The organism is Parabacteroides sp. MSK.9.14, assembly GCF_019041495.1.
GTDB lineage: Bacteria > Bacteroidota > Bacteroidia > Bacteroidales > Tannerellaceae > Parabacteroides > Parabacteroides merdae.
The window spans coordinates 1-86,850 of the sequence record NZ_JAHPXO010000023.1 but is presented as its reverse complement, the minus strand read 5'-3'; the positions used below and the strand labels follow the sequence as shown (position 1 = coordinate 86,850).

The window sequence follows — 86,850 nt, the reverse complement described above, 5'->3', positions numbered from 1 at the left end:
TCCTTTTTATACAATATGTCAAAGAACACTTGATTCTTACTTTTTACACAACCTCGAACGGGCGGGGTTTCATATCCGCCTCCCGTATCTGCGGCGTTTCTTTACCGGGTTCTTCCTCCTCCGGATTTTCCGGCGTGTCGAACAAGCTGCCCGTTCTCGGCGTACCGGCGGCTTGTTTTCGTCTGTCTTTCGGGGCTTCCGTCGGGGGGCGTACCGCCTGCCGTTCCCGCTGTTCCGGGGTTTCCTGCTGCCGGGCGCTTTGTCGGCGTAGTTCCGCCCTCCGTTCCGGGGTAAGCGACATCATCATCTCGTAAAAGCCGTTGATCGGCGGGTTGTCCTCCCAGTTCAGGGAGGCATACAAGTCTTCGGGATCACGCTCCGGTGGCGTCGTTTTCGGCATTTCGCTCTTCTGTTCCTCCGGAGAGGAGGCCGGGGCGAATAATGAGGGTTGTCGGGGCGTCTTCCGCTTTGCTCCCCGGCGGCTGTTCCTTTTCTTGGATATACCGAGTTCTGCCTGCCGCCGCTCCTCGGCGCTGAAGCCGAACAGATCGTAGAGCGTCAGCAACGGTTCCTGCTGCACGTTTACCGGTTCGGCAGCTTGGGTGGCAGGTGCGGGAGCCGCCGTTTCCACCGTGTCGAAAAGCGACCCGGCGAAGCCCTCCCGCGGTTTCGGTTCCGTTGTTCCGCCCACGTGCTGCACGGGAGTATCTGCCATGCCGAAATCTTCGGGTTTCGGCGGGTGCTGCTCCCACAAGCGATTCTCCCGCTCCTTCGACCAGGCCCCGAAGTCGGCCAGATCCTCCCCGGTCGGTTCTCCGGCGGGTGTGGCGGCAGAATCCGGTAACGCTTGTCCGGGTTTGTTTTCGATTCGGGTAATCTCCCCGGTTTCGGTATCGACATGGTAGCCCTGCGCCGCCATTTCTGCGACGACGCGGCGTTTTTCCTCCTCTTCCCGCTGCTGCTGAAGGTTACGGGCGTCGGCGATAATCTCCTTGACGATTTCTCCGGCAAGGCGGGGCTCGTGTCTTTCGGCACGCTGGCGTTCCGCCTGACGGGGACGGGACAATTCCCGCTCCGGTGTACCGGGTGTCTGTTCCGGAGCATGTTTCAGGCAATAACTCTCGTTGAAATGCCGGTTGAAATCCTCCGAGAGCATACGCCGCATCTCCCGGTCGATGCCGTCCACGCCCTCCGCGTGGGTGAACTCCATCGCCGGTTTGCCGTAGGGGTCTTTGCCTACTTTGGCCTCGGTATGGATCACCCTGTCGAACGACTGGAAAAGGTTGTTTATCCGGATGCCGTTCGACAGCTTGCGGGATTCGATGAAATCCTGCTGCCGTTCGGACAGTTCCCCCGTGGCGGCTTTCTTTTGCAGGATAACCAGGTCGCTGCCGACCTCCGTCCCCGCGTGTTCTGTAAAGAGGTTGTTCGGCAGCCGGATGGCCGATACGGGCTCGCAGCGGTTCATCAGCCACTCGCGCACGGGGCGTCCCTGCTCGGCGTTCAATACTCCCTGCGAGGTGATGAATGCCACCAGGCCGCCCTCGCGTACCATATCGACGGACTTCATGAAAAAATAGTTGTGTAGCGCCCGTGTGCCTTGCCGCCGCACGGGGTCGGTATGGGTGGAGAAGAACGGGTCGAAGAGCGCCACGTCCCCGAAAGGGATGTTGCTCACGGCCACGTCGTAGTAACCGGCGTATTTGGGTTCGATACGTTCGAATCCCTGTACCCGCACCCGTTTTTCGGGGTGCAGGTGCTTCAGGATCAACCCCGTGGCGGGGTCTTTCTCGAAGCAGGTGATCTCCGCGTAGGGGTCGTGGAAATCCACGGCATTGACGAAAACCCCCGTTCCCGCGCTGGGGTCAAGAATACGTTGGGGGGCGATCCGCGTATCCCATATCGCCTCCACGATGGCATCTGCCACTTTCGGGGGCGTGTAAAAAGCCGTCAGGACGGAGTTCTTGATCCCGTCCATGTAGCGCTTGTATTCCCGTTCGTCGGGGGTGTTCGCCCTGATGACCTCTTGCAACTCGGCCACGAGCGTTGCCATGCCGTCCTTGTCCGGTTTCCCGGTGGGGTTTTCCAGCACTTCCTTGATGGCGCCGAAGCCGCTGTATGCGCCGAGTGTCCTTTCTTCTTCGGGAGTCGGCGCCCGCCGTTCCCTGTCGAGCGTGAAGGCCGTCTTCAGCGCGTCGATATTCTGGCGGAGGTGGGTTTTCTTATTGAATGCCATCTTCGAGAAGTATTTGGACGGTTCCCGTCAGTTCGGTATAGAACAGTTCATAGTCGGGCGTGTCGGCGAAGTCGTCCGTGAGGTCGTACTTCTCCAGCACCCCGCGGCAGAGGGGCAGCAGGCGTAGAGCCGCCTGCCGGGCGGTATCCTCGGGAATCTCCGCCTCGAATTCCCTCCAGAGGATGTTTACCAGCGTGTTGTAGGGTGAAAAGTGCAGTCCGCGGCAGAGTTCCTCGCGGGCAATTTCTTCGGCCTCGATGTGGTTGCAGCCCGAACGGATCGCCTCGCTGTACGCTTGGGCGGCGCTGTCGGCCCGCTCGGCGATGAACTCACTTTCGGCGATGAGTTCCGGGTGGCTGTCCTTGAGGTAGGATAGTAACGAAAGTCCGTAATAGGACAATTCCCCCGTGGGGGTATGGTGTTGCTTGTCTGGCATGATAAGAATTTTTAGTGGTCGTTGATAATCGGGGAAGAGAAAGGCGCCCCGGGTTCCCACCCGAAGCGCCGACCACTGAAAAAATCCTTATCAAACAAGCGTATCTCGTTATGACAGGTCTTTTCCAGTGGCAAAGGTAACGATTATTTCCGTTTGTTCCTCTTTCCCTGCCTGGGAGTATCGCGCGGTTCGAAAACGAACGAGGTCTTGAACTGGTCATCGAGCGTGAGGGCCGCGTCGAACGTCCCGCCGCCGTTTTTGACGAATCCCCGGATCGTGCCGGTTTTGCCTTTGGTCAGCAGTTCCGCGAGCTGCTTGTCGGTCAGCTCCTTGCGGGCCACGGTTCTCCATACGGTCAGGCCGCAATCGGGATTCTGACACTTGGCGAGTTTGGGATAGAACACCACGGGCCTGCCGCAACGCGGGCAGGCTGTGTCACTCTCCGCGCCGTCGATTCTTGCTTCCAGCAGTTCTTTGGCGATTTGCGAGGCGAAGACCTCGATACCGCGATGGAACGTCGGGGCGTCCATCTCCCCGGTGGCGATCTTCGAGAGGGCCAGTTCCCAGCCGCCCGTCATGGCGACATCGGCGATCTTCTTGTCCCTGACCACGGCATACACGGCCAGTCCCTTGTCCGTGGGTACAAGCGACTTTTTCTCTCGCCTGACATACTCGCGGGCAAAGAGCGTTTCGATGATGGCGGCACGGGTGGCGGGCGTGCCGATGCCGGCATCCTTCATCGCCTCGCGTTCGGCCTCGTCGGACAGTTCGCGTCCGGCGGTTTCCATCGCCGCCAGCAGGCTCGATTCCGTGTGAAGGGGGCGCGGCCGGGTCTGTTTCTGTTCCGTGACGCATCCCTTGACGGGCAGCTCGTCGCCTTGCACGATGTCGGGAAGGAGGGTCATGTCCTCCTCTTTCTCCTCGACAGGTTCATTCAGGACGGCCCGCCAGCCCGTCTCGACCATGATACTGCCGCGGGCCGTGAAATCATGTCCCGCGCTTTGCAGGGTAAGGGAAGTGTTTTCTTTCACGCAGGCCCCGGAAAAGGTTTCGAGCATCCGCCCCGCGACCATCTCATAGACGATGCGGTGGTCGGCATCCAGTTCGGAAGGGAGGTTCTCGGTGGGAAGCAGCGCGTGGTGGTCGGCGATCTTTTCGTTGTCCACGCTTCGGCGGGAGAGAGATGCGGTATCCATCCTGCCCGCGTATTCCGCGAAACGGGGATAGCGTGTCATGTTCCCGATGAGTGCCGGAATCTCCTCGGCCACATCTTCCGATATATAGCGTGAGCCGGTACGGGGATAAGTGATGAACTTCTTCTCGTAAAGCGACTGGGCGATGTCGAGCGTTTTTTCTGCCGAAAAACCATACCGACTGTTGGCCTCTTTCTGGAGTGTCGTCAGGTCGTACAAGAGAGGCGGCTGTTCCCTGGCCTCCTTGCGCTCCACGTTCACGACGCGTACCGTTCGGGCGCCGATAACCTCGGCGCGGGCTGCTTCCGCCTTCTCCCTGCCGTCGAATTTCTCCGTGGAGAGGACGGTGAACTCCGTGCCCTCCTTTGCCGTGGAGAGCTTCAGCCGGAAATAGGCGGCGGGCTTGAACGCCTTGTTCTCCAGGTAACGGGAGCAGATGATCGCCAGCGTGGGGGTCTGCACCCGTCCGAGCGACCAGACACCCCGCCCGGCAGCCACGGCAAGCGCTTGCGAGGCGTTGATACCGACGATCCAGTCGGCTTCGCTGCGGGCTTTGGCCGAGAGGTAGAGGTTGTCGTATTCGTTGCCGGGGCGGAGGTGTTGTAACCCCTCGCGAATGGCCCGGTCGGTCAGGCTGCTGATCCATAACCGCACGAAAGGGGTGCGGCATTCCAGGTAAGAGTAGATGTAGCGGAAGATCAGCTCCCCTTCACGCCCCGCGTCGGTCGCGACGATGATGCGCTCGGCCATGCCGAACAATTCCCGGAGAATACCGAGCTGCTTCACGACACCCGGGTCGGCCTTATACTCTTTACCCTCCCGAACCTGCCGGGGCAGGAGGATGAACGATGATGGCAGGATAGGCAGGTTTTCCCGGCGGAAACCCGCGATGCCATACTGTTGGGGCATTGCCAGCCCGACCAGGTGGCCGAAGGCCCAGGTTACGGCGTAGCCGTTTCCCTCGATAAAACCGTCTTTACGGTTCGTGGCTCCCACGATGGCGGCGATCTCACGCGCCACCGAGGGCTTTTCTGCGATAATTACTTGCATGATGATTCGGATTTTTCAGTGGTTGTTTTCTTGTTGTTCTTCTTCTTTCTCTTTTTCCGGACGGGCGATCAGCCGGCGGTCGTAATAGACATGGTTGCCGTTCCCGTCGTAATACAGCCGTCCGTCGTCCGCCTCCTCCGGGGGGCTGCGTTTACCCGGCCGGAGGTACAAGGCGGCCAGCGCCGCGATCAGGAGCGGCATGGCTCCGGCCTGCATGTAGAACCATTTCATACGTTATACCTTGGCACCTTTGGAGTTGCTCTTTTTGCTGCTGCGGTAATTTTTCTTCTGCGCCGGGGTGGCCTCCTGCTGTCCCTGCTTGAGCGGCTCTTTCACACCTTTGACCGCTTCGACGGTCTTGCCCTCGGAATTGACGGCGACCTGGGTACGGCTTTCAACGGCGGGTTTGACCTCCGCCCCCTGCCGTTTCGCACGGTCGGGATTCCAGCGGAAGAAGTCCATCTTGTTACGCTCGAAGTTGGGCTTGACCCAGGCGTTGAACGGCTCACCCTGCCCGTCCTTGACCATGCCCTTGATGTAGAAAGCCTTGACATCCGCCCGCTTGGAGGGATCATTCACCGCTTCCGTCCACTGGTCATAAGCCTCTTTGGGCACGGAGGCTTTGAGGATTGTCCGGTGAATCGTGAGCGTGGGCTGTCGTTCGGAGGCCGTAGTTTCCTGCCGTCCGTTTTTCTCGGCGGCCTTCTGGCGGTAAATCTCCTTGTTCTCCTGGGCGTAGCGGTTGCGATCCAAACCGTCGTAGGTAAAGGAATAGTTACGTTCGGCCGCGTCGATTTGGATATAGGCATCCCGCTTATAACCCGCGCGGGTGGTATATCCTTCGAGCAACACCTTGCCGCCGCCGTAGAAATCCATCTGCTTGCCTTCCGAGAGGTCGGCCTCCTTGATGCGGGCACGTTTTTCGAGTAACGAAACGGGCATGGGTTCCAGCGTGTTCGTCCATTTGTCTATCGACACGTAGCAGGGCGTGAGCTTGCCCGGCTCCAGCTCCAGGTCGATCACTTTCCCGGCATGACGGGTGTTCATCAGGTTCGTTTTCGCCTCCTCGTCGAGCAGCACCCCGTGGAAGGGGGCGTCGAGGTCGGGTCGTTCCTGCCAGTAATGCGGCACGACGCGCAGCGAGCCGTCCGCCTGCTCTTCGAGCGACACGCGCCCTTTGGTGGAAACACGCATCCCGTTCTCCAGTTCGGGGTTCATCTCCACCAGCCCGTTGGATTTATGTCCGTAAGACATGGCTTTCAGGTGCGGCTCGATGTCCTCCATGCGGATACCTTTCTTCTCCATATCCGCCAGGTCTATCTTCGTGACGTCCAGCGGCTCGAACTGCCGCTGCTCCTGCGTCTGGAGCCGTTCGGAGGGGTCGATACGGTAATTTTCCAGAATCTCCGGGTCGAAGTCGATGCGGATAAGTTTGTTCAGGGCATTCTCCGTCATGACGAAGATACCCGTGTGGACGGGGTTCTGGGCCTGTTCCATGAACTTTTTGAAGAAGGCTTCGAGGGCTGAATCCTGCGTGTTCACGTTCAGCAGGCTCGCCACGTTCTGATCCGTGGGGTCGGCGGTCTGGATATTGCCGTCCTGATCCACGCCGGTAACGGCTTGTAGTCGTCCGTCGTCGGCATTCTGAACGAGCATGACTTGTTTAGCGTCGTTCTTTACGTTTTCGTCCATAATTACGAGTGTTTTTAGTTAGCACCAATAGCGATGCGGGAACGAAAGTAAGGGGAACCGGCTGAACGTAAAAGAGTTGGAAAGGCTATGGAAGCATCGGGCACAGAAGTGGCCGCTTGTGGCGCAGGGCAGAGGAAATCGGAGAAACGGAGTGCCGGGAAGGACGGATTTGGCAGAGGGTATTTTCGTGGCTCCTCACCTTATTTGTCAGGTAGTCGGGATCTATTGTTAAATGTCAATAAAGCGCATGGATAACCCGTGTTTTTTTATAAATTTGCGAAAACGGGTTTCAATATCCGACAAAACGTGAGGCATGGAAATATATACCCCAAAAACCAAGATCAAACTTTCTCCGGTGATAAGAAACGGGAGAGAATTTGTCGAAGTGACTTTCGGTAATGACAATGACATCCGCTTGTCGCTGTCGAAGGAAGAAAACGTACTGCTTGTCGGCGGCAGGGCTTATCTGCCGGCAGAAGATTTCGTGCTTGCCGAGTTCTTCGACCGCTATGTAAAAATGGCGTTTATAGACTATTCTGCCATCAAGGAAACCGCACCCCGTAAAGAGGAAGACAAACGGCCGCCACTGCCGGAAGGCTATCTGGAAAAACTTCAGCAAGTGCGTTACAGTGACCATACCGTAAGGGTATATACCTCCTATTTCCGCGATTTCCAACAGCATTTCGAGGGGCGTAAGATTGAAACGGTTACTCCCGGCGAGATAAACGACTACCTGCTGTATCTCATCCACGAGAAAAACATATCCTCCTGCCAGCAAAACCAGCGTATCAACGCCATCAAGTTCTATTACGAGAAAGTTCTCGGTCAGGAACGGCGGTGTTACAAGGTGAACCGTGCCAAACGGGAGAAGACGCTGCCCGACGTGTTGAGCAAGGAGGAAATAAAGAAAATACTCGACGTGACGGTGACAGACCTGCGTTTCTTCTGTATGTTCTCCATACTCTATTCCGCAGGGTTGCGCATCAGCGAACTGCTGGAACTGAAACCCGGCGACATCAACGAATCCCGCTCCCTGATACGGGTGCGGCAGGGTAAAGGGAAAAAAGACCGCTACACCCTGCTGTCAAGACCGTTGATGAAAAAGCTGACGGAATATAACAGACTATACAAACCGAAAGTGTGGCTTTTTGAACACAGACCGGGAGAACCTTTCACCGAGAGTATCGTGTCGAAACGGCTGAAGGCAGCGGCCCGGGAAGCGGGAATCACGAAACGGATTTATCCGCACCTGCTGCGCCATTCGTTCGCCACTCACCTGCTGGAGCAGGGAACCGACATCAAGATAGTGAAAGAGCTTATGGGACATAACAATATCAAGACGACAGAAAGGTATGTCCACATAGCCGACACTTTCAAAAGCAATATCAAAAGCCCGTTGGACGATCTGTTGATGGAGGAAGACGAGGTCTGATACTTAAAGAAAATAACAGCCAAATCGGCTGATAGTATAACATTATCGACCTGAAAAGAACAAGAAATGAAACCAAGAGATATATTTATTAAAGCCTGCAATGAGATAGCTATTCCTTTTATCGCAATGGGATTTAAGCCGTCTAAAAATGGACAATGTTTGAAAAAGATTTCAAAAGACAAAAATTTGACTTTTGAAATATGGTTTCGTTCAAGTGTATATAATTCATCTTGTAATGTGGCTATATATCCACTGATTACGATTACCTGTAAAAACTTGAAAAAGTGGGTGCAAGAAGAGAATCTCAATGTCAATGATGATGGCTTAGTATATCATAATCATATTGGATACCTATCGCCAATAAATCAATATCAATCTTGGGATCTTGCCGGACTAAGCTATGCTCCATCAATAAAAACAATAATTGATTTACTTGAAAAATATGCTTGTCCGATATTTGATTTATTTGAGAATAGACAAATGGCTATTGACTTCATTACGCAACATGGCTGTTGTTTCAATCAATACACGAAAGACTCTCTCCTTGCCCTGCCATATATGTTGAGATATGGTGAAAAGGAACAAGCCGAGAACTACTTCAATCATTACATACATTCAAGTAAATGTCGAAATAGATTTGTAAAAGCCTATTCTCAATTAGAAAAGAATGATGTAATTGATTGTGGATTAGATAATCGTTTCGTAATACTTGCATATAGTCAAAAACTAAAAATAAAATAGGTCGATAACAAACAGATGAAACTTTTAAGGTGGTTTATCCGCCGAACATTACTAACAAGGAAAAAATAATATGTGTCAATACAAATCAATATGCAATCCTATAATAGAGCTTACAACACTTTTACAGAGTTGTGGCTTCACAATAGAAAAACAAGAACTTAAAGATTGGCATTTCAATGAGTTTGAGATTGTGATGAAAGGAAAGAAATTACAACTTCCAATGATAGATATAGAAGGTATAGAACAACATAGCGACAATATATATTGTTGCAAATGTCATTGGTCTGTTGTAAAACTAATAATGAATTGACACAATAAAATGTTAGTAACAAGCGGCTTAACCTCCCCTGAAAGGTCGGTTAGCCACCAAACATTATGCACCAAAGATATAATATAAAAACAATAAGAATATGAAAGAAGAAAATTATCCAACTGGAGCTTTTGTAGCCTTTGTGTTATTATCACAAAATGAATGGGATATTAAAAAACTCATCAACGACTGCAAGGCAGATTGGAACATAGAAATTCCATATGACGGCAATGAAGAAGCGTTGGTAGCTGTTATGGGAGATGTTACACTTGCAGTAGCCATTATGCCTGCACCTGTTCCTAATCAAGAGGCGGAACATTATGCAGGAGCAAATTACATGTGGAAAGATGCAGTAGAAGTGACTAAAAGCCACAAGGCACATCTCATGGTTTCTGTATTGGGAAAGGATGCCAATCTATTGGAACGAGGGAAACTATTTACAAAAGTCGTTTCTTCATGCCTTAAACAAGAAAGAGCCATTGCTGTCTATACTGATGGAACTGTGTTCTATCCCCAGTTTTATTGTGATGTTGCATCTGTAATGCAGCAAGATGATGAAGCATTGCCTATATTGGATTGGGTGTGGTTTGGCGTATATCGCACCGAAGAATGTGCAGGTATATATACCTACGGAATGAGAAAATTTGGTAAAGAAGAAATGGAAGTTTATGCTGCCAATGCCGATCTGAATGATGTTCGCGATTTTCTGCTTGATATAGTTACATATGTTTTAGACTGCGATGTAACTTTGAATGATGGCGAAACCATCGGATTTTCGGAAGAACAAAAGCTCAGGATTACCCTTAGTGATGCGGTTGCATTGGATGGAAAGAGTTTGAAACTTGAATATCCACAATAAGAAGGCGCATAACAAACGGATAAATCTCCTATAACAGTCGATTATCCGCCAAACATTATAATAAATAAAAATCAAAGCATTATGGCAAAATATGAGTTGGGGGCAATTTATAAAATTAATGGTCGAAGTGGTGAATTGTATTATGTAAGACTTTTGACAAACGACTGTTATGGCGTTTTTTCATCATTAGAAGGCGAACTGAATGAAGAGACATTTGCTCAAACCCATTATCGTCTCTATTTTAGCTGTAACTCTTTTCCTATAAAACGAGGTATATGGGAAAAAGTCGTATCATCTCCAAACTGTACAGATATTGCACGGTGGCAACGCCCTCAATATTTAGCTAATTTTGCTAATTTCAACATGAAATTATTTCTTGATCAATGTAGAGTTTTTCATGAAGATGGGAACCTTTATCAATGTGAAAGTAAAGAGGAGTTTATTAGATTAGTAAAATCCGGTAAGATTTTATTTTGTTTTAATACTTATGAAATTATACCAGACTTTCTAATGAGGTATTACAAGGATTTCCCCAATAGCTATATTGTAAATAAAGATTTTATCCATAGTGGAACTTTGGAATACCAAAAAGAACAAACAAATGTATTAAAAGAATTAGGCTTTGATATTGGAAACTTATTATAACAAGCGGCTGAACATTCCTATAAAGGTTAGTTAGCCACCAAACATTAGACACCTCTAAATAAAATTATATGGTTGATAAAAAAGAAATATTGAATCAAATAGTGAATGTGTTGGAAAAACCTTTCGTTACACATGGTTTTCGATATGTACGAGGTGGTCGCTTTGTACGAAAGCTATCTGATGGAAACACAGAACAGCAATATCATATAACTTTCAGGAAGAAATACGGCTGTTTTCTTATGTCAATCGAGCTTATTGTTCAAAATAAAGTGCTATTAAAAGATTTTGATGTTTTATACAGAGAAACCTTAATCTTTGGATACCGGAATTTTGAAGATAATTTTCGGGATGAATGTATAAAAATGGTATTGAAACAAAAGTATGTAACTTTATGCGGACTTGGGGATTGGAGAGAACTTAAAGAGGAAAATGAATCGCTGGAAAGTTTCAATGCCAGATTTCGCCTCTGGTCACCCCCTTATTTTGAAGATTTGAAGGATTTGAATAACATTTTGGAAAAAGAAGGAAGTCCCACATGGCAAGAGCAATGTTTGACCAGCATAAATCTGTCTTTGAAATTTTTCAAGAAAACAGAAGATATAAACTGGATTATAAACAATACAGAATATCAAGGACTGTTCCTATTAAAGCAAATGGGGCGAGTTGAAGAAGTTGAAAATAAGTACAATTCGTTACTTGAAAAAAAGAGGAAATATGGGAATAACACAGAAAGCATAGAGTATTTCTATAAATTATTAATGAATAAAGGTGTCTAACAAGCGGCTCAACCGCCCCAAAGGTCGGTTATCTACCAACCATTAGTTGCGGTCAAAAACGAAATAAAAATGAATGTAATATCAGAAAAAGAATATTCGTTTTCAAATGCGCTTTTTTGGAACGTAATGTTACATCATCATATTCGAGCCTTTGATGAAGAAAGGGATGCGAATTTTGATGAAGTATGGGATGAAGAACTTGTACCAACATTGTTGGATGAAAAGAAGTACAAGAAATATTGGTGTTGGCTATCTCAAATTGATTTGAAAACATCCGAAAATCAAGGTGAAATAGAAAACCCAAGAACTCTAACACTTCCTATCGGCAGCGATATTGTATTGACAATAGAATTTCATCCTTGCTGTACATATTATTTTTTGAATGACACTTTAATCGGGGAAGTTAGTGGCAACTTTCACTTGAAGTATCTCACATATTCGGAATTAATGAGGATTACAAAAGAGATATATGGAGATGTACTGTTTCATTTACTCTTACCTTTGTCTGCAATCAAAGAAAAGGAAAAAGATACAGCACTTTTTGAGATTGTCCAACGATTGCAACAAATTCCCTTATTTAAGGAACATTCCGAATATATAGGTAAATGTATCTTGAACGGATTATTAGTATCCAACTCTGACATACAGGAAAATTCCAAGATAGGAACGATATGTACAAGTAATCATTCGTATAGAAATGCTTTGATATATAATGATGAAAAGCAGGAAATAAAGGAGCTAAATATTCTTTTGTCAAAGTTATAAATTTGCAACTAACACGTGAATAAATCTCCCCGAATGGTCGATTATTCACCGAACATTACTGACTGAAGAAATAAAAAGGAAATATGGAAAAAGAAATAAGAAAAATCCTTTTAGAAATAATAGAGTTATTAGAATTTATGAATGAATCAGCTTGGACAATCACTCTCAAAAGATTGTATGAAGACAATGCTTCTTCCCCAAAGGATTGGCTAAGAAAAATTAAAAGTCTATTTGGTGGAATGGGGTCATTTACAGATTTGGTTTTAATGAGGAATGGTATCATTTGTATTGATGAAAACAATAAATTAGACCAGTTGCGCAATAGATTATACAATAGAATGTCACAATCTTTTGTTGAACTTAATAATTCAGAGAAAAGTCAGTAACATACGGATAAATCTCCCTGAAAGGTCGATTATCCACTAAACATTAGCAACTTTACAAACTAAAAAGAATATGAGTGACCAAATAATTTTTGATGTTGACGGACTTATAGAAGCTCAAATCCGTCAGAGAGATAAAGACTACGCAAAAGTCTGTTGTCAGAACTTATTAAACTACGCATACGGAAAGGGGCTTTTGTGTGATAATCCATGTGATAATGAAGGAAACCTAATCATGCCTTCAATTATTAAGGAAAGTTCTTTAACAGAAATTGGTAAACATATTTTTGTTGAATTGCTATTTAAGTGGTTTGCATACACAGATAATGAAAGTGGAAAAATTGACAGAAAAAATAACATCAAAATGTTAGAGAAGTATTACAATCAACTTTTACAAAAGATTGATAGAAAATAGGTTGCTAACAAACAGATGAAACATTGAAGGCGGTTTATCTGCCGGACATTATCAGTCATTAAAACCAGTAGAACATGGGAAAGCAATTTGAATTCTATTCGCATAAAAATGATGATGAGATGATTGCAAATACGCTTAGAAGTGTATTTGGAGAGTTGTTGTGTGTCCCACATTATAAAGGAGATTTATCTCCTTTTGACATTTGTGCTAATGATCGGAAGATGTATTTGACCGGAAAATCTTTCCAACAATATATATCATATTATACACATGAATATTATGATGGAACAACAGCTGAAGTATTGGACTATATGAAAAGTCCAGTTTTAGAATATAGAGTTCCTTTTCAAAGGGAAGATATGGCATACATTGCTGGACGTTTTTATTGCTGTTCTGATAATAATGATTTTTCTCAAATGGTTTCCAAGTTTTTTCGTAAAATCAAAAAGAAATTTCTATACGTGAAATTTTGGAAGTGCTATATATCAAACAGCATAGATGTGGAAGCATCTCAATTCTTTATACCGAATAGAATAATTACTATAAATAAAGAAGATTTGAAATAAAAGTGACTGATAACAAGCACCTGTGCCACCTCACGGCGGCAAGCTGCAAACCATTATTGTCGAAAAATAGAATTATGGAAAGTAATATAAATATAAGTAGTTGTAAATATGAGGAATTTACTGGTTTGAAACTACAAGGTTCAAACTGGGAATTGAACTTACGTCTTTCAAAAGAGGATATCCAAATCTTGCATAAGAATATAAAGAAAGCAGATTGGTCTGAAAGAAAATCAATAAAGGCTGGAACTACTTGTATGTCAGTTCCTATTTATTGGAATTATGAAGAAAAGAATAATATAGTTTGTATCATTTTAGGTACAAATGATGAATGTTGGGATGTGGGATTTGTAATATCCTTTGATGATTTTGAAAGAATAATAACAACTTTAATAGAATAATCGACAATAACAAGCGGATTAATCTCCCCTAAAAGGTCGATTATTCGCCGGACATTAATAACAATAAAATAGAAAATAATTATGGGAATGTTAGGAGTTTACATGCTGACAGATGAAAACACAATGAATATATTATCTGATAACGATAATTTATTTGAAGCAGTGGAAAATTACGGAGAGGAGAAAACAACCATATCTTATGGTATTGACAAGTTATGGGATGGACTTCACTTTTTATTAACCGATAAGTCTTCACAAGAGCCTATTGAAGGAGAACCTTTAAGCGAAGCTGTTGTTGGTGTACACGTTCTTGATTGTAAGAGTTTTATAGCATATACTGCTCCATATGAAATTCATACTATCATAAAAGCACTGAATGAAGTGGATATAGATACGCTTATTACGAAAATGAATTTGTCTAAATTCAGAAAAGCTAAAATATATCCCAATATTTGGGTAAAGAAGAATGAGGAACAACTAAAAAAAGAGTTGAAACAAGAGTTCTTCAATCTGAAAACCTTTTATGAAAAAGCATTAAACTCTCAAACAGGAGTTTTAGTAAGTATTTACTAAATAGATTGATAACAAGCACCTGTACCGTCTAACGGCGGTAAGCTGCATCCCATTACTAACGCATAAAATAAAGAAAGATGAAATATTATACTGTAAAAAATAGAATAATGCCTTGGGGAAGTTATGGAGAAATGCTGTGGCAAGGTATTTACTGTTATGATAAAGATACAAACTCCCACATGATTTTTAGAACCGGAGCGTTTTGCCCTTCTATCTACCGCTCTCAATATAACAGAGAAAGTCCTGTGTTAATTGTCAAGGAGGATGTTTTACAGTATATTATAGAATCAAATCTTACAGGCTTTGTCCTTCAACCGGTAAACAAGGAAAAGATTGTAAAATTGGATTGGGAGAACTGGGATTTACAATCACCGGAGCCTTTGATATATCCGTCTGGAAGTATGGATGCGGAAGAATATATTACACGGCGCAAACATAACGAAACGGTAGCGGAGCAAATAGGGAATTTATTTGCGTTGATACCTCAAAAGGACGGACTGCTTTATTGCGAGCAAGAACGTGGTTCTGCCAAGTTAGTAGAACAAAGCCTTTCAGGATTGGATATTTTCATTGATAGGATTTTTTGCGACTTCTGCTCTGAAATTTATGTCAGTGAAAAGGCTAAAGACGTTTTATCTAAACATTATTCTGATCTGCTTATTTTCCAAGAAGTCCCAATATTTGTTGCAGATGAAAATCTCTTACTTCAATTAGAACAGACGGCTAAACGTAAAGAATATCAGAAGCAACGAGAAGCGGAAATGACAAAAAACGATTGGCAAAGGTGGTTTCGTTTGAAAGATGATGCGAGAAAGTTAATAGAAGGACTTTCCCTGCTGAAAACAGAATCCGCTAAATCCAAACGAAAATTGAATATCAATGATAAACTAAATTCTGCCAATGAAATATATCCTTTGGAATATGAAAGTTGGATGCAAGAGTATTGGAATAAAAAATAAAGCGTTAGTAACAAGCAGCAAACCGACCGAATAAGCGGAACGCTGCAAACCATTATCAACTTATTAATGAATAAAATGAAAAAAGACAAACATATAAAAGTGCTATTTCACTTGGAACAAGATGAAGATGGCTATCCACCATTTTCTATTGAAGGTTTGTGGTGCAAAAAGGCAAGTAATGATACTTATATTGTCGATAATGTGCCATTCTATACCTATGGAATCAGTTTGGGGGATGAGATATGTGTTACAGAAGAAGATGGCGAATATCATTTTCAATCCATAGTGAATCCCTCTGGAAATAGCACATTGAGGGTACATTTTAACGATAAACGTATGCAGATGGTCAGAGACAAACTACTTGATATGGGATGCAAGGTAGAGATTTCTAATCTCCCTTCATTCGTATCCATAAATGTACCACAAGAAGTTTCCTTAAAAGTGGTCGAAGATGTTCTGACCAATATGCAAAAAGAATGTGATAGTTTGGCTTATGAACATGGTGTTGTCAGACAAAATATAAGTTGATAACAAACAGCAGACCGACTGAATAAGCGGAACGCTGCCGAACATTAATCGCTGAGAAAAAATATGAATAATTGGATTGCAACAGAAGGAAGCCCATTTGTCATTGTTGAGCAACAATATGCCCATCAATGGAACGGTCAAGAAGACTACAATGCTATATGTAGCGTAACAGATTACTTGGGGAAAATCTATATAGACAATCATGTCCTATTGGTAATGGGAGATGAACCGATGGCTACACGCATAGTAAATAAAGATGGAGCAATCTTAATAATTCGTTGGAAGTATGCTCCCGATTATCTAACGGTGGAAAAACTTCTGGAGAATGATATAGTAACTGGAGCAGAACCGATAGAAGAAGTTGAAGTAAAATGGGATTCTACTGAATTAGTCCTATTTGATTCTTTGTCTCCCTATTGTGAAGCATCGGTTAAAGTGTTTTTATCACTACAAAAAACATCTTGTATAATAAAAACTTATCATTACCAAAAAGACGAAGTATCTTTAATAATACATTCAATCCAATAAAGACGATTAACATGCGGCTAAACCTCCCCAGAAAAAGGTCGGTTAGCCACCAACCATTACCGATTAACAATGACAATATGAAATGGTATAAAATATACTTGAATGGAGAAAATCGAATATGGAAGAAATGTATTACATATTCGTGGGAGTTTATATATGAAGATAAAGAAATTAATTTTCAAAGAATTATAGATTCATCTTCATCGGAAAGGTATCAAATAAAAGCTCTTATCAAAGGTAAGGGGCTAATCGCTAAAAGTATATCTGGATTTGGGCAAATAAGAATGCCAGAATTTGCTGAAGTCAGCCATTTGTTTCTTGTCAGAGAAGATATATTGAATATAAACGAATTGTCCTCCATAAAAGGAATTTCTTTAAAAAGGGTTTCAGTACATGGAGATTTCCCACTTGATTATATGGCAATTATTTTTAATGAAGTAATTGATTGTGTTGACAATATTCATTCCAAACGAGAAGAATTTGAATGCATGAGTACACTTGTGTTAGATATGTCTAAAATACCTTCATCTGTAGATGGGTTCTTTTTAAAAGGGTGGAATAAATACGGTTTTTATAAAAACATTGTCAATGAAAATATGAAAATGCAATTACTTCATTTGTATAAGGCAAATGAGTTTTTAAAATTTAAAGAAATAGAAATAAATGGCACATCGGTAACAAATGGATAAATCTCCGTAAGAGAGATTATCCGCCGAACATTATCTGCCCATAAAAAGAATGAATATGAAAATAGAATTAGAAAATTGCCAAAAAAGTCTTACTCTCAAAGATTTTGAAGAAATAGAGAGCAAATTGGGTTATGCCTTGCCGGAAAGACTGAAAGAGTTCTATTTACAATATAATGGAGGTTCTACGAAACAGACCGCAAGCATAAATAAATATCAAGAGGTGGAAATTGAAGATTTCTTCCCATTCAAATATAACAAGGATTTTAAGAATGACCCCAGATATACGGCAGAAGGCGAAACATTAGAGTTAAGAAAAGCAGGAGCTATATCTGATAGCATTCTTATTTTTGCTATGGAATCTACCGATGAAGGTCGGATTACCATAGACTTGGTTAATGGAAAGATCTATCTTTACCCTATTGTGGGGATGCAAGATGTAATCTTCAATTTTGAAGAGCCACGACTTGTTGCAAATTCAATAGATGATTTCTTTGACAATCTCGTTGTTTTGGACGGGCACAAAGCAATTCCAGCAATAGAAGAAATCGAAGAGGGACAAACGGAAACAGCAGGTGTAATGCCTGAACTTTCGGACTGTTCGGCTTCGCTAACAAAAGAAGATATAAAGAATTTTGAGGTTGAGTTGAATGTAAAAATTCCGGCAGGCATGAAGAACTTTTACCTCAAGTTCAACGGTGGTATGCCATCACCATATTGTTATCAACCGCAGGACGAGGATTTGGATCGGGTGGAGATAAATGCGTTCTTTCCGATAAAGGAACGCACCAATGCTTTTGAAACAATTGAAGTCATAGCCAAAGGTATATGGAGTAGGAATTTAATGCCATGCAACCTGTTGCCTTTTGCTATGGATTCGGGTGGAAACTATTATGCGTTGAACTTGAAGAATAAAAAGATTTACTATTACTTGACTGACGAGTGGGACGAAAACGCTTCAAGAGAATACAACTTTGAAACAAATACTCGTTACATCGCCCAGTCATTCAATTACTTTATAAATCATTTCATCGAAGAAGAGGAATAAAGCGGGCAGATAACAAGCGGATCAATCTCCTTTAATGAGGATTATCCACCGAACATTAGTCGCTTGAAAAATAAAAAAAGAAAATGAGCAAGATAATGATATGGGTCGGTCAATTCGATTCCGAAGCTGACTTTGAGAAATATATGGATCAATCGGCTTTCCGTCAATGGTGGAAAGAATACGATGAAGACAATAAGGAACTTCGTTGCCAGTTCTGTAAAGAGCTTGGTGTAATGGACTATGACGAAGATTCTCTTATTATGAAATATTCTTCTGAAGGACTTGAGAATCTGTTGAATGTTATTCCGGCAGACACAGATAAAATCAAGGAAATACTAAGAGCGAAAAAAATAACTGTCGCAAATGCGGCAATCATGTATAATAGCCATGAGGGTATATCATTGCAGAAAGCGACGAATACCGTATCGGTATCCTTCTTGGGCTCTTTTATTTTTGAACTTAATCCGACTGGTACAACAGCCTCGACTGCCGGTTTGAAATATATGACATGGATTGGGCATACCGATAAAAATGAAACCGAATTTATGGAGTATTTTAATCAAGAGCAATACCTCAAGGAGTTGGAAGCGTATGAATCCGGTCAGAGCAAAAAGCGTCCCAATCCCGAACATCGTTGTCAGTTCTGTAAAGACTTAGGTATAAAATTCTATTATCCAGAGTTTTTAAGAATTAAAATTGACAAAACATGTACAATGAATTCTGTTCAATTAATTCAATCAGTTATAATAGACAATAATGTACTTGATTGTTGGGTTGAAAAATCATTAAATAGAAATGGCCTTAATAATGCCTCAAATAATTGTACTTTCTGCTATATCCCGAATGGTTTTAGAGATAAAAAGAAAAACCAAAAAGTTTTTATTCTTAAAGAAAACATGAAAGGTCATCTTGGCATACCTAAAAAATATGTTGAAGAGATTGCGGACTATAATGGTCTTCGTTACTTATCAACATTTGAATGGGAATAAGCGACTAACAAACAGCAAACCGACTAAAAAGCGGAACGCTGCCAAACATTATAAACTCTGGATATAAGGATGAATGTATGAATAATCAATATGCAGTTTTAATAAGTAGTGAAATCCCCGAACTTGGAGAATTGGACTTACTGCGCTCAATTTACCGAGAGTTGAATGGTTATATGGAAGATTACAATAACCAAATCAACTTAGATGATTTGGGAGATTGGAAACTTCTCATACAGATAAATCTTCGAAATACTAATGGGGGGATTGGGATTTTCAAACGGGCAAAACGTTTCCCATCTAATAAAGAGTTTGAAATATCTATTTCCATACCAGTACCAAATTTGGAGGAAGCACGCTATGGAATATCCGATATGACGGGGATTTATATTCCTTTAAATATTAAAAACTTCTACATTCTTTCTCCATGCTTTAGTAAATATGATAATTTGTATCATTATATTCTTGAGAGTGCAAAACAAGCCATAGATGCAGCTTTTACTTATGGCTTTACATGTAACGGCAAAAGAATAAAGAAAAAAGAGTTTATAACAAACAGCACTACCGACTGAATAAGGCGGAACGCTGCAAACCATTATCAATAAAGATGTCTAAAAATGTAGTTTGTTTTTAACGGAATAAATAATATGGGAGTTTTTTTATCAATAACATATGATTTAAGGTGGGCTGGAAGTTTTGAAGCCAATGTGAAACAAGACAAAGTTGTAAACTATATAGCTACCAACTTGGGGGATATGATTTGGCAAGAGGAAATATCTAATCAGGTGCAAAGAATAGATAAACACCATATATCATTAGCTATTGTTTTAAGATTATTTCGCAGAGAAGATATTAAAAAAAATAGCTTAAAATCGTATGCTCGATATATTCAAAAAAAAGATATACTTAACATAGATCAAATGTTGGCTTTGGATGAGTATATAGAGTTGTCAGAAAATGAAATGAGATGTCAACTTTGCGATGCTGTTTTTAATCGTTTGGAAGAGATATTGATAAAATATAAGGAACGATTTCAAAATCTCGATTCCATAGTTTTAGTTCCGTTGTTAAGAGAACGAATATTACGAATTAAAAATCAGGAATTTACAGATAATTATTTTAAATCTAAATCGTTTACCGATGCAAAACGTGTCGAAGAAATAAAAAAGTTAATTGATTGCACAAAGTAAAACCATTGATAACAAGCGGATGAGCCTCCTCTGAAAAGGTCGGTTATCCGCCAAGCATTAAACATTAGAAAATGAGAACACCAATCATAATCCTGTTATTTGTAATCCTGCTTGCCGCAAGCTGCGGAGAGCCTCCCATGCCGCCGTCGGACGAGGAAATGATACGCCATTTCACCACGCACGAGGTGGCGTTCCGTAAGGTGTACGAAATCATGGCAGAGAGTTCAGAAGGTAGTTTTCACTACCCGCCGCTTTCTCCGGAAGAGGTCATTATACTTGATTCAACAGAACAAAGCGATACATCCCATGAAACGAATGATGAACAAAACATCCCGGTATATGGACTGTTGAAGCCGGAGCGAATCCTACTCGACTCCCTGTTATCAGAGATTGGATGCGGTTTTATCCTTGTTGATCGCAGGGAATGGGGAACGGCAGATTCGGTATATGTGAGCCTCGTTATGCCGTACTACTCCCACGGCATCGTGGATGCCGGAACGTCCAAGAGTTTCGTTTACGATCCCGGATTGAGAAGCCGTCGGAATATCCGTATCACCGAACATGGCGACCTGAACGAGATCTACCGCAGGACGTACAACGACACCACGCTTTACAAGCCCATCAAGGGAAACTGGTACATCGAGTTAGACCATTCGATATAACGGCCCGGAGTTCGTATCAAAGTATGTATCACTTTTTGTCAAGAAGATACATCATAAAGCAGATAATGGCTATCGCAAGGAAAAATAACAGAACCGCAAGGAGTTCGTTAAACCTGCACTTGGCATAGTGAGACATCACTGCTTTGCCTCGCCATTTGTAAATCCTGCTGACGAGCGACATAACGGCAAATGTGACAATGCTAAAAACGACACATGGCAACAATGCCGACACACCTGGAAAAAGCCGGATAGTAACAGTCATCATAGGGAATATCAAAAGAGCGAAGATATAAATCGAGAGCATCATTTCGCCATCGACCCTGCCTGTTCGTCTTGCTTGTTCCAATTTCTCGCCCATCCACCAGAGGTAGTCCCAGAGATAGAACCGTTGTCTGCCGTTATTCTTCATGCCGTTATTTATTTCATCAATGAAACGATTGTGATAATCATAGCCACAAAAAACATTACTGGCAGGAAGAAAAGGAGAAAACCTGTTGCAGGCTTGAATCTTCTATCAGCATAGTGGCTCATGACGGCTTTGCGCCTGCGGACTCCGTAAAGCTTTTCACCCCATATCACATACACCAGTGCAAGGACTAAATAGATACCCCACATACATTGCTGAAACGTATGGTAAACCCTCGCAAACGCAAGCAACGACATGACCGGAACAAACAACAAAAAATTGAAATACATAAACAGCATACTCTCTCCTGTGATGCGAAGGTGGTATTCGTGCAACCGCTCTCCGACCCACCAGAGGTAATCCCAGAGATAAAACCGTTGCTTATTCTCCTGCCGTTTCATCATGCCCAATGTATAAATCCGAGGTGGAACATCAGCGCTACATTTGCCACGATCAGGGCGATAGCGATAAGAACTATTTTGGCGAGCTTCCTGCCGGGATGTTTCATCTTCCCGTAATGTTCACGGAGCGCTTCACGCCGTCCGGCTGTATAGCGTAGCTTGCAGAATAAATCGGGAAGAAAGCAGAGAGGAATCACTATGGCCAAACCAATCATCCAGCCGAAAAGGCGCAATATCGGTGGAAACCCAAGCGGTATGAGTAGGACGAAGAGCCAGCACCAAAACAGTAGCATACGTCCGTTGAGATTGGTACGCTCCCTTTCGTGCCATATCTCGGCTACATACCACATATAGTCGATGAAGCAGATCCGGTATTTGCGATTGGCCTTATCCATGCTCTCACCTCCATACAAAGAAACCAACCAATATAAGTATAATCAGAACGCTGACCAACACAATCTGAACCCTGCGGCGTGTTTCAGGCTTGCAATCGTCAAATAACCACAGTTTGCTGTTAAACTGCCAATGACACGCCCATTTCCAACGGAACAGCAACCCTGCAAGCCATAGGGCAAGCAACCCGACACCAAACAGCAACCCGTATTTCGGGTGAGCCTGCAACCACTCGAAAAACGCTTCCGCCTTGCTGTTCATTGCTTCGTATATATCGGTAACTGTCATACTTATAATTAAAAGGATTCCGAACACAAAAATAATGTTTTCCGTTCACATAATCACTACTTTATGCTCCAAAACACCAGCTGTGCGGTTATAAAACCAGGAAACAGCCCCCGTTAAGGTCACGGAGGTTGTTTGCAGGGTGTTTGTGTTCATTTAGTTCTGTTCCGGCAGGAGCTTGCAAAGCACCGGGTCGTTCTTGATACGTTCCAGTTCCTCGGCGACGATGCGGCCGGCCTCTGCCTTGATACGTTCGTAGTTTTCCTGCACGACCTGTTTCATGTGATCCGTCCCGTTCTCGTCCGTGAAGTCGGTAATTTGTGGTATCTTCTTGTACCGGGCCGTTTCCGCTTTCACTTTTTCGTTGTCCACGACAATCTCGCAGTGGAAAATCTTCTGCTCGATACGTTCGTCGAAATTGTCCGCCACAGCCCCGACGAACATTCCCTGCGTGAGCGTCGAGATCTTCGAGGCCGGGATCAGGCTGTCCAGCTGCGTGGATATGGATGTCGATTTGTCGCTGCGGCTCAACGTCATGCTCTGCCGCTTCTGCAATACCTTACCGAACCGTTCCGAGAGTGTCTTGGCCGTTTCACCTACGACCTGCCCGGAGAAGATGTTGCCCACCGTGTTCATCACGACGGCGGCCTCCTTGTCCCCGTAGTCCCTCTTCAACTGTGAAAAATCCTGGAAGCACAGCAGCACGGCGACCTTGTTGCTTCGGGCCGTGGCGATCAGGTTGTCGAGTCCCTTGAAGTAGATTGTCGGCAGCTCGTCGATGATGATGCCCGATTTGAGCTGACCTTTCTTATTTATGAGCTTGACAATCCGGGAATTATACAATCCCAAAGCCGCTCCGTAAATGTTTTGCCTGTCGGGATTGTTCCCCACGCAGAGTATCTTGGGATCGTCCGGGTTATTGATGTCGAGCGTGAAGTCATCGCCCGACATGACCCAATATAGCTGGGGCGAAATCATGCGGGAAAGCGGAATTTTGGCCGATGCTATCTGGCCCTGGAGCTGGTCTTGAGCGCCTCCGAGCCAGGCATCCATAAAGGGGCTGAGGTAGTTTTCGAGTTCCGGGTAGGATGTCAGAATCGGGAAAATATCCTCGTACCGCTTGTTCAGGAACTCGATGGCGTGCGGGAAGGTACAATACCGCCCGTTGTCGTAGATGCGCAGGAACCAGATCACGGCCGCGAAAAGGATAATGGGGCTTTCCACAAAAAAATCGCCCTGCTTCTGCACCCAGCTTCGGTTCAGGTTGAGCATGATGGTATAGGCGCTCTCGTAGGCGTCCGAAATATCGGTCATGAAGTCCGGGTGAATGGGGTTACAGCGGTGCGAGCGGCGCGGGTCGTCGAAATTTATGACGTAGAAAGTCGGGATTTTCTTGTAACCTTTCTGGTGATTCAGCAGGTGGTTGTAGGCGATTTCCGAAAGATCGGGAAACTTGTAGTCATAGATGTATTGGGTATAGCCCTTTTCGATTTGCTGTTTAATAAACTGGTTTACAACACAATAACTCTTTCCGCTACCCGGGCTTCCCATGCAGATGCAAGCCCTTTGCGGGTTTACGACATTGGCGAACCCGTTGTTCCACTGTTTGTTATAGTAAAATTTCGTCGGCAGATTTATGGAGTACTCGTTCTCGATCAGGCGTGTTTCCTGCTGGAATGATTCGTTCTCGTTGTTGAAAGGGTCATCCATGAGATTGTTCTTCAGCAGGCGGGACATCCACACGCCGCCCATCAAGAGGCAGATATACCCGGCCGATAGGGTCAGTATGTAGAAAGCCGCGTTCGCCGTTGCCGTCAGCGGCAAGTCCAGCAGCCACCAGTTGAAGAAGAACAGCACGCCTCCCGTGGCCAGCGATGCCGTGATTTTCCGCCAGGTAATTTTCTCCTCTTTTACTCCTTTTGTCCCGAGGCATGAAAGGGCGAGGAACACGACGGCGAAAAGTTTCGTCCATAGTATATTCCGGAACAGCCCCGCGGTGCGGTCGAAGTTCAGCAGAATCCTATCGACCACGCCGATATTGATTCCCCATTCCCGTATCTGCCCGTAGCAGAACCAGTAGATGTTGATAACCACGAACAAGATACTCAATGCCCGCATGAAATCCATTGTTTTTGCAAGACCCCGAAGGTCGTCTTCCTGTTGCATAACCGTAAGATTTAATAAATGAATGATAATTGAGATGTTATACTTTCCTCCGTCGTGAGGTATTCCGCTTCCGTTGCCCGTTCCGTCCGGCAGGCGCTTGTTTCGGGGACAAGTCCCTCGTGTTTTCTCCGGGATTCCGTTTTCCGCCGAAGCGCAGCTCGAAGGCGTTGGCCGAGTATGCCTTTCCCAGCCGTGATCCGTTCACGACCGTCCGTGTTTCGTGGTCAATGAACGTCACACCCACGATGCGGCCGTTTTCGTTGCGTCGTATGTAGAGATCCACCCGGGCTCCCCGCAGGCGTTCGCGCAGTTCTTCCTCCGTGGGTTCTCCCCGAAGCGCTTTATCGACCCGGCCACGGATTTGCCTCCTCGTGTTGTCCTTCCCGAACCGTTCGGCGCTGCGCTCCATGTGCCGTTCCAGCCCGTCATACCCGACCTCTTTACCGAACAGTGAGGATTTGAGCGGCGCGGCCACTGCCTTGTCCCCGTTCTCGTCCAGCAACGTGTAGAGCAATCCCCGGTAGGGGGTTCCGTTCCGCTCTCCCCGGACTTCCTCTATACCTATATTATATAAGGACAGCAATGCCCGGAACTCACCGAGGGTCTGGAAGCGGTATGTCGCCACGGCCGGTTTTATTACCGCTGCCACCTGGCGTTTCAGGTCGCCCCGCGTGTAATCGGCGGGGACGATCCCTTGCCCTTTCTCCCGCCTTCTCCCTTTGGCGGGATGCAGTCCGTACTCCCGTTCCAGTTCCTCGGTAACGGCCACGCTGCGTTCGTTGCGCCTGCTGTCGTTTATCTTGCGCCCGTCCTGGGCCACCTGCACCGACACGATATGGATATGCTCCCGTCCGATGTCGGTATGCTTGAATACGATATAAGGTTGTCCTCCCCAACCCATGCGCTCCATGTAGGCCCTGGCTATCTCCGCGAGCTGCCCGTCGTCGAGGCGGTCTTCGGGAGCCGGGTTGAGCGATACGTGCACGACGGGTTTTTCCGTCCGGTAGTGCGAGGGCATCCAGCGCAGGAGGTCTTCTGCCGTCGCGGCCACGTTGAAGCGCCCATCCGCCGGCTCTCTCACGATGTGGGTCAGCAGTACCTTCCCGTCGCCCCGATCGACTTTCTCCTGGTTGTACGCCAGCGCGCCGTACACGTCTTTTCCGGTGGTGATATTGGCTACCATCGCTGTTTGAACTCTTCGGAGAGCGACACGACCTGCTGCCCGACGGCCGCCAGTTCACGTGTCGCTCTCTCCAGTTTATAGAGCAGCGCGAGTGTTTTCTTCTCGGAAAAATGCGCGTGCAGCTCCTTCACCACCTGGTTGTAATTCGTTCCCACGGCACGGAATTGGGCGTGGAAAGCGGTCAGCTTCGCCACGTATTCGAGCGTTCCCCGGTCGGTCTTTACCACCCGGAACGCCTCGTTGAACACTCTCGCTTTGATAAAAGCGGCTTTGGACAATAGCCCGGACTGCTCGTAAAGGTCGAGGAAACGGGCATGTTCCACGGCTGAAAAGTTTACCGAAAAGCGGTAAACGGCCGGGTCGTTTTTCGCGGGTCGTCCCCCTTTGCCCCCTCGGGGCTTTCTGTTCTTTTCCATCGCATCGAAATTTTAAGGAGAGGCCAGGGCCCCACCGGTTTCTGAAAATTCCGATCCCTTCGCGGCTTGCCGCCCTTCTGAAAAGCACCGACTCCGGAGGTGCTTTCTCTCCCTTGCGGGCAAGCTGTTTTCTGCTGCAAAACGAGAATCGTGCAGCAGAAAACACAGCTTGCTATTTGCCCTTTGCAAATACCTTCTGCCCGCTCGCGGACAGAACATTGAAAGAGCCGCCGTAAAACGGGGCAAGGACGGCTTCATTAGCGTCGGGATCGTTCACGAGGCAAAGATACCGACCTATTCAATCACTTGTGCCATAAGCGATTACGCCACTTGCGTCCACTTTGACGCCACACGCGGCCATAGCGGAAAAAGAGCATACAACCCGTGTTTTTAAGGGTTTACTTTGCACGTGAGAACGGATACGGGCAATGACACATCCCCCTGTCCGCACACGTGTGGACGGATGCAGAAAACATCGTGTGCAGAGGAAAAAGCGGGTCTTTGTCCGGATAAGCAAATGCGGTTGCGCATGAGTATAAAATCGGACACGCGCCCATGCACCGGCATACCGGCGTAACAGCCTGCCAGCGCACCAGCATATATGCGTGCCGGCATACCAGCATAAAATCTCATGCCGTCACTTGTCCGGATACGTGAAGAGATGAACGATTACCCGATTGTATAACTAAAAACGCATGGAACAATGAAAGAGAAAACGAAATTCGTGGCCTTCTCCACCCAGAAAGGCGGAGCGGGCAAAACCACCCTCACGGTGCTGGCAGCCTCTTACCTGCACTATGTAAAGGGTTTCAATGTCGCGGTCATCGACTGCGATTATCCCCAACACTCCATCGTGGAGATGCGGGAACGTGACCTGAAGCTTGCCCTCGAAGACGAACATTACAAGAGGTTAGCTTACGAACAATTCACCCGGCTTCAAAAGAAAGCCTATCCTGTCGTGGAAAGCAACACGAAAGAGGCGTTGGCCGATGCCGACTACCTCCTGCCGCAAGGTGATTTCGATTATGTGTTCTTCGACCTTCCCGGTACGATCAATAACGAGGATCTGATTCATTCCCTGGCCGGAATGGATTATCTCGTCGCCCCGATCAGTGCCGACCGGGTTGTCATGGAAAGCACCCTGAATTACGCGGTTGTGGTAAAGGAGCATATCATGGGCCGCGAGAAGTCCCGGATGAAAGGGCTGTATATGCTATGGAACATGGTGGACGGACGTGAAAAGACAGAGTTATATCAGGTTTACGAGGCGGTAATGAAAGAGCTGGGTCTTCCTGTTCTGAAGACCTTCCTGCCTGACACCAAGCGTTTTCGTCGTGAGCAGAACGCCAGCCGTCGCTCTGTCTTCCGCTCCACGCTCTTCCCGGCAGACCGTTCTTTGATCCGGGGCAGCAACCTGGATAAACTCGTGGATGAATTGATCGAACTGTTAAAGTAGGATCTTATGAGCGGAAAAGAACATGACGACGGTTTGGACGCTTCCTTCATCATCAGCCAGGCCAAAAGCCGAAACCGGCCATTACATCCTTACACGCCGGAAAAAGAGGAGGAGGCATCGGCTCTATCGGAACCGTCCGGCGAGGCCGCCGCCTCGCCGGCTACGAAAGAGGAGGGACGCCGCCGAAGAGGGAAAGGCCAGGATTACGAGCGTCTTTTTATCCGGAACGCCCCCTCCAATACCCGAAGCGGCAAAACGGTGTATATCCGCAAGGAGTTTCACGAGCGTATAACCCGGATAGTGCAGGTTATCGGTAAGAACGAACTCTCGCTGTATAGCTACCTGGACAATGTGCTGGAGCAGCATTTCGCGACCTATCAGGAGGAAATTTCGGAACTCTACAAGAAACGGAACTCCGATATTTTTTAGTTATGAACCCAATATTTACAACCTATTAAAAACAATCCATCATGTCAGACAAAGCAATTATTTTATCTGTTATCCTGGCGGCCGTCCTTTGCGTCGCCGTGCCCTTCATCTTCCGCGTGTGCCGCTACCGGCGCAGGATGAAAACCCTTATCGTCCCCGACGGCCCTTCGGGGGAGGTCGCCGTGGGGACTGTCCCCACCCCCGAGGCCGAGTACCTGGCCCGTTACATCTGCCTGCTGCGGCTGCCTTTCGCCGGTAACAAGCACGTGAAGATACGTCCGTCGTATCACGAGCGTATCCGCGAGATCACCCGTGTCATCGGTCGTGGCGACGTGACGATCACGGCCTACGTGGACAAGGTTCTCAAGGCGCACCTGGACGATAACCGGGAAACCATCGAGCGGCTTTTCGAGGAACGCGAGGCCGTGGCCTCCCGGCAACCCAAAGCGGAGGAGCGATGAACGGGGCGTTGTGGCTGCTGCCCCTCTTTGCCGTGGGGTATGCCTTGTGGGCGTTTTTCCGCCTGCGGCGGATGGAACGTAACGAACCGGCAGACGGGATCGTTGCCGAAGACACGCCCTGCCGGCAGGAGATCATCGGCAGGAGCCGCTTTGTCCTCGACCCGCGCCACTCCCGGCCACAAGCTGCCGTAGAATCTGAAACTGAAAAAGTTACGGAAAAAGCCGATATATTTGTGCCCACGAATGTACCCGAACACCCCCGGCAGATTCCGCCGGAAGACCTGGATGAAGTGTTCGGTGTCGCTCCCGAGTGGGAGCCTAACGAACCTCTGGAAATCGACTTTCCGCTGTACGATGAATCTTTCCCGGATGCGGACGCGGAGGAGCCGGATTATGACGAGGATGAAGACGACACCGAAGAGCTGCCCCTTTTGGGCCGCTCGCTTGCCCAGGGGGTTAGTTTTGAACAGATGGGCGAAGCCTACCGCCACGTGGTACATGATCCACCTTCAACAGACGAGCAAAGGGAGGAAACGGGACGTGTCCTCCTGGGCCTGAAACAGACCGACATGTTCGAGGTCATCGTTTCGGGCCGCCCCGACGGGAACGACAGGGTAAAATCCCTGATCGACACCTACCTCTCGGCCTTTCACCGGCGTATGTCCGAGAGGTCTGCGGAAAGCCCATCTCCGCAGGGTTCGGTTCCCACGGGTTTCGACGTCCGTGAGTTTGTTTAACCCCATAATGACATCACGATGAAAGAAAAAGACTACGGGTAGCACGTGAGGCTATCCTCGAACCACTGAAAAAATCCGAATCAAGAAGTTTAACCCGGTGCGGGGCCTATCCATCCCCGCGCCACAATTCAAACATTATCGAGTTATGAGAAAGAACAAGATTCTTCTTCCGGCGGCATTTCTCTTTGCCGCCATCTCCTCCGCTTTCGCGCAGGGCAACGGCATCGCCGGCATTACGGAGGCTACCAACATGGTAACCAGCTACTTCGATCCCGGAACGAAGCTCATCTACGCGATTGGGGCTGTGGTCGGCCTTATCGGCGGGATCAAGGTCTATAACAAGTTTTCGAGCGGCGACCCCGACACGTCGAAGACCGCCGCGAGCTGGTTCGGCGCGTGTATTTTCCTGATTGTCGCCGCGACGATCCTACGCTCTTTCTTCTTGTAGTCCAACCTGTCATGCAAATAATTATGGAATATGGAATCAACAAGGGAATCGGCAAGAGCGTGGAGTTCCGGGGCCTGAAGGCGCAGTACCTCTTCATCTTCGCGGGCGGCCTGCTGGCCGTCTTCGTGGTGTTCGTCATCCTCTACATGGCAGGGGTCGATCAGTGGGTATGTATCGCTTTCGGCGTTGCGGCGGCTTCGGTGCTGGTCTGGCTTACCTTCCGCCTGAACGCCCGTTACGGGGAACACGGGCTGATGAAGCTGTTCGCCGCGCGCCGGCATCCCCGCTACCTGCTCAACCGCAAGTCCCTGCGCCGGTTGCTGAAAAGAAAGGGGGGCCGCGTATGAGAAACATCTTGAAAGCCACCACGCTGGAAAGCAAGTTCCCGCTCCTGGCCGTGGAAGGCGGTTGTATCATCAGCAAGGACGCGGACATAACGGTCGCCTATCGGGTCGAACTCCCGGAGCTGTTCACCGTCACGTCCGCCGAGTACGAGGCGATCCACGCCGCCTGGTGCAAGGCCCTGAAGGTCTTGCCCGAATACAGCGTGGTACACAAGCAGGACTGGTTCATCCGCGAGCGTTACCGCCCGGCCACGGGCGAGGGGGACATGAGTTTCCTCTCCCGCAGTTACGAGCGGCATTTCAACGAGCGTCCGTTCCTGACCCACGCCTGCTTCCTCTACCTGACGAAAACGACGAGGGAGCGTATGCACATGCGTTCAGACTTCTCGACCCTCTGCCGGGGCAACATCATTCCCAAAGAGGTAAACCGGGAATCGGCGACAAAATTCCTGGAGGCGGCGGAACAGTTCGAGCGTATTCTGAACGATTCGGGTTTCCTGACCCTTGTCCGCCTCACGGGGGACGAGATCACGGGTACGGCGGATTGTCCGGGCCTGCTGGAGCGGTACTTTTCCCTCTCGCTCTCGGAGACGACTTCTCTTCAGGACATCGAGCTGGGGGCCGAGGTTCTGCGCGTGGGCAACAAACGGGTGTGCCTGCACACGCTCTCGGACACGGAAGACCTGCCGGGGCGCGTGGGTACGGATACCCGTTACGAGCGTCTTTCCACCGACCGTTCGGACTGCCTGCTCTCGTTCGCGGCCCCCGTGGGGCTTCTGCTTTCCTGCGACCACCTTTACAACCAGTACGTGTTCCTGGAAGACAGCGACGAAAACCTGCGTATGTTCGAGAAACGTGCGCGCAACATGCAGTCCCTTTCCCGCTACTCCCGCGGAAACCAGATAAACAAGGAGTGGATCGACCAGTATCTCAACGAGGCGCACTCGTTCGGTCTTCAATCCGTCCGGGCCCATTTCAACGTGCTGGCCTGGTCGGACGACGTGCAGGAGCTCCGGCATATCCGCAATGATGTGGGCAGCCAGCTCGCTCTGATGGAGTGCCGCCCGCGCCACAACACCGTGGACGCCGCCACGCTCTACTGGGCGGGTATGCCGGGCAACGCGGGGGATTTCCCCGCCGAGGAATCGTTCTACACGTTCATCGAGCCCGCGGTCTGTTTCTTCACGGAGGAAACCAACTATAAATCCTCGTCCAGCCCTTTCGGCATCAAGCTGTGCGACCGCGTAAGCGGCAGGCCCCTGCACCTGGACATCTCGGACGAACCGATGAAAAAAGGGATCATTACCAACAGGAATAAATTCGTGTTAGGCGGCTCGGGGTCAGGCAAGTCATTCTTTATGAATCATTTAGTCCGCCAATACTGGGAGCAGGGCACGCATGTCGTGCTGGTGGATACCGGTAACAGCTACCAGGGCCTTTGCGAGCTGATCCGGCGTAAGACCAAAGGTGAGGACGGCGTGTATTTTACCTATACCGAGGAACATCCCATCAGTTTCAACCCGTTCTACACCGACGACTACTATTTCGACGTGGAGAAGAAGGACAGCATCAAGACGCTGCTGCTGACACTCTGGAAAACCGAGGACGACAAGATCACGAAGACCGAGAGCGGCGAGCTGGGCAGTGCCGTGAACGCCTATATCGAGCGTATCCGCGCCGACCGGAATATCGTGCCGTGTTTTGACAGTTTCTACGAGTACCTGCGGGACGACTACCGCCGCGAGCTGGAGGAGCGGGAGATCCGGGTCAGCCGCGAGGATTTCAACATCGACAACATGCTCATCACCCTGCGGCAGTATTATAAGGGCGGACGCTACGACTTCCTTCTGAACTCCCGGGCCAACATCGACCTGCTCTCGAAGCGCTTCGTGGTCTTCGAGGTGGATTCCATCAAGGAAAACAAGGAGCTTTTTCCCGTGGTCACCATCATCATCATGGAGGCTTTCATAAACAAGATGAGACGGCTCAAGGGGGTACGCAAACAGCTCATAGTCGAGGAGGCCTGGAAGGCGCTATCTACGGCTAATATGGCTGAATATCTGCGTTATATGTATAAAACCGTCCGCAAATACTACGGTGAGGCCATCGTTGTGACGCAGGAGGTCGAGGACATCATTTCCAGCCCGGTGGTCAAGGAGGCGATCATCAACAACTCGGACTGCAAGATCCTGCTCGACCAGCGCAAGTTCATGAACCGTTTCGACGCGATTCAGTCCTTGTTGGGGCTGACCGACAAGGAGAAGGCGCAGATTCTCTCGATCAACCAGTCCAACGACCCTTCCCGTAAATACAAGGAGGTCTGGATCGGTCTGGGCGGCGTTCAGTCGGCGGTCTATGCCACGGAGGTCAGCGTCCCGGAGTACCTGGCCTACACGACCGAGGAAACGGAGAAAGTGGAGGTACAGCGGCTTGCCGGCGAGCTGGGCGGTGATATGGAACTGGCGATCAGGCAGCTCGCCGAGGGCAAACGTTAAAGGGAGGGCAGGCCATGTATCGCAAGTGTATCGGATCAGACCCCACGGCGGCGCGTTTGGACTTCGCGCTGTACGAGGTGGCGGGCGAGTGGGAAAGCCGCTCGGGTTCTCCCCGGGTTCGCATCTACCGCAACCCGGGACGCCGGGGCGGCGGTTTTTACGTGGAGGTGTCCTACAAGGACGGGACACGCTTCTCCCGTCCCGTGAGGAAGTATTGGGGAGGTATCCGTTACTTCGACCTCTACGGGTATGTCGCCCTGGCCTACGATGCGGGGCGCGAGGTGCTCCAGCTCTCCGCCTACGGGGATTATTACCGGGCGTCGGAATGACCGCCCAAGTATTCACGAATTAAATAATGAAAAGGATGAAACGATTGATTTTAACGCTGTTCGTGGGGCTTCTTTGCTTCACGTACCAGGCAAAAGCGCAGTGGACGGTCATCGACCCGTCGAACCTCGTTCAGAACATCAAGAGCGCGGTTCAAAGCTCGACCACGGCGACCAACATGGTCAAGTCGCTGCAAGAGAGTATCAAGATTTATAACCAGAGCAAGGCTTACTACGACGCCCTCAAATCGGTGCATAACATCATCAAGGATGCCCGGAAGGTGAAGCTGACGCTCGAAATGGTCAGCGAGATCACGGAAATCTACACCTCGGGATTCAACCGTATGGTTTCAGACCCGAACTTCACGGTGGACGAGCTGGCGGCGATCTCGGCGGGTTACGCCCGGTTGCTGGAGGAGGGCGGTGCGCTGGTGGCGGAACTCAAGACGGTCATAACCGGCGGCAACGGCCTCTCGCTCTCGGACAAGGAGCGGATGGACGTGGTGGATCAGGTTTACACGAAGATGCTGGAGTACCGCAACCTCACGCGCTATTACACGCGCAAGACCATCTCCGTGTCCTTCATCCGCAGCCGCGAAAAGGGCGACGCGCACCGGGTGCTGGCACTTTACGGGAACCCGAACGACAGATATTGGTAACCTGAAAACGGAGGCAGTCATGGATTTCGACAATTTACACCAGGTTCTCCGGAACCTGTACCAGGAGATGATGCCGCTATGCGGCGACATGATCGGGGTGGCGAAAGGTATCGCCGGCCTGGGTGCGCTCTTTTACGTGGCTTACCGGGTATGGAAGGCACTGGCCAGCGCGGAGCCTATCGACGTGTTCCCGCTCCTGCGGCCTTTCGCCATCGGCTTGTGCGTGATGTTCTTTCCCACCGTGGTTCTGGGGACGATCAACGCCGTGATGTCGCCCGTGGTGCAGGGCACGCACGCCATACTGGAGGGGCAGACATTGGATTTGCAGGCATACCAGCAACAGAAGGACGATTTGGAAGCCGAGGCCCGCAGGCGCGAGGGCAAGGCTTGGTTAGTGGACGACGAGGTGTATGAACAACGGCTTGCGGATATGGGTATCACGGATTTGGGCGAGATTATCAGCATGTGGGCCGAACGCACGTGGTACGACATCAAGGCCGGTTTCCGGCAGCTTGTCCGGGACTTCTTCGAGTTGTTGTTCAACGCCGCGGGGCTTACCATCGACACGCTGCGGACATTCTTTTTAGTCGTGCTGTCGATTCTGGGGCCCTTGTCGTTCGCCCTCTCCATTTACGACGGCTTCCACTCGACGCTCGCGAGCTGGATTTCCCGCTATATCAGCGTGTACCTTTGGCTTCCCATCGCCGACCTGTTCTCCGCGGTGCTGGCCAAGATCCAGACGTTGATGCTCCAGGCGGACGTCCTGGCCCTGCAAGACCCCAACTACATTCCCGACAGCGGCAGCGGTGTCTATATTATCTTTTTGATTATAGGTATCATAGGCTATTTCACGATCCCCACCGTTGCCGAGTGGGTGATCCAGTCGGGCGGAGCCGGTGGGGCTATGGGCGGTATCAACAAGGCCGGGGCATTCGCCACGGGTGTCGCGGGCGGTATCGCCGGCAACATGATCGGCCGCACGTTCGGGCGTCGCGGCGGTGGCGGTTCCTCCTCCGGTAACGGCGGCGGTGGCCCGGCTTCGGGCAGTGCCCCCAACGGGCGCAACCTGGCAACACAAGGTAACAATAATCATTCATAACAATTTGGACAATGGAATTCAAGTCATTAAAAAACATCGAAACAAGTTTCAGGCAGATTCGGTTTTTCGGTATCGTGTTCCTCTGCCTGTGCGCGCTGGTATCCGTGTTCAGCGTGGTCGCGAGCTTCCGTTTCGCCGAAAAGCAGCGCGAGAAGATCTACGTCCTGGACGGGGGCAAGTCGCTGATGCTGGCGCTCTCGCAGGATTTGAGCCAGAACCGCCCCGTGGAGGCGCGCGAACATATCCGGCGTTTTCACGAGTTGTTCTTCACCCTCTCGCCCGACCGTGCGGCCATCGAGAGCAACATCAACCGTGCGCTGTTCCTGGTCGATAAGAGCGCCTTCGCCTATTACCAGGACATGCAGGAGAAAGGTTACTACAACCGTGTGGTGTCGGGGAACATCAGCCAGCGTATCGAGGTGGACTCCGTGGTGTGCGACTTCAACGCCTATCCCTACCGGGCCATGACCTATGCCCGGCAAATGATTGTCCGCGAGAGCAACATCACCGAGCGTTCGCTGGTCACGCGCTGCGAGCTGATCAACTCGGGGCGTTCGGACAATAACCCGCAGGGTTTCATCATGGAGAAATTCGAGATTCTGGAGAACCGCGATTTACGTACATTAAAAAGATAAGGCTATGGCAAAGAAGAGAATAAAGGCTTTCGGGGAGTGGGTCGAAGACCACCTGCGCCGCGCTTGCGGGGCGCTCTCGCCCGATAAGCGGATTATCGTGATCCTCACGCTGCTCTTGTTCTTTTCCGTCTTGTCGCTCTACTTTACCGTGTCTTCCATCTACCGCTTCGGCAAGGGAGCCGGGGAACGGATGCAGATACGGCATATCGAGCGGCTGGAGCTGGAATTAAGACAACGGCAGGAGGCCGACAGTGTAAAACATCTAAAAGATTTCAATTATGACGACGAACGAAAAACAGAATAAACAGCCGGAGGCGGGGAAAAAGGAACTCACGCCCCGGCAGATACAGATGCGGAAGAAGATGGTGGTCTTCCCGCTCTTTTTCCTGGCCTTTGCCGGGTGCATGTGGCTGATCTTCTCCCCCGGCGAAAAAGAACGGGAGGAGCCTTCGGCGGGTTTCAACACGGAGCTGCCGACCCCGGAATCGGAGGGTATCCTCTCGGACAAGCGTGATGCCTACGTGCAGGAGGAGATGCGGCGCAGGGAGCGGGAAAAGATGCGCTCCTTGCAGGATTTCGCGTTCGGGATGGAGGACGAGGAGGAAGAGCCTGTCATGCCCGCTGCCGTGCCGGATAAGTCTTCCGGCTCTGCCGGCGGTTCGTCGGGAGCTTTCCGGACTTCCCGTGCCGCCTATGCCGACATCAACCGCCAGTTAGGCAGTTTCTACGAGGAGACCGCCGGTGAAACGGGGGAAGAGCGCGAGATGCAGGCCCGCATCGAGGAACTGGAACGCCGCCTGGAAGAACAGCAGGCGCAGAAAACGGCCCAGGAGGAGCAGGTGGCGCTGCTGGAGAAGTCCTACGAGATCGCCGCCCGCTACATGAACGGCGGTCAGGCCCCTGAAGCCCCGCGTCAGAAAACCTCCGTTTCCGGCAAGGCTTCCGTGCAGCCCGTGCGCCAGGTGCGCCGTAACATCGTGTCGCTGCTCGCCGCCCCGCTGCCCGATTCGGTCTTCGCCCGTGAGTTCGTCAAGCCCCGGAACTGGGGTTTCAACACGGTGGGGAGCGACCTTCGCGAGCCCGAGCGTAACAGTATCCGTGCCGCCGTGCAGCAAACCGTGACGCTCACCGATGGCGGGGAGGTTACTTTCCGGCTGCTGGAACCGATGATGGCGGGAGATCTGCTCATCCCCTCGGGTACGCCCGTAACGGGGGCGGCGAGGATCAACGGCGAACGGCTGACGGTCAAGGTCAGCGCTGTCCAGCACGGCGGGGCGGTCGTTCCGGTCGATCTGTCGGTCTATGACACGAACGGCAACGAGGGTATTCCCGTGCCGGGGTCGGAAGAACTCAATGCCGTGAAGGAGATCGCCGCCAATATGGGCGCGGGCATGGGCAGCAGTATCACGATCACGGACGATGCCGGTTCGCAACTGCTCTCCGACCTGGGGCGCAGCGCCATCCAGGGCGTGTCGCAATACGTGAGCAAGAAGATGCGCTCGGTCAAGGTCACGCTCAAGGCCGGTTACAGCGTCCTGTTGCTCCCGCCCCTTCAATAAGGGTACAAACGACGTACTTCCGTACACCACTGAAAAAATCCATTTTTATCAACAATCAAAAATTTATCGAGTATGAAAAAGATTCTTCTGGCACTCGCTTTTATCGGGTGCATGTTCGCTGCCCACGCGCAGGAAAAGCCCTCCACGGGCGATTTGTACGACGGTCTTACCCGTCCGCTGACTTTCAACCGGGTTATCCCGCCCTACGCGCTGGAGGTGACGTTCAGCAAGACCGTGCATGTGATTTTCCCCTCGGCCATCCGTTACGTCGATCTGGGGTCTTCGGATCTTCTGGCGGCGAAAGCCGACGGCACGGAAAACGTGCTGCGTGTAAAGGCGGCCCTGCGTGATTTCTCGCGCGAGAGCAACCTTTCGGTCATTACCGAGGACGGGGCCTATTACAGCTTCAATGTCAAGTATGCCGACGAGCCGGTGAAACTGTCGGTCGAGATGGCGGACTTCCTGCATGACGGGGAGGCGGTAAACCGCCCCAATAACGCGCTGGACATCTATTTGCAGGAGTTGGGATGCGAATCTCCGCTGCTGGTCAAACTGATCATGCAGTCCATTTACAAGAATGACCGCCGCGAGATCAAGCATATCGGTTGCAAGCGTTTCGGGGTACAATACCTCCTCAAAGGTATCTACGTGCATAACGACCTGCTTTATTTCCACCTCCAACTGAAAAACTCCTCCAACGTGCCTTTCAACGTGGACTACCTGACGTTCAAGATTACGGACAAGAAGGTGGCCAAACGCACGGCCATCCAGGAGCAGGTCGTATGGCCCGTGCGTGCGTACAACAACGTGCAGGTCATCGGCGGCAAGCGTACCGAGCGCATGGTCTTCACGCTCCCGAAGTTCACGCTGGCCGACGACAAGCAGCTGGTCGTGGAACTGCACGAGCAGCAGGGCGGGCGACACCAGACTTTCACGGTGGAGAATGCCGACCTGGTGCGCGCACGTGTTATCAACGAGTTAAAGGTAAAGTGATATGAAACGGGCGATATTCATTCTCACGCTGGGGTTATGCCTCCTCCTTTCGGACGGGGCGCACGCCCAGCGTGCCCTGCCCGCCATGCGCGGGCTGGAAATACGGGGAGGCATGACCGACGGCTTCTATACCCGGGACAGCCGCAGCGAAACGGGCTACTGGTTCGGGCTGGCCATGAGCCGCTACGCGAAGAATGCCGACAAGTGGGTGTTCGGCGCGGAGTTCCTGAACCGTTATTACCCCTACAAGTCGGAACGTATCCCTGTGGCGCAGTTCACGGCCGAGGGCGGTTACTATTACAAGTTCCTCGCCGACCCGTCCAGGACTTTTTTCTTCTACCTCGGCGGCTCGGCGCTGGCCGGTTACGAGAGTGTGAACCGGGGCGAGAGGCGGCTCTATGACGGCTCTACGCTCCGCCACCGCGACCGTTTCCTCTATGGCGGGGCCGTCACGCTGGAGATCGATGCGTACCTGACCGACAGGATTATCCTCTCGCTGACGGGGCGTGAGCGTATCCTATGGGGCACTACAACGGGACATTTCCACGCGCAGTTCGGCCTGGGCGTGAAATTCATAATCCATTAAACTTGCAAGCGACATGAAAAAGATGAAAAAGATATTGGCCCTGGCGGTCTGGATCGCCGCCCTGGGTCTTTTATGCGCATCCTGCGACAACGGGCTGGATATACAGCAGGCGTACACGTTCTCTCTGGAAACGATGCCCGTTCAGAAGCGAATCTCCGTTGGTGAAACCGCTGAAATCCGCTGCACGCTCGTGCGGGAGGGGAGATATGACGGCGCGCGTTACACGATCCGCTATTTCCAGCCCGACGGGCGCGGTGAGTTGAGGATGGACGACGGTACGGTGTTCCTGCCCAACGACCGCTATCCGCTCGACCGTGAGGTGTTCCGCCTCTATTACACATCGCGCAGCGATGACCAGCAGGCCATCGACGTCTATGTCGAGGACAACACGGGTCAGGTCGTGAAGACCTCCTTCACGTTCCAGAGCGAGAACGGGACGGAGGAAACGGAACGATAACGGAATATGTCTAACCAAGAGAAGCGCCCGTCACCCGGGCGCTTTCCATAAATACTGAAAACCATGACAGAGCAAGAGAGAATAGATATAGCCTATCTCGATACGGGGGTGTACGAGAACCCGTGGCGCGAGAACCTTTTCGAGACGCTGCCCGAGGATCGGAAAACGGCGGAAGTCTGCCGTTTCGCCATCAAGAAATCGGCTTTCAACATCGAGTTCGTTCCCGAAGCGATGAAAACGCCGGAACTTTGTCTTGCCGCGGCCGGCCACCGGGGCGAAACACTGAAATTCGTCCCTGACCGTCTGAAGACACCGAAAATGTGCCGTGCCGCCGTCGATAGCAACAGCTACGCGCTGTATTACGTTCCGGAGGGGTTGAAGACCCCCGAACTGTGCATGGCGGCCGTGAAGCGCAACGGTCTGGTGCTGGAGGCCGTCCCCGGGGAATTGAGGACGCCGCAAATATGCCGTGCGGCGTTGAAAGCGGTGGACAGTGCCGATTACAAGATACTCCCTTACATTCCGTATCCCGATATATGCCTGGAAGGGCTGAAAAAATTCGGGATGTCGTTCGTGGACAAGTTCGAGATTTTCGCCTCCATTGCCCCGGAGGTCATGACCGGGGAGCTGGCCCTTCACGGCGTGGGGATGGACGCGTCCTGCCTTTCGCTCGTGCCGGTGGAACTGCGCACGGAGGCAGTCTGCCTGCGTGCCGTCAGCGGGGACGGCATCCTGCTCCATGAAGTGCCGGAGGAATTACGCACGGAACGGGTCTGCGAGGCCGCCGTGTCCTCGAACTACCTGGCACTGGAGTACGTTCCGAAACATCTGAAAACCGACCGTCTGTGCGGGATGGCGCTGGAGCGCGATCCCCTGGCCATCCGCTTTTTCAACCCCGAACAGCTCACGCCGGAGGTCTGCAACCGGGCGTTGGCCCGTACCGACGACCTGCGTGTCCTCCGCTATATCCCCTTCGAGGAGATACACCTGAAAGTGTTGGGGTTCTATTGCACGAATTACGATAAGACCTTCGATTTTTTGGAGAACATGAACCCCTGGTTCCTCACGCCGAGGGTGGCCCGGGAAATTTTCGCCCTGGAGCCGGAGCTGTTCTACAACCTTCCCGACCACGCCAAGAACGAGGAGATGTGCCGCCGGGCCGTCGGGCACGACGGGAGCTACCTGCAATATGTCCCCGAGAAGTGGAAAACGCCGGAGTTGTGCATGGAGGCCATACGGCGCAGTCCCTATGCCATCGCCCACCTGCCCGAGAGCATGAAAAGCCCGGATCTATACATGAGCCTGGTGCGGGAGAACCCGCAAAACCTGAAAGGCGTCCCCCGCGAAGCCCGGACGCCGGAGATGAGCCGGGAGGCTTTCGAGCGTACCTACGGGAAGGACAAAACCGATTTCTCGGTTATCAGCGCGTTGAGCGACCCCGCCCTGGTCTTGCAGGTGTTCCGCGAGCAGGACGACCCGCAGCAGATACACCGGTTGATGAGTGTCCTGCACCTGAACCGCCGGCTTGTAACGGAGGAGGTGGCGTTGGAGGCCGTTCGCAAGGATGCGGGGGTGCTGTACGACATTCCCCAGACGGCCATCACGCCGCTCGTGGCCGATACGGCCGTGCGGGGCGACCCGAGGATGATCCAGTGGATTCCGAGGGAGCTTCGCACGTCGGATCTGTGCCTCTATGCCGAGGCCGCCCATCCCGAGTTGCGGGTTTACGTTCCCGACGAGATAGCAAAGGGACGTAATATCTATTCGTTCCACCGTCAGGTGGACGCGAAATTGCGGCAGCCGCTCGAATACGAACAATACAAGACCCTCTACTCGGGCGGCGCGGTGCGTGTGAACAACGTGTGGACGTCGGTTGCGGGTGAGATTGACTGCTGCGAGGTGCGTTACGACCGTAAGACGGAGAAACTCAAACTGCGGATCGTCGAACCGCCCAGGGAGAAGAAGGCGCAGCCGAAGGTCGCGCCCCGCAAACCCGCCCGGGGGCCGAAATTGTAGGACGGCGGGTAGTTCTTTGGCAGGAAGGTTGTTAAAAATCGCACGTGTTGTCGCCGATACCCGAATGAAATCGTTATATTTGCAATCGAATCCTCCGGCGGCGTGCCGCCGGGCGATTTACATACGGAAGGAACACATTATGGTGGGGCATTGAAAACAGCCAAATTTTAATCCGCTCGCAAAATAATGGGTAGTTCTCTTCTTCATCGTCGTGTCTATATGCGTCAAGCGTATGCGATAGCGGCGTGGGGAGAAATTATCTATCGAGTGGATGGGTGCTTGGCTGTACCTCAATGCCGGTATTTAACGTATTCTCACGCCTTTTTCGTATGGTATTTGTCTGAACCTAAAGAAAAGCGATATGGAAACGAAATCGACAAATGAGGTAAAGGGTGATTACGACCGGGTATCGGCGAGTGAATGCCTGGGGTCGCTAATCGAGTTGCACGGGATTGTCATGGAAGACGATCTGTTCGTCATTCCCGATGCGGATGGCACGGCAGTATTATACAATGACGGGAAGATACGTTTTGACGAGATCGCCGACATCGAGGTCGGCTCGGTGTTCGTGGGCATCCTGCTCCGCAACGGCTATCTGTTCTACCTTTCCCGTACCGAACCGCTCAAGACGTGCATATACACGCATGGCGGGTGGGGTTCAATCTCTGAAATTTCTCCCCGTGGCATTGCCGGACATATCGGGCGTGAACTGCACGGGAAGCTGGGCGACCATACGGCGGTCGATTGACGGGAAACAAAAAAATCGGACGGTTGTTATCGTCCGATTTTTTTCGCGTCGTATTTTCACGGCCGTTGCCTGCCGTGTTCCCGTTTCCGCCTTTGCAGGGCGAGCAGTTGCCGCAACATGTAGGCATGGTTTTCCCCCACGGTATGCCCCGAGGGCATCAGGTAAGGACTTGCGAGGCACTCCCGGCATTGGCGTACCGCCTCTTTTAAGTCGGTAACGGTTATTTCCGCTCCCGTGATGTCTTTAATCTTTGTTTCCATTCTTGTCCTGTTTTTTGGGTTCGTACCAACTGTCCCGGTAATTTTCTCCCACGAGCGAGAAAATTCCGCTCATGCCGCTTTCAGCGGCGAAATTTTTGGCTTCCCATATACCGGAAAACTCTCCCAGCAGCCGGTAGCCGATGAATAATTTGTACTTGCGCATGATTTTATCGTTTTTCCAGGTTGATAATCGGTGTGTTCTTTTGCAGCCATTCCTTCACGCTGTCCATGTTGTATTCGGATGTGATAACCGCCGTTCGGTCGTCGATTTCGGTGAAGCGCGTAGTTTCATACCCGTCGATCCACTGCTTCAGCGTGGCAACGCCCCACACCTGCGGGTCGTCGAACATGGTGTTGAGCCGCCCGATACCCTCGCCGAAGGTTACGAGCAGCGTTTCATAGGAGATTTCCTTGTTTACTTCATTCGTTTTCATATTCTCGCTTTTTACGGGCGGCTTTTGCCGCCCCGAAATTTTTTAATCAGACAAGTTCCACTCTAACCCTGCTCATGTTCGCCCAGAACACGCCGTTGCAGTAGTAGGCGTAGCCGTTATGCCAGTTGCTCCTGCGGCGTATCACGTCCTGCTCGGGTGGTCGTATCTCGATACTCGTGGTGTAGATGTTGTGTCCCACGGTAATGACGAGGTTGCACCTTCGCCATATCTCGGAATGGGTTTTGAACCCGTTTTTCCCCTCGACGAGCGCAAGGGCCGTCTTGACTGCTTCCCGAACTTCCCAATCCCACTCCCCGAAGGGTTTGAGCGGGCGTGCCATGTAGCTTTTATAGATGATTTTCATTGTTATATTTTTTTTGTAGGGCGGCTTTCGCCGCCCCGATTTTATAATTCGACAATCCTTTCCACTCTGCCGTACAACATGGAGCGTATGCTCGTCTTGTCCACGCCCTTGTATTCCGTGTAATGCCCGTACTGCTTTACCACGAATGTTTTCAGTACATCGACAAAGTTGAAACGATACCCTAAAAGCGGAATGGAGTCCTTGAAATAGGTGTTATGGTTTACCTCACGGGTAATCCAGTCTTTCTCCTCACGGGTGAGCGTTCCCCCGTCATTGAGCCGTTTGCGTAATATGTACGCTTTTGAGCCTGCAAGGCTTTCGAGTGCGGGAACGTCCCACGACACGAATTTATATGCTATTTGGTTCATTCTATTTTGTTTTTGCGGGCGGCTTTCGCCGCCCCGATTTTTATGCTGTCATTCGTTTCCGTATAAGGGACATGTTCCCCTTCATCAGTTTCAGTATTTGCCCGTGGTATGGGGTATTCTTGTTACACACGCCACGGCTCTGCACGACCTCCATGCGTTTTAGGGACACCTCTATCGTTTCGATACGTTTGCCGTCGATTGTAGCCGAGAGTATGAGCGAGTCGGCTTTCAGATAGTATTCGTTGGTAAACACGCAGTGGTGCATGGCCTCGCCCTCCTGCCGTATGGCTTCAACGCTGTCCAATACCTTGATGCGGATTTCCCCGTCGGAAAACTCCACTCCGAAAAACCGTCCTTTGGCTTTGACAAACGAGGCTTCCTGTTCCAACGCCTTGCGCCGTTCCTCCTGCCGCCGTTCCATTTGCATGTGCCGCCGTTTTTTAGCCATGTAGAGGTCATGCGCTGCGGGCAGGTCTGCGGGACACACGAAATGGGCGTTATGCAGGTCTTTCCCGAAAAATCGCAGCAGGTCGATGTAGTCGCACCATTCCGTCGGTTTCCCGATAGCGTACCCGTTACGGATGGCGATACGGATGGCCGGCCAATAGTCTGCGATATTGCGGGAGGAACGGGCGAAAAATCGCACGAGTGCCGTTTGTCCCGCTTTAAGCAGCGTTTCGGCCTTGTTCTCCGAGAGCAGCAGGTGGATAAGGTCGAAAGGGGTTACATCGGGGAGTTGTTTGCCGTAACCGCTTCGGCGCAGTTCGGGGATAAGCCGTTGCCGGGGATAGATGCGTGTGGGCGTGATGTTGTATTTCCCGTCGTTCTCCGCCCGCAGTTCCAATGCGCTCGACCAACTCCACCCGTGAACGAAGAAGCCCATCGGGCGCAGCCGTGCGAAGGTTGCGGAGCGTCCGTCGGGGGCAATCCACCGCTGTACGGCTTCGATATGGGTGTAAACGGGCGTCTGTCCCACTTTCGCCCAACACTCGATATAGACGAAGCGCAGTACTTGAAAACCCTTGCAGCGGGTTACGATACACAAATACTCGTAATCGTTGAACTTGCGGCGCAGGGTGGTTTCCACTTTCAGCGTGGTGTGGCAGTGCGGACACTCGCACCCTAACAGATTGTCCGTGAGTTCTCCGTTTTCGCTCTGCCACGTGTGGCCGCACTCGGTGCAGGTGATAAGTCCTTTCGGCGTGCGGCGTCCGATATGCTCGATGCAGTTCTTGTACCCCCATTCGATTTGTGCGGGGGTAAGCGGCGGCAGGTGTTTGCTTGCCGCCACAACGCTCTGTTGGAATTTTGTTCTCGGTTTCATAACTAAAATAGACTGGGCATTAGTTTGTTATCTTCGATTTTCTTGGGTTTGGACTTGGCTTTCGCCAACTTGGCGTAGGCTTCGCTCTCGGCCTTCCGTATGGCGTTCCGCCGTGCCTCGGCTTTTTCCTCCTCGGTCAGTTCAACGGTGTGATTGACCACTACCTTGCAACTGACGGGTTTGCCGATGTCGATGTCCTCCTCGTCGTAATAGTGGAGTGCCATAGAGTATATTTCCTCGTCGGCAAACCCGTTGCAACCGCTCTGCCGTACTTGGTTGATGATGAAAGTGCAGCAATCGTCAATGTTCTTTTTCGGGTTGGCGTATCGGGGTGCGAAAAGTTCGTCCTCCCGTGCCCGTGCGTCGAGATAGTTCTGTATCGTCAGTTTGAAATAATCTGTTCCTTGTGCCATGATTTTTTGGTATTGTGGGGCGGCGAGCCGCCCCGTGTTCAACATTTATTCGTCCTTTCCGAGAAGCCGCCGCACCTCGTCCTCTTTGGTCTTTTGGAAAATCCATCCCGCTTTCTTCTGCCCGTCATGCGTCAGCCGTGCGTTGAAGCGTCCCCCGAGTGCGTGAAGGGCGTCCTTGACGGGCTTGGTGTCCCCGAATACGGCTATCGCCTTCTCGGAATAGTCCACGATGATAAACCCGCCTTGCACGCTCGTTTCAGTGCGTTCCGCCCGTTTTTCGTCTTTCGGCTCGGGCAGACATATATTCTCCTCGTTTCCTGCGATATATGCCAGCCTGTCGATGTACCCTTCACGGGTGTAGTGGGTCAGTTTGCAGACACTCCACCCGTATTTCGGACTTTTGCCGAGCGTGAAAACGGGATAGCGGTGTTCGTTCTTGGGGTCGTATTCGGAGAGGTGCGCCGTTTGCGGGAAATTGGCCGCCGCCTTTCTCAACTCCCCGAAGCCGTTGCGGGAGGTGGCCGAAAAGCCGAGAATGACGGTACGCACGCTTCGGGTGGTCGAACACTCGTAAGAGGGGTCAGTGTATTCCGTTTCGTTGAGTTCGGCGATGATTACGCCCTGCACCCCTTCGGGCATGATGCGGCGTAACCTCTGCGCTCCTATTTCCGCTATGCGGTCATGCTCGGCTTTCTCTTTGGCGGCGGCGATGGCCTGCGCCGTGGCTTGCTCTTCCGCCTGCCTCACGAGCAAAGCCACCTCGAAAGCGTCCATGAACTCGGGGTTCACGTCGTCGTAGTACCTGCCGATACCGAATGTTTGCGAGAGGGGTCGCAAAATGTCCGTTTGGCTGATTTCCTTTGTTTCGGTATCGACCATGTGGTACACGTAGCCACGGGCGGTGTGTTCCACCTTGTAAACGACGTAACGCTTTCTGCTCGCACCCGCACCGATACCGATGATTACCTGGTTTTCCTTGACTACCTGCACCTGCGTGTCCGTGGTAGTCGCTCCGAATAATGAAATGTACTTTGTCATACCTGTAAAAATTTAGAAGATGTGAGTGAATAGGAAATAGAAAAAGCCGGTTAGAGCCACGAGAGAAACAAGGCAGGAGAAAATGCCCCGCAGGATGTCATAACAGAACGTGAAGCCCAAAACGACCCAAATAAAGTCGATACCCCACACGTGGAAGCCCAAAGCCACCGCCCCGACCTTTACCGCCAACCCGACCTTTGCCTTTATGCCAAGTGGAAGGTTGGAGGATTTCTGTTTCCATTTATTTTTCTCTTCGTTTCTCATAACCTTTGACTTTTTTTTTATGCCGTAGCGGAGCCGGTATGGATGGAATCTGTTTCGGTAGCATCAAAAGGTGTCGGGGATAGCTGCTGCAAGATTTTGTCGGAAAATACGCTCGCCCGCAGGGAAAGAGGAAGATTTTGCGGCAAACCGCCCCGCGGCCCGATCTTGCAGCAGCGTGAGTCCCGTAACTACCTTTGCTACTGACAACAGATTTCCATACCGCGCTCCGCGGCATGAAAAAAAAGAGAGGAAAAGGTTATGGGAGAGAAACGGGGAGAAAACGATATGCCGTGAACGCTCGCGAAAGTCGGTTCACGGCTCACCCTGCATGGAATGATAAATCGCCCGCGAACATTTCCTTTCACGGGCGATTGGCGTATCGGAGCGTGCCGATCCCGTATCGGCGGAGGATCGTTTCCGCCGGACGTGGCGCCACTCGCTGCCACTTTTAAGACGGATACGTCCATATGCCACTGGCTGATAACAAGATACTGTCCATTTGTGTACTTTTGGGCATCCGGGAAACAAAAAATGAAACAGAACATGGAAATAATAAGTATGGACGTGAAGGCTTTCGACGCGCTGGCAGGGCACGTGGAAGCCATTGAAAGAAAAGCCGAGGCGTTATGCCGCAGGCAGGAGGACGTGAGTTTGAAAAAATGGCTGGACAACCAGGATGTCTGTGACGTGCTGGGTATATCGAAACGTACCCTGCAAACCTACCGGGAGAAAGGGTTGCTGCCTTTCAGCCGCATCCGTCACAAAATCTTCTACAAACCGGAAGATGTCGGGAAACTGCTGCAATCGTCGCACTATCCTAATACCGCCGCGTTATGAGCCATTATTTCATCGACAAGCACGATCCGCGTGTGGCGGATCTCTTCCGGCGTTTGGAAAAGGCCGGCAAGGCACTGGATAAACTGGAATCCTCCGGAGGCCGGACACTCAAGGGAGAGCGGTTCGTCACCGACGAGGAATTGTCCCGGCTGCTGAAAATCAGCAGGCGTACATTGCAGGAATACCGCACGGCGCGGATCATTCCCTATTATTTGATTCAGGGCAAGGTACTATACATGGAATCCGAGATACAGAAATTCCTGGAAGATTCCCGGAAGAAATGTATCGGGGGACAGGAATGGGTATAAAAGAAGAACGGCCAAAACGTTGGCCGTTCTTCTTTTTCAGTTCAATATCGTGTTCATGCCGGGGAGCTGCCAGACGACGGCGGTCGTCGTGGCCCTTCGGACAAGCCACCGTCGGAAGGCTTCGGCATTCCCGGATTTTAAGCGGAAAGCCAGCGCGGCGATCATTTCGAGCGAATACAGCTCGACAATACCGCCGTCACGGTTGCGCTCCCGGCGGTAAACCCTCTCCTCACGGAGTATGCCGCTTTTGAGTATGGAGCGGATGTTGCTCCCCACGGCAGGAACGAAGACTCCGAACAGGTCGGCAATCTGGTGGCGCGTGAGCCATACACGGTTCTCCGGCGCGTGGATTTCCACCCGCCCGTTTTCAATGCTGATAGGTTCTCTTGTCGTCATAGTCATACAAATTTATCAATTTTTGTTATACTGTTCAACCGTTTACCGTTATAATATCTGCCGTTTCCGGTTCGTCCTCCTCGTAGAGATTTATTTTCCGGCCTTTGGTCTGTTCTTTCAGCCGTTTCATGTCCTCGTCCACCTTGCGGTCGGTCACTTTGGCGTAAATCTGCGTGGTGGAAATGCTCTTGTGTCCCATCATGCGGCTGACAGTTTCGATAGGCACACCCAACGAGAGCGTGATATGTGTCCCGAAATTGTGCCTCGCCTTGTGAAAGGTCATGTCGAAGCCGTATGTCCGTCCCAGTTCTCTGGTGAGCTTGATGAGATACCCCCGGCAATAGAGGTTGAAAATCCTGTCGCTTTTACGCTCGTGGCGGTATTTCTCGATGATCTGCAACGGCACGTTCAGCAGGCGGATGGCCGAGGGCGTTTCGGTCTTCTGGCGCCGGATGTGTATCCAGTACGTTCCGTCGTCCGACTGCGTGATGTCTTTTTCGGACAAGCGTTTCAGGTCGGCGTAGGACAACCCCGTGAAGGTAGCGAAGAGAAACCAGTCCCGCACCCGCTGGAGGTTGGGTTTATCGACGGGAGTTTCCATCAGCTTTTTGAGGTCTTCGAGTTTCAAATGGCGGCTCTTGCGCCGGGGCAGTTCCGGGTGCAGCTTCCCGTAAGGGTCGCGCCGGAGTGTACCCTGACTGACAGCCCGCTTGGTCATTTTCTTCAACCGGTAAAGATGCTCGTGTACTGTCTTGGGTTTCATTTCACGATCTGTACGCAGGAATATTTCAAAATCATCGTAGAACTCCCGGTCAAGGCTCCGCAACGCTACATCCTCCTTTTCCTTCCTTTTTTTCACGAAGGAGGCTAAAATATTATAGGAGTTCTCGTAACTTTCATAAGTTTCTTCCTTGCGATCCACGCCGACACGCTTGCGGAACTCCTCGTTATGCTCGCGGAACAAGGCAAGGAGGGTGAACGGTTTCTGCCCGATTCCTTCCACGGCGTTTTTGACCAGCTCGGCCGTCACGAAACCGAGGCTTTTACGAATATGACGGTAATGTCCGGTGATTTTTTCGGTCAGTTTCTCTATTGCCAGGTTTACCGTTCGGGCGTTCTCGCTTCGTCCGTTCGCCCTTTTGGTTTCCGGATTCCAGAGCGATGGATCGACAAACGCGTTGATATTGATCGGGGCCGACTTGGCGTCGATGCTTACCTTGCATAACAATTTACATGTTCCGTCCTTGCGGACTTTCGTGCGGTTGATGTAGAACAGCAGGGAGAACGTGCTGCGACGTTTTATCTCTTTATTATTCGTTTCCATAATCGTTGTGAATTTGATTGTCAATGATAGATTAAATAGCTACGGAGAAGCGGCCGGCAATCTTTTCCTCTAAAGACCGGGTATCCATGTCGATCTTGTCATCGGTCACTTTGGCGTAAATCTGCGTCGTGGAAATGCGGCTATGCCCCAGCATTTTACTGACGGTTTCAAGCGGGACACCATGCGAAAGCGTGATCTCGGTGGCGTAGGTATGGCGTCCGCAGTGAAAGACGAGCTTCCGTTCAATCCCGCAAATGGCGGCAATACGTTTCAGCGTCCGGTTGAGTTCGTTGTTGCTGTACATCGGCAGCAGTTTCCCTTCCGGGGCCATATCCCGGTACTTGTCGAGGATGAGTAACGGGATGTCGAGCAACGGCACTTCATAGTCGATTTTCGTCTTCTTGCGGGCGGTCTTGATCCATACCTCACCGTCCTCGGCCACTTCCAGATCCTCCGTCGTCAGGCGGCACATGTCCCCGTAAGGGATACCCGTGTAGCAGGAGAAGAGGAACAGGTCGCGGATATGGTAGAGCTTCGGGTCATGCAGGGGTGTGGTCATCAGCCGTTGTAACTCTGCGGCGGTAAGGTATTTCTGTTCCCGCTCGGGATGTTCGGCTTCATAACCCGCGAACGGGTCGGCAGTGATAATCCCTTCCGCGATGGCTTCCCCGACAATCGTGTTCAACCGTGTGACAAGCAACACGATAGTTCCCAGGGCAAAGCGGCGCTCCGTGCGTAGGTAGAGGTCATAGTTGTCGATGAATGAACGGTTCAGGGCCGTGAAAGGAACATCCGACAACTTGTATTTCTCCTGGATGAAAGCAGCCACACAGTTACAAGCATAGCGGTAAGATTGCGCTGTTCCCTTTTCCCGGTTCACGCCGACACGTTTTTCGAAATGTTCGATGAACGTCCGGAAATAACCCAACAGGGTTTCCTGCCCGAAAGCCGTCCCCAACAACAGATTCCTTATTTCTTCAGCCGTTACATTCTCACGGGTGGCTGACAGTTCGTCATAAATGGAAATGGCTGAAGCTCGCAAATCGTCCAGTTGCCGGTTGATTTCCCGCGCGGCGTTACTTTTACCCGTGGCACGTCCGGATGCCCACAGTGCAGCGGGTACGGACATTTTCGCACTAAAAGCCGCTTCTGAAAATTTGCCGACAACAAGTTTCGCCATGACCGGGCAATGTCCCTCGTCATTCATTTCGCTCTTTTTGAGGTAGAACGTAACCGTTACATCCGTCTGTTTCATAACTCTATTTTTTATGTTGCAAAATTACTTGATATAGAGTTATTTACAGTTATGAAAATTATAGCGGAACAAAGAATAAAACCCCGGATGCCGGTAACATAACCTGTATTTCCATGAAAAACGGAAAAAAACGGTTATCTTTACGGGCAAAATATAGGGTTCTTTGCATGGTGAACGGTAAAACCGCAGGTGGTTAAGCGTTATTTTGCCGGATTATCCGGGGCTAAAAAAGGCAACGGATAAGTAGCAAATCTTTCTCTTAACCTTTCATTATCCTGCATTTTAGCGATTTGGAAAGGTATAGAAGAATTTGGCTTAACTCTCCTCAATACCAAACACTTACTTTATTTATCCAAATTTTGCCGTTTTTTTGCGAGTTCTGGCTATCTGTTGTGTATTTGTCGGATAGTCTGTATTTTTGCGCAAATTATAATACAGTGTGCAGTATGATACAAGAGAATTTTATCAAGATATACGAGAAAAGTTTCAAGAAGAACTGGGAACTGCCCGCCTTGACGGATTACAGCAAAGGGACGACCTTTTCTTTCGCCGATGTGGCCAAAGAGATTGCCCGTATCCATATCCTATTTGAAGAATGTCAGATACGGCGGGGAGATAAGATTGCTCTGATCGGAAAAGACAGTGCCCGCTGGTGTATTGTTTATATGGCCGCTGTGACGTACGGAGCGATTATAGTACCTATCTTGCAGGACTTCAGTCCGAACGATGTGCATCATATTATCAATCACTCCGAGTCGGTTTTCCTTTTTGTCAGTGACCGTATCTGGGATACACTGGAAGAGGAAATGATCGAGGACGTGCGTGGTGTCTTTTCGCTGTCCGATTTCCGTTGCCTGCATCAGCGCGATGGTGAAAGCATTCAGAAGCTTTTGAAAGGCATGGATGAGAAGATGGCGGAAAAGTATCCGGACGGTTTCGGCAAGGATGATATCGAATATGCGGAACTGGACAATGACAAAGTGGTCCTGTTGAACTATACTTCCGGCACGACCGGTTTCAGTAAAGGGGTTATGCTTACCGGAAACAACCTGGCGGGGAATGTGATGTACGGCATCGAGCTTGGCGTATTGTACAGGGGGGAACGCGAACTCTGTTTTCTGCCGTTGGCACATGCTTATAGTTGTGCGTTCAATTTCCTGGTTCCGATGGCTGTCGGGGCGCATGTCTACCTGTTGGGGAAGGTTCCTTCTCCCAAAATCCTGTTGAAAGCCTTCGAGGAGGTGAAACCGAACCTGATCCTGACGGTCCCGTTGATCCTGGAGAAGATTTACAAGAAAATGATCCTGCCGCAGCTTAGCAAGACGACTATGAAGGTGGCGTTGAATATTCCATTGCTGGATTCCCGTATCTATGCACAGATACGGAAGAAACTGGTTGATGCCTTCGGCGGACGTTTTCGTGAAGTGATCGTGGGAGGAGCGGCCATGAATGAGGAGGTGACGAATTTTCTTTATAAGATCAAATTCCCGTTCACGATCGGTTATGGTATGACGGAATGTGGACCGCTGATCAGCTATGACCATAATGACGAGTATGTCCCCGGTTCATGCGGCCAGATATTGAAGGGCATCATGAAGGTGCGTATCGACTCGGAAGATCCTTATAATAAGGTAGGAGAAATTCAGGTGAGCGGCGAAAATGTGATGAAAGGTTATTATAAGAACGAGGAAGCGACTTCCAAGGTTTTTACGGAGGACGGCTGGTTGCGTACGGGTGACTTGGGGACGATCGACGCCGATAACCGTATTTATATCCGTGGTCGTAGCAAGACGATGATCTTGGGGGCGAGCGGACAGAACATTTATCCGGAAGAGATCGAATCGAAGCTGAACAACTTGCCGTTCGTAATGGAAAGCATCATAATAGAGAAGAACGGTAAGCTGGTAGGGCTTGTTTATCCGGATTACGATACGGTGGACAGCACGGGAATTTCGCATGAAGATCTTCCGATCATCATGGAGCAGAACCGGATCGAACTTAACAAACTTTTAGCACCTTACGAAGCTGTTTCCGCCCTGCAATTGTATCCGACAGAATTCGAAAAGACGCCTAAGAAAAGTATTAAGCGTTACTTGTATAGCAACTATTGATTAGTTTATATGGTCTGTAAATCAAATTGTTGAGGCTTGTGTATAAAATATTTTGAAAAAAAGCGCAATATGTTGTACAACATATTTGATTAATACATACATTTGCATCGTTTTAAGACAAGAAGATATTATAGACCGTTTAAATTAAAAAACAAAATGAAAAAGTTAGTTGCATTTGCTGCTGTTATCGCAGCTGTATCATTCGCCTCTTGTGGCAACAAATCAGCAGAAAACACTGAAGTTGCAGAAACTGAAACAGAAGCTACAGTAGAAGAAGTTGTCGCTCCTGCTGAACAAGCTACAACAGAAGAAACTGCGGTTGCTGAAGGTGATTCAACTGCTGTTGAAGCTCCGGCTGCTGAAACTGAAGCTGCTCCTGCTGAATAATCATTCGGCAATTAGTGATGAGGACAGTCTGTATGCATGTAACATACAGACTTTTTTTGTTTTTAAACTTATGTAATTTATATATATATATGAAACGAACACTATTACTCCTTCCGGCTATTGCTTGCCTGAGCCTGTCTGTTTTCGCACAGGTTCCTGTAGATAAAACTGTCTCGTTGCAGAGTGTTGAAATCCAGGGAAAACGCTTTGGAGGCTTGACCGGTGGGGAAGTGAAACGCCTGCAGGTGGACAGCAACCTGAGTGGCCTGACGGGGACGACAGCCGACGTATTCCGCCTGCTGCCTTCCGTTGTGACGGATATCGAGGGAGGAATCACGTTCCGTGGTTCCAATAATCCCGGCTTGCTGATAAACGGAGTGCCCTACGGCTTGCTGGAAGAGTATAGCGGAGATATGCTGATCCAGCTTCCGGCACTGTTCTTCGACCGGGTGTCGATGACGTCGACTCCTTCCATCGGGCTTGTGCCGGATGGAGATGCAGGGATTCTGAACCTGTCGTCTGCTGTTTATACGGCCACTGATTCGCCTCTGGTCCTGACGTTGGGAGCCGGATTCCAGGAACGTTATAATGCCGGTGCGATCCTGAATTTGCATCCGGGCAAGTTTCATATTGTCGGAAAATATAATTATCGCCGGGAGTTCCGTAAGCGTACGTTCAGCAAGTCGACGACGAACAAAGGGGGGACAACCGTCATGAACAATAATGCGTCCGCCCGCCCCGATGTGCATCTCGCCGATCTGAGTGTCGGATATGACCTGACGGCAAACGACCTGATCACGGTTTACGGCCTGTATAACCTGATGGATTACAGCCGCTACGGGAAGATCCATAACAATAAGCTGGTGGACGGGAATCTGCAACCGGTGATGTTCCGCCACCGTTATAACGACCAATGGCAGGAAGCCTATGCCGCAGAGGCGCGTTGGAACCATACCTTCGACAATCCGAAGGATTGTCTGGATGTCGTGTTCAATTACGATAATTTCGGGTATGACGAAGATAACGAATACAAGAACGAGAAGCCGGAAACAGGCAAGATCATTGCCGAGGATAATTACTATGTCAATCAGGACAAGAATAATTATTACCTGTCTGTCCTCTACGGAAAACTCTTTGCCGATGACTGGCATTTGCGGGTAGGATACATCGGGCGTTTCAAGGATGAGAGCTATCACGCTTACGGGAACAAACTGGCTGCCGGAGAGTGGCAGTCCGACCCGCAGAAAGAAAATGAATATAACTTTAATCGCCGTACGAATTTGTTGCTGGCTGCTTTGGAAAAGAAATGGGGCGGTTTCTGTGCCGAAGCGGGCGTACAAGGTGAACTGAACTGGCAAAAGATAGATACGCGTTATCAGACCGACGATGTGCTTGAAAAGATACCGATGGTTAAGAGCACTTCTCGTTTCCATCTCTTCCCCCGTTTGAAGTTGGGCTACCGGACGGATAAGGCCGGGGAGTTGGCTCTCAGCTACGTGCAACGCGTAATCCGGCCTTACGGCAGCTACCTGAATGTGTTCACCGACCGTAGCGACGCTACGCATGTCTGGAAGGGGAATCCTGATTTAAAAGACGAGATGATCCATTCGGTCGAGTTGTCTTATTCGTATGCTACTTCTGCTTTCCGGTTCTCACCGAGCCTGTATTACCGGAATAAGAAGAACCGCATCATGGACAAAGTCCTGGATGAAGGGGAAAACGGAACGATCTGGACAAAAGAGAATATCGGCCATAGCCAGACATTCGGTTTTGAACTGTCCGCAACCTGGCAACCGATCCGTATGCTGTCTCTCGGTTTGTCAGGCGATATCTACCGGGATGAGATCGACGGGCGCACGATCGGTTATGACCGGAAGAAGTCGATGGTCTGCGGCGATATCAAAGGCTCTGTCAACATCAGCATCACGCCGACAACGGAGTTGCAGCTCGATGGTTTTTACATCTCCGACCAGTTGACCCCGCAGGGAAAGATCAAGCACCGTTCCAGTGTCAATGCCGGTATCTCCCAATATTTCATGCACCGCAAGCTGCGTGCCAACCTGAGCATCAACAACATCTTCAACGGCCTCGAAGAAACAACGATCGTCGATACGAAAGACTTGCAAATGACCCAGGTCCGCAACCGTGACGCACAGGTGACGTGGGTGACGCTGACGTATAATCTGTGATATTTGCCAGGGGATTCTTTAGCCGGGGGGATTAATCCCCCGGCAAGAGTGAAGTCAATATCTTCTTCAGCACCGTTTGTGCTGAAATCTCGCGGTTGGCGGCTTCGGGGATCACGATGCTTTGGGGGCTTTCGATCACGTCGTCTGTCACGATCATATTGCGACGGACAGGCAGGCAGTGCATGAAGTAGGCATTGTTGGTCAACGCCATCTTTTCCGTGTCGACGGTCCAACTGCGGTCCGTGTTGAGAACCTTGCCGTAGTTGGGATCGGCATAGGCTGCCCAGTTCTTGGCGTAGATGAAGTCCGCGCCTTCGAACGCTTTCTTCTGGTCATATTCTACGCGAGCGTTGCCGACGAAGCGCGGGTCCAGTTCGTAGCCTTCCGGGTGGGTGATGACAAACTCGTAGTCCGTCGCATTCATCCATTCGGCGAAACTGTTAGGCACGGCTTGCGGCAGGGCTTTCGGATGTGGTGCCCAAGTCATGACGACTTTCGGACGGGCAGTCTTCTTATACTCCTCGATCGTGATCAGGTCGGCAAAACTCTGCAACGGATGGCGGGTAGCCGCTTCCATGCTGAATACCGGACGGCCGGAGTATTGGATGAACTGGTTCAATATCTTTTCGTTGTAATCATCTTCCTTGCTTTCGAAACGGGCGAATGAACGTATGCCGATCACGTCGCAATAGCAACCCATCACCGGAATAGCCTCCAGGAGGTGTTCGGGCTTGTCGCCATCCATGATCACGCCGCGTTCGGTTTCCAGTTTCCAGGCTCCCTGGTTCACGTCGAGCACCATCGTGTTCATACCTAAATTCATGGCAGCCTTCTGGGTGGAGAGGCGGGTACGGAGGCTGGAGTTGAAGAATATCATCAATAACGTCTTGTTCTTGCCCAGCCCGGTAAACTGGTAACGGTCTTTCTTAATCTCGAAAGCCTCGGCGAGTGCCTGCTTGAGGTTGCCCAAATCCTGTACACAAGTGAAGTTTCTCATATCATGTCTCATTTAAAATTGTTCTGCCTACAAAGATAAACAATGATTTCTGATTTATGGCAATACCGTTATATCTGTATTGTCAGTGTCATACGATAATACTAACACCGAGGCAGGGACTATTTTCGTATTTGTCCGTCTCCTTCGATGATATACTTGTAGGTCGTCAGTTCAGGCAACGCCATCGGGCCGCGGGCATGTAGCTTCTGTGTGCTGATACCGATTTCCGCTCCGAAACCGAACTGTGCCCCGTCGGTGAAAGCCGTAGATACATTGGCGTAGACGCAGGCGGCATCGACCATTTGCTGGAAACGGCGGATGGCTTCTGTCGATTCACTGACGATGCTTTCGCTGTGTTTCGAGCTGTAGCGGGAGATATGTTGCAGGGCTTCATCCAAGGAGGAGACTGTACGGATCGCCATTTTGTAGTCTAAGAACTCGGTGCCGAAGCTGTCTGCCGTAGCCGGCTGAAGCAAAGCGGTAGGGTAGTGCCCTGAAAGAGCGGCAAAGGCGGGTTCGTCGGCATAGATAACGACGTTGCTGCCGGACAGTTTTCCACACAAATAAGGGAGGTCACCTAATCGGTCGCGATGGACGATCAGACAATCCAAAGCGTTGCAGACGCTGACGCGGCGTGTCTTGGCATTGTTGACGATCTCGCGCCCTTTTTCTTTGTCTCCATCTTTGTCAAAATAGGTATGGCAGATACCGGCTCCCGTCTCAATGACCGGTACGCGGGCATGGTCGCGGACGTAATTGATCAGTGAACTGCTGCCCCGCGGAATGATAAGGTCCACCAGGCCGACGGCGTTCAACAGCTCGGTCGTCGCCTCGCGGTCGGGCGGCAGGAGTGTACAGACAGCCGGATCGACGCCTTGTCTTGTCAGTACGTCGTGGATAATCGCCACTAAGGCACGGTTGGAACTGTCGGCATCCGAACCTCCTTTCAACACGCAGGCATTCCCGCTCTTGAAACAAAGGGAGAAAACGTCGAAGGTGACATTTGGACGTGCTTCGTAGATGACACCGATCACGCCGAAGGGAACGGTCATTTTGCGGATCACCATGCCGTTCGGGCGTGTTGTTTCGCTTAACAGCTTCCCAAGAGGCGACGGTAGCGAGGCGACGTTCTTCATATCTCCTGCAATACCTGCAAGACGTTCTTCCGTCAGTTTCAAGCGGTCGTATTTCGGATTTGCCGGGTCCATACGCGACAAATCTTCGACATTGGCAGCCAAGACTTCGGCTTGGCGTGTCAGCAAAGCCGAAGCCGTGTCTATGAGGATGCGGTTGATGGTGGCATCGTCCAGCGTGACAAGCTGGTGCGAAGCGGCGAGGGTATGTTGCAATAATTCGTTAATCATGGTCGTATGCTTGTTGTTGTTAATCCAGATACAAATAATCGTAATGTACCAACGGTTTTTTATCCCGGCTGCCGATCAGTTCTCGTGCTTCCGTACTGTCGTAACCTGCGCATCCGACTCCTAACTGGACGCCTTCCTCGTTGATAACCTTGACGATATCGTCTTTCTCGAAGTCGCCGATGATCCGGGTGACGCCGACCAGCAGGATACTGGTCGCCTTCGGACCTAACAGTGCCTCTTCGGCCCCCCGGTTGATGTGTATCTCGCCTTTGGCGAAGCCTTCGGAGTGGGCGATCCATTTTTTTACGCTACTGACAGGTTTGTTTGACGGGATGAAACGCGTGCAAACGGTCCGGCTGTCTTTGGCGAGCAGGTCTACCAGGATGTTGTCCTTCTTGCCGTTGGCAATGATCACCGTGATGCCTTCGTCGGCCACCTTCTGTGCAATGCTGCATTTGGTAAGCATGCCGCCACGACCGAATGACGACTTGCTGGTTTGTACATATTCCGACAGGTCTTCCTTGCTGCCGTCGATCTCGCGGATAACCGTGGAGGACGGATCGGATGGGTTGCCGTTATATATTCCGTCGATATTGCTAAGGATAATCAAAGCATCCATTCCCATCATGGTGGCGATCAGTCCGGAAAGCTCGTCATTGTCCGTGAACATCAATTCTGTAACCGATATCGTGTCGTTTTCGTTCACGATGGGAATCACTTTATTTTCGAGCATTACCTCCATACAATGTTTCTGGTTGAGGTAATGCGTGCGGCTGCCAAAGTTCTCTTTCGTGGTGAGCACCTGGCCACAGGTCATGCCATGTTCGCGGAACAGTTCGTAATACCGGTTGATCAGTTTGGCTTGCCCGACTGCGGAATACAGCTGGCGGGCAGAGACGGGATCCAGCTTTTTGCTGGCCTTTATCTCACTGCGTCCAGAAGCGACCGCACCGGAGGAAATAAGGACGACTTCCACGCCTTTCCGATGTAGTTTGGCCACCTGATCCACCAAGGCGGACATCCGGGTAATATCCAACGTGCCATCCTTGCGGGTGAGCACGTTGCTGCCTATCTTGACCGCAATACGGTTGAATTGCCAATCGATGATTGGCAATTGACCATTATTTTGTGTGTTTCTTTTCATTGTCGGTTGCTCGGATTTCGACTCGGCGTATTTTGCCGCTGATCGTCTTCGGCAGTTCGTCTACGAACTCGACGACGCGCGGGTATTTGTACGGAGCTGTCACTTTTTTGACATGGTCTTGTAATTCTTTGACCAAAGCGTCTCCGGCTTTATCCTTGTAGTCCTTTGCCAGAACGATGGTGGCTTTTACCACTTGTCCGCGGATTTCGTCTGGAACACCAGTGATGGCACATTCTACAACCGCCGGATGCGTCATCAGGGCGCTTTCTACTTCAAACGGGCCGATACGGTAGCCGGAACTCTTGATAACATCGTCGGCACGGCCCACGAACCAGAGGTAACCGTCTTCATCACGCCAGGCGACATCGCCCGTGTAATACAGGCCGTCGTGCCATGCTTCGCGTGTGCGTTCGGCATCCCGGTAATATTCCTTGAAAAGACCGATCGGTTTGCCATTTGTAGTGTGGATCACGATCTGTCCCTGTTCTCCGTCTTCGGCACGGGTTCCGTCCGGGCGCAACAAGTCTACATCGTATTGCGGATTAGGGACACCCATCGATCCGGGTTTCGGTTCCATCCACGGGAAAGTGGCGACGGTCAAGGTTGTTTCCGTCTGTCCGAAACCTTCCATCAGCTTGATGCCGGTCAGTTTGTAGAACGTGTCGAATACGGCAGGGTTTAAGGCTTCGCCGGCAATGGTACAATATTGGAGGGACGACAGGTCGTATTTTGTCAGGTCTTCGCGTATCAGGAAACGGAAAATGGTAGGAGGTGCGCACAAAGATGTGATGCGGTAGTCCTGTATCATCTGTAACATATCGGCCGGTGTGAATTTCTCGTGGTCGTACACGAATACGGTTGCTCCGGCAATCCACTGTCCATACAGTTTTCCCCATACGGCTTTCCCCCAACCGGTGTCGGCAATCGTCAGGTGGAGGCTGTCTTTATGCAAGTTGTGCCAGAAACTTCCGGTCACGATATGCCCCAGCGGGTAGGTGAAATCGTGTGCTACCATCTTCGGGTTGCCGGTTGTACCGGAAGTAAAATACATCAGTGAAATGTCGTCGTTACTGTTCGGATGTTCCGGACGTACGAACGGAGCCGCGTTTTCGAGGCCTTTGTGGAAGTCCTCGAAGCCTTCGGGGATTTCAGGACCTACCGAAACAACACTCTTTATAGAGGGTGAATCGGGCAGCGAGTCGATGATATGTTGGGTGATCACTTCCTCGCCCGCGCAGACGATCATCTTGATATCGGCGGCATTCGCACGATAGACGATATCTTTCTTTGTCAGCAGGTGGGTAGCCGGGATCACCACTGCTCCCAATTTATGCAACGCGATAATCGAGAACCAGAATTCATAACGGCGTTTCAATATCAACATGACCATATCACCGTGGCCGATTCCCAGCGACTGGAAATAAGCGGCAGTCTGGTCGGTATATTTTTTCAGGTCGGCAAAGGTGAAGTCTATGTGTTCCCCTTGGTCGTTTGTCCAGCACAGCGCAATCTTATCGGGTTCTTCTTCCGCCCATGCATCTACTACGTCATATCCGAAGTTGAAGTTCTCCGGGACTTTTATCTTGAAATTCTTTATAAAATCTTCCTGCGACTCAAAGGTCGTCTTGTTTATGAATCTTTCTAACATGATGATTAAATTGTCAATTTATAGGATTATTGCCAGGAAACTGACCTTTTCTCCATCGAGTGCCTTCATCCCATGTGGCAGTTCGGAGTTGAAATAGATACTGTCGCCTTCTTCCAGTATCAGCTCTTTGTTGTTGATCTGTAATAACATGCGGCCTTTCAGTACCATATTATACTCTTGTCCGGAATGCGAGTTCAGATAAATCGGTGTCCCGTCTGGAGCCGGATGGACGGTAACCATGAACGGATCTGCTTTCCGACCGACAAACCCGGCGGCAAGCGACTGGTATTTGTATGCTTTAGTCCGTTCCACGGCAATACCTTTTCCTTTGCGAGTGATAAAGTAGCTGCTCATTTTAGGTTCATCACCGAACATAAGCGTGGTCAACTCAACCCCGTAAGCCTGTGAAATCTGATGTAATACACTTACTGAAATATCTACAGTACCGCTTTCCAGCTTCATATACTGTTCGGGAGTCAGGTTACAAACCTTGGCCATTTCTTCAGGCGTGATTTCCAATGCATCCCGAAGTCCGGCCAAACGCTCCGCAATTTGTTTTATCTGTTCGTTCATCTCCGTTGATTATTATATTTATGATGCTCCAAAGATAGGAATAAAAAGCAAAATGTCTAAGGAAAGAGGAATGTAATGTTATTTAGTTATTTTGAAAGGAAGTGCGGAAGATGTTTTTTGTATTGGCTGCTTCCCGCTGAAGAAGTTATAGTTTCCTGCGGAGAGAACTACAGTTTCCAGCCGAGGAAACAAACGTTTCTTCCGGTAGAAAACTGTAGGTTGTTGAATAATAATTTATTAGATGCTGTATAAGAAAGCTTCTTAATCGTATTTGATGACGCTGACCGGGCAGCTTTCGGCGGCTTCTTTTATACCTTCTTCATAATCGTTGAAGTTTACGCCTTCATTTACACGTGAGCGGTCTGTAACCTGAAATACTTCGGGACAAATGCCTTCGCATGTGCCGCAAGCGATACAATCTTCTTCTATCCAAACACTCTTTATAGCCATATTTTTTACATTTAAGATGATTAATATGTTAAGATAACAGCTCTACGGCTTGAATTGTTGATGCTGGACGAGAATATCTTGGCTCCTTTGATTTAAATTTAATTTAACGCTCCTGTCTCTTATTTTAGAAAATTATTGATTATGTTTACAGCGCTGAAATAATCAGTCTTTGAACACTTAATAAATAAGAGATACTATGGACAACGCAATTTTTAGTTTCCCCAAGCCTATTAACGAGCCGGTAAAAGCATACGCTCCTGGTTCAAGTGAAAAATCATCCTTGAAAAAGGCTCTTGCGCAGCTCTCTTCTGAAGAATGGGATATACCATTGGTTATCGGAGGTAAAGAAATCCGTACAGGCAATACCGGTAAAGTCGTGATGCCGCATGATCACCACCATGTATTGGCCACTTATCATAAGGCCGGAGAGAAAGAAGTGCAGATGGCTATCGATGCAGCAATGAAGGCGCATAAGGAATGGTCTGAACTTCCTTGGGTAGAACGTGCTTCCGTCATGCTGCGTGTAGCAGAATTGCTTTCCACTAAATATCGTTATATATTGAACGCATCCGTCATGTTGGGACAAAGCAAGAATCCGTTCCAGGCAGAAATCGACGCTCCTTGCGAATTGATCGACTTCCTTCGTTTCAGTACTTTTTATGCCAGTCAGGTATATGCCGACCAGCCTTATTCGGAAACAGGTATCCTGAACCGGATGGAATATCGTGCTTTGGAAGGTTTCGTGTTTTCGCTCACGCCGTTCAACTTTACTTCCATTGCCTCTAACTTGAACATGGCGCCTGCCATGATGGGAAATGTGGCAGTCTGGAAACCGTCGACAACAGCTATCCATTCTAACTATTTCCTGATGAAAGTGTTCCGGGAAGCCGGTTTGCCCGACGGCGTTGTCAATTTTATTCCGGGACAGGGAAGCGTGATCGGCAAAGTCATAACGGCCAGCCGTGATTTAGGCGGTTTCCATTTCACAGGTTCTACTTCAACCTTTAACACCCTTTGGCGTCAGATCGGTGAGAATTTAGGACATTATAAATCTTATCCGAAGATTGTCGGTGAAACAGGCGGCAAGAACTTCATCTTTGTCCATCCTTCTGCTCCGGCTTTGGAGGTGGCGACAGCTATTGTGCGCGGTGCGTTTGAGTATCAAGGACAGAAATGTTCGGCTGGTTCACGTGCCTATATCCCTGCTTCACTCTGGAAAGAAGTAAAGGACTATGTCGGCGATATGCTGAAAGAAATCAAAATGGGAGATGTCCAGGATTTCACGAATTTTGTCAATGCGGTTATCGATGAAGCTTCGTTCGACAATATCATGAGCTATATCGATTATGCAAAACAGTCTCCTGATGCGGAAATCGTTTTCGGTGGAAATGGAGATAAGTCCGTAGGTTACTTTGTTGAACCGACTGTCATCCGGACTACGGACCCGATGTTCAAGAGTATGGTGGAGGAGATCTTCGGTCCGGTTATCACGATCTATGTGTATGATGATAATAAATATGAAGAAACACTCGAACTCTGCGACCGTACATCTCCGTATGGTTTAACCGGTTCTATTTTTGCACGCGATCGTTATGCGATCGATATGGCATTCAATAAATTGCGTTATGCCGCGGGTAACTTCTATATCAACGACAAACCGACAGGTGCCGTCATTGCACAACAGCCGTTTGGCGGTTCGCGTGCTTCGGGTACGAATGATAAGGCCGGAGGGCCGTTGAACTTGATTCGCTGGACAAATGCCCGTTGTATCAAAGAGGCTTTGGTTCCGCCGACAAGCTATGGTTATCCGTTTCTTGGAGAAAAGTAATTAATTTTATCAATGAGCCGATAAATCAGGATGTGCCAATATGCCAATGAAAGAGTTTCTCTTATGAATTGGTGATTGGCACATTTTGTGAGACGGTATTCCTATTCATTTTAATGCGTTAACTGTCAACTAATATCAAATACCATGTTAGATTTTAATAATACCGAAATTGCTTTCTCTGCCAAATCGCAGTCTGAGCTGAAAAATGCTTATCTGCTGTTCAATACGATCAAATATCCGTGGCTGGTAAAGTGTGCCAGTGTAGTAAGTAATATTGCTTTGAATATTCATTTTCCGTTAGGATGGGCAGTCAAGCCGACTTTATACAAGCAATTTGTCGGAGGTGAAACTTTGCAGGACTGTACAAAGGCGATCGACCATCTGCGGAAATTTAATGTACGCTCCACCTTGGATTTTTCAGCCGAAGGAGAGCAAACGCCCGAAGGAATACAAGCTACTTTTGAGGAAACCATACGTTCGATTGATTTTGCAAAGGGAAATGATAATCTGGCCTATGCCGTATTCAAACCGTCCACCATCATAACGGACGAACTTCTCGCTAAGGTATCCGAAAAGCAAGAGGAACTGACCATCGAAGAAGTAAAAGCTTACCGGGAGTTCAAGGAACGCTTTATGGCTTTTTGCCAGCGTGCCTACGACAATGACGTACGCTTGATTGTGGATGCTGAAGACTATTGTTTTCAGGATGCCATCGACTCTTTGACCGATGAGGCCATGCGCAGGTATAATAAGAAACGTGCGATCGTATTTGCTACTTTGCAAATGTACCGCCATGACCGTATGCCGTATTTACGCCGTATTTTGGACGATGCGAAAGAAAAAGGATATATTGCCGGTGTGAAATTCGTACGTGGTGCCTATATGGAAGCCGAGCGTGCCAGGGCAGCTGCTTTGGGATATCCCGATCCGATCTGTAAGGATAAGCAGGCAACGGACGAGAACTTCGACGAGGCTGTCCGCTTCACAATGGATCATCTCGACTGTTTCGAAATGTTTATGGGGACGCATAATGAAGAGAGCAACTATAAATTGGCCAAGCTGATAGATGAAAAAGGCTTAAAGCGCGATGATCCCCGTATCTTCTTCGCGCAACTGTTAGGTATGAGTGACAATATTTCTTTCAACCTGGCTCATGAAGGTTATAACGTAACCAAATATGTACCGTATGCAAAAGTGCGGGATGTTTTGCCATACCTGATCCGCCGTGCCGAGGAAAACACTTCGGTTGCCGGGCAAACCAGCCGTGAACTTCGTATGCTGAAAGCAGAATTGGATCGCCGGAAAGCGGTCCGTGCTTTCTGATCGGATTTGAACTTTATCCGTTACTATTCTTTCAAGAGAAAAGTAACGGATAAATCGGCATTTGTGGTTCAAATTTGTCAACACTATAATGGATTTTAAAAAAACAACTATCATACCATCATGTTTCTTGTGTACAACTTGAATATCATGATATATAGATATGATAGTTTCCTTTTTAACTATCATGCAACTATCATAAATCAGTTGTTTAACCATCATTTTAGCCGTTTTACCCGAAACAGATACACTCCAAAAGTGTTAAAAACGGAATGTTTTCAGGAAAGCATAAGCCTTTTTTGCCGAAACACGTTACTTTTTTGTAAGAAAGACGTTAGATTTTTTCCTCAAAATGCCCGTATCAGGGCCGTTTACACCTCCATCTGAGCGGTCTTGAGATCCGGGTCTGTAGATGTCTGACACCCGGGTCTCGACAAAAAAATGTAACTATATTGCTGAAAATATGCTATATGTTACATGTGAAAAAGTTATTGTATTCATGATGGTATGGCAGTTGTTGTCGCAATCAATAACACGTTTGCAGAATAAAAATCATCATTTGCTTGCCTTCAATCCCCGAATGACGGAAGAGGTGAAGCCGGAGAGTTCCATTTCGTTCAATCCCTTGATGGTGATACCTCCCGGAGTTGTTACCTTATCGATTTCCGTTTCAGGATTGCTTTTGTTTTCCAATAAGAGGCCGACAGCTCCTTTCACCGTATGGACAACGATTTCCTGTGCCTGCTTCGGGTAAAAACCTAATTCGACACCGCCTTCGATGGCTGCGCGGATATAGCGCAAGGCGAATGCGATCCCGCTGGAAGCCAAAGCGGTTCCGGCAGACATCAGGCGTTCTTCGACCAACATCGCGTTACCCAATTCGTTGAAGATATTAATGATTAAGTCCGTTTGCTCTTTGGAAGCATTACGGGCTGCTACGAAAGTCATACTGCTAAGCACTTCGATTGCCGTATTCGGCATGATACGGAAAATAGTCGGGGTTGTCAGGCAATCGTCGAACCCCGTGTTTTTGGTCAGATAGGTGTTCAGCAGATCGAATGTGATACCTGCGGCAACGGAAACGATTATCTGTTTGTCATAGTCGAGTATGCCTTTGATCTGGTCGATAATTTCTTCTACGCGCCAAGGTTTTACGGCAATGACGATGATGTCGGCGCCTTTGACCGCTTCTACATTGTCCAGCGAGAGGACGAAATCAGGATTCGTATTCCTCATTTTCTCCAGAGTCGTATCTGATTGTGCCGTGCAAGTGATATCCGATGCTTTAAACATATGACCTTTTGCTAATCCTCGTGCTATGGCACCGCCGATATTTCCGGCGCCGATAATTGTGATCTTCATGTTTTCTTTATATTATAGTTATTATGTCTGACAAAGATACAGTTTAAATTGTCAATTGTCCATTGCCCATTGTCAATTTAATCGTATCTTTGCCCTTCAAAATTAATCTAATAACATAATATAAATAGATTTACATGAAAAAGACAATTATTGCGGTTGGTATGCTGTTCGCCATGACGATGTCTGCAACAATCCATGCACAAGAATCAGGGAAGAAGGAAAATGAAGAAGGGTTTGTTTTTACGACAGTGAAGGAGAATCCGATCACTTCGATTAAGAACCAGAATCGCGCCGGAACTTGTTGGTGTTATTCGACAATGGCATTCCTGGAATCTGAATTGCTTCGTATGGGAAAGGGTGAATACGATTTATCCGAAATGTTTACGGTTTACAATACTTATCTGGATCGTGCGGATGCAGCTGTGCGTACTCACGGGGACGTTTCCTTTTCACAAGGCGGTTCTTTCTATGACGTGATTTATGGGATGGAGGCTTTTGGCCTGGTTCCGGAAGAAGAAATGCGTCCGGGTGTGATGTATGGCGATACGTTGAGCAACCATACCGAACTTTCCGCCCTTGCAGATGCAATGGTCGCAGCTGTAGCCAAAGGCAAACTGCGTAAATTGCAATCAGATGAGAATAACGCCATGTTGTGGAAAAAAGCGGTTGCTGCCGTTCACGAAATTTATTTGGGCAAGGCTCCAGAGAAATTTACTTATAAAGGTAAAGAATATACTCCGCAGTCTTTCTATAAGTCAACCGGTTTGAATCCTTCCGACTATGTGTCTTTGACATCTTATACACATCGTCCGTTCTATACCCAATTCCCGATCGAAGTCCAGGATAACTGGCGTCATGGATTGTCTTACAACTTGCCTATCGACGAATTGATGGAAGTGTTCGACAATGCTATCAATACCGGCTATACGATTGCCTGGGGTTCTGACGTGAGCGAATCCGGCTTTACCCGTGATGGTGTAGCCGTTATGCCTGACAATGACAAGGTTCAGGAGTTGAGTGGCTCCGATATGGCTCATTGGCTGAAATTGAAACCGGAAGAAAAGAAACTGAATACAAAACCTCAACCACAGAAATGGTGCACGCAGGAAGAACGCCAGTTGGCTTATGACAACTACGAAACGACTGATGACCACGGTATGCAGATCTATGGTATCGCTAAAGACCAGGAAGGCAACGAATACTACATGGTGAAGAACTCTTGGGGTACTTCCAATAAGTATGAAGGCATCTGGTATGCATCCAAGGCATTTGTCCGTTACAAGACTATGAACATCGTTGTTCACAAAGATGCACTTCCTAAAGCGATCAAAGCGAAATTAGGAATCAAATGATTTATCCCTATTGCTATTCCAATTTACAAATCATAAACAGAAAAGAGGCCTCCAGGAATCGGAGTGCCTCTTTTCTGTTTATATAAAAGATGTGCTGTGAAGATGTATCGATTATTGTACGAGCTTTAGCGTGTAATTAAGGTCGGAGGCGGCTTTTTGTAATTCTTGGTTCAGCATGGTCAGGCTATCCCCTTCTGCCTGGAAATAAAATACCATGCTGCCATCACTTGGGATCAGTTCATATATGACTGCGCTTGCATCAGCAGGAGTTCCTTTTTTCACTTGGCGTTTACCGGTAGAAGTGAATGTCTGGTCTTTGCCGTTTTCGGCTTCCAGATAAGTGGCGTCCAATTCATAAACGCCGTCATCACTATCTTGCTGATAGAACAATGTCAGGTCGTAAACGATACCAGGTCCATCGGCGGCAGGAATAGTCCCTTTATATTTTTTTTGTACGACTGCCCCCTTTTTCGGATCCAGTTTCAAGGAGTCGCGCATATTGACCGGCTTTGCCGGTTTAGCTTTTACAACTGGTAGCTCCGGCAGAGAAGGAGCATCGGGAGCCGCTTCGGCGACGGCAATACTTTCTTCTTCAACTAACACGGGAGTGTCTTTTGCTGCCTTCCCGTTACATGCAGCCAAAAATGCCAGTGCTGCTACTGCGATAAAATACTTTTTCATTTTGTACTTTTTATTTAGAGATTTAGTGACTTTTGGAGATATAACAAAAGACCCCCTGCCTTTTGTTTTTGCAGAGGGTCTTTTTAACTATCTACCGCCGGCGGGCAGATGGTCCAGCCAGTATTTGGCCATCGTCATTCGTAAGTGCAGAGTTGTGCCAGGACGTTCGTAAATGCCGTGGCTGCGCATCGGATAGCTTACTTGGCTGAACATTTTGCCATGTTTCACCAGCTCGTCGACCAGCATCTCGCAGTTCTGATAGTGGACGTTATCGTCGCCAGTACCGTGTATCAGGAGCAGGTTCCCTTTCAGTCCGGATGCGTATGTGATAGGAGAACCTTTTCGGTAACCTTCCGGATTGTTTTGGGGTGTGTTCATGTACCGTTCCTGATAAATCGTGTCGTAGGTGCGTTGGTCGGCAACGAAAGCGATGGCGATACCCGTATGGAAGACGTCCGGATAACGGAACATAGAGTTCAGTGTCTGGCTTCCGCCGCCGCTCCATCCAGTAATGCCGATACGGTCCGCGTCGATAAACGGGTAACGGCGTGCCATATCTTGGATGCCTCGTGCCTGGTCTTCGGATGCGAACGTGCCGACCTCGCCATAGATGCATTTACGCCATTCGCGGCCGCGCGGAGTGTTGGCTCCTCGGTTGTCGATGCTGACAACGATATATCCGAGGTTGGCGACATATTGGTTCCAGAGATCACCACCGCCCCATACATCCTGTACGGTCGAACTGGCCGGTTCGCCATAGACCTCTATGATGACAGGGTATTTCTTTGTCGGATCGAAGTTGACCGGTTTGATCATCCAAGCATCCAGTTCGAGATTGCCGGAGGTCACTTTGACGAACTCTTTCGGGTTCAGCCCCAGCGCAGCATATTGTTCGCGTGCCTTTGCATTGTCCTCTATCATCCTTACAGACTGATGCTTGGGGAAGGAAACCATGTCGATCATTGAAGGGGTTGCCGCATTGCTATAGGTATGGACCGCCCATTTTCCGGTAGGCGACATATTATAACGATGCTGTCCCGGCTGTCCTGCCGGACTGAGCCGTTTCACTTCTCCTTTTCCGAAAAGTTCGGCACTGTAGAGATAACGTTGGGTATAGTTTTCCGGTGAAGCGATAAAATATACCAGTCCCTTCTGAAGATCCGTCCCGACCGGCGATATATAGTCGAAGTCGCCTTTCGTAACCGGCTGTATCTCCTTCCCGTCCCGGCTGATGCGATAGAGGTGGCGCCATCCGTTGCGTTCGCTCTCCCAGGTGAACCAAGTATTGTCCTTCAGCCATTGGATATTGTCGTTCGTGTCCAGCCATGCTGCATCTGTGTCGGTGAAGATATTTTGAGGTGTAGGGCTACCGATGCGGGCGATCCATACTTTGTTCGTGTTCTGAGGACGGTTCATCTGCTGGATGAACAGTTCGTTGCTTCCGGGGATAAACTCCATACGGGGAATGTAGTTGTTTCGCGGATCGCCGGGAATCTCTATCCAGGTTGTCGCTCCCCCGGCTGCCGGAAGATAGCCCACTTTGACTGCCGAGTTCGTGCTGCCTGCCTTCGGATAAGGGAAATGCAAGATGGTCGGGTAGATGGAATCCACATTATTGATGATGTCGAACACCCCCGTTCCTTTTGTGTCGCTTTGCCAGTAGGCGATATATTGTCCGTCCGGACTCCATCGGAAACCGTCGCGGCAGGCGAATTCTTCTTCATACACCCAGTCGAATGTACCGTTCACGATCGTCTGGCTCCCGTCATGGGTCAGCTGAGTGATCTGGCCGGAAGCGACATCTTCTACATATATATTATTGTTCGAAACGAAAGCCACACGTGTTCCGTCAGGCGAGAATTTTGCAAACATCATCGATGATTCGGGCAGTCCCTTCCCCAATTGGCGCAAAGTCCCGTCTTTCAGAGTCAGTACCCAGTAGTCACCCCTCGTGTCGTAACGCCATACCCGTTTTGTATTGTTATAGATTAAGACCTTCCCGTTGTCGGTGCTCCAAGAGATGCTGCGGATGGCAATTGGCTTCCCGGTTTCTTTGTTGATAAACATGGAAGAGGGAATGATGACTTCCCTCCGGTTGTCTTTGGCGCGGTAGGCGACAATGTCCATACCGCCTGTTTCAGCGTTTGGTTCCATCCGGCTGTATCGCTCGCCATCCTTCATCCACGTCATGGCGCCGATTCCTTTTGTCTGTATGAGCCGTCCGCCTATGATTTCTTCGAGGTGGAGTTTGCCCTTTGTGGCGGTCGTTTCGCCTTTCGCAAACGGATCGCCGTCTGTCTCTGTCCGGTTTTCCCACGGCATGATTACCTGTGCCATGCTTGCATTTCCGGCCAACAGGATGCATGCTACCGGAATAATGAGTTTGTTTAGTTTCATGTATATTGGTTTTTCTATGATTATTAGTGTGCAAAGAACGGAATGTTTTATAAGATAAGCAAAGGAAATGAAAAAAGTAAGTGGATGTTTTTAATAAATTGTTAAATTGCAGAACTTTTGATGAAAAAACAAAAAACGGTGATTATGTTAGAAGATATAAAAGAAAATATGTTGGGAGAAAAGCATGAATCTCTTTTGGATGAGAACAAAATGCTTCGTGAATTATTGAAGTCTGCGTTGGATGAAAATAAGAAATTTTGTGAAGATCTGGAATTAAAGCAGAAAGAAGTGGATTCTTACAAAAAAATGAATATTGAAGGGAAAGAAGAATATGGTAACTTAAGAAAGTTATATGATGGAGCGAAGGCAGAAAGAAATGAGTATTTTCGCATGTATTCGGAGCTCCTCAATGAAAATAAGGATTTGAAGAAGTCTTATGAGAATTTTGTGAAAGCGAAGAACGCTCAATATTTAAGGAAAAGAAAAACTTCATCTCAGAAGGATGTAGACACTTTGAACCTGAAGTTGGAGAAAGCAAGGGCGTGTATTTCCGATTTGGAAGCAAAGAACGAGTCTTTTTATCAAGAGAGCATTCACCTTAAGAAGCGGCTTGACGTTTATTACTCCTTGCTTGAAGGCAAAAACGATGTTTTCGATACCGTGACTGGCATTGTCGATGAACTTGAGAAAGCGTTCCGGGTCACTTTCGAATTTACCGAGCCAAGCCTGAAAGGCATGGCGGAGTTGTTTAGGAAAGAAAAGGCTAAAATGGAATACCAGTATGCTAATATCGAGTACGTGGATAAAATGTTTGACAAGATAATGAAAGCAGAGAAGAGCTTAAAGGAAAAAGAAGAAAAGTTTGAAACGAATAAAAAAATGGTAGAAGAACTTTATCCCCGATTCTACTATTTGATAAAGAATAAGAAATTAGTCTTAGAGCAGATCTCTAATTTGAAAAGATGGGAGGAAGAACTGAAAGATAATAAAATAAAGGATGCCTATGAAAGGCTGATGGAACAGGAATTCGAATACGAGCGGCGGAAAAGTCGGTTGCAGGAGAATGAGGCGTTGTTGAAACGTGAAGAGAGATGGTTGCATAGTGAGCTGGTTGGGATGAACAAGCAGAGAGATGAATTGATAAATGAAAATATCGAAATCCAGCGTCAACTCTATGCCGAGATCGAAAAGAACGAACAGGTCCTCTTCATCATCCGCTCTTTGAACAGCATGAACCCTTTATATGAAAAAATAACGAAGGAGCTGGTCGCTTCTGTTCGCGGTCAGAAAACCCGTCACATCGTTACCTCTTTCCTGAAGGGGGAAAGTATCTACGAGATTGCACAAAGAGAAGGTAAATCCGCCACTTCTGTACGTCGGATGGTTCTTTTGTCCCTAATGGTCAAAACGAGGAAATAGCTTGTGCAGCATTTATAAGCCAGCCTGTTTTTTGTGCATTTTTCAAAAGAAAAATGTCAGATATATGAGGGGATGAATCTCTTACTCGCTCTATCTTTATCCCCAAATTACGAAAAAAGAAAAATACCATGAGTACATTACTGAACCGCCTTACCTTATTAGTCTCTTTCGCCTTTTCGGCTCTTTGCCTGCAGGCTGCCGACAAGAAACCTTTTGGGCTGATGACCGACCTGATTGAACATACCGGGCAGACGTGGCAGAACGGATACGCGTCGAATCTTCCGGTCTGGCAGCTCGAAGAGGCGATCGAACCGTTGCAATATGCCGCCATCCGTTCATCACATCCCGCCTTTTCCTGGATCGTACCGGGCGAAACCGGAGGAACACGACAAACCGCTTATCGCGTGATCGTGGCCGATAACCGTGAAGATGCTGCTTCTGGAAGAGGTAATCTGTGGGACAGCGGGGTGGTCGGGAGCGATCGGTCCGTAGCTGTCCGTTACGCCGGTGAAGCATTGAAACCGGGTAAATCCTATTTCTGGCGGGTAAAGACGGTGACCAATACCGAGGGGGAAAGCGAATGGTCCGAAGTGAAGGCTTTTCGCACTGCTGACCGCCTGTCCGAATATGAAACAGCCTACTACCCACAGGTGAAGACGATGGAGTTTCCGGTCGGAATAACGGAAATCCGTCCCGGTACGCGCCTTGTCGACTTCGGGAAAGATGCTTTCGGGCAGTTGGTGCTGACGTTGGCATCCGATGGTACGCGCGATTCGGTGGTCGTGCATTTAGGGGAATGTCTCGAAGGAGGACGCATCCTGCGTGATCCGGGTAAATCGACAATTCGTTATCACCGCTATCCGTTGGCTTTGTTGAAGGGGACGAACACATACCGGATCAAGATCAAGAAAGATAAACGGAATACCGGATCGGCTGCCGTGTTGATACCGGAATATGTGGGCGAAGTCGTCCCTTTCCGCTATTGCGAGATCGAAGGGTATGAGGCGCCTCTCACGCCTGCATCGGTTGTCCGCGAGACGGTGCATTATCCGTTTGATGAGACGGCTTCTTCTTTCCGTTGTTCCAACGATACGTTGAATCAGATCTGGGATCTCTGCAAATATTCTGTCCGGGCCACTTCATTCTCCGGGATTTATGTAGATGGCGACCGCGAACGTATTCCTTATGAGGCGGATGCCCTGATCAACCAGCTTTGCCACTATGGGGTGGATCGTGAATATGCGATTGCCCGTCGCTCGCATGAATACCTGCTGCAATATCCGACATGGCCGACCGAATGGATCTTGCAGGCGTTGTCGATAGCCTGGTACGATTATCTGTATACGGGCGATAGCCGTTCGCTCGAATCCAGTTACGAATTGCTGAAACCGCGTATCTTGATGGCTCTCCGCGAGAAGAACGGGTTGATCAGCACGACGACCGGATTGCAGACGGACGATTTCCTTCGTTCGATCCGTTTTAAGGGACAGATACGGGATATCGTGGACTGGCCGCATACCGGAATACTCGGTTTGGGAAAGAAGCAAGGAGGAGAAGACGACGGATTTGCTTTTACCGATTATAATGTAGTGACGAACGCCTGGCATTACGCGGCTTTGAAGCAGATGGAAGGTATTGCCGGTGCATTGGGTAAGCAGGATGATGTCGCTTTTTATGCATCCGAATCGGACGCTTTCAAAAAACGGTTCATCCGTTCGTTCTTTGATGTTCGTAAGGGGTATTTCACGGATGGTCTTGCTGCCGACACCGACCATGCTTCCCTACATGGCAATATGTTCCCGTTGGCGTTCGATCTGGTTCCGGCCGGAAAGAAGCAAAATGTCGTCGATTTTATCCAAACCCGCGGGATGGCTTGCAGCGTCTATGGCTCGCAATTCCTGATGGACGCCCTCTATGAAGCGAATGATGCCGAATATGCTTTGCATATGTTGACCAAGACGGACGACCGCAGTTGGTATAATATGATCCGTGTCGGCTCGACTATCTCGCTTGAAGCCTGGGACAACAAGTACAAGCCAAACCAAGACTGGAACCATGCCTGGGGAGCGGCTCCTGCCAATATCATCCCGCGTCGCCTGATGGGAGTGGAGCCTCTTACGCCCGGTTTCGGCACTGCCCGTATCAAACCGCAGCTTGCTTCGCTCGAATGGGCGGAGGCAACGATTCCGACGATCCGGGGGGCGATCCGTATGGAGGTGGAGAATAAGGCGGACGCCTATATTCTGAAGGTGACGATTCCTGCCAATATGGATGCCGAAGTGTATCTTCCGCTTCCGCGCGGTAAATACACCGTGACGAATAATGGTGCTCCGGTGAAAGTCTCCCGCGTGAAGGGCGAGCCGTTCCTCTATGCCGGGAAGATCGGTTCCGGCAGCTATACCTTTGTGGTGAATTGACCGTTCTGTTTGTACCGTATTGCTTTGTATGCTATCTTTGCGCCTTCAAAACAATAAAAGACTGAAGTACAAATGAAGAGATCTATTTATGCCGTAATCAGCCTGATGATGGCGATGGTAGTCGGGTTTACCGCCTGTGGGGATGATGACAAAGGCTTCTCTGCTGAACAGATTGCCTATTTCGAGAAGAACCTTGAGTTCATCCGCGAAAAGAAAGTATTGAAGGGAGACGATGGGGAGCTGCTTTACAAGCAAATCGTTTTAGGCGGTGACACCGCCTTGTATCGTGTTTTGGGTAAGGAAGGAGAGGAAACGCAATGCCCGACGAGCCAGACTCCTGTAACAATGATCTTGAAAGGTGATTTTATCAGCGGCCAGAATTTCCAGAAGGAGATGACGATGACGCTTACTCCTGCTGGCGTCGTACCGGGGTTGGGAGCAATATTGTTGAATAATACTATTGGCGAACGGGTTGAGGCGATTATCCCAGCTAACTTGGGATATGGCTATTATGATTACAGAGGGATTCCTGCTGGTTCGACCTTGATCTTCACCTATACGATAGAGAAGTTCAATTGATTGGATGAAGAATGTAACTGCTGATTTATCAGTTATTGTCCTCCCAAAAAATCAAAGATCCACCAACCGGAAGCTCCGATGGTGGATCTTATTTATATAAAGAAACAATTAAGCTGTATAGCGATGGTTGGCAAACCGTCTTCTTTTTTAAGCATTCAGCACCTTGCGGAATCGTACGATGAATTCCTTTGCCTCGTCCATGCTCAGGCAGAGCGGCGGCAACAGACGGATCGTGTTGGTTCCGGCTACTCCCGTAAATACCTTCTCTTCGAACAGCAATTTGCTGCGTACTTCCTTGATCGATTCTTCGAACTCGATACCGATCATCAGACCACGTCCGCGAATCTCTTTAATTCCCGGTAGCTTATGCAATTCATCCAACAGGTAAGCTCCTACTTCCCGCGCATTGTCGATCAGCTTTTCATCTTCCATGATCTCCAGTACGGCAATGGCGGCCGCACAAGCTAAATGATTGCCTCCGAAAGTTGTGCCTAACATCCCGTATACTGGTTTGAACATTGGGCTGATCAGCAATCCGCTCATAGGGAAACCGTTGCCGATACCTTTTGCTACCGAAATCAGGTCCGGTTTGATTCCGGCATACTGGTGGGCGAAGAACTTACCGCTGCGTCCGTATCCCGACTGGATTTCATCAAGAATCAGGCAGGCTTCATATTTCGTACACAAGGCGCGCAGTTCCTGCATAAAGGAATCGGTTGGCAACTGGATGCCGCCCACGCCTTGAATACCTTCGATAATAACCGAAGAAACGTCCCCCTTCTGCAATTCGGCTTCTACTGCTGTCGCGTCATTCAGAGGTAGATAGGTTACGGCGAGATCCTCATTTACCGGAGCGATGATTTTCGGATTGTCTGTCACGCGTACGGCAGCAGACGTACGTCCGTGGAAGGCATGTTTGAAAGCAATCACACGTTTCTTTCCGTTGTGGAAAGAGGCTAATTTCAAAGCATTTTCATTGGCTTCGGCTCCTGAGTTGATCAAGAAGAGCGAATAGTCGTCATAACCGGATGCCTTACCCAATTTGTCTGCCAATTTCTGTTGGAGACTGTTGATGACGGAGTTGGAATAGAATCCTAACTTGTTTACTTGTTCGGTGATAGCCTTTACATAAGTAGGATGGCTATGGCCGACCGAGATTACGGCATGTCCGCCATACAGGTCGAGGTATTCGTTTCCCTCTGTATCCCATACATGACATCCCTTGCCTTTGACAATCTCTATATTGAATAATGGATATACGTCGAATAGATTCATAATGTAAAAATGTTTATAAATGATGATTTATCGGTTACTTTTGGATCAAGCCTTAACCGTCCGGTCTACTCCGGTTCTCTCTTTTGCCGTCTGCTTCAGCAGACGGCAAAAGAGAATCTGCGACATAAAGAGCAGCTTAGCCTGTTTGCTCACCGATAAATCATCATTTGTATATTAATTAAAACGCTGAAGGCTTCAGATGCAACCCTACCGTCTCTTCCAAGCCGAAGAGGAGGTTCATGTTGTGGACTGCTTGGCCGCTCGCTCCCTTCAGCAGGTTGTCTATCATCGAAACGATCAGCAGCTTGTCTTCCTGTTTCAACAGATAGATCAGGCACTTGTTCGTATTTACCACTTGTTTCAGATCCGGGTTCTTGTCGGTGATGAAAGTGAAAGAGTGATCAGCGTAGTATTCTTCATAAATACGCTTGATCTCATCCAGTCCGATTTTGCAATCCAGATAAGTCGTGGCAAAGATACCTCGTGAGAAATTACCTCTCACCGGGATAAAGTTGACCATACTGTTGAAGCTGTTCTGCAATTGCCGTAGACTCTGTCCGATTTCTGCCAGATGCTGATGCGTGAACGGTTTGTAAATCGAGATGTTATCGTTTCGCCAGCTGAAATGAGAAGTGGACGACGGTTTGACTCCAGCTCCTGTCGATCCCGTGATTGCATTTACATGCAAATCCGAGTTCAGCATCAGATGCTTGGCCAGTGGTAAAACAGCTAATTGGATACAGGTGGCAAAACATCCGGGGTTTGCAATATGCTGTGCGTTGCAGATACGGCGTCGGTTCAGTTCGGGCAGGCCGTAGACGAAATCGTGTTCAGGGCTTTCGATGCGGTAGTCCATACTGAGATCGATGATCTTCACGTTTTCGGGTACGGTATGACTCTCCATGAACTTCTTCGTATCGCCGTGAGCGGTACAGAAGAAAAGGAGGTCGATCTGGTCCAGCGGCAGTTCATCTGTAAATATCAAATCTGTTTCGCCATACAGTCCGCTATGTACGTCCGTGATCTTGTTGCCGGCATTGCTCGTACTGTTCACAAATGTAATCTCGGCGTCCGGATGATTCAGCAGCAAGCGGATCAATTCGCCTGCCGTATATCCTGCACCTCCAATAATCCCGACTTTGATCATATTTCTTCGTCCTTATGGTTGTTGTAATAAACACGCAGTGGAGTGGAAGTGACCTTGATGAAACCTTTTGCATCTTCGGCTGTCCAACCTTTCTGCATTTCTCCGTATTCTCCGAACTTGGTCTTTACCAGATCGTCTTTTGAATCGACGCCGACAGTCGAGAACGAAAGCGGGCGAAGTTCCAAAATGACAGTACCGTTCACATTGCGCTGTGATTCCTGCAACATGGCTTCAATGTCGCGCATAACCGGTTCGAGATACTGGCTTTCGTGGAGGAACATTCCATACCAGTTGGCAACCTGGTCTTTCCAGTATTGCTGCCATTTGCTAAGCGTATATTTTTCGAGGAAGCGATGAGCGCCGATAATCAGCATTGGAGCGGCTGCTTCAAATCCTACACGTCCTTTGATGCCGATGATCGTATCTCCCACATGCATGTCACGGCCGATACCGTATGCTGCACCGATTTCTTCCACCTTCTGGATAGCAGCGATTTTGTCTTCGAATACTTTACCGTTCACGGCATGGATTTCACCGTTTTTGAATTCAAGACGAAGTTCTTCGCTGCCAGTCTTTGTCACTTGTTTCAAATAAGCACTTTCCGGCAGACCTTGTGTGGAGTCGAGAATTTCGCCGCCGCAGATGGAAGTTCCCCACAAACCTACATTGTAGGAATATTTCAGTTTCGTGAAGTCTGCTTCGAAGCCATGTTCTTTCAGATAGTTGATTTCGTAGTCGCGGCTCAATGCCATATCGCGTGTCAGCGTGATGATCTCGACATTCGGAGCCAGCACCAAGAATGTCATGTCGAAGCGGATCTGGTCGTTTCCGGCTCCTGTGGAACCGTGGGCGATTGCATCGGCACCGATCTCGTTTGCATAGCGGGCGATTGCCAACGCCTGAAAAATACGTTCCGAACTGACGGAGATCGGATAAGTACCGTTACGGAGTACATTTCCGAAGACCATATATTTCAGGCTCTTTTCATAATATTCTTTTGTTACGTCAATTGTCACATATTTAGTTGCCCCTAACTTATAGGCGTTTTCTTCGTTTTGTTTCAACTGTTCTTCGCTGAAACCGCCTGTGTTGGCACAAGCTGCATACACTTCATATCCTTTTTCCTTGGCCAGATACATAACAGTAAAAGATGTATCCAATCCCCCACTAAATGCGACTACTACTTTTTTCTTCATTTTGTATACCTGTATTGATCTTTATTTTTTAATTCTTAATTTTTAATTCTTAATTTCCCTCGCCTCTCTCTCGGCCCGATGAGGATCGTCCGGATCGAAGAGCATTCCGGTACAGATGCAGTAACGGCGGCCGGTACGTTCGAGGATATCGTGGTTGACACAGCCTTCGCAACCTCTCCAGAAAGCCTCGTCGTCTGTCAGGTCGGCAAAGGTAACCGGCACATATCCTAATTCCGTATTCATTTTCATGACGGCAGCACCCGAAGTTAGACTAAAAATCTTGGCGTGAGGCCAGCGCATACGGGCCAGCTGGAAGGTCATCTCCTTGATTCTTTTGGCAATGCCCAATCCTCGAAAGTCGGGATGCACGATCAGGCCGGAGGTGGTCACATATTGTTTGTTACCCCAAGACTCGATATAGCTGAAACCTGCAAATTTGTTACCTTCTAAAGCAATGACGGCTTTTCCTTCCTTCATCTTTTGGGCAACGTATTCATGTGTACGCTTGGCGATACCGGTTCCGCGCACTTTGGCGGCGGCTTCGATCGTGTCGAGGATGATATCTACATATTCCTCGTGACAGGCTTCAGCGATCATCACATCAATTTTTCTTTCTTGTTCCATTTTTATGTTTGTTCTTTTATCTTCTGTTGTTAGTGGGAACAAATGATCAGTTCCCTATACATTATATATATTATATAAAATGAGCCAATGCTTTTACGATCTTGTCCCGGCTGATCCCTTCGCGCGGGATGATCAGGATCGTGTCGTCTCCGGCAATCGTGCCCAGTATTTCACAGGGCGCATGCGTATCGATATCCGAAGCAATCCCCATTGCATATCCCGGGCGGGTCTTGACAACGGCCAGATTACCCGAAAACTCGATGTTGGGATGATACTGCGTTTGCTCTTTCACTGGTTGCATAAGTGCTGAATAATCGGGCAGGCGATATACATAATTTCCGTCCCCGTCATGTACTTTGATGACTTTCAGTTGCTTTATGTCGCGTGACAGGGTCGCTTGGGTAACCTGGAATCCGCTATTTTCCAACTGTTTAAGCAGCTCTTCCTGATTTCCTATTTTCTCTGTCTGTATAATGCGGCAGATGGCATCCAATCGTTCTTTTTTTGTACTCATACTTGTATATTTATGCAACAAGACTGCAAATATAAAGAGTATAATTGAATAATTATGCAAGTGTGCTTTCTTTTTTTGTATAAATCTTCATATTCTTTATCTCTTGAGCAAAAAGCCTTTACGAATTGTTTATTATGAAGAGAAATCATAATTTTGCAAATAGTATAGATAAAGGATAAAAAATGAAGAAGATTACAAGTTTATTCGTCGCCATGTTGCTGTTGCTAAGCAGTTGCGGAAGTGTCCCGTTGACCGGAAGAAAGCAGGTTTTGCTTGTTTCGGATCAGGAAGTGCTGTCGTCCAGCCTGACCCAATATTCTGATTATATGAAATCGGCTAAGAAATCATCATCGAAAGACGGTGCCGCTATGGTGACACGTGTTGGTAAAAAGATAGCGGCCGCTACTGAACAATATCTGAGAAACAACGGGTTGGAGAGCGAAATCAAGAATTTTGCATGGGAGTTTAACTTGGTGAACGATCCGCAGGTCAACGCGTTTTGCATGCCGGGGGGTAAAATCGTTGTCTATGAAGGACTGATGCAGTTGGTTTCGTCGGACGATGAATTGGCCGTCGTGGTCGGTCATGAAGTGGCGCATGCCGTAGCCAAACACAGCAACGAGCGTATGAGTCAGCAGTTGATGGCACAATACGGTGCGCAGATATTGGGGCAGGCGTTAAGTAATAAGTCGGCTGCTGTCCAGAAGATCGGTGCTTCCGTTTATGGCTTGGGTGCTCAATACGGTGTTATGTTGCCATTCTCACGCAAACACGAATCCGAGGCGGATTATATGGGACTGGTCTTTATGGCAATGGCCGGCTATAATCCCGCAGTCGCCGTCAACTTCTGGCAAAAAATGTCAGCCGGCAAATCCGGCTCCACTCCTGAATTTATGAGCACGCACCCCAGTGATGCCACCCGTATTAATGAGATTAAGCAGCATTTACCGGAGATAGAGAAGTACAGGGTAAAGAAATGATTTGTCACCATGATATGTCTTGTCCTGATTTAGATTGGCCATGCCTCCCCGTTTCACCTATATATATTTAAGAGAAAAACAAGGACACTACAATATTAATTAATCAACAAATACACAGGTATTAACAGCATTACTACCACTCCTTTACTTTTCGCCCTTAGTCGAAAAGGTTTTTGACCAGTGTCGAAAGGGCTTTTGACCAAGGGCGAAAAGGTTTTCGACTAAAGGCAAAAGGTCTGTGGGCTGGCTGTTTGATAACAGTAGCATGGCAATTGTCTTTTAAATAGGACCTTCCGAGGCCGACTTTATCCCTGATGAAGGCAAACGCAAACGGTGAAGCCGTTTTTTACTACCAACATTCATCTGTCAAAAGTCCCAATAAGGGTTATTGTCTGTTTTGGTGACATGTCTTATCATTGTCTTTGTCCTGAATGATTAGGGTGGGCCATAAAATTTCTTCGGTATAGGCATGTTATACCGTTATCCCCATCTTCTTCATCAAGAAGCAGGCATTCATATTTTGGGCTATCCCTTCTCTGAGTTGGTAGGAAAATGTCAGTTCGTTGTCTTGGATATCGGCCTCAAAACGATAATTCTTGATCTGGTTCGGGAATTCCTTTTCAAGTTCGCCTAACGCCAGATCGTGTGTGGCAATGATACCGCAAGCCTGATTCGCTACCAGCTGTTTCATCAAAGCAAGGGAACCTTTTTGTTTGTCGATCGAATTGGTCCCTTTCAGGATTTCATCTAAAATGATGAATAGCTGTTCGCCCTGTTGCAAGCGATCGATAATCATCTTCAGCCGTTTCAGTTCGGCAAAGAAATAAGACTCATTGCTTGCAAGAGAATCGGAAGTACGCAGGCTGGTCACCATCCGGGCCGGATATAAAGTCAGAGACGCCGCACAAACCGGAGCACCGATACAGCCGAGCAGATAGTTGACGCCGATGGTACGCAGGTAAGTGCTTTTTCCTGCCATATTCGCTCCCGTAATAATCAGGAACCAGGGACTTTTCCGGATCTCGATGTCATTCTTTACGCATATGTCCCGGCGCAGTAACGGATGTCCGAGCGCTTTGCCTTCCATTTTGAAATATACGTCTGCTATCTCAGGATAAATGTATTCCGGGTGATTGAAGGCAAATCCACCCAGCGAACAGTAAGCATCGAACAAAGCCAATGCTTCGAACCAGCGTTCCGTATCCTCTCCATGCTCCATCTTCCATTTTTCCAGCTTTATCGCCATGCGGGTATCGCGCAAAGTGAAAATATTCAGTATGACGCCGATTGCACTGAAACGTTGGTTCAGCGCACCGATATGTCCGGAGAGTTTTTTGATGATCGAAGAGGCCGTTTGCCCGTCGCTTGCAAACCGGTTGTGGATATCGGCGAGCTCGGCGGATTGAAAGTTTTCACCTTCGATACATTTGATCAGCTCGGAATAAGTCTGCAATATTTGCTCCATTCTGTCCAAAGAATTGTGTACCGTAGCGATCTGCTTCGCATTGAGATAAGCGATAATGAAAGACAATCCGAAGAACATGCCGGCTATCGATACCGGGAGCAGGTTCAGTGCACATCCTATCGCGACCAATACCCAGATGGAAGGGATCAGACAGATGAGCAGTTTCCATATTTTATTGTTGATCAAGCAGGGAGCCGCTTTACTTAATAGAGAAATAAGTTGTTGGTCGTCCTTGTTTCCCGGATGCAGGATGCCTGTCACATAGAAATGTTGCCGGAGCTGCGTGAAGGATTCCAGTTCGCGGATCGCTTCCTGGCGTCTTAATATCATAGCCTTGTCGGTGAGTGGTTGCATAAACCAGCCGGCCAGCTTCTCTTTTCCCATGAAAGTAACCGTGCGGTTGACGGACTGGAAAAGCGAATGGTTTCCGAACAAATCCAGATCAAGGCTGAACGAATGTTCTGCGGAACTTTTTTCCGGTGCTCCGTCGAACGCACTGAAATCGTAATCCAACCCGTTCAGTTCGTTTTTGCACAGGTTCGCCAGTGCTTCGGCGTAACATTTCCGGGCGAAGAGCTTGGTGTGCCAGACCATTAGAGCGATAAACGGGATAGTAAACAAGACGGCGATCCCGGCCAGCACTTTCCAGTCTTCGGATTTGAAGAACCAGACCATGGCGATCAGACCGGCGACCAATAACAAACGGATGCTTCCGAGCAAATGAATTTTTTTCTTCAGGTTATCGGCCCTGCGGGTGTAAGCCGTGACAATATCTTGGTAATAGTTGTATATCTTTTCCATGCCTGCAAAGATAAATAAAAATGAACTAACCATTCTGTAATTGGTTTTATTTAAAAGAATGATAACGAAATGACCAATATAGGTGCTAAAGAGGCGAATTATCATTCATTGATTCGTATATCTTTGCTAAGGTTTTTATCGACTCAATAAACTTGATGCGTTTTATGAAAAGGATCGTGATGCTTCTGTTTCTGTCTGTGATGGTCTGTACCCTCTCGGCACAGGAAAAAAAAGGAGAAACTATCGGGGAAAGGATCGTGGCGAATGCTTATAACGCCGACAGTATCCGCGGTATTTTGGACAAGATGCCGTATTTCACCCTGTTCAAGGACAATTACTTCGTGGGAGGGACAACTCTCGGACATAAACCGACTGCTGCCAATTCGGACGTGAAGTTTCAGTTGAGTATCGCCCAACGACTGACAAAAAGCAAATTGCCGTTCGATACTTACCTGTTTATCCAGTACACTCAGAAGGCTTTTTGGAATGTCTTTCAGGAATCGTTGCCCATGAAGGACCTTAATTTTAATCCCGGTATCGGTCTGGGGCATCTGATCGTCTACCATAATAAATATATAGGTAAAGGGTATCTTATGCTCGAACATGAATCGAACGGGAAAGACAGCACCGCTTCCCGCAGTTGGAATAAAGTCACTTTTGCGGTTGCGATCACCCTTTCGCCGAATTGGGAGGCACAGTTCAAGACCTGGATACCGATTGTGGATGGTGGGAATAATAAAGACCTGCTGAAATATAACGGGATCTTTCAGGTCGCCGCCAATTACCGGACCGACAACCGTCGTTTTAATTGTGGTGTGATCCTGACGAAGCGTAAGACTTGGACCAGCTTTAACACACAGGTCGAATTGAGTTACAAATTTAACAATAATGAGAATCAATATTTCTTCCTGCAATATTACAATGGCTATGGGGAAAATCTATTGGAATATAATAAGTTCAAAAGCATGATAAGGATAGGCTTCGTTATCAAGCCTTCCGATTTCAGCCTGTATTGACAGAAGACGATAAACAACCGCTCTCCTGTATTGTTATTTATATATACATTGTATAATAATGCAAAATAACAAAATGAATGTAAAGGAACAATACTGGAAATACTCTCTGGTTACGATTATCGTAGTGCTGGGGACGATTCTTTTTGTGGAATTCATCCCTTTTCTGGGAGGTATCTTGGGCGCTTGTACCATTTATATATTGGTCAGGAAACAAATGTTGTATCTGACCGAAAAGAAACATTTGCGGCGTAGCTTCGTTGCTGTAATCTTGTTGCTGGAAACGATCCTCTGTTTTTTGATACCGCTTTCGCTGGCTGTCTGGTTATTTATCAACAAACTGCAAAATTTCAATCTGGACCCGACCCAATTGGTCAAGTCGGCGGAACATATTGCGAACCTGATCGAGCAACGGACCGGATACGACGTGCTCGATACCTCCAATATCATGTCTGCTGTCTCCATTCTCCCGAAGATAGGGCAGGTGTTGATGGGAGGAATCAGCGGTTTCGCCATCAATGTGGCCGTACTGGTGCTGATACTTTATTTCATGCTGATTGGTGGTGCCAAGATGGAAAAGTATGTCTACAGCATTTTGCCTTTTAGTGACGAGAATAAGAAAAACGTCTTGAACGAGATCAATATGATCGTCACCTCCAACGCAATCGGAATTCCGTTGCTGGCCATCATCCAAGGGCTGATCGCTTTGCTCGGATATTGGATATTCGATGTGCCGAGTCCTTTCCTTTTCGGCTTTCTGACCTGTTTTGCCACGATCATTCCGGTTGTGGGTACAGCGTTGGTCTGGTTGCCGCTGGCTCTTTATATGACGTTGACAGGAGATTGGGTGAATGCTGCCGGACTGACGGCTTATGCTTTGATTATCATTACGAATGTGGATAACCTGATTCGTTTTATCTTGCAGAAAAAAATGGCGGATACTCATCCGCTCATTACCATATTCGGTGTGATCATCGGCTTGTCTCTATTCGGTTTTATGGGGATTATCTTTGGGCCGCTCCTGATTTCGATCTTTATACTTTGTTTCAATATATTCAAGGAAAAGTATCTGGATAATGCCCGATAACTGCTACTTTTGTATGGATAAATAAACAAAGCCATGCATAGCAGAAGAATAAAAAACAATTGGCACATCATCAAAGGACAGCCTCTTACCGAATTAGACAAAAAAGTGCTTTACTATCAGAATAAAGGCCACCTGGTGCCGTCACGCAAACTGATCAAGACAGCAGAACAGATCGAAGGCATCCGCCGGAGCAGTGTGGTGAATACCGGGGTGCTCGATTTGGTTGCAAGAGAGATCAAGGCCGGTATGTCTACTGCCGAGATCGATAAGTTGGTATATGATTATACCGTTTCGCACGGGGCTATTCCGGCGCCTCTGAATTATGAAGGGTTTCCGAAAAGCGTCTGCACTTCTGTCAACGAGGTGGTCTGCCACGGTATTCCCAGTGAAGATGAGATATTGGAAGAGGGGGATATTATCAATGTAGATGTTTCGACTATCTTGGACGGGTATTACTCGGATGCTTCCCGTATGTTTATTATAGGTAAAACGACCCCTGAAAAGGAAAAGCTGGTGCGGGTGACGAAAGAGTGTCTTGAAATCGGTATGCAGGCGGCGAAACCGTTCGGTTTTGTCGGTGATATCGGCAATGCCATCCAACGCCATGCGGAGAAGAACGGGTATTCTGTCGTCCGTGATTTATGCGGTCATGGTGTCGGATTGGAGTTCCATGAAGAACCGGAGGTCTGCCATTTCGGACGAAAGGGGACAGGGATGCTTCTGGTTCCAGGTATGGTATTCACGATCGAACCGATGATCAACATGGGAACCTGGCAGGTCTTTATTGACGAAGAAGACGGATGGACAGTCGTTACCGAAGATGAACTGCCTTCCGCTCAATGGGAGCATACGTTCCTGATGACGGAAACGGGGCTTGAGATATTATCTTATTGATTGATATAGGTTGGCGGAAGGAGATGTCGAAACAATATCCTGCTGACTAATCGACATGATTTAGGCACGGAATTTAATCCGTGCCTAAAAGAGCGTGATAAAAGGTGTTTTGATATCGTCTTATTTTTTGTCTTTCAACAAATCACGTATCTCGGTAAGCAACTGTATATCGGCTGGAGGAGGAGCCGGAGCTGCCGGTGCTTCTTCTTTTTTCTTGTTCAAGGCATTGATTCCTTTTACTAACATAAAAATAGAAAATGCGATAATGATGAAATCGAAAGTCACCTGCAAAAAGTTTCCATAGTTGATGGAAACAGCTGGCGAGACAACTTTGTCACCGTCCATTACAGCCTGTTTCAGTATGATCTTTAAGTCGGTGAAGTTTACGCCTCCGATCAGCAGGCCGATAGCAGGCATGATGATGTCACCGACGACAGATGATACGATTTTACCGAAAGCACCGCCGATAATGATACCCACAGCCATGTCGATCACGTTGCCGCGCATGGCGAATTGTTTGAACTCTTGTAGAATCTTCTTCATAATTTAACCTTTTTATGTTATAACTACAAAAGTATACGTTTGGTTGTGGATATCCAAAACAATTTGAGAATCTTATGCTATGATGAACTGTTCTATATCTTTTTCCGGAGTTTGTATGGTGTCGATCCCGAAATTTTCGACCAGGACTTTGGCAACATTCCTTCCAACCCGAATACATCCTGTAGTTTATGGCGATCAATGCTAGTGAATAGCTGTCGTTGCATTGTCCGGCATCCAGTACGCGGGGAATGCCGTTGATATCTCCTAACGACAGTTTGTTGTATCGGTACTTGGCGAAACCTGCTGTCAGAATCACGCAGTCATCCGGCAATTGTTCGGCAAATTCGGTATAGTAGTTACGTTTTTTCATGCGCCCGTCGCATCCAGCCATGACGACAAACTTACGGATTGCCCCGCTTTTCACGGCATTGACGACTTTATCAGCTAATGCTAACTGGCCGGCAACTCTGAAAGGACTTTTACAGGGACAAATGGTGAATGATGCGGGAAAGTTGGTTGTGATAGAAGAACTTATGTATGCAACAGTTGAGGCAAATGGCAAAATAACTCAGCTGTTTATTTTCCTTTTTATCATGATAATATCCCAATATTTTTTCTTTCGTACCTTAAAATAGAGTATTATGTATCCAGAGCGGAACGTATAAAAAAGTTTTCAAACCATTTGGAAGTTTGGATTGGAAGAATTACTTTTGCACCCGCATTCGAGCGAGAAGGTCGGCAGTTAACATGATG

The 86,850-nt window shown here is 48.7% G+C and carries 92 protein-coding genes and 2 pseudogenes; 53 read left to right on the top strand and 41 right to left on the bottom strand.

Features of this window, described 5'->3' with window-relative positions; genetic code table 11:
• Positions 1 to 52: 52 nt before the first annotated feature.
• The 5 genes and pseudogenes from KTG12_RS13280 to KTG12_RS13260 all read right to left on the bottom strand — a co-directional run.
• Positions 53 to 2,236, bottom strand: a pseudogene (locus KTG12_RS13280) (N-6 DNA methylase); the annotation flags it as partial.
• Entirely contained in the window at positions 2,223 to 2,672 is a 450-nt protein-coding gene (locus tag KTG12_RS13275; protein ID WP_004295482.1) for a DUF1896 family protein, read from the bottom strand. The gene KTG12_RS13275 and the pseudogene KTG12_RS13280, both read right to left, overlap by 14 nt.
• A 143-nt stretch (positions 2,673 to 2,815) precedes the next feature.
• Complete coding sequence (locus KTG12_RS13270) at positions 2,816 to 4,915, bottom strand: type IA DNA topoisomerase (RefSeq protein WP_005681364.1); 2,100 nt, start codon at positions 4,913 to 4,915, stop codon at positions 2,816 to 2,818.
• A 15-nt stretch (positions 4,916 to 4,930) separates the two neighbouring features.
• Positions 4,931 to 5,146, bottom strand: coding sequence for a hypothetical protein (locus tag KTG12_RS13265; RefSeq protein WP_070782539.1), 216 nt, complete (start codon positions 5,144 to 5,146; stop codon positions 4,931 to 4,933).
• A 3-nt stretch (positions 5,147 to 5,149) separates the two neighbouring features.
• A complete protein-coding gene (locus KTG12_RS13260; RefSeq protein WP_005681362.1) occupies positions 5,150 to 6,607 on the bottom strand; it encodes a DUF3945 domain-containing protein in 1,458 nt (485 codons plus the stop codon).
• A gap of 313 nt (positions 6,608 to 6,920) precedes the next feature.
• Here KTG12_RS13260 and KTG12_RS13255 point away from each other — a divergent pair, with 313 nt between their 5' ends.
• The 20 genes from KTG12_RS13255 to KTG12_RS13160 all read left to right on the top strand — a co-directional run bounded on the left by KTG12_RS13255 (position 6,921) and on the right by KTG12_RS13160 (position 21,057).
• Complete coding sequence (locus KTG12_RS13255) at positions 6,921 to 8,039, top strand: site-specific integrase (RefSeq protein ID WP_004319196.1); 1,119 nt, start codon at positions 6,921 to 6,923, stop codon at positions 8,037 to 8,039.
• A gap of 66 nt (positions 8,040 to 8,105) precedes the next feature.
• Positions 8,106 to 8,780 carry a hypothetical protein gene (locus tag KTG12_RS13250; protein WP_115649178.1) on the top strand — a complete coding sequence of 225 codons (675 nt, stop codon included), beginning with the start codon at positions 8,106 to 8,108 and terminating at the stop codon, positions 8,778 to 8,780.
• A gap of 410 nt (positions 8,781 to 9,190) precedes the next feature.
• On the top strand, positions 9,191 to 9,949 hold the full coding sequence (locus KTG12_RS13245; protein ID WP_005842525.1) for a DUF4261 domain-containing protein: 759 nt from the start codon (positions 9,191 to 9,193) through the stop codon (positions 9,947 to 9,949).
• 81 nt (positions 9,950 to 10,030) lie between these two features.
• On the top strand, positions 10,031 to 10,594 hold the full coding sequence (locus KTG12_RS13240; RefSeq protein ID WP_004295267.1) for a hypothetical protein: 564 nt from the start codon (positions 10,031 to 10,033) through the stop codon (positions 10,592 to 10,594).
• A 68-nt stretch (positions 10,595 to 10,662) separates the two neighbouring features.
• Complete coding sequence (locus KTG12_RS13235) at positions 10,663 to 11,370, top strand: hypothetical protein (RefSeq protein WP_070752026.1); 708 nt, start codon at positions 10,663 to 10,665, stop codon at positions 11,368 to 11,370.
• Positions 11,371 to 11,439: 69 nt separating this feature from the next.
• The gene (locus KTG12_RS13230) at positions 11,440 to 12,135 is read left to right on the top strand and encodes an Imm19 family immunity protein (RefSeq protein ID WP_115484191.1); all 696 of its coding nucleotides are present in this window, start codon (positions 11,440 to 11,442) and stop codon (positions 12,133 to 12,135) included.
• Between the two features lie 83 nt (positions 12,136 to 12,218).
• The gene (locus KTG12_RS13225; RefSeq protein ID WP_216945457.1) at positions 12,219 to 12,521 is read left to right on the top strand and encodes a hypothetical protein; all 303 of its coding nucleotides are present in this window, start codon (positions 12,219 to 12,221) and stop codon (positions 12,519 to 12,521) included.
• A 70-nt stretch (positions 12,522 to 12,591) separates the two neighbouring features.
• Entirely contained in the window at positions 12,592 to 12,933 is a 342-nt protein-coding gene (locus KTG12_RS13220; protein WP_004295473.1) for a hypothetical protein, read from the top strand.
• A gap of 74 nt (positions 12,934 to 13,007) precedes the next feature.
• The gene (locus tag KTG12_RS13215) at positions 13,008 to 13,499 is read left to right on the top strand and encodes a hypothetical protein (protein ID WP_216945456.1); all 492 of its coding nucleotides are present in this window, start codon (positions 13,008 to 13,010) and stop codon (positions 13,497 to 13,499) included.
• Positions 13,500 to 13,573: 74 nt separating this feature from the next.
• A complete protein-coding gene (locus tag KTG12_RS13210; RefSeq protein ID WP_216945455.1) occupies positions 13,574 to 13,897 on the top strand; it encodes a hypothetical protein in 324 nt (107 codons plus the stop codon).
• 81 nt (positions 13,898 to 13,978) lie between these two features.
• Entirely contained in the window at positions 13,979 to 14,470 is a 492-nt protein-coding gene (locus tag KTG12_RS13205; RefSeq protein ID WP_074705619.1) for a YfbM family protein, read from the top strand.
• A 77-nt stretch (positions 14,471 to 14,547) separates the two neighbouring features.
• Positions 14,548 to 15,429 (top strand): hypothetical protein, encoded by an 882-nt coding sequence (locus KTG12_RS13200; RefSeq protein ID WP_070782544.1) that lies wholly within the window; start codon positions 14,548 to 14,550, stop codon positions 15,427 to 15,429.
• Positions 15,430 to 15,504: 75 nt separating this feature from the next.
• Positions 15,505 to 15,957, top strand: a complete 453-nt coding sequence (locus KTG12_RS13195; protein ID WP_224262761.1) for a DUF4265 domain-containing protein — start codon at positions 15,505 to 15,507, stop codon at positions 15,955 to 15,957.
• 63 nt (positions 15,958 to 16,020) lie between these two features.
• Positions 16,021 to 16,485 carry an Imm21 family immunity protein gene (locus KTG12_RS13190; RefSeq protein WP_009316589.1) on the top strand — a complete coding sequence of 155 codons (465 nt, stop codon included), beginning with the start codon at positions 16,021 to 16,023 and terminating at the stop codon, positions 16,483 to 16,485.
• A gap of 77 nt (positions 16,486 to 16,562) precedes the next feature.
• Positions 16,563 to 17,174, top strand: coding sequence for a hypothetical protein (locus KTG12_RS13185; protein WP_041926317.1), 612 nt, complete (start codon positions 16,563 to 16,565; stop codon positions 17,172 to 17,174).
• Positions 17,175 to 17,223: 49 nt separating this feature from the next.
• Complete coding sequence (locus KTG12_RS13180) at positions 17,224 to 18,219, top strand: SMI1/KNR4 family protein (RefSeq protein WP_041926197.1); 996 nt, start codon at positions 17,224 to 17,226, stop codon at positions 18,217 to 18,219.
• A gap of 83 nt (positions 18,220 to 18,302) precedes the next feature.
• Positions 18,303 to 19,208, top strand: coding sequence for an immunity 22 family protein (locus KTG12_RS13175; RefSeq protein ID WP_009017660.1), 906 nt, complete (start codon positions 18,303 to 18,305; stop codon positions 19,206 to 19,208).
• A gap of 77 nt (positions 19,209 to 19,285) precedes the next feature.
• Positions 19,286 to 19,777, top strand: coding sequence for an Imm9 family immunity protein (gene imm9 / locus KTG12_RS13170; RefSeq protein WP_004295321.1), 492 nt, complete (start codon positions 19,286 to 19,288; stop codon positions 19,775 to 19,777).
• Between the two features lie 75 nt (positions 19,778 to 19,852).
• The gene (locus KTG12_RS13165; RefSeq protein ID WP_029427363.1) at positions 19,853 to 20,395 is read left to right on the top strand and encodes a hypothetical protein; all 543 of its coding nucleotides are present in this window, start codon (positions 19,853 to 19,855) and stop codon (positions 20,393 to 20,395) included.
• Positions 20,396 to 20,466: 71 nt separating this feature from the next.
• Positions 20,467 to 21,057, top strand: a complete 591-nt coding sequence (locus KTG12_RS13160; RefSeq protein WP_216945454.1) for a DUF4948 family protein — start codon at positions 20,467 to 20,469, stop codon at positions 21,055 to 21,057.
• A 28-nt stretch (positions 21,058 to 21,085) separates the two neighbouring features.
• Here the strand turns inward: KTG12_RS13160 and KTG12_RS13155 are convergent, their stop codons facing one another.
• The 7 genes from KTG12_RS13155 to mobA all read right to left on the bottom strand — a co-directional run bounded on the left by KTG12_RS13155 (position 21,086) and on the right by mobA (position 26,307).
• Complete coding sequence (locus KTG12_RS13155) at positions 21,086 to 21,466, bottom strand: hypothetical protein (RefSeq protein ID WP_009123651.1); 381 nt, start codon at positions 21,464 to 21,466, stop codon at positions 21,086 to 21,088.
• Between the two features lie 8 nt (positions 21,467 to 21,474).
• Positions 21,475 to 21,867 (bottom strand): hypothetical protein, encoded by a 393-nt coding sequence (locus KTG12_RS13150; RefSeq protein ID WP_117929082.1) that lies wholly within the window; start codon positions 21,865 to 21,867, stop codon positions 21,475 to 21,477.
• Positions 21,864 to 22,259 carry a hypothetical protein gene (locus KTG12_RS13145; RefSeq protein WP_216945453.1) on the bottom strand — a complete coding sequence of 132 codons (396 nt, stop codon included), beginning with the start codon at positions 22,257 to 22,259 and terminating at the stop codon, positions 21,864 to 21,866. Before KTG12_RS13145 ends, KTG12_RS13150 begins: the two co-directional genes overlap by 4 nt.
• 4 nt (positions 22,260 to 22,263) lie before the next feature.
• Positions 22,264 to 22,545 carry an Imm17 family immunity protein gene (locus KTG12_RS13140; RefSeq protein ID WP_004295465.1) on the bottom strand — a complete coding sequence of 94 codons (282 nt, stop codon included), beginning with the start codon at positions 22,543 to 22,545 and terminating at the stop codon, positions 22,264 to 22,266.
• 153 nt (positions 22,546 to 22,698) lie between these two features.
• Positions 22,699 to 24,708, bottom strand: a complete 2,010-nt coding sequence (gene mobC / locus KTG12_RS13135; RefSeq protein WP_007662663.1) for a conjugal transfer protein MobC — start codon at positions 24,706 to 24,708, stop codon at positions 22,699 to 22,701.
• 37 nt (positions 24,709 to 24,745) lie between these two features.
• Positions 24,746 to 25,891 (bottom strand): conjugal transfer protein MobB, encoded by a 1,146-nt coding sequence (mobB, locus tag KTG12_RS13130; RefSeq protein ID WP_216945452.1) that lies wholly within the window; start codon positions 25,889 to 25,891, stop codon positions 24,746 to 24,748.
• Positions 25,885 to 26,307 (bottom strand): conjugal transfer protein MobA, encoded by a 423-nt coding sequence (gene mobA, locus KTG12_RS13125; protein WP_004295462.1) that lies wholly within the window; start codon positions 26,305 to 26,307, stop codon positions 25,885 to 25,887. Before mobA ends, mobB begins: the two co-directional genes overlap by 7 nt.
• Positions 26,308 to 27,010: 703 nt before the next feature.
• Between mobA and KTG12_RS13120 the strand changes: the two genes are divergently transcribed.
• The 18 genes from KTG12_RS13120 to KTG12_RS13035 all read left to right on the top strand — a co-directional run bounded on the left by KTG12_RS13120 (position 27,011) and on the right by KTG12_RS13035 (position 41,755).
• Positions 27,011 to 27,763 carry a ParA family protein gene (locus tag KTG12_RS13120; protein WP_004295460.1) on the top strand — a complete coding sequence of 251 codons (753 nt, stop codon included), beginning with the start codon at positions 27,011 to 27,013 and terminating at the stop codon, positions 27,761 to 27,763.
• 6 nt (positions 27,764 to 27,769) lie between these two features.
• On the top strand, positions 27,770 to 28,192 hold the full coding sequence (locus KTG12_RS13115) for a DUF3408 domain-containing protein (protein WP_004319163.1): 423 nt from the start codon (positions 27,770 to 27,772) through the stop codon (positions 28,190 to 28,192).
• Positions 28,193 to 28,233: 41 nt separating this feature from the next.
• The gene (locus tag KTG12_RS13110) at positions 28,234 to 28,653 is read left to right on the top strand and encodes a DUF3408 domain-containing protein (protein ID WP_004295458.1); all 420 of its coding nucleotides are present in this window, start codon (positions 28,234 to 28,236) and stop codon (positions 28,651 to 28,653) included.
• A complete protein-coding gene (locus KTG12_RS13105; protein ID WP_141404830.1) occupies positions 28,650 to 29,390 on the top strand; it encodes a hypothetical protein in 741 nt (246 codons plus the stop codon). The genes KTG12_RS13110 and KTG12_RS13105 overlap by 4 nt, the downstream gene beginning before the upstream one ends.
• Before the next feature lie 145 nt (positions 29,391 to 29,535).
• Positions 29,536 to 29,838: a DUF4134 domain-containing protein gene (locus tag KTG12_RS13100; RefSeq protein ID WP_004303800.1), complete on the top strand. Its 303-nt coding sequence runs from the start codon at positions 29,536 to 29,538 to the stop codon at positions 29,836 to 29,838.
• A 20-nt stretch (positions 29,839 to 29,858) separates the two neighbouring features.
• On the top strand, positions 29,859 to 30,185 hold the full coding sequence (locus KTG12_RS13095; RefSeq protein WP_029427933.1) for a DUF4133 domain-containing protein: 327 nt from the start codon (positions 29,859 to 29,861) through the stop codon (positions 30,183 to 30,185).
• On the top strand, positions 30,182 to 32,677 hold the full coding sequence (locus tag KTG12_RS13090; protein ID WP_009132159.1) for a TraG family conjugative transposon ATPase: 2,496 nt from the start codon (positions 30,182 to 30,184) through the stop codon (positions 32,675 to 32,677). Before KTG12_RS13095 ends, KTG12_RS13090 begins: the two co-directional genes overlap by 4 nt.
• Before the next feature lie 14 nt (positions 32,678 to 32,691).
• Complete coding sequence (locus KTG12_RS13085; RefSeq protein WP_004303798.1) at positions 32,692 to 33,006, top strand: DUF3876 domain-containing protein; 315 nt, start codon at positions 32,692 to 32,694, stop codon at positions 33,004 to 33,006.
• 35 nt (positions 33,007 to 33,041) lie between these two features.
• Positions 33,042 to 33,662, top strand: a complete 621-nt coding sequence (locus KTG12_RS13080) for a DUF4141 domain-containing protein (RefSeq protein WP_004295452.1) — start codon at positions 33,042 to 33,044, stop codon at positions 33,660 to 33,662.
• A gap of 19 nt (positions 33,663 to 33,681) precedes the next feature.
• Positions 33,682 to 34,761, top strand: coding sequence for a conjugative transposon protein TraJ (traJ, locus tag KTG12_RS13075; RefSeq protein WP_007851775.1), 1,080 nt, complete (start codon positions 33,682 to 33,684; stop codon positions 34,759 to 34,761).
• A gap of 11 nt (positions 34,762 to 34,772) precedes the next feature.
• Complete coding sequence (traK, locus tag KTG12_RS13070) at positions 34,773 to 35,396, top strand: conjugative transposon protein TraK (protein ID WP_134770763.1); 624 nt, start codon at positions 34,773 to 34,775, stop codon at positions 35,394 to 35,396.
• A 4-nt stretch (positions 35,397 to 35,400) separates the two neighbouring features.
• The gene (locus KTG12_RS13065; protein WP_004295449.1) at positions 35,401 to 35,700 is read left to right on the top strand and encodes a TraL conjugative transposon family protein; all 300 of its coding nucleotides are present in this window, start codon (positions 35,401 to 35,403) and stop codon (positions 35,698 to 35,700) included.
• On the top strand, positions 35,675 to 36,955 hold the full coding sequence (gene traM, locus KTG12_RS13060) for a conjugative transposon protein TraM (RefSeq protein WP_029427936.1): 1,281 nt from the start codon (positions 35,675 to 35,677) through the stop codon (positions 36,953 to 36,955). The genes KTG12_RS13065 and traM overlap by 26 nt, the downstream gene beginning before the upstream one ends.
• Before the next feature lie 72 nt (positions 36,956 to 37,027).
• A complete protein-coding gene (traN, locus tag KTG12_RS13055; protein WP_004303795.1) occupies positions 37,028 to 37,948 on the top strand; it encodes a conjugative transposon protein TraN in 921 nt (306 codons plus the stop codon).
• A gap of 1 nt (position 37,949) precedes the next feature.
• A complete protein-coding gene (locus tag KTG12_RS13050; RefSeq protein WP_004303789.1) occupies positions 37,950 to 38,534 on the top strand; it encodes a conjugal transfer protein TraO in 585 nt (194 codons plus the stop codon).
• Positions 38,535 to 38,547: 13 nt separating this feature from the next.
• Positions 38,548 to 38,991 (top strand): DUF3872 domain-containing protein, encoded by a 444-nt coding sequence (locus KTG12_RS13045; RefSeq protein WP_004303788.1) that lies wholly within the window; start codon positions 38,548 to 38,550, stop codon positions 38,989 to 38,991.
• A 63-nt stretch (positions 38,992 to 39,054) separates the two neighbouring features.
• Positions 39,055 to 41,007, top strand: a complete 1,953-nt coding sequence (locus tag KTG12_RS13040) for a DUF4116 domain-containing protein (RefSeq protein ID WP_216945451.1) — start codon at positions 39,055 to 39,057, stop codon at positions 41,005 to 41,007.
• A 361-nt stretch (positions 41,008 to 41,368) separates the two neighbouring features.
• Positions 41,369 to 41,755, top strand: coding sequence for a hypothetical protein (locus KTG12_RS13035; protein ID WP_004295441.1), 387 nt, complete (start codon positions 41,369 to 41,371; stop codon positions 41,753 to 41,755).
• A 56-nt stretch (positions 41,756 to 41,811) separates the two neighbouring features.
• On the opposite strand, the gene KTG12_RS13030 is transcribed toward KTG12_RS13035, so the two are convergent.
• From KTG12_RS13030 to KTG12_RS12990, 9 genes are read right to left on the bottom strand one after another with little or no spacing between them, the layout of a single operon-like run.
• Positions 41,812 to 42,015 (bottom strand): hypothetical protein, encoded by a 204-nt coding sequence (locus KTG12_RS13030; protein WP_004295440.1) that lies wholly within the window; start codon positions 42,013 to 42,015, stop codon positions 41,812 to 41,814.
• The gene (locus tag KTG12_RS13025) at positions 41,999 to 42,178 is read right to left on the bottom strand and encodes a hypothetical protein (RefSeq protein WP_004295439.1); all 180 of its coding nucleotides are present in this window, start codon (positions 42,176 to 42,178) and stop codon (positions 41,999 to 42,001) included. The genes KTG12_RS13030 and KTG12_RS13025 overlap by 17 nt, the downstream gene beginning before the upstream one ends.
• 4 nt (positions 42,179 to 42,182) lie before the next feature.
• A complete protein-coding gene (locus tag KTG12_RS13020; RefSeq protein ID WP_004295438.1) occupies positions 42,183 to 42,449 on the bottom strand; it encodes a hypothetical protein in 267 nt (88 codons plus the stop codon).
• 46 nt (positions 42,450 to 42,495) lie between these two features.
• Positions 42,496 to 42,813, bottom strand: coding sequence for a hypothetical protein (locus KTG12_RS13015; RefSeq protein WP_004295436.1), 318 nt, complete (start codon positions 42,811 to 42,813; stop codon positions 42,496 to 42,498).
• Between the two features lie 41 nt (positions 42,814 to 42,854).
• Entirely contained in the window at positions 42,855 to 43,181 is a 327-nt protein-coding gene (locus KTG12_RS13010) for a hypothetical protein (RefSeq protein WP_004295437.1), read from the bottom strand.
• 40 nt (positions 43,182 to 43,221) lie between these two features.
• The gene (locus tag KTG12_RS13005) at positions 43,222 to 44,505 is read right to left on the bottom strand and encodes a PcfJ domain-containing protein (protein ID WP_009132162.1); all 1,284 of its coding nucleotides are present in this window, start codon (positions 44,503 to 44,505) and stop codon (positions 43,222 to 43,224) included.
• 2 nt (positions 44,506 to 44,507) lie between these two features.
• Positions 44,508 to 44,918 carry a PcfK-like family protein gene (locus KTG12_RS13000; RefSeq protein ID WP_009132163.1) on the bottom strand — a complete coding sequence of 137 codons (411 nt, stop codon included), beginning with the start codon at positions 44,916 to 44,918 and terminating at the stop codon, positions 44,508 to 44,510.
• Between the two features lie 45 nt (positions 44,919 to 44,963).
• Positions 44,964 to 45,956, bottom strand: a complete 993-nt coding sequence (locus tag KTG12_RS12995; protein WP_004295433.1) for a hypothetical protein — start codon at positions 45,954 to 45,956, stop codon at positions 44,964 to 44,966.
• A 12-nt stretch (positions 45,957 to 45,968) separates the two neighbouring features.
• Positions 45,969 to 46,220, bottom strand: a complete 252-nt coding sequence (locus KTG12_RS12990; protein ID WP_004303766.1) for a hypothetical protein — start codon at positions 46,218 to 46,220, stop codon at positions 45,969 to 45,971.
• Between the two features lie 543 nt (positions 46,221 to 46,763).
• Here KTG12_RS12990 and KTG12_RS12985 point away from each other — a divergent pair.
• Positions 46,764 to 47,057: a helix-turn-helix domain-containing protein gene (locus tag KTG12_RS12985; protein ID WP_004319131.1), complete on the top strand. Its 294-nt coding sequence runs from the start codon at positions 46,764 to 46,766 to the stop codon at positions 47,055 to 47,057.
• Complete coding sequence (locus tag KTG12_RS12980; protein ID WP_004295430.1) at positions 47,054 to 47,365, top strand: helix-turn-helix domain-containing protein; 312 nt, start codon at positions 47,054 to 47,056, stop codon at positions 47,363 to 47,365. The genes KTG12_RS12985 and KTG12_RS12980 overlap by 4 nt, the downstream gene beginning before the upstream one ends.
• Before the next feature lie 36 nt (positions 47,366 to 47,401).
• Here KTG12_RS12980 and KTG12_RS12975 read toward each other — a convergent pair whose 3' ends face one another.
• The 3 genes from KTG12_RS12975 to KTG12_RS12965 are packed head-to-tail and all read right to left on the bottom strand — an operon-like array spanning position 47,402 to position 50,340.
• Positions 47,402 to 47,767 carry a non-receptor tyrosine-protein kinase TNK1 gene (locus tag KTG12_RS12975; protein WP_004295429.1) on the bottom strand — a complete coding sequence of 122 codons (366 nt, stop codon included), beginning with the start codon at positions 47,765 to 47,767 and terminating at the stop codon, positions 47,402 to 47,404.
• Between the two features lie 28 nt (positions 47,768 to 47,795).
• Positions 47,796 to 49,085 (bottom strand): site-specific integrase, encoded by a 1,290-nt coding sequence (locus KTG12_RS12970; RefSeq protein ID WP_004295428.1) that lies wholly within the window; start codon positions 49,083 to 49,085, stop codon positions 47,796 to 47,798.
• A gap of 31 nt (positions 49,086 to 49,116) precedes the next feature.
• Positions 49,117 to 50,340 carry a site-specific integrase gene (locus KTG12_RS12965; protein WP_004303751.1) on the bottom strand — a complete coding sequence of 408 codons (1,224 nt, stop codon included), beginning with the start codon at positions 50,338 to 50,340 and terminating at the stop codon, positions 49,117 to 49,119.
• 446 nt (positions 50,341 to 50,786) lie between these two features.
• Between KTG12_RS12965 and KTG12_RS12960 the strand changes: the two genes are divergently transcribed.
• The 3 genes from KTG12_RS12960 to KTG12_RS12950 all read left to right on the top strand — a co-directional run bounded on the left by KTG12_RS12960 (position 50,787) and on the right by KTG12_RS12950 (position 55,027).
• On the top strand, positions 50,787 to 52,451 hold the full coding sequence (locus tag KTG12_RS12960) for an AMP-binding protein (RefSeq protein WP_005637047.1): 1,665 nt from the start codon (positions 50,787 to 50,789) through the stop codon (positions 52,449 to 52,451).
• 156 nt (positions 52,452 to 52,607) lie between these two features.
• On the top strand, positions 52,608 to 52,838 hold the full coding sequence (locus tag KTG12_RS12955; protein WP_005637046.1) for a hypothetical protein: 231 nt from the start codon (positions 52,608 to 52,610) through the stop codon (positions 52,836 to 52,838).
• 89 nt (positions 52,839 to 52,927) lie between these two features.
• Positions 52,928 to 55,027, top strand: a complete 2,100-nt coding sequence (locus KTG12_RS12950) for an outer membrane beta-barrel family protein (protein WP_119215290.1) — start codon at positions 52,928 to 52,930, stop codon at positions 55,025 to 55,027.
• Positions 55,028 to 55,058: 31 nt separating this feature from the next.
• On the opposite strand, the gene KTG12_RS12945 is transcribed toward KTG12_RS12950, so the two are convergent.
• The 6 genes from KTG12_RS12945 to KTG12_RS12920 all read right to left on the bottom strand — a co-directional run bounded on the left by KTG12_RS12945 (position 55,059) and on the right by KTG12_RS12920 (position 61,203).
• The gene (locus KTG12_RS12945) at positions 55,059 to 56,024 is read right to left on the bottom strand and encodes an acetylornithine carbamoyltransferase (protein ID WP_005648048.1); all 966 of its coding nucleotides are present in this window, start codon (positions 56,022 to 56,024) and stop codon (positions 55,059 to 55,061) included.
• Between the two features lie 119 nt (positions 56,025 to 56,143).
• Positions 56,144 to 57,388 (bottom strand): glutamate-5-semialdehyde dehydrogenase, encoded by a 1,245-nt coding sequence (locus tag KTG12_RS12940; protein WP_155143701.1) that lies wholly within the window; start codon positions 57,386 to 57,388, stop codon positions 56,144 to 56,146.
• A gap of 19 nt (positions 57,389 to 57,407) precedes the next feature.
• Positions 57,408 to 58,532: a glutamate 5-kinase gene (gene proB / locus KTG12_RS12935; protein WP_005637042.1), complete on the bottom strand. Its 1,125-nt coding sequence runs from the start codon at positions 58,530 to 58,532 to the stop codon at positions 57,408 to 57,410.
• On the bottom strand, positions 58,510 to 60,180 hold the full coding sequence (locus KTG12_RS12930; RefSeq protein WP_005637041.1) for an AMP-binding protein: 1,671 nt from the start codon (positions 60,178 to 60,180) through the stop codon (positions 58,510 to 58,512). Before KTG12_RS12930 ends, proB begins: the two co-directional genes overlap by 23 nt.
• An 18-nt stretch (positions 60,181 to 60,198) precedes the next feature.
• Complete coding sequence (locus tag KTG12_RS12925) at positions 60,199 to 60,753, bottom strand: helix-turn-helix domain-containing protein (RefSeq protein ID WP_155143703.1); 555 nt, start codon at positions 60,751 to 60,753, stop codon at positions 60,199 to 60,201.
• A gap of 261 nt (positions 60,754 to 61,014) precedes the next feature.
• Positions 61,015 to 61,203: a ferredoxin gene (locus KTG12_RS12920; protein WP_005637036.1), complete on the bottom strand. Its 189-nt coding sequence runs from the start codon at positions 61,201 to 61,203 to the stop codon at positions 61,015 to 61,017.
• A gap of 196 nt (positions 61,204 to 61,399) precedes the next feature.
• On the opposite strand from KTG12_RS12920, the gene pruA reads away from it, so the two are divergent.
• Together pruA and KTG12_RS12910 are read left to right on the top strand one after the other, a co-directional pair.
• Positions 61,400 to 63,031 carry an L-glutamate gamma-semialdehyde dehydrogenase gene (pruA, locus tag KTG12_RS12915; protein WP_005637034.1) on the top strand — a complete coding sequence of 544 codons (1,632 nt, stop codon included), beginning with the start codon at positions 61,400 to 61,402 and terminating at the stop codon, positions 63,029 to 63,031.
• Positions 63,032 to 63,175: 144 nt separating this feature from the next.
• Entirely contained in the window at positions 63,176 to 64,354 is a 1,179-nt protein-coding gene (locus tag KTG12_RS12910; RefSeq protein WP_005637033.1) for a proline dehydrogenase family protein, read from the top strand.
• 552 nt (positions 64,355 to 64,906) lie between these two features.
• Here the strand turns inward: KTG12_RS12910 and proC are convergent.
• Positions 64,907 to 65,713: a pyrroline-5-carboxylate reductase gene (gene proC, locus KTG12_RS12905; RefSeq protein WP_155143705.1), complete on the bottom strand. Its 807-nt coding sequence runs from the start codon at positions 65,711 to 65,713 to the stop codon at positions 64,907 to 64,909.
• 134 nt (positions 65,714 to 65,847) lie between these two features.
• Here proC and KTG12_RS12900 point away from each other — a divergent pair, with 134 nt between their 5' ends.
• A complete protein-coding gene (locus KTG12_RS12900) occupies positions 65,848 to 67,065 on the top strand; it encodes an aminopeptidase C (RefSeq protein WP_005648033.1) in 1,218 nt (405 codons plus the stop codon).
• A gap of 111 nt (positions 67,066 to 67,176) precedes the next feature.
• On the opposite strand, the gene KTG12_RS12895 is transcribed toward KTG12_RS12900, so the two are convergent.
• The gene (locus tag KTG12_RS12895) at positions 67,177 to 67,746 is read right to left on the bottom strand and encodes a copper resistance protein NlpE (protein WP_005637025.1); all 570 of its coding nucleotides are present in this window, start codon (positions 67,744 to 67,746) and stop codon (positions 67,177 to 67,179) included.
• A gap of 87 nt (positions 67,747 to 67,833) precedes the next feature.
• Positions 67,834 to 70,143 (bottom strand): S9 family peptidase, encoded by a 2,310-nt coding sequence (locus tag KTG12_RS12890; protein WP_005648031.1) that lies wholly within the window; start codon positions 70,141 to 70,143, stop codon positions 67,834 to 67,836.
• A gap of 144 nt (positions 70,144 to 70,287) precedes the next feature.
• Here KTG12_RS12890 and KTG12_RS12885 point away from each other — a divergent pair, with 144 nt between their 5' ends.
• From KTG12_RS12885 to KTG12_RS12875, 3 genes are all read left to right on the top strand, one after another.
• Positions 70,288 to 71,562 carry a hypothetical protein gene (locus KTG12_RS12885; RefSeq protein WP_240142612.1) on the top strand — a complete coding sequence of 425 codons (1,275 nt, stop codon included), beginning with the start codon at positions 70,288 to 70,290 and terminating at the stop codon, positions 71,560 to 71,562.
• A gap of 128 nt (positions 71,563 to 71,690) precedes the next feature.
• Complete coding sequence (locus tag KTG12_RS12880; RefSeq protein WP_155143709.1) at positions 71,691 to 73,979, top strand: alpha-L-rhamnosidase C-terminal domain-containing protein; 2,289 nt, start codon at positions 71,691 to 71,693, stop codon at positions 73,977 to 73,979.
• Positions 73,980 to 74,051: 72 nt separating this feature from the next.
• A complete protein-coding gene (locus KTG12_RS12875) occupies positions 74,052 to 74,558 on the top strand; it encodes an FKBP-type peptidyl-prolyl cis-trans isomerase (protein WP_119215296.1) in 507 nt (168 codons plus the stop codon).
• A gap of 147 nt (positions 74,559 to 74,705) precedes the next feature.
• Here KTG12_RS12875 and KTG12_RS12870 read toward each other — a convergent pair whose 3' ends face one another.
• The 5 genes from KTG12_RS12870 to argR form a co-directional block, all read right to left on the bottom strand.
• Positions 74,706 to 75,833, bottom strand: a complete 1,128-nt coding sequence (locus tag KTG12_RS12870; RefSeq protein ID WP_022321931.1) for an aspartate aminotransferase family protein — start codon at positions 75,831 to 75,833, stop codon at positions 74,706 to 74,708.
• A gap of 178 nt (positions 75,834 to 76,011) precedes the next feature.
• Entirely contained in the window at positions 76,012 to 76,980 is a 969-nt protein-coding gene (gene argC / locus KTG12_RS12865) for an N-acetyl-gamma-glutamyl-phosphate reductase (RefSeq protein WP_005637011.1), read from the bottom strand.
• A complete protein-coding gene (locus tag KTG12_RS12860) occupies positions 76,977 to 78,176 on the bottom strand; it encodes an argininosuccinate synthase (protein WP_005637008.1) in 1,200 nt (399 codons plus the stop codon). Before KTG12_RS12860 ends, argC begins: the two co-directional genes overlap by 4 nt.
• A gap of 42 nt (positions 78,177 to 78,218) precedes the next feature.
• Positions 78,219 to 78,800: a GNAT family N-acetyltransferase gene (locus KTG12_RS12855; protein ID WP_005637006.1), complete on the bottom strand. Its 582-nt coding sequence runs from the start codon at positions 78,798 to 78,800 to the stop codon at positions 78,219 to 78,221.
• 70 nt (positions 78,801 to 78,870) lie between these two features.
• Entirely contained in the window at positions 78,871 to 79,314 is a 444-nt protein-coding gene (gene argR, locus KTG12_RS12850) for an arginine repressor (protein WP_005637004.1), read from the bottom strand.
• Positions 79,315 to 79,496: 182 nt separating this feature from the next.
• On the opposite strand from argR, the gene KTG12_RS12845 reads away from it, so the two are divergent.
• Complete coding sequence (locus KTG12_RS12845) at positions 79,497 to 80,294, top strand: M48 family metallopeptidase (RefSeq protein ID WP_005637001.1); 798 nt, start codon at positions 79,497 to 79,499, stop codon at positions 80,292 to 80,294.
• Positions 80,295 to 80,766: 472 nt separating this feature from the next.
• Here the strand turns inward: KTG12_RS12845 and KTG12_RS12840 are convergent, their stop codons facing one another.
• On the bottom strand, positions 80,767 to 82,560 hold the full coding sequence (locus KTG12_RS12840; RefSeq protein WP_036658969.1) for a MutS family DNA mismatch repair protein: 1,794 nt from the start codon (positions 82,558 to 82,560) through the stop codon (positions 80,767 to 80,769).
• 155 nt (positions 82,561 to 82,715) lie between these two features.
• Here KTG12_RS12840 and KTG12_RS12835 point away from each other — a divergent pair, with 155 nt between their 5' ends.
• The 3 genes from KTG12_RS12835 to map all read left to right on the top strand — a co-directional run bounded on the left by KTG12_RS12835 (position 82,716) and on the right by map (position 85,554).
• Positions 82,716 to 83,576, top strand: a complete 861-nt coding sequence (locus KTG12_RS12835; protein ID WP_022321938.1) for a phospholipase A — start codon at positions 82,716 to 82,718, stop codon at positions 83,574 to 83,576.
• 73 nt (positions 83,577 to 83,649) lie between these two features.
• Positions 83,650 to 84,660, top strand: a complete 1,011-nt coding sequence (locus tag KTG12_RS12830; RefSeq protein WP_005648014.1) for an AI-2E family transporter — start codon at positions 83,650 to 83,652, stop codon at positions 84,658 to 84,660.
• Between the two features lie 33 nt (positions 84,661 to 84,693).
• A complete protein-coding gene (gene map, locus KTG12_RS12825; protein ID WP_005648012.1) occupies positions 84,694 to 85,554 on the top strand; it encodes a type I methionyl aminopeptidase in 861 nt (286 codons plus the stop codon).
• A 120-nt stretch (positions 85,555 to 85,674) separates the two neighbouring features.
• On the opposite strand, the gene mscL is transcribed toward map, so the two are convergent.
• Both mscL and KTG12_RS12815 read right to left on the bottom strand, forming a co-directional pair.
• Positions 85,675 to 86,097, bottom strand: coding sequence for a large-conductance mechanosensitive channel protein MscL (mscL, locus tag KTG12_RS12820; RefSeq protein ID WP_005648010.1), 423 nt, complete (start codon positions 86,095 to 86,097; stop codon positions 85,675 to 85,677).
• Between the two features lie 72 nt (positions 86,098 to 86,169).
• A pseudogene (locus KTG12_RS12815) lies at positions 86,170 to 86,554 on the bottom strand (hydroxylamine reductase); the annotation flags it as partial.
• Positions 86,555 to 86,850: the final 296 nt, after the last annotated feature.

Excerpts from the sequence above, each read along its gene's own strand:
- KTG12_RS13275 (WP_004295482.1), bottom strand. The coding sequence starts at position 2,672 with ATGCCAGACAAGCAACACCATACCCCCACGGGGGAATTGTCCTATTAC.
- KTG12_RS13270 (WP_005681364.1), bottom strand. The coding sequence starts at position 4,915 with ATGCAAGTAATTATCGCAGAAAAGCCCTCGGTGGCGCGTGAGATCGCC.
- KTG12_RS13265 (WP_070782539.1), bottom strand. The coding sequence starts at position 5,146 with ATGAAATGGTTCTACATGCAGGCCGGAGCCATGCCGCTCCTGATCGCG.
- KTG12_RS13260 (WP_005681362.1), bottom strand. The coding sequence starts at position 6,607 with ATGGACGAAAACGTAAAGAACGACGCTAAACAAGTCATGCTCGTTCAG.
- KTG12_RS13255 (WP_004319196.1), top strand. The coding sequence starts at position 6,921 with ATGGAAATATATACCCCAAAAACCAAGATCAAACTTTCTCCGGTGATA.
- KTG12_RS13250 (WP_115649178.1), top strand. The coding sequence starts at position 8,106 with ATGAAACCAAGAGATATATTTATTAAAGCCTGCAATGAGATAGCTATT.
- KTG12_RS13245 (WP_005842525.1), top strand. The coding sequence starts at position 9,191 with ATGAAAGAAGAAAATTATCCAACTGGAGCTTTTGTAGCCTTTGTGTTA.
- KTG12_RS13240 (WP_004295267.1), top strand. The coding sequence starts at position 10,031 with ATGGCAAAATATGAGTTGGGGGCAATTTATAAAATTAATGGTCGAAGT.
- KTG12_RS13235 (WP_070752026.1), top strand. The coding sequence starts at position 10,663 with ATGGTTGATAAAAAAGAAATATTGAATCAAATAGTGAATGTGTTGGAA.
- KTG12_RS13230 (WP_115484191.1), top strand. The coding sequence starts at position 11,440 with ATGAATGTAATATCAGAAAAAGAATATTCGTTTTCAAATGCGCTTTTT.
- KTG12_RS13225 (WP_216945457.1), top strand. The coding sequence starts at position 12,219 with ATGGAAAAAGAAATAAGAAAAATCCTTTTAGAAATAATAGAGTTATTA.
- KTG12_RS13220 (WP_004295473.1), top strand. The coding sequence starts at position 12,592 with ATGAGTGACCAAATAATTTTTGATGTTGACGGACTTATAGAAGCTCAA.
- KTG12_RS13215 (WP_216945456.1), top strand. The coding sequence starts at position 13,008 with ATGGGAAAGCAATTTGAATTCTATTCGCATAAAAATGATGATGAGATG.
- KTG12_RS13210 (WP_216945455.1), top strand. The coding sequence starts at position 13,574 with ATGGAAAGTAATATAAATATAAGTAGTTGTAAATATGAGGAATTTACT.
- KTG12_RS13205 (WP_074705619.1), top strand. The coding sequence starts at position 13,979 with ATGGGAATGTTAGGAGTTTACATGCTGACAGATGAAAACACAATGAAT.
- KTG12_RS13200 (WP_070782544.1), top strand. The coding sequence starts at position 14,548 with ATGAAATATTATACTGTAAAAAATAGAATAATGCCTTGGGGAAGTTAT.
- KTG12_RS13195 (WP_224262761.1), top strand. The coding sequence starts at position 15,505 with ATGAAAAAAGACAAACATATAAAAGTGCTATTTCACTTGGAACAAGAT.
- KTG12_RS13190 (WP_009316589.1), top strand. The coding sequence starts at position 16,021 with ATGAATAATTGGATTGCAACAGAAGGAAGCCCATTTGTCATTGTTGAG.
- KTG12_RS13185 (WP_041926317.1), top strand. The coding sequence starts at position 16,563 with ATGAAATGGTATAAAATATACTTGAATGGAGAAAATCGAATATGGAAG.
- KTG12_RS13180 (WP_041926197.1), top strand. The coding sequence starts at position 17,224 with ATGAATATGAAAATAGAATTAGAAAATTGCCAAAAAAGTCTTACTCTC.
- KTG12_RS13175 (WP_009017660.1), top strand. The coding sequence starts at position 18,303 with ATGAGCAAGATAATGATATGGGTCGGTCAATTCGATTCCGAAGCTGAC.
- imm9 (WP_004295321.1), top strand. The coding sequence starts at position 19,286 with ATGAATAATCAATATGCAGTTTTAATAAGTAGTGAAATCCCCGAACTT.
- KTG12_RS13165 (WP_029427363.1), top strand. The coding sequence starts at position 19,853 with ATGGGAGTTTTTTTATCAATAACATATGATTTAAGGTGGGCTGGAAGT.
- KTG12_RS13160 (WP_216945454.1), top strand. The coding sequence starts at position 20,467 with ATGAGAACACCAATCATAATCCTGTTATTTGTAATCCTGCTTGCCGCA.
- KTG12_RS13155 (WP_009123651.1), bottom strand. The coding sequence starts at position 21,466 with ATGAAGAATAACGGCAGACAACGGTTCTATCTCTGGGACTACCTCTGG.
- KTG12_RS13150 (WP_117929082.1), bottom strand. The coding sequence starts at position 21,867 with ATGATGAAACGGCAGGAGAATAAGCAACGGTTTTATCTCTGGGATTAC.
- KTG12_RS13145 (WP_216945453.1), bottom strand. The coding sequence starts at position 22,259 with ATGGATAAGGCCAATCGCAAATACCGGATCTGCTTCATCGACTATATG.
- KTG12_RS13140 (WP_004295465.1), bottom strand. The coding sequence starts at position 22,545 with ATGACAGTTACCGATATATACGAAGCAATGAACAGCAAGGCGGAAGCG.
- mobC (WP_007662663.1), bottom strand. The coding sequence starts at position 24,708 with ATGCAACAGGAAGACGACCTTCGGGGTCTTGCAAAAACAATGGATTTC.
- mobB (WP_216945452.1), bottom strand. The coding sequence starts at position 25,891 with ATGGTAGCCAATATCACCACCGGAAAAGACGTGTACGGCGCGCTGGCG.
- mobA (WP_004295462.1), bottom strand. The coding sequence starts at position 26,307 with ATGGAAAAGAACAGAAAGCCCCGAGGGGGCAAAGGGGGACGACCCGCG.
- KTG12_RS13120 (WP_004295460.1), top strand. The coding sequence starts at position 27,011 with ATGAAAGAGAAAACGAAATTCGTGGCCTTCTCCACCCAGAAAGGCGGA.
- KTG12_RS13115 (WP_004319163.1), top strand. The coding sequence starts at position 27,770 with ATGAGCGGAAAAGAACATGACGACGGTTTGGACGCTTCCTTCATCATC.
- KTG12_RS13110 (WP_004295458.1), top strand. The coding sequence starts at position 28,234 with ATGTCAGACAAAGCAATTATTTTATCTGTTATCCTGGCGGCCGTCCTT.
- KTG12_RS13105 (WP_141404830.1), top strand. The coding sequence starts at position 28,650 with ATGAACGGGGCGTTGTGGCTGCTGCCCCTCTTTGCCGTGGGGTATGCC.
- KTG12_RS13100 (WP_004303800.1), top strand. The coding sequence starts at position 29,536 with ATGAGAAAGAACAAGATTCTTCTTCCGGCGGCATTTCTCTTTGCCGCC.
- KTG12_RS13090 (WP_009132159.1), top strand. The coding sequence starts at position 30,182 with ATGAGAAACATCTTGAAAGCCACCACGCTGGAAAGCAAGTTCCCGCTC.
- KTG12_RS13085 (WP_004303798.1), top strand. The coding sequence starts at position 32,692 with ATGTATCGCAAGTGTATCGGATCAGACCCCACGGCGGCGCGTTTGGAC.
- KTG12_RS13080 (WP_004295452.1), top strand. The coding sequence starts at position 33,042 with ATGAAACGATTGATTTTAACGCTGTTCGTGGGGCTTCTTTGCTTCACG.
- traJ (WP_007851775.1), top strand. The coding sequence starts at position 33,682 with ATGGATTTCGACAATTTACACCAGGTTCTCCGGAACCTGTACCAGGAG.
- traK (WP_134770763.1), top strand. The coding sequence starts at position 34,773 with ATGGAATTCAAGTCATTAAAAAACATCGAAACAAGTTTCAGGCAGATT.
- KTG12_RS13065 (WP_004295449.1), top strand. The coding sequence starts at position 35,401 with ATGGCAAAGAAGAGAATAAAGGCTTTCGGGGAGTGGGTCGAAGACCAC.
- traM (WP_029427936.1), top strand. The coding sequence starts at position 35,675 with ATGACGACGAACGAAAAACAGAATAAACAGCCGGAGGCGGGGAAAAAG.
- traN (WP_004303795.1), top strand. The coding sequence starts at position 37,028 with ATGAAAAAGATTCTTCTGGCACTCGCTTTTATCGGGTGCATGTTCGCT.
- KTG12_RS13050 (WP_004303789.1), top strand. The coding sequence starts at position 37,950 with ATGAAACGGGCGATATTCATTCTCACGCTGGGGTTATGCCTCCTCCTT.
- KTG12_RS13045 (WP_004303788.1), top strand. The coding sequence starts at position 38,548 with ATGAAAAAGATGAAAAAGATATTGGCCCTGGCGGTCTGGATCGCCGCC.
- KTG12_RS13040 (WP_216945451.1), top strand. The coding sequence starts at position 39,055 with ATGACAGAGCAAGAGAGAATAGATATAGCCTATCTCGATACGGGGGTG.
- KTG12_RS13035 (WP_004295441.1), top strand. The coding sequence starts at position 41,369 with ATGGAAACGAAATCGACAAATGAGGTAAAGGGTGATTACGACCGGGTA.
- KTG12_RS13030 (WP_004295440.1), bottom strand. The coding sequence starts at position 42,015 with ATGGAAACAAAGATTAAAGACATCACGGGAGCGGAAATAACCGTTACC.
- KTG12_RS13025 (WP_004295439.1), bottom strand. The coding sequence starts at position 42,178 with ATGCGCAAGTACAAATTATTCATCGGCTACCGGCTGCTGGGAGAGTTT.
- KTG12_RS13020 (WP_004295438.1), bottom strand. The coding sequence starts at position 42,449 with ATGAAAACGAATGAAGTAAACAAGGAAATCTCCTATGAAACGCTGCTC.
- KTG12_RS13015 (WP_004295436.1), bottom strand. The coding sequence starts at position 42,813 with ATGAAAATCATCTATAAAAGCTACATGGCACGCCCGCTCAAACCCTTC.
- KTG12_RS13010 (WP_004295437.1), bottom strand. The coding sequence starts at position 43,181 with ATGAACCAAATAGCATATAAATTCGTGTCGTGGGACGTTCCCGCACTC.
- KTG12_RS13005 (WP_009132162.1), bottom strand. The coding sequence starts at position 44,505 with ATGAAACCGAGAACAAAATTCCAACAGAGCGTTGTGGCGGCAAGCAAA.
- KTG12_RS13000 (WP_009132163.1), bottom strand. The coding sequence starts at position 44,918 with ATGGCACAAGGAACAGATTATTTCAAACTGACGATACAGAACTATCTC.
- KTG12_RS12995 (WP_004295433.1), bottom strand. The coding sequence starts at position 45,956 with ATGACAAAGTACATTTCATTATTCGGAGCGACTACCACGGACACGCAG.
- KTG12_RS12990 (WP_004303766.1), bottom strand. The coding sequence starts at position 46,220 with ATGAGAAACGAAGAGAAAAATAAATGGAAACAGAAATCCTCCAACCTT.
- KTG12_RS12985 (WP_004319131.1), top strand. The coding sequence starts at position 46,764 with ATGGAAATAATAAGTATGGACGTGAAGGCTTTCGACGCGCTGGCAGGG.
- KTG12_RS12980 (WP_004295430.1), top strand. The coding sequence starts at position 47,054 with ATGAGCCATTATTTCATCGACAAGCACGATCCGCGTGTGGCGGATCTC.
- KTG12_RS12975 (WP_004295429.1), bottom strand. The coding sequence starts at position 47,767 with ATGACTATGACGACAAGAGAACCTATCAGCATTGAAAACGGGCGGGTG.
- KTG12_RS12970 (WP_004295428.1), bottom strand. The coding sequence starts at position 49,085 with ATGGAAACGAATAATAAAGAGATAAAACGTCGCAGCACGTTCTCCCTG.
- KTG12_RS12965 (WP_004303751.1), bottom strand. The coding sequence starts at position 50,340 with ATGAAACAGACGGATGTAACGGTTACGTTCTACCTCAAAAAGAGCGAA.
- KTG12_RS12960 (WP_005637047.1), top strand. The coding sequence starts at position 50,787 with ATGATACAAGAGAATTTTATCAAGATATACGAGAAAAGTTTCAAGAAG.
- KTG12_RS12955 (WP_005637046.1), top strand. The coding sequence starts at position 52,608 with ATGAAAAAGTTAGTTGCATTTGCTGCTGTTATCGCAGCTGTATCATTC.
- KTG12_RS12950 (WP_119215290.1), top strand. The coding sequence starts at position 52,928 with ATGAAACGAACACTATTACTCCTTCCGGCTATTGCTTGCCTGAGCCTG.
- KTG12_RS12945 (WP_005648048.1), bottom strand. The coding sequence starts at position 56,024 with ATGAGAAACTTCACTTGTGTACAGGATTTGGGCAACCTCAAGCAGGCA.
- KTG12_RS12940 (WP_155143701.1), bottom strand. The coding sequence starts at position 57,388 with ATGATTAACGAATTATTGCAACATACCCTCGCCGCTTCGCACCAGCTT.
- proB (WP_005637042.1), bottom strand. The coding sequence starts at position 58,532 with ATGAAAAGAAACACACAAAATAATGGTCAATTGCCAATCATCGATTGG.
- KTG12_RS12930 (WP_005637041.1), bottom strand. The coding sequence starts at position 60,180 with ATGTTAGAAAGATTCATAAACAAGACGACCTTTGAGTCGCAGGAAGAT.
- KTG12_RS12925 (WP_155143703.1), bottom strand. The coding sequence starts at position 60,753 with ATGAACGAACAGATAAAACAAATTGCGGAGCGTTTGGCCGGACTTCGG.
- KTG12_RS12920 (WP_005637036.1), bottom strand. The coding sequence starts at position 61,203 with ATGGCTATAAAGAGTGTTTGGATAGAAGAAGATTGTATCGCTTGCGGC.
- pruA (WP_005637034.1), top strand. The coding sequence starts at position 61,400 with ATGGACAACGCAATTTTTAGTTTCCCCAAGCCTATTAACGAGCCGGTA.
- KTG12_RS12910 (WP_005637033.1), top strand. The coding sequence starts at position 63,176 with ATGTTAGATTTTAATAATACCGAAATTGCTTTCTCTGCCAAATCGCAG.
- proC (WP_155143705.1), bottom strand. The coding sequence starts at position 65,713 with ATGAAGATCACAATTATCGGCGCCGGAAATATCGGCGGTGCCATAGCA.
- KTG12_RS12900 (WP_005648033.1), top strand. The coding sequence starts at position 65,848 with ATGAAAAAGACAATTATTGCGGTTGGTATGCTGTTCGCCATGACGATG.
- KTG12_RS12895 (WP_005637025.1), bottom strand. The coding sequence starts at position 67,746 with ATGAAAAAGTATTTTATCGCAGTAGCAGCACTGGCATTTTTGGCTGCA.
- KTG12_RS12890 (WP_005648031.1), bottom strand. The coding sequence starts at position 70,143 with ATGAAACTAAACAAACTCATTATTCCGGTAGCATGCATCCTGTTGGCC.
- KTG12_RS12885 (WP_240142612.1), top strand. The coding sequence starts at position 70,288 with ATGTTAGAAGATATAAAAGAAAATATGTTGGGAGAAAAGCATGAATCT.
- KTG12_RS12880 (WP_155143709.1), top strand. The coding sequence starts at position 71,691 with ATGAGTACATTACTGAACCGCCTTACCTTATTAGTCTCTTTCGCCTTT.
- KTG12_RS12875 (WP_119215296.1), top strand. The coding sequence starts at position 74,052 with ATGAAGAGATCTATTTATGCCGTAATCAGCCTGATGATGGCGATGGTA.
- KTG12_RS12870 (WP_022321931.1), bottom strand. The coding sequence starts at position 75,833 with ATGAATCTATTCGACGTATATCCATTATTCAATATAGAGATTGTCAAA.
- argC (WP_005637011.1), bottom strand. The coding sequence starts at position 76,980 with ATGATCAAAGTCGGGATTATTGGAGGTGCAGGATATACGGCAGGCGAA.
- KTG12_RS12860 (WP_005637008.1), bottom strand. The coding sequence starts at position 78,176 with ATGAAGAAAAAAGTAGTAGTCGCATTTAGTGGGGGATTGGATACATCT.
- KTG12_RS12855 (WP_005637006.1), bottom strand. The coding sequence starts at position 78,800 with ATGGAACAAGAAAGAAAAATTGATGTGATGATCGCTGAAGCCTGTCAC.
- argR (WP_005637004.1), bottom strand. The coding sequence starts at position 79,314 with ATGAGTACAAAAAAAGAACGATTGGATGCCATCTGCCGCATTATACAG.
- KTG12_RS12845 (WP_005637001.1), top strand. The coding sequence starts at position 79,497 with ATGAAGAAGATTACAAGTTTATTCGTCGCCATGTTGCTGTTGCTAAGC.
- KTG12_RS12840 (WP_036658969.1), bottom strand. The coding sequence starts at position 82,560 with ATGGAAAAGATATACAACTATTACCAAGATATTGTCACGGCTTACACC.
- KTG12_RS12835 (WP_022321938.1), top strand. The coding sequence starts at position 82,716 with ATGCGTTTTATGAAAAGGATCGTGATGCTTCTGTTTCTGTCTGTGATG.
- KTG12_RS12830 (WP_005648014.1), top strand. The coding sequence starts at position 83,650 with ATGAATGTAAAGGAACAATACTGGAAATACTCTCTGGTTACGATTATC.
- map (WP_005648012.1), top strand. The coding sequence starts at position 84,694 with ATGCATAGCAGAAGAATAAAAAACAATTGGCACATCATCAAAGGACAG.
- mscL (WP_005648010.1), bottom strand. The coding sequence starts at position 86,097 with ATGAAGAAGATTCTACAAGAGTTCAAACAATTCGCCATGCGCGGCAAC.